The following is a 115,343-nucleotide window of genomic DNA, read 5'->3' as shown; positions in this document are numbered from 1 at the left end:
GGCCTTTCATATCCCAATCCACGTTATGCAGCTGACTGGACAGGCTCATCAGCATAAATAGCAGCAACAAGGCAGAAAACCAGTGAAGTGTCCTGTCGATGATGTAAGTTTTTGATGTCATTGCTCACAAATCCATGTTTATTAAAACGTTTGAGGGCAAGTATTTGTGCCGATCTTGATTAGACCACAAGACACATCCAGATTCCCGAATGTGCTGCAGATACCTACTTCACAGGCCGATTTTCATTCAATCAACGCAGAACCCTGGCATCTGGTCGAATTGTAGGAAACAAACTATCGCCAAGGCGTTACTGTGGCAGGCGAACAGTTAAACCGCATAGGAGTCAAAGGTATGAAAATCAGACGTGCACTGGTCACAGTATTAGCAAGCTGGATGTCGTTATCGGCATCTGCATTTGAGATTAGCGAATGGACCGGGGTTTGGGAGCGTTATTCCGCCGAGGGACAGGTCGAAGAGAGGATCACCGCCAAGGAAGTGATTGAGGGGAAATTACTGTCATCAAAAATTGAGTATTTTAAGGACGGCAAACCGGTTGGCGATGGTGCGACTGTAATGTCAGACCTACAAGGCAAGGTACGGGCATCGATGCATTTTACCAATGGCCTGCAGATTGAGTTGGATACCCTGGCTCGTGAAGAGGACTCGGTATTTTTTCAACTCAGGCAAATCAATCTTGCCACAGGCGAGCAAGTCGCTGAGATGTTTACACGCTTTACCCTACTGACCGTCGATGGCAAGCAGGTTTTGAGGCAAGATGTCTACAAAGACAAAGAGCAGAATACTGCCTTGGTAAGCGTGGATTTTTACAAAAAAGCAGTTTGATTATGAATCACCCGGCATTGACTTGCTTATGCCAGTGTCGGGCCTGTCTTGCGTTGGTTTCTGCAATTGGGGGGCACGCAACGCCATTGCTGTATGAAACGCCATTGCTGTATGAAAGGCAGGAAAGAGACCATAGTTATGGATCGCAGACAGATAAGGATTGCACCGAGTCGAAACCCAAAAGCACCAGTACGGGCGCTACCGCCTAGCGGCCATAATCCCCACAAAATGAATCCCAACCAGCCACCGGACGGCGTCTCTACGTTGTAGATGAAGGTCATGAAAGCCGGGGAATACCCGGTAGAAATTGTCCTTGAACGGTTCGAACACCATACCAAACAGGCTTAGGGGGACCTCGTAGTTGTCAAACATCACCAAGCCACAGATGCAACAGTGCAGCGTCTTCATTAAATCAGCCGTGCTTGGCGCTTCCTGGCTGGCCCCAAGGGATCTCGGTCCTGGTCAAGTGGGAAATACGAACCTTAGACAGAGGCAGACTTAAATGGCAATTAGCTGCTGGCTTTTCGGCGAATTTTGCCTATCGCAAAAAGTTTTCTTCCGACCATGACTAGCAGACAATAAGAAGGGTGAAAAGGATCTGAATGTTCCCACTCACCAGTCCGGCTGACCATTCACCAGCGAATCTACCGCCATCAGTCTTAATTTCGCTACTTTCAGCTCGCCTACATTACATAAGGAACAAGCATGAACCTATCAACCCAAATGTGCCGCTCCGCTTGGGCCGGCCTGGCTCTGTTGTTGTCCGCCTGCGGTGGCAGCGGTGAGCAGAATATCACCATAGACCTCAACCTATCCCGGGACGCCCGCTGGGCGGCGGATATCGAGTATATGACCGGCCGCATGACAACGGTGCATCCCAACCTTTACCACAGCTTCAGCGCCACTGAATTCAATGCCGCAAAAAAGGCACTGCTTGAGGATATTCCCCGCCTGGATGACCACGGCCTGTTTGCCAGGCTGCTGCAGCTTTTTGCACTACCGGGCCAGGAGCGCGACCTGCATATGGCGGTGTCCTATTTCGATGGTACCGACAATCTGATCAATCCACTGAAATTCTACCGTTTCGAGGGCGGAGTCTTTCTTATCCAAAGCCTGGATGAACACCAGGATTTCATCGGTGGCGAGCTACTGGCTATAGACGGCCTTCCACTGAGCGAAGCTAACGCGATACTAGACAGCATTATCCCACGCGACAATCAGCAATCGCTGGAGGTGTTTCGCAATTTCGCCTATATCAACCCCGCCGTACTCTATGGCTTGGGCATAGGCAATTCCCCGACCGCCACCACTTACAGCCTGCGCCTGGAAAACAATGAAGTCGTGGAAATGCCGGTAACGGCTATCAGCCCCATTAATTTCCCCCTCGACCCCAGCCATAATCTGCCTAAGGACAATACCGTCGGCTACCTGAATAAGCGTGGCGATCTCTGGCTAGAACATTTTGAGGAAAACGCCACCGTCTATATCAAACTCAACCGGATGGTGGAGTCCTCCGGAGGGGTCAGTTTGAACGATCTGGCCCAGCAAACCCTTGCCATTGTGCAACAGGCGCCCGGCACCAAGGTGGTGCTGGATTTGCGCCAGAATAACGGCGGCAACAATGAACTTGTCGGGGACATCATCGACTTTCTGCGCCACCCTGAAATAAACCGCCCTGACCGGTTACTTGTGTTTACCGACAGGCAAGTACTCTCGGCCGCCGGTAATCTGGTTGCCGAGCTGGACTATCGCACCCAGGCCACTTTTATTGGTGTGCCCCCTGGTGGCAGCGGCAGCCAATATGGCGATGCGAAAGAATATCGTCTGCCCTACTCCGGAATCACCATTTATTTACCCACCCGATTCTGGCAGTTCGGCGACCCGGACCATCAGCCACTTTCCCAGACCATGGATGTATGGATGGAGCCGGGGATCCTGGATTATCTGACCAAGCGAGATCCACTGTTTGAGCGTTTCGTGTTGGCACGGACCGGACAATAAGCAGATGCAGTCCCTGTTGTTATGGCTAAGCGGACTTTACTGGGTCCGGCATATTCATCCTTATTGCCTGTACTGTGGCTATGTCAGTCTGCTGATGATCCTGGGCGCCCTTTGGTGGCGCCCCTATCTGGGCCTCTGGACGCTGCTGCCGATATCAATGGGAGTGCTTTGGCTGTGGCAGGGTCCCAGACTGTTGGAACCCCCTAAGACCAGCAAGCGCTGGGCGTCCAGGGCGGTACTTGGCATCAGGGTATGGCGCAACAGAAAACAGATACCGATCGGGGCCGAGCATCTGGATATGGTGCGGATTATTTTGGGGTTGCTGAGCGGTACCTGGCTGATGCTGTTTACTGCGCTGATATTGCAGCACAGCCACCTGGCGGTGGCAGGATTTAGCCTGTTGCTGTTGTCCCAGAGCTGGTTTCTGGACAGAATGGTGTGGCTTTTCGATGATATGGCAAGGAACCATGCCGACTATAATAATTGGCTGTATTAAGAGGCTGTGCTTAGCGGCACTCAACACCTGGCGGCCCTTGGCCGCCCTGTTGCTTCTGCTTTGGGGGCAAAGCGCCCACGCGGACATCCAAGTAGAGCGCTATGGGCCCTTTCGCTACTATGAAACCCTGGACCAGGGACCCAGTTTTACTTCTTCGTCCCGGGAAGCCTTTAATGCCCATATGCGCGCCCAACCAAGCCAGGGCCTGTTTGCCCTGGAATGGGATGTGGAGCTGTCCGGGAACACTCCTCCCGCACAGGATTGGGAGCTGAATGTCCATATGCTGGCTGCCCAGTCCGTCTATTTTGACGGTGTTCTGGCGGGCCATAATGGCCGCCCGGGCGCCAGCCCGGCATCGGAAGTGCCTGGTATGGTGTGGACCAGCTATCTTATTCCCAATCATCTGCTCACCCCGGGCCACCACCGCATTCGTATCGAAGCCTCGGCCCACCATCGCAGTCAGGGCATGAAGTTGCTGCGTCACTGGGAACTTAGGCCTTTTGATCCCAGCACTCGCTATGTCAGCCTGTGGAGCCTGATCCCCAGCCTGATGGTAAGCGTGTGCCTGGTGATCGGCCTGTACTTCCTGATGCTGTTTTTTACCGAGGGCTATCAGGCCGATTACGGGGTGTTCTCCCTGTTTCTGCTGGCGCTCAGCGCCTATGGCTTCGCCATACAATGGGATCATCTGGTGGGCTACAGCTATGACTGGGAGTCCCTTAACTTGACCGTGGAGCGCATCAGTATCCTTTTGATCGTGGTGCTGCTGCCCCTGTATTTTATGCTGCGCCATAAGGTGCCGAGGATATGGTTATGGCTGCTGGGTGCGGCGCTATTGACCAAGCTGCTGCAATGGATATTGCCCGCCTACCAGTCTCAAATGCTGTGGATCATCAGTTTCAGCCTGGCGTTGTTTATCAGCCTGTTTTACGGCTTTAAATCGGGCAGGCATTATTGGTGGGAATCCCTGGGGTTGCTGCTGTGCCTGATTGGCGTGTTCAGCCAGTCGCTGGAAGATGTGTTTTTGTATTATCCCTTCCTGCTGTCCTTTGTGTTGCTGACCCATGCCATCAGCATGCAGCAGCGCAAACATGCCCTGCGAGACGCCCAGTTGTTGGAGGCGCAACTGCGCACCGACCTGCTGAAAAAACATATTCAGCCTCACTTTCTGCTCAATACCCTGACCTCGCTGATGGAGTGGACAGAAACCGATGCCGAGAAAAGTAGCGCCTTTATCGCCGAACTGGCCGATGAATTTCGCCTGATGTCAAAGGTGGCCTCCAGCCAGCTGTCCGACCTCGACACGGAAATCGCACTGTGTCAAAAACACCTGAACCTGATGTCACTGCGGTTACAAAAGCGCTGTGAGCTGCAAGTAAGGGGTATAGAAGGGAGCGAACCTTTTCCCCCGGCCATCTTCCATACCCTGGTGGAAAACGCCTTTAGCCACAATGTGTATGAACAAGAGCGGATTGTCTTTGAACTGGAAAAGCGTCAGATTGATGCCGACACCACCTTATTTTCCTTTAAGGCGCCCCTGGGCCGGCGGCAAAGCGACAAGTTCAGGCAAATTGGGGTTGGTACCGGAGAGAAATACATCGTCGCCAGGCTCAATCAGTGCTTTGGCACTTTCTGGAGCCTGAAGGCCAATGCGTCGGCCGGCCATTGGCAGACGGATATTATAGTGAACTACCGCAAGCTGAAGATCCGCAAGGAAAAAGAGGCCTGAGCATGCATATCCTGATAGTGGAAGACGAAAATACTGTGGCCGCCCGTATCGAGCGTTTTACCCGGGATTACTTCGAGGGCAACCCGCTGCAGCTGAATGTCTTCCATAGCCTGGATGATGCAGACGACTTCCTCAGTCGCCATCCCATCGACCTGTTGTTCCTGGATCTTAACCTCGCCGGGCGCGACGGCTTTAATCTACTTAAGCTGGTGGTGGCAGAGTCCTTTCATTGCATCGTCATCAGTGCCTATGCCGAACGGGCGCTGGAGGCCTTTGAATACGGCGTGCTGGATTTTATCGCTAAGCCCTTTACCCGCGAAAGATTTAATAAGGCCATGGACAGATTCAAGCACGCCGGCCGGCATCAGGGGGCAAGGTATCTGGCAATAAAGCGCCAGGGAAAAATCGAAATGATTGAACTAAGCCGGGTGCTCTATTTTCAGGGCGCCAATATTTACTCTGAGGTGGTGCTGGACAGCGGCGAAACCCTGTTACATGACAAGCCGCTGAACAAGCTTGAGCAAATCCTGCCCGCGCACTTTAGCCGGGTGCATAAGTCTTACCTGGCTAACTTCAACCAGGCCGCAGCTATCCATAAACAAGGAAATAAGGCCGTGCTGCGTTTTCATAAGGGCCAGGAAATACCTATCAGCCGCAGCTTATTTGGGCAGATTCAGGATAGGATGATTTAATTGAGGGATAGGGAACCGGTAGAAGGAGACCGGGAACCTGATGCGAAATGACATTTGGATGAGACTATTAATGCATCTCGATACGCCCGATACCCTGCATATCCGCTGCGGCAGCGATATTTTCGTGGCGCTACGCCAGGCCGGAATTACAGGTAAGTTGCTGGAATTTAGCGATCCTTTTTGCCAGGGACCGGTGAAAGCCCTAGGCCAAGTGGAATTTATTGCAAAACGGGCAGACTTTATCGCCTCTGTCTATGGATTGGGCAAGGAAGAAACCCTGTCGGGGCTGACTAAGCAATATCAGGCCCTGGAGCAGCTTGGCGATGCTGAGCAAGTGGTGCTGTGGTTTGAGCATGATAATTATGATCAATTGATCCTGACTTATCTGCTGTGCCGTTTTTCTGACCTTGGCCTTGGCGAATGCCTTGGCGAACGCCTGCAGCTGATTTGTATTGACCACTATCCCGGCATCGAGCCTTTTCACGGGATCGGGCAGCTTGGCCCTGAGGCACTCACCGCGCTGTGGCAACAGGGGCGACGTCCGGTAACGTCGAGTCAACTGGAAGACGGCCAGGCCCTTTGGCAAGCCTTTAGCGGTGGCCATATCCCGGCCTTAAATGCCTTTTTACAACAGGGGTCGGCCCATTTGCCCTTTATGCGGCAGGCCCTTAAGCGCCAGTTGCAGGAGCTGCCCTGGGCAGACGGCCAACCCGGCCTGACCCGCCAATTGGTAGGACAGATTTTATCCGAACAAGGTGAAATCAAGGCCGGCAAGGTTTTCAGGGCACTTATGCTGGAAAAAGAGCCCCTGCCCCATTTAGGCGATCTGATGTTTTGGGCGCTGCTGCAAAATATGGCTGCGTGTGGCCAAATCAAGCTAGAGAAAAGCCAGGCGCCATGGCCGCAGCGTTTGCTCAGTGCCGTTGACCAACCCCCAGCAGCAACGACCGACCATAACATCTCATGGTATGTGGGCCCATTTGACTTGTCTGCGCCCCGCTGCCCTCGTTGGGATCAGCAGCAGGGCCAGATTAGTGCACCTTAGAAGGTATATGTCAGCGCCGCCACACCAGTAAAATCCATATCGTCATCCACGATAGGCGAGTGGGTGATACTGCTATCCATATCCGCCACTTTTAGCATAGAGAATATCTGCCAGGAGGGTGATAAACCATATAACAAGGTGACAGCGAGATAGGGATTGTAAGCCGAACCGGCCTGATAAGGGCTGAAGAACGGACTTTCCCCAGCATCGACACCATAGTAGTAATCACTGCTTTCAGCATCCAGATACTCCAAGCCAATGGCGGGGATCACAAACAAACTTGGGGTCACTTGATAGCGTCGTTTAACACTGCCATCCAGCTTCATCCCTTTGGAGTGGCCACTGATATCCTGTCCCGCGGCAAGTTCGGCTGTAACACTCCCCAGGTGCCAGTTTACTTTTAGCCCGGCTAGGATGGAGAAATCCCTTTTGCTTATGGTTTTCATTTGCGCGGCATCTGCTTCGTCAGGATCGAAGTTATCAAAACCGGGGCCCAGGGTAGCCTCAATACTCCAGTTTTTATCACCAACCAGCCGATAGCTGGCTTCCACTCCCTGAAATTTGAACCGTTCGCCCTGGTACTGAATTAACGGAACCACAAAAACGTTACTGGACTCCCCTTGATACAGCGAGCCGGTGGCCACAACGCCAACACCTGCGCTCCATTGCGCGCCGTAGCAGGTGAGGGACAGAAGGGTCAGCACGCCCAACATCAACGAATTATTTAAATGCATAAATACCCCACAATTAAATACCTATACTCAGGCGTGCAAATCTACACTGCGATTGAACATCTGTATGAGTACGAAAATGTATCCACTTGTATCAATTACTTATGGTGTATTTTCCAAATCACCGTTCTTTGCATAAAATTATTGGCACTCAGCGCTTTGCCTATTACGTATTCTCACCAATACGGTGCTGCCGAGAAAAACTCGAATAATGGTCACCATCAAGGATCATCCAGCGGTGCATTGTGCAGGCTCTCAGGGCTGCACAAAAAGAGATGCCATGGCGACATGACGCTGCCAAGCTCGCGAAGGGCGTGGCTGCAAGGAAGGATGCAACAATGTCTCAAGCCTCAGCAGTAGAAAACAGCAGCAGTAAGCCTGGCCATTCTTCCTTGGGGCAAGAGGTTTGCCTGTCCAAACAGTTGATGGCAACACTGAATCAGTTAAATATCATCGGCCGCTCGCCAGCCTTTTTGGATTGTCTGCAGAGAGTCCGTAAGTTTTGCCGCAGCCAGGCACCGATTCTGCTTGAGGGAGAAACCGGCTCGGGTAAGGAGTTGGCAGCCCGGGCCCTGCATTATCTCGGACCTCGCCAGGACAAGCCTTTTATTCCGGTAAATTGCGGCGCTATCCCCGAGGCCATGTTTGAAAATGAACTCTTTGGTCATCGTCAGGGAGCCTACACTGATGCCAAGCATTCTCAGGCGGGATTGGTAGAGCAGGCCGACGGCGGCACCTTGTTCTTAGATGAAATCGACAGCCTGCCGTTTAAATGTCAGGTGGCATTACTGCGCTATTTACAGGATCAGAAGTACCGTCCGCTGGGTGCCCAGGTACAGCGTCAATCGGATATCAATATCTTAAGTGCGACCAATACCGATCTGACAGCACTTGCCAGTAGCGGACAGTTTCGTGAGGACTTGTTGTTTCGCCTGCGGGTGATCAGCATCCGTATCCCACCGCTTCGTGAGCGCGGCGACGACGCATTGCTACTTGCTGAGCATTTCCTGCGTCAATTTGAACATCAATATCAGCAAGGCCAAAAGACCTTGTCTGCCAAGGCCAAACACAAACTTTGCCACTACGCCTGGCCGGGCAACATACGTGAGCTGCATAACCTGCTGCACACGGAATACCTGCTTTGTGAAGAGGATTGTATCGATCTTAATCAATTGAACGCAGGATCTGCTGATGACTCTCCTTTGGTGAGCCTGGGGCAGGATTCCTATCAAATCCCTTATTCGAAGCTTCGCGAGCAGGTATTGGAAGAGTTTGAACGTCAGTACCTGCAACAGTTAATGCTCAAAACCAGGGGCAATATCTCTGCCGCCGCCCGTCTGGTGGAAAAAGAGCGCCGCTCGCTGGGCCGTTTGCTGGATAAGCACGGCATCGATAAGCGCGACTATTGGCAAGATTAACCTCATCTGACCCTGTCCATTATCCTTTTAATCTGGCCTTGGCCTGACTGACCAAGGTTTTGGCCTGGGCGCTGCTAATGCCCTCGCGCCTGCTCAGCTTACCGGGCGTCAGCGCCGCCAGCTCGCCAATGCTGCGGATATTGGCTTCCCGAAGCGCGGTATCCAACGCCGGGGTGACCGCCGCCAGCTCTTTGACCGGCCGGGTTTTGGTCACTTCCAGTTGAATATCTTTGTGCATCTGACGCAGGCTATCCAGGCTTTGATGGGTCTGGGTAAGCTCTTCGGCCAGGGCTTTTCTGGCCGATTGCACCGTTTTCACCTGACTTTGAATGGCCGCAAGCTCCTCTTCCATGGCCAGTTTCTCGGCGCGAAGGCTATCGATATCCTTACGCACCGCTTCCAGTTTGCCCAGCTCCTTACGCCGGGTTTCGGCCTTGGCAAGCTCGGCATTGACCGCACTCATATCGCTGAGTTTTTGCTTACGCGCTTCCATCTCCGCCAGCTTCTGACGATCGCTCTCCGATAGCTCTACCCTGCCCGCTTCTGCTTTTTCCAGCGCATAAAAAGCCACCTTTCCGTCTTTTTGATAGAGAGTAACCTTGCTACCAGGTGGAATACGCTGCGGGGTGGAGGTAAAGGCGCTTAAGTAGCGATCGGCTTCATGGGCATCGTATTTTTTAATGCCCTGTACCTGAATCTGGTTTTTATTCAAAGTGCTGACCGCATCGTTCACCTCGGCCTGCATCAGGCTTTGTTTACGCACCCCAAGATCTTTACGCCGGCCACTGTCGGCCACCGATACGGCCTTGTCGGTGGCCAATTGCCCCATAAAGCGCGCGCCCTGGAATTGGCTGCGAATAAGTGCGTTGGTGTCGGTGCGCTGATAGGTCTGGATACCTTTTCGGGTATAGCCGGCTTTCAGGGCATTGGCCCTGGCCGGTTTGACGGTGGGCGCACTGGTAGACTCGCGGATAACCCTATCACGCTGTTTATCAAACCAATTGGGCAGCACCGCACAACAAAGCTTACCCACCGCTTCTTTTAACAATGGCCATACCGGAATGATGGATAGCCAGTACCCCATGGTGGGGAAGGATTTCACATACTTACGCTTGTCGAAATTGCAGATGTTGTAGACCTTGTTATCGCGAATCTCGACACTGGCAAGGTAAATAACATCGCCATCCTCACAGCTTGGACACTTGACCAGCAAGTGATCGCAAAAGCAGTCCTTCAGATACTGGAAAAGCCCGCCGACCAGGCCATAGAAAGATTGCAGCACCGCCATGCGGTAATCCGCCAACTGCTTTAAAAAGGCTTCGTTGACGGCCAGTTCCGAGGTCGGCACCAGACTTAAGGTATTACTGACATAGTTGAGGGCCACCACCTGATTACTTTGTGGCGCAAGCAACAAATCGGTGGGTTGGATCTGCACCGGGATACGGAAATGGCTGGTTTTGTTTCCCGAAGGCTGCACCGCTTGCAAGCGATAACCGTCTTCCATGGCCAGCAATAACTGCTCTGCCTGCGGATGATAGCAAAGGGCCACGCCGGTATTTTCCACCTCCAGTATGGCCTGCGGGCGGCTTTGCGCAGTCAGGGGCAGTTTGTAGGTTAACAAGCGCTTATCAGCGCTTTGCGCCACCGCATCACTCATTACATATAAAAAGGCGCGCTCGCCACTGCGAATGGCCAGGCCGTCGCTACCCACCAGGGCCTTGCCGGTATCATCGGCCAGGGAGACCTCCAGGGCATCGGGGGATTGCTCCGGATCGACCCGCAGCGGACACACCACAATGCGGTCATAAACATCCGGTTCGGCATTCTCGTCCATGGCGGTGCAATAGGCGATCTGCGTCTGCACATCGATGGCCAGGTGACCGCTGGCATTAAAGGCATATACCGGCTCAGGCTGCGGCTTTTCCTGATCCATTAAAAGGTCCGGGCGCAGGAAAAACAGTCCGCGACCACGCACCGTGGCATACAGCAGGCCACGATCCTCCGTGGAGAGCTGCATCTCCAGGATTTCCATATTGCATAAAATGGTCATCTGCTCCCATTTATGTTCTTTACCCACCCTGGCGATACCGAACACCGTATCCACGCCGCGTACGCTGGCCGCGGCATACAGCAGGCGGCCATCAGCGGAAAAGCTCAGGGCAGTGACCTCAGCGCCCTCGGCAGCGGGCATTTCCACCACCTGCACCAGCGCCTGTTCTTTCAGATCGTAGACATTGATGCTGTTATCGGTGCCGCCATAGGAATACACGCGCTCCCCCGAGGGGTGCAGCACAATGCGGGTATGCAGGTTTTTGCCAAAGACCGTGGCCATGCCGGTGTCTTTAAAGGGATATTCAGGAAAGGACTGGTCCTGGAACATGGCGCAGAAGGTTTTGCTTTGTAAAAGCTCCCGTAGGGCCAGATAAAAATCGCGCAAAATAAGATGCTCTTTGCGCGATAAAAAAACATAAGCACCGTTTTCATGATTAATCAGTTGAATAACCAGGTTCAGCAGGCTGGTGAACTTCATCCGCTCTTTGGACACCAAACCGGTGGTGCCCCCTTCCAGTTCATCCAGTTCGTCCTGATCTAAAAACTGGAACTCGGCCATCACCGCCTGGACCAGATCCAAAATGCAGTGCTGGACAAAATCCATCAGCAAGGTGCCATCGAGCATGGAGCTATCGGCATTGGCCTCGGTATAAGGCACCACCCGCACCTTGGGTTGACCGTCTTCACCTCTGTCCAGACGCAAACAGACCGTGCCCTTACCCTCTTCCAACACGCGAATACCGCGCTCCTGCATGGCTTCGATGCGTGCCATCACATCCAGAATGCGCTCGTTATCAAGAACAATATCCTCACCTTCACAATCGATGGCATAGCCCGGGGTGATGCGCACCTGGCGACGTTGGGCCTCCCCTTGCTCGTCTAGCAGGGTATCCGGGCCGCAGCGGGCAATCAGGCCACAAACAATGCCCCAGCCATGCAGATGTTTGTTGTGCCAGCGAAGGTCCCTGCCCTGGCACAAGGCATCGATGGCTTCCTGCACGGTATCGGCATGGGCAAGATGGTCGCAATGGCTGTTGTCATAGCAGACATCGGCCGCCTGGATATCGGTTAAAGGCGGAAACCCCAGGCTTTTACACAGCCCGGATTCATCGGGGATAAAACTGCCATCCTCGATTTTACCAAGCAGCAGATAGTGGTGTTTGATGCCACCAGGAAGGTCCTGCTCAAGCAGACGATCGCCGGCCACATTCACCGTTTCACGCACCACCGCCTGCCAGAAATCCCCGGCCAGCAGCGGATGGTCATCAAGCTCCAGAGTCAGGGTCATCACATCGTGATTGATGGTGACCGTTGCCCCCTCGCTGACATGGGCATGGGCATTGGCATCGGAGGTGGTGGAAAGAACCACGCCACGATCCGCCCCTTCGATAAGCTGCCAGTTAGCCCCCACTTTTTGTAAAGTGCAATAGCCATCCCAACGACGCACCGCGCTATAACCGCTGGGGATAGAATCAGGATAACCGTCGGTGAGCGCGCCGCGTATTGGCGTAAAGCCCGGGGTCAAGTGACGGCCCAAATGCTTTTCACTGTCCAGCAGCTCCGGGACGGCGGCCAGCGGATCCACATAGCCATCGAAAAACTCATACACCCAGGCGGATGACTCAAAACCCAGGGGCGCTTCACCAATGGAGTATTGCTCGGCGCCATTTTCCCTGGACCATTTGAGCACCACCTTGTCGGGTTTGCCGCCGTTATCATATTCCACATGGTGCACTTCGACCCGAAACAGGTAATTACCGAGCTTATCCTGCAAAGCAATTTCTTCAGCGCAGGGATCGCAAGGATCAGGCTCGGTACTGCCCTGTCGTATCTCAAGGGTCAGCTGCGCTTCGCCAATGCCGGGGTTTTGCGCCGGATCCAGTGGATCGGCAGCAAGGGGGCACCACTTGACCTGGGCCATGGTCTGGGTGCGGGTGCAGGTATCGGCGCCATGTAACCCCGCATCACGCAGCTCGCCATCCTCAAGCACCAGTACCGTGCGCTCCCACACATCCAGATACAGCTGGTGATCGGTAACAGGCAGCGGCGGTGGATTGGGAAAATCCGCCTGACTGTCATAGTCAAACACCGACGGGTCGGCCAGGATGGCCTCGGGATGGGGGGCTACAGCGGCGAGAATGCCGTCCACATAGGCCACGCCCCAGCGCAGCATATGGTGCCTGGTGCCATCGGGCAGGTGCAGGGTTCTGACCAGCCCCCGCTCCCTCGGCGTGCCGCTGCCGATAACATCGGTCAATACTTCGGCCAGATGATGCTTGTGCAGATCCGAGAGTTCGTTCCAGTCGGCGTCGGTGAGCATCCTGCCCATTTGCTGATAGATACCGGAATAACGTTTTCCGGCATCAAAACTGCTTCGAGATATCTGTGCTTTCATCTTCTCACTTCCCTACACAAGCTTGGTTGTCGGGCTGCCCAGGCAGCCCCCTGTTATTAGGCTACTGAGGCATCTGCAACAGGCGCGGATCGGGGATGACCACGGCCTTTTTGCCAAGGGGTAAATAGTCAGCCAATTTGTCCACCATCACCTCATTAAGCAGGCTTAAGTAAGCATGGTGGTAAGCACCCATCTCGGTACCATCTTCCGCCCCATGCCTGATGGCCGCAGAGGTGGCCGGGTGCAACACGCCACAGCCGCGATCGCCAAAATCATCGGCAAAAAACAACGGCTTTTCGCGGGTCACATGACTAAAGGTCATGCCGCCTTTGAGTTGATCCTTAATCACTGCGCTGTAACGCACACAGCCCTTATCCGGCGGTTTGGGCGTGGGATGATCTTTACGGATACGCCCGGCAAAAATGCAGTCAGAGGCCTGCACCACCTCAGACAGGGTGCTGTCCAGCACCGTGCAATACTCCAGGCGGCTTAAACCGGTGGCGGCCTGAAGCTGCTTAAACAAACAGTCTTTGGCCAGGATCACCGGCTGCTCCTGATCCTGGCTGTGCACTTCTATCTTGCGCGCGGCGCAGCGCCATAGTTCAACCCGGCCCGAGTCGGCCTCCAGACGGTTCTCCAGGATCAATCCTTCGAAGCGCCAGGTATGGGCATCGGCCGGGCCAACGCCGTCCGGCACCTGAGCGAGCTTGATGACCCGGCGCACCACCACCGGCACAAAATGCTCACTATCCAGGCTGCGATTGCGAAATACCGTGCGCTTGCCTTGCTGCTTGATCTCAATCAGCGACAAAAAAGCTTCGCTTGGCGCATCGGACCAATTCACCATCGGCAAATTGGGGCGGAAAAAGCCGGCCCCCGGCAAGGTATAAAACAGGATATTGCCCGGATGAGCATGGCCCACACGCCAATCGGCACAGCGAAAATCCACGGTGCACTGCGACACATCTTCATAACTGCCGGGATAACATGGAGCGCCATGCATACTGACTTGACGCCAGGTACGGGTATCGCCGTCGATATCGCTTTGCTGCGCGGCCGGATTGCTGCTGTCAGTGGCGATTGCACCGCTGGGACAACGAAAATCCACCATGGCGGCCGGCAAATCCGGCTGACGGGCGGCGATGGAAGGGGGAGCAGCCGGCACAATTTGGCTAAAGCCGAATAGCCGGGCATCCTGTCTTGGCACATTTAACCTGGGGGTGATGGCTACCCGTTTGTAGCCTTCCTGCAATACCACCTCCCATTGCGCTACCGCCTGGGCCACTTCCTCAAGTACCGCCAGGGTGCCCTTGCCCTGACGCCAGCGCACCGCGTTGGCTACTTCGGCGCGCCGGCCCTTGGCCAGGGGCGATACCAGGCGCACATCGAAAAGCTCGGCAAAATAGGGTAATAACCAATCCTGACAGGCCAGGCCGCCATCCAGCGGCTGGTCAGGGAAATTATCCGCCAGGCGCTGCAGCATTGTCTGATGAAGGGCATCCAATAGCCCGGCGTTGGCCTTTAAGTACTTCAGCAGATGGCCATTGCCGCCATAGTCGGGGTCGTCGCGGTTGCGGTAAACCCCGGGGATAATTTCGTATAGACGGCTGGTAAAGTCCTGACTTGCCATATGCTTACCTATTGGTCCTTAGCTTGGGTTGAGATCTGGAGCACAGACTGCGCAGGATCCAGATAAATAGCCTGCCAGTCATAAGGCGAGACCCGTTTGACGGCGCCATCGCTGCCCGTGGCCACTTGTCTGGGGCTGGTGCTTGCGCCTGAGGCATCAAAGAAGCCGTCCGGATTGATGCGTACCTGGCTGTGCATTACGCCTTTGACCTGCTCAATGACCTTAAACAGATCGCTGCGATACAAGGGTTTGCCAAGGCGCACCTGTTTAAGGCTAAAGGCCTGCTCAAGGGCAGCTTGTACATCCTGGCTGACCACCTCCATGGCGAAAGCCTGGGTATCCACCGTGACATCGATTACCAGATCCAGAATCAGCGAGTCAAAGCTCACTACCTCTACCTGCACTCCGGGCAGGGCGTGGGCGCTAAGATAATCAGAAAGATTCGCGGCCAGGCTGCCAAGCTCCCCACCACCGGCCGGGATCACCGCCACCTGGATTTTCTGGGTACCGCGATTGCCGGGTAGCAGGGCCATGGCCCTGGCTTGCCAGATACCGCTATAGCCCATGGCCAGATGGGTGAAATCTGAGAGGGACACCGCACGCTCCAGCGATAGCAGCGTGGCAGGCGCTTGCTCGCGCATACTCCTGACCCCTTCCATATCGTTGCCACCGCTTGCGGCAAGGGGCTGCAACAAGCTTTCGATATAGGCATGGGGTTTAACTGCCTTGACCAGACTGCCGGCGGGCAGATTGGCGCTAAGTCCGGCGCCCACACGATAGCTGGCCTTGAGGTTATTGTTGCCGGAGGGTAAGCGGCGGCCATGGACGCCATCGCCAAATTCCACCCACAAACTGCCGTCTTCCTGCATGCGTACCTGAAAATGATGATCGGTGGCACTGGATGCCGAGAGACTGGGTACCTGCTGCCAGCGGCGGCCTTCCACCTCAACATCCAGATCGCAGCGCACACCATTGCTGAAGTTCTGATCGGCGATAAAGCTGACCGGCACAGCTTTGATATGAAAACGCTGCGCGGATTGTGTGGCATCGCCCGAGCCCAGCACTTTTTGTGCTTCACGCTCGCCATGGCCGGCGCTGACTACATTGGCAAATAGTTTGGTGTGATAGCGGGTGAAATCAGCTGAATCGCCGCTTGCAGACAGTTCGCTGCCTGGGATAGGCGGGGCAATTTTAAGCCGCTGATTCAGCTCATCGGCTTCTTCCACTACCACTTCGATGGCGCTGCTTTTCCCCTGCACAATCAGCTTGCGCCCGGCGCAGAGGATCTCTGGCCACTCGGTAAGCGTCAGGGGCACATAACAATGGCTGTCACTGCGATAAGCGGCTTGGGTTAAAAATACCGGATCAAGGTTCTGATCATATTCAAGGGGGCGCAGAGTTTGTGAAAACGCCCCGCGAAGCAGTGACACCGTTGAGAAGGTGCCATCAAGTGTCAGGGTGGTGCTCTGCTCGCCTTCTTCTTTTTGCAACAATCTGGCGCATTCATAGCCTTTCTCGCTTTCTACCAACAGCCAATCGTTGGTGTTGAGATCCTTGGCTTTGCCGTCGATTTCCAGCGCCTGCACATTGGCGCTTTGCACGATAGCAGCCACCTCGGGCGAGGTATCGGCATCGGCTTTGGGCAGGTAATAAACCAGTGAATAGGTATTGCCATCCTTGTAGGTATAAGGATTGTCCGCAGGAATACTGAAGCTGTTTATTTTATTCAGGGTCGGACCAAACAGCGCCCAGGTTTCACGATAATCGGTGGTGGGCAGGATCACCCGGCGTACGTCATCGCCATCCACCTGCAGATCCTGCGCTTCACTAAAAGCCGCCTGATACAACGGTGTGCCCGTTGCCGGTGGCGTGGAAGAGAGCCTGATACGATTGCCCTGCACCTGCTCTACTCTGGCAGCCTGCCAACTGCTGCCTTGGGTCCACATCACCACCATATGGGTATTAAGACCATGGCCCTGCCCAAGCGCCACCACATTCTGACCACGTAATAGCGGTGCCTGCTTGAATTCTGGGGTTAGCAGCAGGCTCACCTGGTGGCGCTTAAAGCTGCCCGGAAAGCCTGGCGGCCGGTTTTTGCCTTCAAGGCTTAAGCTGGTGTCGGTGACCGCGGTGACTTTAACCGCCATGGCAACACTGCTTTGCCCCTGGCTCACCCTAAGGATACCCATCTCGCCCACTGAGATGTCCTGTGCCTCGGTCAAAGGGAACAAGAGTCTGTTATTAGCATCCAGCGTCACTATCACCTGGGACTTATCCCAGTCCCTGGCTTTGATGACGTTAAGACGATCATCGATATCCAGGTCTTCGAGGGTTTCAAACACCGAGGGCGCGCTGCCATCTTCCGGTTTATCCTTACAGGCAAAGCCGGCTTTGACTTGCCCGCGTTTGCCGGTTTTGGCTAGCAGCGCCAGGCTGGTTTGTGCCGACGCCGGTGGTGCCGGATGGTAGTCCAGCATTTCCACCAGCGAACGCACATTGGCCCATTGGGTGGCGGTACCGAGGTAGCTTTCATTGGCGTAGGCGTCCAGATATTCGCCCAGAATATGCAGGCTGCGGGCATGAGTACGTAAAATTTCCCAGCCATAATCCCGACGCTTGTCCTGGTACTGCTTTAACAAACGGGCCTGGCGTTCTGACAGGCTTTCGGGATCTGGCGTATCGACCTCAAGCTCATTCCACAGCAGCTTTCCGCCTTCGGTAAATTGCTTGGCCATAGCCTCACGCAGTACTTCCAGATAAGTGACGGCGTTGCCATCCACATAGCGAAAACGCTTCAGGCCGGCGCGATTCCAGCGGGTGAGATCAGATTTTTGCGTACTCATCCGCGCTGTCCTCCATGCAGGGTGATGCGCAAAATGCCACGCGCCGGTATCGACTTGTTGTTGTCGCAAACAGCAATTTCCAGACCCTGAAGACGGATGTGGCCACCATCGGCGGCATCGGCGTAGCGTTTGCCTACCCTTTTAAAGCGGTTAAGGCAAACCGCCTCCACCCCATCCAGCGCCGTGACCACCTCAATCACATCACTGGCATGCAAATCTTCACCAAAGGCCAGGCGTCCTGGAGCAAAAAAGCCTTGTACCCCGGCACCCAAAACCTCGGTGATGGCATCTTCTATCTCGGATTGAAAATAATGCGGGCCGATGCGCACCGATAAAGAGATATTGATCCCCACCCACACCGCATCCTGTAAAAACACTTCCTGAGCGGCCATGCGATAGGCCTCGATAAAGGGGCGAAGCAATAAGCGGGCACTGGTTTGCGCGCCCCAAAGTGGCGGCGGTAACTGCAACCTTTGATGAAAATCATGCACCTCTTGCGTGAGTTTCTGCAAACGCTTGGCACCGCCAACTGCATCGGTATCCAGGGGAGTATCCAATGCCACATTGTTGACCAGCACCACCACCACACAAAGGCTGGTCCAGGCACCGCTCCATTGGCTGAAGGCATGGGCCCGCAGCACCAGCGGATGCTTTTCCAGCTGCATGGCATAGTCTGCTGTGCTGACCATGCGCTTTTGCTGATGAATAGCCGCGGGACCAGCTTCCCGGGCCTGCTCCATCGCCTGCGGATAGCGATACCAATAGCGTTCCAACGCATTACCACACGCGCGCTTGGCAAAATTCGGCGCATTGTCGAGAAACTGCTGCACCGCATCTAAAGCATTGAGTGGCGCGCCAGTTGGCGAGAGCAAAAAGGCCTGAAAGGCGGTCAGCTGTGCCGGCGTCAATTCATCGAGCGCCTGCTCATAGTCAGCGGCATAGGCCAGTAAATAGGGATGAAAGGCTGACAGGCGGCTGCGCTTTTCATCATTATCTTCGCCAAGGGCAGCGCGGGCGCTGGGAATAGCCGCCTCGTCAGACGCCTGGCTTGGCGCATCATAGCCAATCATGGAAAGCAGTCGTCTTACCGACTCCGGGCGCCTGGCACTTTGCAAAAAGGCTTCACCATGGACCCGATCCAGCATATCCGAGAGCTGATCAAGGGCCACTGACAGGGTTTCCACCAGCACCACTTCCATATCAGCCGGTGTCCAGCGCCGGCGCTCGGGAAAGCGTGCGGCCAGCTCTTCGAGCATAAACAATCGAAAACCGTCGTAATCACGCACCAGATAATCAAAGTCTTCCCCAACCGCTGGCAAGGCTGGCGGCAGGCTCACCTTGCGATGTCCGCAGTCGGCGCAGGATTTGGCAAAGATCAGCTTGGGGACGGGTTGCTCAGCCATCTAATCGCCTCCCACCGCAAATTGCAGCCGTTCGGTGTGATTGATGGTGGCCAGGCGATAGGCGATATCGATAAGCAACTTGTCACCTTCGCCCTGCACCTGGATATCCAGACTGGCAGGCTCCACTTCGCCAGCCAGCGCTTCACTTAAGGACGCCAACAGGCGTTTCTTACTTAGCTCCCACAACCCCTGGCTGTTGGGCTCAAACACCAGGGCCCTGACACCTAAACCAAACCCGGGGCGATACCAACGTTCGCCGGGATTGGTAAACAGCACCTGCTCAATCTGCTCACGCACATGGGCACTTCTGTCGCTAACAGTTGCGCCCTTTGCCGTGATGGTGAGTGGAAAGCGCATAAAATCCGTATTATTGAGCCTGCTGGTCATGGTTGCTCCTACAAGGCCTTGGTCTTGGTGGTCAGTACCACCGGTGTCAGTGGCGGAATAGGCGGCCCGGTCGGGGAGCCCGGCATGGTACATACATGCATATGGCTGTTAAACATGGACAAGAAAGTCTGCGCCTTAATAAGAGGTTCGCCGCCAGGTCCGCCGATATCCACCATGGCCCCCTTGATCACCACTTTGGTGCCCTCCACTTCGATGCCGCTTGCGCTCATCACCACCTTATTGCCATTGGCGTCCTTAATCTCGGTACCGCTTCTGTCCATCTTCAGGCGATTACCGTTGGCATCTTCAAGCACGATTTCGTTACTTTCGGCATCCAGGGTCAGGGTATTGCCGGCGGCATCTTCTGTTTTTACCGTCCCCTGAGGGTCGATGGTCATCTCGGTACCGGCCGGATGAGCCAGGCGAAACTGTTCCTCCCCGCTGGCGTCATCAAATTGCAGTACATGGCCTGAGGGCGTTCGGATAATACGGGTGGTGGGCTCATCCAGCGCGGCTTCTTCGGGGATATCACTTTCCTGCTGCCAGAACACCCCAACCCAAATGGGGTGGTCCACATTACCCTCCTCAAACTCCACCCAGACCTGGGCCTCTATTTCGGGGATCATAAACAATCCCTGATTAGTCAGGCCGCCGAAGGGCAGACAGGGTAAAGCCCAACCGCTGTCCTGCTGGCCCAGCACCGAGGGCACAACCACCTTCAGGCGTCCGCGTCTTTCAGGATCCTGGTTATCCACCACAAATCCCCGGTATTTTCCGTAATAGCGCCGGGTCTGCTCCTCGGCGAGGCGTTGTAAAAGCGGGTCCATCACAGCACTCCCGCCAGTGGATTGGTCCCTTGCCCACCATCATCACCATAAGCATTACGTTGCAAACGGAAACTAGTCCTGTAACCACTGACATCAAAGCGGTGGGTGGCGGCATCCACATAGTAAGTACCGCCATAACGGTCGCCGACCCCATCCACCAGCACCGGCTCACCAATGCGCAGCACATGGCCATAGAGGCTGCCGTCGAGCTCGCCCTCGGCTTTGATTTTCATGGATTGCTCGTTGGCCATTTGCTGGGCGATGGCCTGCATCTGGGTATCATCGGCCACGCCCTGGCGCTGCGGCCGCCAGACAAAATTGTTCAAGCCTGCACTGCTGCTGTCCGCCGGTATATTGCCAAGGGGGGGTAAGTCAGGACTGATCTCAACCGGCTCACTCTGACTGCCGGTTTCAGCCGCCACCTGATAAGCCACCTTGTCCGGCATATGCCCATCATCCTGAATGGAGAAGCTGATGCAGTTGGTATCCGGTCCGGCATAGACTTTGATGGTGGCCTGAGCCTCGACATCCAGGCGTCTTGGCCCGAAATGCAGCTTTCCTTCATGAAACAGGATCTCGAAGCCATTAGCCTTGGCTCGTTTTTGCAAGAATTTTATATCGGTGCTGTTTTGTAGCAGATCCTGCACCGTCTGCCCCTCGCCTGCTCCTTCCATCATGCCCAGGTTATGATCGCCGGCAATCTCCTGAGCAATGGCGCCGTCAGTGGTAGGCGCATCCTCACCCCAGCGTTTTTCCACATGCTCCCGGTCGAGCAGTAACGAATGATCCTGGCAGGTCACCGTGACCCTGGCGGTACCTTTTTCGGCGGGATAATCGGCTTTCACTTCGCGGATATAGCCGCGCATTACCTCTTCACTTTCCTCGCCAAATACCGCCTCTATCTTGACCGCCACCCAGGGTTTTACCCTGTTATCGTCCTGTACTGTCCACAGGCCGTCTTCCAAGCGCCGGGTTTCCAGAATCAGGGTGGCCACGGTGGCACTTTCCCGCTCAGCCTCCACCACCACTTCCACCAAGGCAGGATAAAGATCGCTGATCTCCTGATCGTCCAGCTTGACCACACACTCGGCCGGTTGCAGTCTCTTGTCAGTGAATAAATCCAGCAGCCCCATCAGCTACTCCTTGGCCTTGGGGATCAAGATAGCGCTACCTTGCATCTCGGTACCAAGCATATTCGGCGCATAAACAAACTGGGGATTAGCATCGGCAATGCGCCACCACAGCCGATCCTGGTTGTAGTAATGAGTAGCCAGTTGATCCAGCCGGTTGCTCGATTCCACTTCATGCTCCACCACCGCGTTGCTGGGCCCGATAGTACGCGCCCGTAATCCCTGAAAGACGTTACTGCCATCCTCCAATGGACTGAAAAGCGGGGTATTCTGGTAACGGGATTTTTTGCTCAGCATCTCATTCTCCTTAAAAAGACGCGCTGAATGAGGCAGAAAAGGACACCGACACCGTACCAGCCAGATTCAGGGCTGCGCCTACCATCTGCCTGACCTGCTCTACCTGGTAGAAGGGGTTATTGCCCTCAATCACCTGAAAACTTAAGGTCACATTGGCCCGATATGGCACAAGATGCGGCAGATGAGCCACTTCCTCCACCTGCACACTGGTTAAAAACACCGGCAGCACATGGGTCCCCCAAACCAGCAGCAAAACAGAAGGATGCTGGTCACGCTCAAAGGCCTTGCTGCCGCCCAAACCCAGACTGGAGAGCATCTGCATGCCACCCGGCCCCTGGGATTTGGGCTCTACCATGGAGCGCAGGGTGTCCAGTTCCGGTTCGATGCCGAATAAGGAAGCGGTGGTGTGACCGGGCGAGCCCGGATCGCTCATCCTGTCGGTGGCATCAATCAGGATGCTCATATTGAATTTTTCCGGCTCGACGGTGACCCCCTGTGCGACCCTGGCGGTTTCATTGGGTAACATAAAGTCATAGCCGCCACGGGTGCCGGGCGCATTGCCGGTCACTATATTGATGGAGCGGGTACGCGAGAGGGTCTGTGGATTAAACTCAAACTGCAGCACCAGCGGCGGTAGTGACAAACCGTATTCAATCAATATCCCCCGGGTAAGATTAATCAGCGCCATGGCCGCCCCCTTTTGTTGATTGTGCTAGCTGAGTAAAGATGGCTTCGGCAATACGCCTGACCAGCAGATGATCCGGCTCGCCAGCGCTGTGATTTATGGGCGGAATATCCAGGTGCTTAAGATGTCCGCCGGACAGGCTCTGCCTGGACGATAACGCAGCCAGTTGCGTGCCCAATTGACGGGCAATGCGATCGGCCCTTGGTCCAAGCTCTGGTGGTAGCTGCAGATTCAGCTTGTTAATATGCCACTGACTCATAGTGCCTCCTCATGCAATAGCACGGCATCGGGCAAATGGGCGGCTAATGGTCCCAGGGCCTGCCGCTTAAGCTGCGCCTGGTCTTTGCAAAGTTCGCGGTAGGTGGCGGTGGCGATATGCTCAAGGTTGATCGCTTCATCCGACTCGGCAGCGAGATAGGCTGCATGTAAGGCGGCATTGCGGATGTTGCCGCCGGTCAGATTAACGGCCTTGGCCACAAAGGTGAGATCCAGGAACGGATCTAGCGGCGCTTTTGGAGGCAACATGATGCGCCATAAACGTTCGCGGGCGTTGGCATCAGGGCGGGGAAACTCCACCACCAGTTGAAAACGCCGGGCGAAGGCTTTGTCGATTTGCTGACGAAGGTTGGTAGTCAGGATACACGGGCCACGATGGTCCTCAATGCGGGCCAGCAAATAACTGACTTCCATATTGGCATAACGGTCCCGGGCTTCTTTGATGTCGCCGCGCTTACTCATCAGCGCGTCCACTTCATCAAACTGCAACACCATTTCCCGACCATGGGCAGCATCAAACAGACGGCCGATATTTTTTTCCGTCTCACCGATGTATTTACTCACCAGTCGTGCCAGATCAACGCGGTACAACGGCCAGCCCAATTCACTGGCAATCACCGCCGCGGCAAAGGTTTTTCCGGTACCAGAGGGGCCACTGAAAAGGGCCACAGGACCACCAAGCTCATGGCCGCCCCACTCTTCCACCACCCGATTTCGAAAGCGCAGCCAAAGCAGAAACTCGCGCAGAGCACGCTCGCGAGCCTCTGGCAGAACCAATTCCTTCCAGCTGACCTGCTTTTTGACCAGGTAGGCACCGGGTAGCGCCTGCTCCGACATGGGCAGGCCCAAAAGCTCGGTCAGCAGCATAGGTCCAGGCTTTAGTGGGGCATACAGACTCTGACTGTCAACTTGCAGCAGTTGCGCACTTGCAAGCTGTGGAAGCAGCAGACGCAGACGATGCACGTCGTACTCATCCAGCGCCAGAAGAGGTTGCATCAGCGCCAGACTGATATGCGGGCCGCTTTCATTGCCTTGCAACTGCTGATACAGCCAGCCTATGGCCGGTTGCGCCTCACTGGCCAGGATGCAAACCAGAGCATCGGTACCAAGATCATCAAGCTGAAGAGTCAACTTGGCCCAGGGGTTTTGCAAAGACTGCCGAAGCACCATGACCCTGGCATGCAGTTCTTTAAGTTGAGTCAGAAGCGCCTCATCCGGCGTCTTTCCTTCACGACTCGCCAGCAGGCAGCGACAAAGCACCTCGATTCGCTGCCATTCATCCGCAAGGCCTCTGTGAATAAGGGGTTCGATGGCTGCGCTCATCTCACACCACCCTGTACAAACTGATAAGAAGCGGATTACTGCGCAGCACCTGCACAGACTGCCTGGGCAGATTGACACTACGCCTTGCGTACAGCATGCCTTGGGCGGCGCTTTCACCAGCAGGAATGGCTACCGGTAGCCCGGGTAAGACAAAAGGAAATTGGTTGGGGATAGCCGCTGGAATGGCATCGGGGGTTAGCGCTTGCGAAAATGCATTGGCATTGATTGGCGCGCCAGTCTCCCGCCAGCCCTGACTGGCGTCCCAGATTTCCCACACCAGCTCCATGACTTCACCGGGGTCGCCGGCAATCCATAGTTGCGGAATGAAGGCAGCGAATTCGGCGCCGTCCACATCAAAACTGAGACTTTGCTGACAACTATCGTTGTTTATCCAGCAGATCCTTGGCACCCATAAGGGATTGTCGATATTGACCTGCTGAGCGGCTATTACAGGCCCCGACACACTGCCGTCAAAGGATGCATAACGCCCCGCCTTATTGGCAAAGGACTGTGGCCCGATAGCGCCAACCTTGGGTGGGTCCGTGCCAAGTACCGAAGGCATAATGGGGGTTAATGCCAGCTCGTACATCACCGAAGGCCGGTATGCAGTGTCATGTTGGATAGACCAGATTTGATTGATCTGATCTTCACTAATAGGACTTAGCAGCACCTGTAAACGCACCTGCTGCCCACCCACATTGGTAGCCGATAAGATGGGTTGTTCATGAAACAGCCGCATCACCTCTCCTAGCAGGCGAAGATCATTCTCACCGGCGCTGATATTATCCTCATCAATACCAAAGCCGGTGACCAGGCAATACAGGCGAATACGCCAGGGCTCATCAGGCCTTAAAGCGGATTGAAAGCCAGAGGGTTCGAAGCGATAGAAAAACAGGTTGATGCGGTGCTGCGCATTGTCAGCGGCCACCTCGGCAGGCGCTGCCAAACTGACGGTGATATTATTGGCCGCCGCATTCACGCCACTACGCACAAAGTCACCAACGGCGGTGCAGATAGTGGATAAGGAGGACTCCGGCAACGGCATCTACAGACTCCTTAACCAATGGCGACTGGTATCAACTTTTGATGCTGACGTTTGCCTTGCAGCGGGCTTGGCCGGACTTTGCACTATCACATTGACGGTATCGATTCTTAGTATGGGCTGGGCTGCAGAGGTCTGTACCATTGGTCGTGATACAGGGGATGCAGTCACCGGTGGACTCTGAGCAGGGGTAATAGGCACAGAAGTGGTCTCTGCCTTCGCTATCTTTGCAGATTCTTCCACCTTTTTTGCTTCAGTGTCTTTTTCCCTTGCTGACAGCGGTATTGCCGGCGACGCTTGGCTTTGTGCTACTCCATTCTCGTTATTTTGCTTATCAGCCCTGCTCTGGAAGTGTGGGATTTCCGTTTTATTTGAGGCCTGCTGGGAATCTGCAGGGAAATGCATTTGGGGCAGATTGCCATTTATTTGTGATGTTAAAGCCTTAATGGCGGGCACATTATCTTGACGCTGCATTGGCTGAGGAGCCTGGGCTTCCTCCGTCACTTGGACTAGCGGTTTATCTTTACCTGGATTTGGCGGTGCAGCGGGTAGATCGGATTGCTCAACGTCCTTCTGACGTATTTGCATTGTCCCCACTAACTCACTGGCAGCAGGTTCTTCTTTGGAGGGTGTTGGTTCCTGCTGGAATTTGTTAGCAATGACGTTGACCTCGGAAGGCAAGACGACTTCATGTACCAGAGGCTTCTGGGCAACCGATGTATTGGTTCTCTCAGTCGCTGCTGGTGCATTTTTGACAGGCACCGATATCGGCAAATCCGGCATATTCCCAATCGCCGCCGTGCTATCTGTCGGTACCTGCATAGAAGCGACTGCTGCTCCCGCTTGTCTTGAAGAGGAAGGGGTTAACTGCTGGCTGTCTTTAATAATGCGCTGAAAAAAGCCACTCATACTGGCGCTCCCATGGCAGACTGACTGCGCATGCCGCGGCTTTGATCGATAAGATTCAGATAGGTTTGCCGCCGGGCCCTGGGGAGTTTGAGAATAGTCGACTCGTCCCAGTGATATGCCAACGCGATGCTATGCACTTCGGTTAGCAGCGTCTGCCCTGCTCTTTGCAGGAAGCGGTTGGGGCTCACATCGATGCGATTCTCGGCTTCACAGTGGGGACAATGGGTAATGATCTCACTGCTGATCTCGGCCGCCATCTCTTCACAGACGGTTTCAATTTGCTGACGCTGTTCAGCAGATAAAGCCGATATGCTTAATGACGGCTCGCAGCCCACAAGGCGGGACAATAAAGTATCCAGCGCCCGTTCAGCGCTCAAGTGACTGATGGCATGCTGATCCTCTCCCGTAGGCACTCTGATGCTGACAGGATGCTTGCCCAGGCTAACTGTTTTTTGCGGATAGCCCTCTCCGGCTTCTTTCACCGGCAGTTGGGAATGACTAAAGGACAAATCAAAAGGCTCCTCGCAACACCGACAGGTGGCAGTGAGCCAGTGGGGGCCATCGTCTAACAGCTTGGCCAGTTGGCGCAGCAGGTATTGTCTGTCGCCTACGCTGAGGGCGCAGACCCGCGCCTTATTTACCTCTTCTCCACCTATGCTGGACAGGCTGTGGAATAACAGTTCCGTCACCCACTGAGGACTGCCGCTGACCCGCTGTCCGAGCTCCCTGACAAAAAGCTCCCAGTCACCGGTTAGCGGCACAAAACTGAAATCTTTGCGCAGTCTTCCTTCTGTGATCAGGCCGCCGGGCAACTCCATCGCCTGTCCCTAACTTTCAGTAGGCTCTGAAACGGCGGTATCGCGCTCCCAGCCCTCATGCTGCAAGGTAATGGTCTGGATCCCCACCGTATTCATAGTGGCTGCATCAAAGTCAGGCAAGGCCTGGTACTCTGACACCCAGGCACGATATAGCTTATAGGACATGGCGATAGTCCCTTGCAGGTTGAGCACATTCAGCACAATGTCTTTGCGGTAATTGACTAAAGACATGGCCGCATTACCCTGAATGTTGTTGACCAGATTGGCCCAGTTCTCAAACACCGGGTCGTGGGTCAGGCCCTGCTCGAGGGTAACGGCCTCGTAACTGGTACCACCGGGCATGACCCGCTCATGGGCCGGATCGCCGGCAGAGCGCCATTTGACCGCCTCGGTGCTTTTCTTCAGTACGCTCATTTTTTTCAGGCCCGCCACAGGCTGGCCGTCAATCACCACTTGAAACATAAAGGTGCGATAGGGGTCGCTACGATGAGCGTTAGCCGGAAATAAGGGGGCTGCCATAATCTCTCTCCTGATAGTTGTCGGTTGCTATTGCTGACCCACTTTTTGCTGGATGCGCACAATCACAAACTCAGCAGGTTTAAGCGGCGCAAAACCTACGATGACGATGACCTGACCACGATCGATATCGCCCTGGGTCATGGTGTCTCCCAAGCCACAGCGTACGAAGAAGGCATCACTGGCCTTCGCCCCCTGAAAGGCACCCGCCCGAAAAAGACCATTCATAAAGGCGCCGATATTGGCGCGCAGGGCGCCCCATAGGGGATGATCATTGGGCTCAAATACCGCCCACTGGATGCCGTTGTAGATGCTCTGCTCAATAAAAATCGCGGTGCGCCTAACCGGCACATAGCGCCATTCGGGATCGGCTTTGGTGGCCAGAGTCCTTGCGCCCCAAATAACTGAGCCGAAACTAGGCAACTTGCGAAAACAATTGATACCCAGAGGATTAAGCTGATCCTGCTCGAGATCTTCCACTTCGAAGGCCAGGCCTGCAGCGGCAGTTAACTGAGCTTCGACCCCGGCAGGGGCCTTCCAAACGCCGCGCTTACCATCAATTTTGGTCCACATGCCGGCGGCAAATGCAGAAGGCGGCACTAACACCGTTTTTGCCGCAGTAGGATTGAGATCCACGTTATACAAAGGATTAGCCATGCTCACCCAGGGATAATAGAGCGCGGTATAGGTTGAGGTGGGCAGCGCCATGGTGGTAACGGTCGCCGCCTGCGCCAATTCCAGATTGGCAGGCGGGTCAATAATCAGTACCCGGCTTTTGGTGGCTTCACAATGCGCGCGGGTAGCGCTGATAGCGGCATTGCCGGAACCATCGGCCGCCCATTGCTGACCAGGCAGCACCATGATGCTGACATCGCGCACCTTACGCAGAATGTTGTTATAGAAACTGGTGTAATCGTTGGCACCAAGGGCGGCACCATCATTGCCGGCGGTATCCCCGGTGAGGGCTTCGCCGTTAGGATTGCCATCCCCGTCCACCGAAGGCGTATCTGTGACCGCCTCGTTGCCAGGCGCATTGACCGACACATTGATCAAACCGGACACACCATTAATCTGAAGCTCCGCGAAGTTTTCATCTGAGCTGTCCATGGACAGTCCAACAAAGCTCTCCTTCGCATCGAAGATGCCGTCGCTGTCGCGAAGCCCCACAGACAAGTCAAAGGTTCTGGCGGCAATATCGGCATTGCTGATCAGGATAAAATATTGATTGGCCCAGGTCCCCGGACTACTGGCTGTCACCGTCAGCAGATCTGTAGCTGCGCCACCGCCACCATCATCGCCATCGAAGGTGGCTTCGGCTGCGGCATGTCCCGCCCCAGCCAGACGACAGATATAAGCAGCCTTGCCGCCATTTAGGTAGAACGCCATTACCGCCAGGCCCATAGCATCTTGCTCACTGGCAATATTGCCGAAGGTCTGCACATAGTCCTCAAATTTGCCAACCAATATTGGCGCCCCCACCGGTCCGCGATTGGCAGCACCGACGAAAGCGGCCACGGATGTGGCTACTCCCTCTATGGGTTTAGAGCCGCTGGGAATTTCTTCGATATAAACGCCGGGGTGTAAATAGCTGGGCATATGTCTTCTCCTGGTAGCATGTCTTCACAATGACTGCTGGCCCATCCAAACAAGCGTCATTGCTATTGGTACTGCTTTGAATTGCCAGGCTTAGTGGCGCTGTATATGGCCGTGCCGTCGGCAACGATACGTTTGTCCAGATAACCTTTTGCACAGAGCTCATCCAACGCTCTCTGCACCTGTTCCAACCCCAACTTGTATCGCTCCCTGAGCAACCACCACTGCACGACACCCTCGACTGAATCTGCGCAATCGGGGTGACGCTGGATGTAGCGAAGAATTTCCCAGGCCACATCGGCCCCGGCATCCTGATCGGAAGCCCTGTTAGTAGGAAGATCGCTGTTGGGTTTGAGCTTGTTCACAGCGCTTGTACAGCAAGCAATGCGCCAACCCGCAGAAACGTGCCAACTCATTGAAATAGAATGAAAAATGTTTTCAGAAAGAAACGAAACGGGTCAGAAATACCCGGCAGTTATTACTCGGAGAATAAAAAACGCCCCAATGGAGGCGTTTTAGCTTGGGTTAACAATACCCGGGGCTGGGTCGGTTAAACCCAGGGCCGATTAAACTGACATGGATTTACTTAAGGGCGTCTGCGACTGGCTCAGTCTCAGACTCAAGCTCCATCAATTCATCGAGATCCAATTCAAAGGGATTGAGCAGATCTTTGACTCCCCAGAATTCCAGTTTTTTCTGCCAATCCGCATCTTCACGCAACATGCGGATAAAGCGGTTAAAAAGTGGTAATAATTTGGCATTGTCGGCACTAAGCAATACATGGCGGGTATAGGCATCATGAGGAGCCTGGGCGACGTGTAAATTATCTGGCATCACATTATAAGCCTGCCAATAGAGTAAGCTGGAACGCGGCATCACAAAGGTCTCCACTTTGCCCTTTTGAAGCAGCGAAAGACTGTGTTCATCTGAATCGGTGTCCACGCGCATGACTTTTCCTGCGTTAACCAGTTCATTGACGCCTTTATAGTAAAAGCCTTTGCGTGCCCCTATGGTTTTGCCTATCAGATTCTCCGGCTCACGATAACGCACGGGGGCATCATTGCGACTTATCCACACATCGGCATCCCAAAATACGGAATCACTGGCTTGTAAATCGGGATCGCGGAATTGAAACCATAAGGGGTTGGCCCACAGAATTAGGAACGGCTGCTCGCTTTCAACGATGGCATTTAGCGCAGGACGCTCAATATTGACCAGCTCCAGTTTCACTTCTTGCTGCCAATTATTAAACGCCGCCACCCAGGCTCGACTGAGGTCCAAAGATTCTTCTGGCATATAAAAGGGAGCAACGGCGTGATAGGAATACACCCTCTGCGGCTTAGGTGCGGAAAATGCCATAGCTGAAACAAATAGCATAAACATTGGCAACAGGTTTAGAGTCGGCAAAACCAAAAAATCCAAGCCATATTTCTATCATTACACAGTAGCGCGACAGAGCACTTGCGAGCAAGTCGGTTGGTGACAAAATCCGGGGATCTTTTAGCCCAGGCTAGATCTAAGTCAATAATCATCCTTCTGCAATCTGTTTAAATAGTATACGGCGCACTAAAGTTTAAAGATGTCCCATTAGCGGTGTTCCGGCAGGCTAATTTCAGCTTACTGAAATAGTGGCCTTTGGTTGCATAACCATCAGGAAAACAGCATGTATTCAAAGACCGATACGTCCAATGCGGCGCAAGCCAAGACCCTGGCGGCAAGCACTCCTTCCGGGAAGAATTCAACTGTCAGCATTCCGCTTTGTAAAAACATGCTTGAAGCCCTGCCTGATGCCACCATGGTAGTGGATCATCAAGGGCAGATTGTCATGTTCAATAGCCAGATTTCCGACTTATTTGGGTACACCAAAGAAGAATTAATTGGCCAGGGTGTCAGTATGTTGGTACCGGTAAGTGCCAGAAATGAGCACGGAAAATATGTTGCTGAGTATTTAAAAGACCCGGTAAGGCGCAATATGGGCAATCTGATGTCGCTTTCGGGACGTCATAAAGATGGCCGTTTGATCCCGGTGGATATAATGCTCAGCCCTTTTGAGTTCGAGGACAAGCCATGGGTAATATGCTCCATCCGCGATATGACCACCTTCCGGCAAACCCAGGAAGCCTTAACCCAGGCCCTCAGCAGAGAAAAATTGCTGGCCCGTATTGATTCACTGACCGGTGTAGGCAACCGGCGTGCCTTTCATGAGGCGGCCAAACATGAGATCGAACGTTCTGAGCGCTATCAGCGTCCTTTCACCGCGGTATATATGGATGTGGACAATTTTAAGCAGGTAAACGACGAATTTGGTCACGATTGTGGTGACCGCCTGTTACAAAGAGTGACCAGTATTACCCAACTCTGTTTACGCCAGACCGATTTTCTGGCCCGATTAGGAGGAGACGAGTTCGGCATCTTGCTGCCGGAAACCAATCTCGAAGAGGCACGCAAGGTGATTGACCGTATTCGCCAGGAACTCCTTAGGGAAATGCGCCAATACGATTGGCAGGTTACTTTCAGTATTGGCGTGTTGGTATGCACCAGTTGTCCTGAAACCGTGGATGAGATGCTAAAGCGTGTGGATGAGTTGATGTACGGCGTGAAGCGCAGTGGAAAAGATGCCGTGCACTATGCCGAATTTGAGTCAGAGTAAGCGCAGATCCTCTTCGCGAAATAGTGTTTTTGCCGGTTGCGTTTCAAACTGTTTTAGTAGCGGCTTAAACACTGGCGTATCGACCAGGGTATCCAAAGACTCGACGACATCTTCCAAGTTATCGTCTTTTATTCTGCAACATTGTTGGTAGGTTCGCATTACCTCGACCAAGTTCTTTCCTTGAGCTTGCAAACGCTTATCCGCCAGCACAAAAAACCAGGCGCCCCCCCAATAGGCGCCAGGATAATTGCGATTTTCCATCAAGCGTCTGGCCACAGCAGCAGCGCTGTGTTCACTTTGATAATTAGCCCAATGTGGCGTGATCTTGCGAATGTAACCTTGCATCGGCGCCCCTTCCAGCACGCCAGCGTTATCCATCACCTGATACTGCATAAAACTGGCAAAGCCTTCGGCAAACCAGGAATGCCAACTGCCCAGATACGGTAGGGCCAGATGGCTTAATTCATGATAAAGAGTCCAATCATTTACAAAATGATCCAGGGGAAATCGCTGATCCACATAAAGATGTACACTTTGCTTGTCCTCACGCCAGGTGTTGGCCCAGGGTACCGGCTGATTAGAGCGCTTTGGATAAAGCTGAAGGTAAATGGGAAAGGGATAGCCGCCGAAAGTATTAGTGGTAGCCTCCACGCCCTTGTCTATCCAGGCTTTGAGCTTTTGCTGTTCGGTCTTTTCAAATTGCGACAATCCCTGAATGTGGTAAGCGAACACCGTTACAGGTAATCCCTGGCAAATCACCATAAGACAAAAGCAGACAAACCAGCGATGTGACATAAGTGCACCTCCAATGAGGCTATTGCAGCATCCAGACTAGATTTTGACCAGGTCCTTGACCGCAGAATCCGGCAGACTAATCGATCCTTCGCCCATTGCCTTTTGGCAGCCCCGGTTTCGACAACAGCGGTTGAGCGCCTCAAAATGCCGTTGAACATGGGATTTAATCAGTCCATTCAGATGCCCTTTCAACCACATCAAACCGGCATCGCGTTCCTGGCGTTTGTGCCACATGGCAGTGATTTGCGTGGGCTCCAGTTCGACCGGCACTTCGTAAACGGCCAGCTCGTCCTCAAAAATGGCGCGCTCAACTACAGTAGAAGGGATCACACAAATAAGATCACTGCTTTTAACTAAAGGCACCACCGCACCAAAATGGTTAACCGTCATCGCAACCCGTCGGCGCATACCCAGTTTGGCCAGGGCTTCATCGGTTACGCCAACCACATCGCCCGATATGGACACCAGTAAATGCTCGGCCTTGGCAAAATTTTCCAAGGTTAGCGGCGTGCGGGTCAGAGGATGATCAGGCCGCATCACACACACATATTTAGGGGAAAACAAATACTCGCTGTGAATGACATTGGATCTGGCCGGGCTGGCACCAATAACTAAATCCACTTCGGCATCGTGTAAGGCCTTCTCATTGGTGACAATCCGGGCCGGCACCGCATGAATATTGATATTGGGCGCCTGGGTTTCTACCAGCTTGCGCAAGGCAATCCAGGCAATATCAACCATCACATCAGCGGTCATAATACGGAAGGTCCGTTTGGCAGTAGCCGGATCGAATACAGTGGGATCGACCGCTTCTTCCAGTTGTTGTAAGGGGGCGCGAATTTGTGCCCATAGATTTTGCGCGTATACCGTGGGCTGAATTCCGCGACCATCTTTGACAAAGAGTTCGTCCTTCCAGGCGCTGCGCATTCTGGATAAGGCATTCGATACCGCCGGCTGGGTCATGGCCATACGATCGGCGGCCCGGGTAATCGAGCCTTCGGTCATGATGGCGTCGAAGATCATCAGCAAATTGATTTCTTGATGGCGCATGGCGACTCCCTTGAATAGCTTCAGATTAACAATACATCATTTTAAATGATGTCATTTATATTTTTTTATAATTTTTTTTATTTATCATCCCTACCCATAATAGCATCGTCGCAATTGGTCATTATTCAGTCTATTTCGAGGAGCATGCTATGAAACTGCCTTCCTTTACCAACAAAGCCTTGAAAATCGGTGTGCTAACCACCGTATTGGCACTGCTTAGCGCTTGTGAATCTGGCAACGCTGCACCGCAGGCCAGGCCCGCCCCGCAGGTATCGGTGGCCGAAGTGCTATCCGAACACATCGCCGAGTGGGATGAATTTACCGGTCGCCTTGAGGCACCGCAGTCGGTGGAGGTGCGCCCGCGTGTATCCGGCTACATCGATCTGGTTGCCTTTGAAGAAGGGGCGCTGGTTGAAGCCGGTGATCCTTTGTTTTTTATCGATAACCGCCCTTTTAAAGCCGAGGTGAAGCGCCTGCAAGCCGAATTGGAGGAAGCGCAAAGCCGAGTGGCCTTAGCCAAAAGTGAATACGAGCGGGCCGAGCGTCTGGTAAAACAGAATGCCATTTCTCAGGAGCTGATGGACAATCGCCGTGCTCAGTTACAGCAAACCCAGGCCCGTATCCGCTCGGTTGGCGCTGCTCTGGAGCTGGCCAAGCTAAACCTGGGTTACACCCGTGTTGAAGCGCCTATTGCCGGTCGTGTTTCCCGCGCCCTAATTACCAAGGGCAACTATGTAAATGCGGGACAAAGCCTGCTGTCCACCATCGTCTCCACCGATAAGGCCTATGCCTATTTCGATGCCGATGAGCAAACCTATCTGCATTATCAAAAACTGGCCAAAGAAGGCAGCCGTCCAAGCGCCCGAGAGGTCAAACATCCGGTGTTGATGGGCCTGGCCGGCGATAATGACTATCCCCACCTGGGCCATATCGATTTTGTCGATAACCGGGTCGATCCCAGCACCGGTACTATCCGTGGCCGTGCTGTTTTTGATAACAGCGATGGCCAATTTCTGCCGGGCTTGTTTGCCCGCATCAAACTTCCAGGTAGCGCCAGCTACGAGGGTATTTTGATTGACGATAAAGCCATCGGCACCGATCTCAGTAATAAATACGTGCTGGTGCTGGATGAGCAGAGCCAGGTGCAGTACCGCGCCGTGGAACTTGGCGAAAAAATTGCTGGCCTGCGAATTATCAAATCCGGTCTGCGTGCCGGTGAGCGCATTGTGGTTAAGGGCCTGCAGCGGGTGCGTCCCGGCACACCGGTGAGCGCCGAACAAGTGCCTATGGCCGCCGATGAGGTATTGAACCAGCTACATGCCATGCAAAAGCGCATGGACGAAAACTCAGCCGAGCAACAAGTTGCGGCCCGCAAAGGCGCTGATGGCGCCAAAGTGGGAGGCTAAGTCATGAACTTCTCGCAATTCTTTATTAAGCGGCCCATCTTTGCTGCGGTGTTGTCACTGATGATCTTTATCGCCGGTGCGCTGGCGGTTTGGAAACTGCCCATTACCGAATATCCGGAAGTGGTGCCGCCCACCGTGGTGGTTAACGCCGCCTACCCCGGCGCCAACCCCAAGGTTATTGCCGAAACCGTGGCCTCGCCGCTCGAGCAGGAAATCAACGGCGTGGAAAACATGTTGTATATGTCTTCCCAGGCCACTTCTGACGGGCGTATGACGTTGACCGTGACCTTTGCTATCGGCACCGATCCCGATGAGGCCACCAACCTGGTACAAAACCGGGTGGACAGAGCCATACCGCGTCTGCCACAGGAAGTGCAGCGTTTAGGCGTGGTCACCGAAAAATCCTCACCGGATCTGACCATGGTGGTGCACCTCACCTCTCCCGATGACACCTACGATATGCTGTATTTGTCCAACTACGCCAATTTGAAGGTTAAGGACGAGCTGGCCCGTATCGACGGTGTAGGCAATGTAGAGCTGTTCGGCGCAGGTGAATACAGCATGCGTGTGTGGCTGGATCCGCAAAAGGTTTCGGCTTTGGGCCTGAACCCCAGTGATATTGTCAATGCCATCCGTGCCCAGAACCAGCAGGCCGCCGCCGGCAGCTTGGGCGCACAGCCCTCCGGCAGCAGCGACTTTCAGTTGCTGATCAACGTCAAAGGTCGTCTGGAAACGGTAGAGGAATTTGGCGAGATAATTATCAAAGTGGGCAGCAATGGTGAGATCTCACGTCTACGTGATGTGGCCCGTATTGAGCTGGGTTCGGAGTTTTATGCCTTGCGCTCTTTGCTTAACAACAAAGAAGCTGTTGCCCTGCCCATCTTCCAGGCACCAGGCTCCAATGCTATTCAGATTTCCGATGATGTACGCGCCACCATGGCCGAGCTGAAAAAAAGCTTCCCGGCGGGCCTCGACTATTCCATCGTTTATGACCCTACCGTCTTTGTGCGCGGCTCTATCGAGGCGGTAATTTCCACCCTGCTCGAAGCCATCTTGCTGGTCGTCATCGTGGTAGTGCTGTTTTTGCAAACCTGGCGCGCTTCCATTATTCCGCTGGTAGCGGTGCCGGTGTCTTTGGTCGGTACCTTTGCGATTATGCAATTGCTCGGTTTTTCATTAAATGCCCTGTCCCTGTTCGGTCTGGTGCTGGCTATCGGCATAGTAGTAGACGACGCCATTGTAGTGGTGGAAAACGTTGAACGTAATATCCATGACGGTCTGTCGCCTATTGAAGCCACCAAAAAGGCCATGGGTGAAGTGACCGGGCCTATTGTCGCCACTACTTTGGTATTGGCCGCAGTGTTTATTCCTACCGCCTTTATGTCGGGCCTGACCGGGCAATTCTATAAGCAATTTGCCCTGACCATTACGATTTCTACCTTTATTTCTGCCTTTAACTCCCTGACCTTGAGTCCGGCGTTATCAGCCCTGCTGCTAAAAGACCGCCATGCCCCAAAGGATGCGCTAACCCGCTTTATGGACAAGCTTTTCGGGGGTTGGCTGTTTGCACCTTTTAATCGCCTGTTTGAGCGAGGCGCCAAGAGCTATACCGCCGGGATCGGCAAGCTGGTGCGCCTAAGTGGTATTGTATTGGTGCTGTACCCCGGCCTGATGGCCCTGACCTATCACCAGTTTTCGACCACGCCAACCGGCTATGTACCGGGGCAGGATAAGATGTATCTGGTGTCATTTGCCCAGCTACCCGATGCCGCCTCCTTGGACAGAACCGAAGCGGTGATCCGAGAAATGTCGAGCATTGCCATGGCCCACCCAGGGGTGGAATCGGCGGTGGCTTTCCCGGGGTTAAATATTAACGGTTTTACCAACAGCCCCAGCAGCGGCATTGTGTTTGTTGCCCTGAAACCTTTTGCAGAGCGCACGACCGCCGATCTGTCCGCCTGGGCCATTGCCGGACAACTTAATGCCCAGTTTGGCAGCATCCAGGATGCCTTTGTGGCCATCTTCCCGCCACCGCCTGTGCAGGGTTTGGGTACCATCGGAGGCTTCAGGTTGCAGATTGAGGACAGGGGTAACCTGGGTTATGAGGAACTCTATAGGGTGACCCAGCAAATAGTGCAAAAGGCCTGGGCCGCGCCCGAGCTGACCGGTAACTTCTCCAGCTTCCAGGTCAATGTGCCACAGCTGGATGTGAACCTGGATCGCACCAAGGCCATGAGCCAGGGGGTGGCCCTCGAAGATGTGTTCCAAACCATGCAAGTCTATCTGGGTTCGGTCTATGTCAATGATTTCAACCAGTTTGGCCGTACCTACCAGGTCAATGTGCAGGCCGATGAGCAGTTCCGTCAGGAACCCCAGCAGATTGCCCAGTTGAAGGTACGTAATCAGCATGGCGATATGATCCCTTTAGGCTCTTTCCTCAACGTAGCGCATGGCGCTGGACCGGACCGGGTGATGCACTACAACGGCTATGCCACAGCCGAAGTCAATGGCGGCCCTGCCCCGGGCTACAGTTCAGGTCAAGCCCAGGCAGCTATGGAACGTATTCTCAATGAAACGCTACCCCTTGGCATGAGCTATGAGTGGACAGAGCTGACCTATCAGCAGATCCTGGCCGGCAATGCGTCACTCTTTGTGTTCCCGTTGGTCGTGCTGCTGGTATTTATGGTGCTGGCCGCCCAGTACGAGAGCCTGACCCTGCCTTTAGCCATTATCCTGATTGTGCCTATGACCCTGCTCTCGGCCATGACCGGGGTAATCCTCTATGGCGGCGACAACAATATCTTTACCCAGATTGGCTTTATCGTACTGGTAGGGCTTGCCACCAAGAACGCCATATTGATTGTGGAGTTTGCCAAGGAGTTGGAAGACAAAGGCATGGCCACGCTGGAAGCCATCAAAGAGGCAGGCCGTTTACGTCTTCGTCCCATTCTGATGACCTCCTTCGCCTTTATTATGGGCGTACTGCCCATGGTGCTCTCCAGCGGCGCCGGTGCAGAAATGCGCCAGGCCATGGGCGTGGCGGTGTTCTCCGGCATGATAGGGGTAACGATTTTCGGCCTGGTACTGACCCCGGTGTTCTACTACCAATTGCGCAAGCGTCGCAAGCGTCGCAAGCGTCGCAAGCAGCAATCCATCACGGTAGCAGCTAACGCTCAACCACTATAGATTCACTAGCGTGGAGGGCCCGTCGGCTAGACGGGCCAAACCAATCTGCGGATTGGTTTTTTACCAAATTGATTAATTGATTTGGTTTTAGGCACCCGGTGCGCGACAACTGTGCTCCCAATGACCAGACCACCGTGGTGCCTCTTTTTTCTTGCTTTGTTATCTATTCAGGCAAGATTAAGGCCCGGCACACCATATTAATACCAACGCCTGTTAAAGGATATTTGGTATGACCGTATTCACCCGTTTCACCACGCTTTTGTTGGCTCTGGCAGCTGTATCGGCTGTGCCAGTCGCTCACGCTCAGCAAGCAACTGAACATGAAGTGGTCGAAGAGAGCGTGGCTCCTGTGTTGTCTGTAGAGCAATTGGACGGTCTGCTTGCACCTATTGCCCTTTATCCGGATACGCTGCTTTCACATATTCTGATCGCCGCCGGTTATCCATTGGAGGTAGTGCAAGCCAGACGTTTTCAGGAGGCCAACAGCCACTTGGATGACGAAGAGATGCTTGAAGCGGTGCAGGATCAGGACTGGTCACCCAGTATTAAGGCGCTGATGCCATTTCCCGACGTGCTTAAACGCCTGGATCAGGAATTAAACTGGACTCAGGCACTGGGGGAAGCCTTTATCGCCAATGAGGCGCTGGTGATGGAGCGAGTGCAATATCTTCGCCGCCAGGCCAAAGACAACGGCTACCTGGCCTCTAACCATCAGGTGGTGGTAGAAGAAGAGCCGCAGGTGATCCGCATTGAGTCGGTCCAACGCGAGATTATCTATGTACCCCAGTACGATACCCGTGTGGTTTACGGACATTGGTGGCATCCTCACCCTCCTGTCTACTGGCCCGCTTATGATGGCTGGACCAGCGTATACTGGGGACCGGCGGTGTGGGTCAGACCGACCTTTTATTTCTCCACCTTCCACTGGCATCAGCGGCATGTAGTGGTCAATTATCCGGTTTATGATCACAGGATCAGCTATTACCACTACCCTACCACTCAGGTGATTATCCAAAGTGGACAGCGCTGGCATCACAATCCTCACCATCGCCGGGGTGTGCATTACAAGGTGATTAACCGTGAGGTGCATACTGGCAATGTGGTAGTCAGAAATCAAAACCAGGGGCAACGGGCGATCAACAAAGAATCTTCATCCGCCAGTGTTTTGTCTAATGGGGCTGCTCGCCCGGCAACGATAAACCGCCAGAACAATAGCCTTGATGATGCCCCTTACCAGAAGAAAGTGGCAAATTTGCAACCGCTTTCGCCCAAATCCGCAGGCCCCGATCCCGTGCGCACAAAAAACGGGTACTCTGATGCGGGCAAAACAAGATCAGACATCATCAGCCAATCAGCATTGCCAAAACAACAGGTTCAGGTTAACCGTCCAAAACCTGTACAGCCTGTTACCCCGGCAAAGGTTATTACGCAGCCAACCACCAACAATCCGGTCAAAACCTATTCAGTCCAACCTAACCTGTCTCAGTCCCGCGTTGTCGCGCCGGTTCCGATGCAAGAGATGACGGTGCCATCAAGAAGTATTGCTCCACCACCGGTGGTGCAGTCATACAAACGAACAGATGTGCATTCAGGCGGCAATACCGTGGTGCGCAGCCCCAGTACTGACAGATCATCAGTACAATACCGGGATGCACGACCAACCAATAAGCAACATAAAGAACACTAAGCCTGAATCCAGTTTGATTCTGGTGTATTAGCGGGGCCGATTGCGCCGGCCCCTACTCATTTGCCAGCAGATAGGGTATTTTTTCAATAGATTGAAAAAATTGGATAATTCCCATGTTGCCTAAATCTCTCCTTGCAAGCGCCATAATCATGGCTTTGGTTGGTTGTCAGCCGTCTACCGTTGATACCCCTCAGTCGCCCGGCCCCAAGGTGACGCAACAAGCCCAGTCCAATGCAGCACACCAGTTAATTGAACAACACACCCTGGCCTTTATGGCCTTGCAGCCAGCCCTCTCCACAATGTTGGATGTCCCCCCTGAACAAGTGGGCGGCCCCTACAATCACAGATTGCCAGATTACTCGCCCAGCGGCATGCAAGCCTTACAAAAGCTGATGCGAAACAGCCTCAAGGAACTGGAAAAAGTCGGGAAAGGCGACCTTGATGATGCTGGTCAGCAGCATCTTGCTATCGTCAAAGTGATAGAAGAATACTTTGCCGGTCATGAAAAGTTCCAGGCGGGCTATATCGATACCTGGGCAGGCCATCTGCCCTACATTATCAACCAGATTTCCGGTCCTTTGATTGATATTCCCAAACTGATGCAGGTGCAGCAATCAGTGACCACCGAACAGGAGGCCAACGATTATCTTGAGCGCCTGCGCGCGCTGGAGGGCATGACCTATCAGGTTATCGACAAGTTCAAGGCCGATGTGGCTCAAGGGGTGGTATTACCTGCCAATTTAATCCCCGGCACCCTGACCTATTTTGATAACTTCCTCTCCCCGCCCCCGGCAGAGCACCCGTTGGTAACCACCTTTGCCGAGCGCCTGAACAATATCAGCGAACTAGGTGGCAAGAAACGTAAAAATCTTACTCGCCAGGCCACTGAATTGCTGGAACAAAAGATTTACCCTGCCTACACCAAAGCCAGAAAAACAGTGGAGCAAGTCCCCAATGCCAGAGAAGCCGACGGTATCTGGTCACAGCCCAAGGGGGATCAGTTTTATCGTCACGCGATTCAGTATCTTGGTGATACTGATCTTGATGCCGATGCCATTCACCAAGTGGGCCTGGACGAAGTCGCCAGGATCAGCGCGGAAATGGACAGTATTCTGGATGCCAATGGCTATACCGAAGGTAGCGTTGGTGAGCGAATGGTGGCACTGGCCAAGGAAGAGCGTTTCTTATATGAAGACTCAGACGAAGGCAGAGCCAAGCTGCTTGACGACCTGAACATAGAAATCGACAAGATTATGGCCAAGGCACCAGAACTCTATGCCACCATGCCGACCCAGGCGGTAGAAGTGCGGCGCATCCCACCAGTCTCCGAGAAAGGGGAAGCCGGCGGTTTCTATACGCCCCCCTCTTTGGACGGTAGCCGTCCCGGGATTTACTGGATAAATCTGCGTGATATGGCGGCAGTACCCAGCTTTGGCCTTAAAACCCTGACCTACCATGAAGCGGTGCCCGGCCATCATTTCCAAATTGCCCTGAATATGGCTCAAGAAGATATTGGCCTGCTGCGTCAAAACGCCCCCTTTAACGCTTTTGCCGAAGGCTGGGCGCTGTATTCAGAGCTGACAGCCAAAGAAATGGGCATGTATGTGGACGATCCTTTTGGCGATCTGGGTCGTTTGCAGGCCGAGCTTTATCGCGCCGTTAGACTGGTAGTGGATACCGGCCTCCATCATAAGCGCTGGACCCGTGGTCAGGCGATTGAGTATTTCCATACCACCACCGGCACATCCATGACCGATGTGGTGGCAGAAGTGGAGCGTTATATGGCCTGGCCGGGCCAGGCGCTGGGCTACAAACTGGGTATGCTGAAACTGGTAGAGCTACGCGACATGGCCAAAGAGGAACTGGGCGATAAATTTGATATTCGTGCATTTCACGACCTGATTCTGTTGCCTGGCGCCCGCCCTATGAGTCTGGTTGCCGAAGAAGTTAAAGACTGGGTAAAACAGCAGAAAGGATAGTTCCATAAAAAGGCTTAACCAGACAGGTTAAGCCTTTTCAATCTTGGCCAATATAATGCCTGGGTACGCGCAGGGTCACCTTGGTTAACAATTCATAGCCTATGGTATGAGCCGCCGCCGCCACATCAGAAACCAACACCTTTTCACCCCAGAGTTCCACCTGATCGCCCAGTTTGGCTTCTGGTACATCGGTCACATCCACCGCCAGCATATCCATTGAGACTGTCCCCACCACTGGGGCATAGCGGCCATGCAGGTAAACCTGAGTGGATGAATCCGTCAAACGCGGATAACCGTCGGCATAGCCTATGGCTAAGGTAGCGATGCGGCTTGGGCGTCTCGCCGTCCAGCGAGCCCCATAACCCACGGTTTCTCCTGGCTTTAATTCCCGTAAGGCAAATATCTGGCTGTAGAGTTGCATGGCGGCACGCAATCCTAACTGTGCCGGGGATTTTCCCGGCAAAGGCGTACTGCCATATAGCATGATCCCCGGACGATTCCACTGGGCGTGGCTAGCCTCGTGTAAGTAAACTGCGGCCGAATTGGCCAGACTCAAAGGCAGCCCGGTACATTTTGCACCGGCATAAAAGTCGGCAATTTGCCTTGTTGTCATATCTTTTTGCAACTCTTCCGAGCAGGCAAAGTGAGTGGCCAGTACCGGGTCCGGGGCAATACTGTCAATCTCAGCCAAGCGTTGCAGCATCTGTGGCAACCTGCTGACAGCGGTACCCAGGCGGTGCATACCCGTGTCCAGCTTCAGCCAACAATGCAAAGGCTTGTCGAGCCGGATTTTGGACAGGATATCTAATTGTGCCTCATCATGGATCATCATCCAGAATCCATGCTGAGCGGCAATGGGTATCTCTTTGGGATCGTAAAAACCTTCAAGTAACAGAATGGGCGTATGGATACCCGCATTGCGAAGCGCCAGCGCTTCATCAATACAAGCTACTGCAAAGGCCGGGGCATGGCCAGCCAGTTTCTTTGCCACGGCCAGGGCACCATGACCATAAGCATCGGCCTTAATCACCGCCAGCGTCTGACTGTTTGGCGCAAGCGCCACAGCCTGGCGATAATTGTGCAAAACGGCATCTAAATCAATACGGGCATAGGTTGGACGAAACATCGGGCTTTTTGCATTACTCAAATTGTCGGCCATTGACAGGATTGCATCGCAAATCCTTTTGTAGATTCAGGGAGTTGCTCTATCATCTGCCTGCAGCCGCTTCGGACAAAGGAGAGCGTTAATGTTACAGCAAATGATGGTGATGAGCCTACGGATTCTTGCCATCTGTGTTAGCGCTTCTGCCGTGGCCGACTGGCAATTGCCGGAAGACAGTCAGCAGCTAATCGTTGTTACCAGCGACGACTGGTACAGCTACCAAGGCGACCTGATGACCTTTGAGAAGGAAGGTGGAGAATGGTTAATCCAATCGACACGTTCCAAGGTCACTTTGGGGCGGAACGGTATAGCCTGGGGTTTAGGCTTGCAGCCTCCCCAACCAGGGATCCAGAAACATGAAGGTGATGGGCGCTCCCCGGCTGGCGTGTTTAGTCTGGGCACCGCCTTTGGCTACCAGCCTTTCTCCGGATTGAAGGTGCCGTATCTCACCACCCTGGAGCATGATTTTTGCGTAGATGTGCCTGATTCCCCTTATTACAACCAAATCGTGGACTTTCGCCAAACCGGTCCCATTGAAGGTGTGACCGAGCCTATGCGCAGGGACTTGGCTTTTGGTGATGGTTTGTATCGGTTGGGAATGGAAGTGAGGCACAACCCCAACAACCTGGCCGGTGCAGGTAGCTGTATTTTCCTGCATGTCTGGCGCGACGCCAACGCCCCTACCGCAGGCTGCACAGCCATGCCCGCCCAAGTCATGCGAAAGCTGCTAATGTGGATGGATAAGGACAAAAAGCCCTTGTTTGTGCTGCTCCCCAGACAACAATATGTTGAGAGAGAATTGGCCTGGGGTCTGCCGCCCCTGTATTAGGTTTGAGATCAGATCCCCAGTATTGCCTCATAGACCGCCGTTACCACCGAGCCGTATCGACTCAGCTCAAATTCATCGGTAGCAAAGCGAACGGCTGCACTTTTTCCGACAACCGGAGTGTGACGTTTATTGGTTAACAAGATAATCGCCATATCGTAAGTGGGGTCAATTACGGTGATCACCCCGGTCCAACCCGTATGACCAATGGCCAGCGGACTGGCATAAGGACCAAATGCCCAACGCCGCTCACCGTTTGCCGCCCGCTGCCAACCCAGCCCGGTAGCAATATCCAGCTCTGAGGCCAGGGTAAAGCGGTCCAGCACTGAAGCATCGAACAAGCCCACCTGCCCGTAGCCACCGCGGTTTAGCAGCACCTGGGCAAGTACTGCCAATTCTTCTGCGCTGCCGAAAAGCCCTGCATGCCCTGCGACACCGCCAAGCGAGTAATAGGCCTTCTCATCATGGACCTCTCCCTGCAATACGTAAGTGCGGATATTGGGAAATGTGACCCGTCCGCCGCGGGTATTGCCCTGGATCTCTGTGGCGGCAAATCGGGATTGGGGCACTCCCTTTTGCAGGGGATTAAACATCAGCTGTTTAAGACCCAAAGGTGCATAGATTTCCTGCTCGACGTATTGATCCAGGCTCATACCTGTCAGCCGCTCCACCAAAATGCCTAACAGCATATAATCCACGTCGCTGTATCTGGGTTTGGCCTGATGGGCCAACTGCAAGGGTACCTTGGTCAGCAGCAGCCGTTCTGTCAGTTGCCGGTCTTGCGAAAAAAACGCTTCGCCAAGGGGATTATTCGGATCAAAGAAATGAACCTCGGGGGCATACCCCGCAGTGTGATCAAGCAAGTCCTTGATTCTGACCAACGCACGGCCGTCTCCGCGATAGTCGGGCAGGTAAAAAGACAAGGGCTTGTGCCAATCCAAACGCCCTTCTGAGGCAAGTTTCATCAGCGCGAAGTTAGTCGCATACATCTTGGTTAAGGACGCTAGGTCGAACAGGCTGTCCTTTTGCATTGGCTGCGGTTGAGTCATACGCTTACCGTTATCGGCAAACACGCGCTGATAGCCATAGGCCTGATGTTTTTGAATTTTGCCATCTTTGACCACCAGCAAGACGGCGCCGGGAAAACCTTGTGCCACCTCCTCAGAAATCAGCTTATCCACCTTGCTAAAGTCATAGGGAGATGTGGTTGCCTGAATGAGTTCAGGATAAGGCACTTCTATTCTCAGAGCCTTGCCTTTGGGCCGGATATTGCGCACTTCCAGGGTATTGATGCCATCACGGCTTAGCCCTTTAAGGCTGACACGCAGCGGCTTACCAGGGGATAAGGGCGAGGGAATATCCAGGATCTTGCCATTGACTAGTATCTCAGCTTCGTTTGCCCCTTCGCTGGTCAGCAATAACTCTCCTTGTTGCGCGTAACCCCGAAACTGACGTTTATTGTTGACCCTACTACTGTCACTGGGACGACGCTCAGGAAAGCGGCCATCAAACTGTGTGGGCATTTGCGGGTCGGGCCAGACCGTTGCCGCAGTTTCCTGCTCATAAGCTTGCCAAAGTAGCTTGGCCTTTTCGGGAAAGTACTTTTCAAGCAAAGCAAATAGTGTGGCAGCGGTCTTATCGGTAGCCTCACCATTAATGTGCCAGGGTAGAAAATGGCTTTGAAAAGCGGTCAGGACATTGCGAGTTTGTGCATCGGCGCGACCAAGAGGGGCGAGGTCATAGCCATAGAACGCCAGTCCTTGCTGTATCAATTGCAAAGACGGTAGCCTGGCAGAAAAGGACTGCCAGTAATGATTAACCCTGTCGTTGTCATACCAGGCACCGATACCGGCCTGATAGAGTCGTTGCCAGGGAAAGCGTGGTCCCGGATCGTGGGTGCGACTGGGACTAACGTCAGAATGGCCGACAATTTGGGTAGGGCCGATATGGGGATAACGCTTGAGGATGTCCTGCATCAACGAAACCAGCAATTCAATCTGCTCAGGATCAAAGTCTGGGAATATACACAAGCTCGCATCGCCATGCACCTCACCACGTTGAAAGTGATGCCCCATCGGCTCTTTACACTGGGGTACATTGACTAACTCAATGCCGATGGACTGACCATTAATGTCGCTTGCGCCTTGCCAGATCCCCTGCTCAGCATGCCAGGCCCGATACTGCTCGTCGACCAGTTGAAATACTTTGAGTTGATCCTGTGAATAAGTGGGATCGAAGCGCTGCGGCAACAAGTAATGGGCGCTCGCCTTGCCATCTTCCATCAACGCCTTGCTGGCAGAAGCAAAATCCACTGCAGTGAAGTGCAAAACCAGAAATTTTACCCGGCCATCGTAACTTGGAGAATGAAGTTGCGAAGTGGCGGTTGCCGATGGGCCTTCGGCTGCACAGCCCAAAATGGAAAAGCCACAAAGAAAAAACAGCCAACAATGTGCAATTCCTGGCTTTAGAAATCCCATACTGAGCCCTTGAATTCAGCGCACCGGAAAGTCGAAATATAACGCCGCAAAGGGCTCCTGCGCCAGGGTAAAATGCCACCATTCAAGTGGATAGGCCTTAAACCCCTGCTCTTCCATTAGCGCTTTAAGCATCAGGCGATTCTCCCGCTGCAGTGGATTCACATCATGATGCAATGTATTGGAAACAGGATCGAAAAGATCATAGGTACCGCCCATATCCAACTCCTGCCATTGTCCTGAGCTATTTTGCTGCTCAAGAGTGAGGTCGATGGTGGCGGCGCGACTATGGCCAGATTGAGGCGCAATGTAATCGCCGATAAGGGCTGATTTTTCAAGATTTGGGTAATAGCTAGCCTTTTTCGCATTGTCGTTAGGATCGGCAGCCCAGGCCATAAAATCCGCCACTGCTTTCTTGGGGCGATAGCAATCGAAGATTTTAAGCCTTAAACCAGACTCTGCGGCTTTTACAGCAACTCGCTTTAAGGCTTTGGCGGCATCTAGGTGCAGTAAGCACTTTGGTGCCTCGTACCCGGCAATAGGACGGCCGATAAAGTTATTGCTGCCTACGTAGCGAATATCATAATTTGCCTTTGGCAGCAGCTGATTAAGCTCGACTATCTGCGCCGGCCTCTCTTGCGCCTGCAATGACAGACTGAGCAATAGCAGCCACCAAGGGCGCATCAGCCAATCCAAAACAAACCGGCCAGTAAATAGGCCAATAAGGTCAGTGCACCGCAAAAAATGGCGTAGGGTAGCTGAGTACGGACGTGCTCGAGCAGATCGCAACCTGATGCCAGACTGCTAACGGCGGTCGTGTCGGAGATAGGCGAGCAGTGATCACCAAAGACCCCGCCCCCTAAAATGGCTGCCAGCACCAATTCGGGTGGCAGTCCCAGATTCAGTACCAGAGGCATGCCAATAGGAATAAGAATAGCGAAGGTACCCCAGGAGGTGCCGGTTGTGAAAGAAATCAATGCACCGGCTAAAAACAGTAGCGCCGGGATTAAAAACATCGGCAACGAATCTGCCACCAGCCCGGCGATAAAATTACCGGTACCCAGCTGCTTTAGACTGCTTCCCAGTGCCAGTGACAGCAGCACAATAGTGACCAGTGGCAACAGCTCGCCCATTCCCTTGAAACCAATCTCTACCAGCTGTTTATGACTGAACCGGCGGGAGTGCAGCATCAGAACATAGGCAAGCAAACAAGCTAAGGTAGTAGCGTAGAGCACAGATTTTGAACCATCGCCTTCGGTCAGTTGGCCATTCCCGGTCCACAACATAAAGCCCAACATGCCAAATACCATGGTCAGCAACGGCCAGGCCATGAAGCGGGCTTTGCTGGCGGGGATTTCCAGCTCCCCATGGTCATGAATCTGTCTGAGCTCTTGTTCAGATTGCTTCATTGGGCCAAAAACTTTGCCAGTGAGTACCGTGAAAAGCACCACCGCCAAGGTAAAAAGGGCGTAAAAATTCAGCGGAATAGTGCCTATTAGAATAGAAACCGCACTTTGCTCAGTGGGATAGGTGCCCAGCATTCCCAGTACATAGGCGCCCCAACCATTTAGCAGAATAAGAATACACACGGGCGCACTGGTGCTGTCGATGATATAAGCCAGGCGCGCCCGGCTCATCTTAAAGCGGTCAAACAGCCCACGGGAGACAATACCGGCGGTCAATACACTTAAGTTAGACTCAATAAACACCACTACACCGGTGCCAAAGGACAATAAACCCACCTGACGCTGGTTTTTTGCCACCCCTGCACCAACGAGTTTTTCGACCAATGCCGTCACCCCACCGGATTCACGCATATACGCCAGCAAAGCGCCCACCATCAGCGAGAAAATTAAAATACGACCATTTCCGGGTGATTCAAACACCTTCACAATGCGCTCGAGGGTCTCTACACCGCCAAGCCCGGCTGCCACCAAGACAGAAGAACCGGCCTGCGACAGCAGCAAGAGTTCAGAACAAAAAAGAGCAAGCAACAAGGCAAGGATGACTTCCTTGCGCCAGAACACCACAACAATGGCAAGAATGGGGGGCAGTAGGGTTAACCAGTCGGACAAGGCATCACCTATTTATTGTTATTTTTTAAGGCAGATACGGCCAGGAGCAACCCCTCCCGGCAACAGAAATCAGGTTGTTGATGCACTGGGTTTGAGTTCATCCAGATGATATTTATCAATCAACGAATACAGGGTTGGACGGGTAATGCCCAGGAGTTCGGCGGTTCGCGACATATTGTGCTCTGCCAATTGCCATGCCTGACGTATGGCTCGGCTTTCTGCTTCTTCGCGCACTTCGCGCAAATTCATGCACTGCATGTAATTGATATTGCCGGTGGGGGTTAACCCCAAATCCTCTGCCTGCACCATATTTCCTTCGGCAAGGATCACGGCTGATTTCAGCTTATTCTGCAGTTCCCGGATATTGCCCGGCCAGCGGTATTGCAGCATAGCCTGCACAGCATCATCGCTAAAGCCTTTCACTTTCGCGTTGTATTCTTCCTTATAGCTGCTCAGGAAGGTTCTGGCCAACAGCACCACATCGCTGTCTCTATCCCGTAAAGGTGGGATATTGATAGTGATCTCACTGATACGATAAAAAAGGTCTTCGCGGAAGCTCTGTTCAGCCACCATTCCCGGAATGTCGCGGTGGGTAGCACAGATCACCCTCACATCTACCGGCATTTCCTGACGTCCCCCTACCCTCTCAATCACACGCTCCTGTAAGAAACGCAGCATTTTGGCTTGCAGGCCGAGGGGCATATCGCCAATTTCATCTAAAAACAGCGTGCCGCCCTGGGCGGTTTCGATTTTCCCCGGGGTTGTCTTGTTAGCGCCAGTAAAGGCACCCTTCTCGTAGCCAAAAAGTTCGCTTTCCAGCAGATTTTCCGGAATAGAAGCACAGTTAATGGCAATAAAAGGTTTGTTGCGCCTGGCACTCATATCATGAATAGCGCGGGCGAATACTTCCTTACCTGTACCACTCTCACCCAGCAGCAAAGTACTGATGTCGGTCTGCGCAATTTTTTCAGCGCGGCGACTGGCCTGTTGGATTGACTCACTGGCGCCGATAATTTTCCCCATGGCCGGTTGCGACTGGGCCAGTTGCCGATTTTCCAATTCGAGATCATAAAGATTAGCCGCGCGACTCACCAAAATCTTAATGGTATCGCTGTCGATAGGCTTTTGATAAAAATCGTAGGCGCCCAATTCGATGGCTTTAAGGGCATTTTCTTTGTCGTTATTGCCGGTGACCACGATCACTTTGGTTTGCGGTGCAAGGGAGAGGATTTCGGCCAGAGTCGCCAAACCTTCTGATGCATTGGCGGGGTCCGGTGGTAAGCCCAAGTCCAGGGTAACGACTTTGGGTTCATAGCGGCGCAATTGATTGACAGCAGACTGGCGATCTTCGGCGAATATCACTTCGTACTCGCTAAAACTCCATTTCAGTTGCTTCTGAATGCCGATGTCATCGTCCACTACCAACAATTTTTCCATAGTTCTTATCCTTTTTAGGCGGCCTTTTCGTTGATGACGGGCAAATACAATCTAAACACGGTGCCCTCGCCGACTTTGCTGTTCACTTCGACCCTGCCGCCACTTTGCTCAACATAACTTTTTGCATCATAAGCGCCAATACCCATTCCTGCATTACCTTTGGTGGTATCGAAGGGCTTGAATAACCGATTGGCAATAAATTCCTGGCTCATGCCACAGCCATTATCTTCAATTTCAATCAACACGACACCTGGCTCTTGAGCCATGCCAACGCGGATAATCACCTTTCCAGCATCGTCTGTGGCTTGCTGGGCGTTACTGATTAGATGGTACACGACATTACTAAACTTTTCTTCGTCTAGCGAGACCTGAACAGAGGAAAGCTCTTCAACCACAGGACGAGGAGAAAGCATTTGGCAGCGCTCTTTGACTACCTTACTGATTAGCTCGGCCATTGACACAGCCCTCAACTGACTTGGCTGATTTGCTTTCTTCTCGGTGAGTTGCTTAAGCATCTTTTCCATTCGTGCCTTGGTATGCTGCAGTGTCTCGAAGGTATCTTCAATGAAGGCAGGATTGTGCTTGTGCTGAGGGGCATTGCACAAAATCAGGTCGATTTGTGCCAGTACATTTTTAAGATCATGAAGCACAAAGGCAGACATCCTGTTGAAAGCGGCAAACTGTGCATTTTCAGCCAATTCTTTAGCCGCTTCGTAATGGAATATGTAGTTGGCCACTTGTGCGGTAACGGCATTGAGATAATCCCTCAATTCCCAGTTCAGATGCACCCTATGGTCTGACTTAGGCTGCAGCAATGCCATGCCCCACAAACGGTTTTCTCTGAAGATAGGTACCACCAATTGGAAGCTACATTCATTGAGAATGCCATGGTTGATGCGAAGTCCCTCATATTGGAAAGGTTTGCAGCGCAATTCCTCGATATCCACCAACCAGTGGTTGTCTTGCACATAGGCCGCAATGGCATCCACCACACTGGATTCAGTCTGGGTTAGCGTAGGGTGGCCCTGCTGACAAACCACTTCCTGCTTACTGTTTTTGCTTTTGAGCAACATACCACTCTGATAACCAATGGCTCTTAGCAGGCTATTGAGACCGTTTTGGTAGACCATGGGCAATGAATCGGCCTCGGTATTTAATGCCTGGGATAGCTTCAGCCACTCCTCTCTGTAGTCATACTGATTGGCAAAGAAGTGTTTGGTAATGAAGACCTTAAGCTTTGAGCGGAAACTATTTGATAGAAAGACGGTGGCAAGTAATATCAATGATAAAAAAGCCAGAGCAATTTGTACCGGTCCTGACCAATTCCCACCGATATAACGAATCGCATATCCGGCAAGGGCCATCACGCAAAGATAACCTCCTGCGACAATTAACAACGAGCTATGCAGTACCACATCGCGAGAGATGAATATCTCGATGCCCCAATGCTTGATACGTCTAATGGCAACGACTAACGCGGGTAGCATCATTGCATGCACATAGCCGCGTGCAGCCCAAAACATTGGGTCTAGTTGATTTAGCATCGACGCATCGGCGAACATCACAAAATCGAACAAACCCGTGGCGCCAAGGTAGATGGCCAGTGGTTTGTAATGCCAACGCTCCTCTCCTGCTTGTCGATATAGAGTTTCCAGCAAAACCAGCAGTTCAAGTGAAATGATGGTCATAAGCAAGTACAACCATTTATCTCCTAGCACTCCGGACATTACAGAGGCGATTAATATTATCGGCAAAGAGATGGTGATAAGGGTAATAGGGCGACTTAACAATTCCCCTATCCCCAATTGCTGTTTCTTAATGACAGAGCAAAGGAATAGCAACCAGAGCAGACTCTTGCCGGCTTCAAAGGCCAAAAGAGAATGAACTGGAAAGGCATAAAGTGCATGGCTCAAATGGGCGCCAGCCCACACGGCATTAAAAAATGTTGCAAGGATAAGCAGACGCTTGGCCAGACCAGGCTTCCTTACTGTAAGTAGCAGCAATACCAATAAAAGGTTGCCAACAATCCCAAGGAAATAGCCGATTTCAGCAAGCATTTGATTGTTCCTGATCCGGAAAACCGGGGAATTTATTCCTTAACATTTTCACTTCTCTGCAGCATAGACATAAAGCCCTTCCATCCTTTATGCAAACTGTGATAAAGCAGAATATGCAACGGCATCTTCAGCCAATGTCCCCGAATAAACATCAAATAATGTGCCGAACGCAAAGCGAAACGGCTATTGGCATTGACCGGTTCCGTCAATACTTTGGTAAACAGCCAATCCAATACAGACAAACCAAAAGAAGGTGCCCATTGTCGGTGACATTTTTCCAATATCTGCTGTGGGACAGGGGTGCCGAGTATTTGGTGGCAATATCGTAGAGCATAAAAAAACAATCGGCCTAATCCAAGTTCATCGGCGCGAGAAGTGATTGAAAACCAAAAGTTTTCATCTGCACCTGCGTGTTGTCGAAACATTAAGTCTAAATCAGAAAGATCACGCAGCCCTTTATTAAACTCCGTCTCCATAAACAAGTGGCAAGCCGAATGAAGAATACGGTCATCCCTATCCAGCACAAGGTGACCACCTGCCTTACTGAGATTTAACTTATCCACGGAAAAGGCGAATCGGCAAGTCAATGGCAAAAGATGATGATGCACATCCAAAGTGACAGCGCGCTCTTTGTGAACAAGAGGCGGGATTTCATGCATCCAGTTTCTATAATAGGCGACATCATAATCGGCCATTTCTTCCTGAAACCAACCATTCAACTTTAAGGCGTGCTCTGCTGCAGGTATTTGCTCTCTCGGGATATAGATATCGACATCAGCATACAAACGCCCCTTGCTGGAAGCATCCTTTGCCAGGTCATAAGCCAGCCCCTTCAGAAAAACAGGCTGAACACCTACCATCTTCAACGCCTTTTCAATCTTTAGCTTTTCTATATGCATGTCTCTGCTATGAGCAAGACTCAAGTGCTGCATAGACTGAAAATGCCAGCGCAATGCTTCTGGTATATGGTCGTTTAGTTGTTTATCCGATAACAAACAGAACAGGCGCCCAAGCAGCCTGTGTCGATATCCCTGAGAGAGTATTATCTGCCAGTCGGTCGAATTATACTCTAAAACGCTCTCGGGATATTTGAGCACCTCAATGATAAGGCTGACTTCAGCTCTCATGAAGCATTTCATCCATTAAATCTATTGCAGCTTCAAGATTTCCATCATACTCAAAGCTGAAAGTCCGGGCTTGTTCAAGATGATTAGCTAGGGCCTTAAATCCCTGCTCGGCAAGCACAGAGTAGTTGAAGCATTGGTTGGCCATCTGCATCAAGGCATGCCCCTTGTCCAAGGCTTGCAATTTTCCACCTTCGGCTTGGGCATTGAAACGAGGAAACACCACCAAGCCCGGCGACGCCGGACAATTCCAAGCCGCCACACTCTGTGCAGGAGGCTGTAACAGCCCTACACTCCCTTTTTGGGTGTCATGCACCACCCTGCTCAGATTCAACTGTCCCCGCGTGGGACGGATGATGTCAATCGCCTTATTCTTGAGGCTAATTGGACGCGGATTGGGGAGAATATTGCCACTTTCCAATTCAATTAATGTCAACTCATCAGACAATAACCGAAAACCTCCGGAAGCAACCAGAGAAGCACAGAGTGTACTTTTCCCTGCACCTGGCTGGCCCGGTAAAATAAGCGCTTTACCGTATTTTTCTACAACTGCGGCATGGACCACGAGAGTGCGATGGTAGTGTTGGCTGACACACCAATTCAATCCCCACTCCATTAAAGGCAGGGATTGTTCTATGGGCAACGGCAGAAAGGGTGCATGACCGTGAAAATAGAAGTTAACTTGCGGCCTGAAAACGCGTCTGAAACCGCCAGAGCCCAACAACTGAATGTGAAAGTCTATTGGCGCATGCTCCAAGACTTCTGCATCGGCATAGACCGTCATGATATCTTGGCTGACTTGAGATATATCACTTTGAATTAAGGCATTAAAACGCCCTACTCTCAGTGCAATGCCATTAGCATTTAATTGATGCCGCACATGTTCAGCAGCGAGAGTACCCAGTATCACTGAATCTCCACCAACCTGGCAGAGACTAATCTGGAGAGTATATTTTCGAATTCATTGGATTCTGTCAAAGTCTTGTTATCTGGACTCATGGAAACCAATGCAGTAAGTGGAACTGTTTGAGAAGGAACGCTTTGTAGTTGAGATATCAACTCTTTGGCGACAAGAGGAAAGAGCAAGGTCTGCTTGGTGTTTGGCAAATAAACCACCCAGCTAACCTCACTCTGAAATTCCATGATGTCGGATACGGCAGGACCGATACGGACCAGCATGATTAAACCGGTCCTATCTTCTATTTCTTGTTGCCGTAACCTAAATCTTTAAGGATGTCACCATAGCCTCCACCATCAGCAATGCTGACAAAGAAGTCTTTATAGTCTTGTTCGACCATGGTATCTGAACGTCCAATCAACACGCCGCCGCGCAAAATCTCATAGGCGATGCCGGCTTGTGGATAGCTGATACACATTTCACACATCAGATAAAGGGAAATGATGTCATCCTGGGTAGGATAGTTATACATCCACGTCGCCAACGGCTTACTGGTTCCAGCCTTTATCGCCTGAATAAAGCGGGCATTCAGAAGCGCGGCGGTAGCATGCTGTGTTATATCATTGGTTTTGGTAGGACCGTCCAGTTCTGTCCCAAGAGTAGTGAAAAGCTGGCTCATGCATGTGTGTGCAGCAGGTTCTTTCACGCCCCCGACTATACGGCGTATTTCCGTATTGGTCAGCATACTGGATCTGAACACGCTGGCGAACGAAGTTCCAGGCGTCAAGCCGGCCATATCCCAGGCATAGCTACCAATCTCGCCTTTATTGTTCTTCCAGTTACCTGGGCTCCAGCCGTTGCAGGTTTCACCATCATGCACGGTAAGAGAAGTTCCCATCTGCACTGACATAAAGCCAGAGATGGTGCACCCAGCAGCCATAGCAGGACGGTTCGCCAACAGCAACAAGCCTGGTGCGGCGAGACTGGCTCTTTTAAGCCATTTCCGTCTACTCTGATTTTGCATTTCCGATGGTTCGGCTACTTCGACAGAATCAACTTTCTTGTTCTCGTCAACCATTTTCTCTTCCTAACACAATTCACGTTGAAATAAACGTGCACCAACTGATGATATAGCTTGTATGATTCATTACAAAGCCTTTGGCCACATATATTGAATACTGCAAAAAACGAGCCAAAATCAAAACCCTTGATATATATGGGAATAATACAGAAGCAACCGGGAAAGTGTAAAATAAATCGACACAACAGGATGTCGATTATTGGTCCAAGTCACTCAACAATTTTCGCAAATATATTATTGGTATAGCGTAACTGATCCCACTAGGTGAGGACAACACGGATTCCTTGCTTTCTTTTACGAACACCTTGTTAATTACCGCCACAACCTCTCCGCTATGCACATCATATACAGGACTGCCGCTATTTCCTGGATAAGCAGTGGCATCCAGTTGGTAAACCATAAAGGGATCTCGCAATCGTTTCATCATTTCAATGCTGAGCTGCTGCGCATTGGCACTTGGTATGACGACAGGGGTAGTGGCTGCAATTATTCCTCTGTGCGTCGCTGGATATAAGCCCAAAACAGCACCAATAGGAAAGCCGGTAAAGGCTACACTGCGTCCATCGGGAAGCAGGGCATTATCCGCCAACTGCAAGGGTGCAAACTTTTTGGGTATCTTCAGAATAGCCAGATCATGGGCCGGGTCGGTCGTCAGGATTTCCGCATCCAACACTTGAGGATTACTTCCCGTTCCCACAAATACCACGCGTTTTTGCAGAGAATCTTCGTCTAGGGCATGTTCCACCACATGGAAATTGGTGGCAACCAGTGTGCCATCGCCCACCACAAAACCGGTACCTCTTAGCTGGCTACGTGGTGACCCCGTTGGATCGAAAATGCCTATACCCACAACAGAGGGTTTGACCTTTTCCACTGTTTTTTCGAGGCTTTCGGCTGATACTGAAAACGGACTAAGACATACCAGTAACAGCACCAACAATATCCTGTTCATATGGTTTTATCCTTTTTTAAACAGCTAAGATGGATTGAATAAAATACCTGAAAGATTTTTACCTTACCCTATTATTCAAACGACCGCCCGGATTCTGAGTCGTTCGTACTCGGTGAAATAAGGAATGGAAATGCGAAATTGATGTTCATGAGGTGACTCTTTGTCGGGCATTACGTTTAATGGTTCTTTAGACGAACTGACGGGTCCCCACAAAGGTTACAACAATATGGAATTGTTAGTCTCAATAGCGCGAGGTTTTGCGCATTTTCTAACCTCACCGCTTAATGTCTTCTTTTTGTTTTTGACATCTGCGTTATTGCTAAAACTGGTTTTTAGGAGCCGCACTGCACACTGGATTGCAGCAAGCACAGGCATCGGATGGATGTTATGGTGCTCCTTGCCCGTTACGAGCAATCTAATGCTGCGGCCAGTTGAATCGACATATCCCATAGTTCATGCGCAAAGCGCAAACTGGCGTTCTGCTCAGGCCATTGTGGTATTAGCCTGCCAACATAACGAAGACCCAGTGCCATTTTCGGATAAATGGCATGAATGCTCGTTAAAGCGCAATCTGCAAACTCTGATGATGTATCAGACCCACCCAGTACCCATATATCTGACAGGGGGCATCCTCAAGGAAAATCAGCAGAGTGAGGCTGAAGCGAACAAGGCATTTTTCAGGGCATTGGGAGTGCCGGAACATCATCTCTTGAGCATTCCTCAAGGAACCAACACGCATGAAGAAGCCATAGCATTGGGGCAGTTTCTCAGCGGAAAAAACATTGCATTGGTCACATCAGCCAGCCACCAAATCAGGGCGGTAAGATACTTAAATTATGAGGGAATAAAGACCATTCCGGTACCAGTTGAATTTCTGAGTGTGGAGAAAGAGAGTTGGGGATTACCACGGCTTTCCTATCTAAAGCGAAGTGAGAGAGCGATATATGAATGGTTTGGTCTTTTGCATCAATATCTGGCATTGGGCAGCCAGGCTACAAAGTCGCCCGACACATAAAATTGGAAGACCTCCGTTTTCTGTTGATTGAGCTCCTCGCAAAACCATTGTAGGTAATTTAGTAAAACGAATTAAATATCCGAAGTGTCATACCATTCATTTTATTGTTTTATTTTGAATAGGTTACAAGCAAACTATGCTACTTATCCCAGTTACATGGATAGAAATGGTATATGGTGAATATCAGCTGGTATCGCGTAGGCATGTAGTCGCAGAGAGACAACTGCGATCCAGATATTGATGCTGTCGAAGGTCATAGGCGCGATTACTTTGGCGAGTTAAATGAATGTGCTTAAACTGGTGCTAGAAAACTCAGACCAGGCCAAGTCCGGGTTGGTTGACAACCGATAAGGAATACGAGACATGTTTGACTATCGCGAGGCGTTTTCAAGAAACATAGGTTGGGTCACTGCACAAGAGCAGGAAAGACTGAGAAATGCCACAGTGGCTATAGGCGGCCTTGGTGGAGTCGGTGGTGATCATTCGATTGTCTGCGCCAGAATGGGGATCGGCAATTTCAGGATCTCTGATATGGACACCTATGACTTGGTGAATTTTAACCGCCAAGCAGGGGCCTCAATGAGAACTTTGGGCCGCCCAAAATCGGAGGTGATGGTGGAAACGCTCCATGACATCAACCCCGAAGCCAATATTAAAAACTTTCCTGAGGGCATCAATGAAGCAAATCTGGACGATTTTCTTGATGGCGTAGATGTCTACATCGACAGCCTGGATATCTTTGCCATAGATATCCGTAGAAAAGTGTTTCAGCGTTGCTACGAGAAGAATATACCGGCGATCACAGCCGCCCCAATGGGAATGGGAACTTCCATGTTAGTTTTTATGCCTGGCAAAATGTCTTTTGAGGAATATTTCTGCTTGGAAGGACTGAACAAGGAGGATCAGATCATCTACTTCGTGATGGGTGTATCTCCTTCGATGCAACAAAGGCACTACTTGGTTTTCGAGCGTAGTGTTAACTTTCTCAAAAAGAAAGTGCCCTCTGTGCCAATGGGCATTTCATTAGCGGCGGGGGTACTGTGTACCAATGTATTGAAGCTGCTTCTGAACCGGGGAGAAGTAATACATGCGCCTAAAGGAATGCATTTTGATGCTTACAGGAATAAGCTGGTCAAGACATGGCGCCCTTGGGGCAATAAAAACCCCATCCAGAAGTATTACATGTACCCAAAAATCAAAGAAATATTGAAAAGTGGCGAGCATGATAACTAAAAAAGCAGTCCACTTGTTAACAAACACATTTAAAAAGGAGCAACCATGAAAACCAGGACCCTTGCAGGCCTAAGCCTAATCGCTTTCACCATAATGGGCTGTGATAGTAAATCGCCAGAAGATTATATTACCGAAGCACGCAACCATATTGCCTCCAATAGTAACGATAGCGCGATCATCTCCCTTAAAAATGCCATCGCAGAGTCCCCTGACAACACTGTCGCACGATTCTTGCTGGGTAAAATTTATCTTGAACAAGGCATGGCGGCCAATGCTGAAAAGGAACTGGGTGTTGCCATGGACAGAGGTCACGATCTCGCTGAAGTACTCCCCCTGTATGCCAGGGCACTATATATGCAGCGTAAAAATGACGAGTTGATCAACTTTGTAGATGGGGTACCGAACACCAACACAGACGTACAGACATCGTTACTTATATACAAGGCCTTGAGCCTGTATCGCAAGGGTAATCTGGTAGAGGCAGAAGACAGCATTAAAATGGCCAGGGATTTGGCTGAAGATTCAATGATGGTCAAATTCGGCCTCGCTCATCAGGCAATGGGGCAGCAGGACTTTACCGCTTCGCTGACCATGGTGGACGAGCTACTGCAAGCATCACCTGATTTCGCTGATGCCTATTTTTTGAAAGGCCAGTTGCATCTGCTTACGGGAGATTTTGATGCAGCCATTGCCAATATTTCCAAATATGTCGAGATGCTGCCCGCAGACAATTATGGGAAATTTATGCTGGCAGAGTCTTACGTCAAAGCCAAAGATTTTTCCAAAGCCGAAAAACTGATTAACGACCTGCTGAAGATTGCCCCGAATCACGGTTACCTGAACCAATTGAAGGGACTGGTCGAATTCAGCAAGCAGGACTACAACGCCGCTAATATTGCCATGGAAAAATCCATTGCTGCTGGCTCCAATGCCCCAGTGGCGCGTCTAATTGCCGGGGTATCCGCCTACAAGTTGGACAACCTGGAACAAGCACATAAACACTTGGCTGCAGTGCAATCGATGCTGCCGGCTGATCATACCGCCAGAAAGTTGTTCGCAGAAATCCAGCTCAAGCTGGGCTACAACACTGAGGCAGTAAACACGCTGAAGCAGTTACAAGGACTGACCCCAGAGGATGCGCGCCTATTTACTATGGCAAGCCATGAACTCATGGAAGAGGGTCTTACTGATCAGGCGGGGAGCATGCTCGCTATCGCGACCAGCCTTAATAGTCAGGAATTGGACGAACTGGTAAGAATTGGAATTCTAAAACTCTCTCTTGAAGATCTCTCAGGTGTGCTTGATTTAGAAAAGGTCATTGCCGCGGATGCCAAAAATGATGAGGCAAACTGGGCTCTGGCCAAAGAATACATGCGTCAGGAGAGGTATGAGGATGCCTTGAGCATTGCGCAGAAGTGGATCAAAGAGGAACCCAGTAATCCTTCTGCCCATAACCTTAAAGCAACAATTTATGAAGTTGCAGGCAGGTTGGAAGATGCACAGTCTAGTTTTAAGGAGGCGTTGGAGATTTCCCCCAACTCACCTTACACGTTGACCTATTTTATTAAAAAAGCATTAGAAGCAGAGGATGTAGAGACAGCCCTGGCTCTTTCAGAGAAACTTGCCACTTCTAATCCTGATTTTATTGACGGTCTGTTTAAAAATTACCTGTTGAGTCAGCGATTTGCGGACCCAAGCAAAGCCCTCAAGTTGATTAAAGAAGCATTTGAGCGCAATGCTGACGATATTTTATACCGACTGAATTATGCCCGCGCCCTGACCATGGAGAACAAACACGAAGAGGTATTATCTGTTCTTGGTGCGGTGAAGCCTGATGTTTCCTACCCTGACACTTACTGGAAGATGTTATCGTCCAGTAATTTGGCACTGGAGAAACCTGATGATGCAGTCAATGTTTACAAGCGCTGGCAGGCTTTGGCGCCAAACAATCTGCAAGCATGGATTGGCGAACTAATGTTGCATGATATGGGCAAAGAGTTTGGAAAAGCGCTAAACACCGTTAAAGAGGCGCAGAATTATCATCCGGAAAACCCCACTCTGTTGCTGATGAACGCTCACTATCTTTTGTTAAGTGGTTCGCCGGACAAGTCAGAGAAGCTATTACTTAGCCTGGATGAAGCGATAAAAGAACAACCTTTTGCCAAAGGTATTCAGGGCCAAATCTCTTATAGCAAAGGAGAGTTTGAAAAGGCCATCCCCTTGCTTAAGGAGTATTACGACGTCAATCCATCAGGCAGGTTTGCCATTTTCATTTCTAATGCCTGGCGAAACCTGGATAAAAAGGAGATGTCGTTTGATGTTCTTGAAGAGCACCTGCGGCGTTTTCCATCAGATATCAATACCCGTATGCGATTAGCTGAACGTTACATGCAAGACAATGCTGATGCGGCTGTAAAGCACTACGAACAGATCATCGAGGCAACGCCGAAGAACATTATTGCCTTGAACAATGTGGCCTTTATCCTGGGCCAGCAGAAACGCTATCCACAGGCACAGGCATACATTGAGGCTGCACTGGCTTTGGTCCCTGAACACCCGACCCTGCTTGATACCTATGGTGTTATATTGTTGGATCAGGGCAAAAAGGAGCAAGCCAAAGAGCAGTTGAGCAAGGCTTACAAGCTTGCCCCGGAGTCAGAAAATATTAAAAATCATTACGAGAGGGCAATGCAGCAATAGCTGCAAAAATCAGTCGCGGGAGTCCTCCCGCGACTACATTTCTTCCATCTTAAAAGTATTTTGTCAGCGTTTTTTACAGAGGAATTCTCCGTCGCTAGATTTTTCCATATAATTCAAATGGTTACAAATTGGTCTAATTTGTGCTTTATCCCTAACGAAAGTCGCAGATGTTGTTGTTCTTGTAGTTGTGACGAATCATTGGCTCATACTTGGAGAACGAAACATGAATGTTAAGAATAAAATTTTGGGAGCTGGATTGTTGCTGGCGATGTCATCTCCGGCTGCCCTGGCTGACGAATTCTACATCGACGTAGGCGCTGACTTTGGTGATAACGGCTTCGCCCAAGCTGCCGGCAATACCACTACCGGCTGGCTGCAAGAACTGCTCTATGAGTATTCCTCAAATACAGTAGTTACCGATACCGATCTTAACGGCATTGACGCCGGTGATACTATTGTCACCACCGGTGGTTTTATTGACGGTGATGTAACTTCCCTTAGCACCAATAAGGTTACCGGCTTTAGCCCTCAGCAAAACGTATTGGATCCGCTTAGCCCTAGTGAAAACGGCTATGGTGCATGGGGTTTGACCTTCCAGTTTGAACTGTTCGGTGCGATGCTCGGTGGCCTTGGAGATGGCCTGCCAGTTAGCTTCAACTCAGGTAGCGTTACGTTTTACTACTTCGATGCAACCACTCCAACGACTGCCCAGTTCATAGAACTGTTCACTATTAACGTGATCAGCACACTGAACAGCTTTGGTGGTCCTTCTATCACAGGCGAAATTGCATCCTACGGTGGTGGTTCGGTTAATGGTGTAAACGCGGGGGATGTCTTTAACTTCGCCGACGGTAGCTTTGCTGACTATGTGGATATGATGGTCCAAATCGTGGCGGATATCGACTTCAATACCGATCCTAACGATGTGACCATCACTGACAATATGGATGGTACTTTCACTCTGACAGGCGAGCATGACGGTTCTATCTCTTTCGCTGTACCAGAGCCTTCCAGCCTGGCCATTATAGGTTTGGGTCTGTTGGGTTTGGCTGGTGCCGCAAGACGTCGCAAAGCATAATTAGTCGCTCTACACTTATGAAACGCCGCTCACACAGAGCGGCGTTTTTTATTTCTGCCGCTTAAGTGGGAGTTGGTTAGGGAGTTGGAGGGATTTTACATTAATGACGTCCATTCCGATTGCTCTTCAAATCCCGAAAAGCACACCGTTTATCTGACAGAGTCCCCTTCCCGGCCACACCCCGACTCAAGTACTACCACAGATTGCGAATAAAACCGGTATCCCAGCAGCCAAAGCCCAGTTATCTGTTCCCTGTTCCCTGTTCCCTGTTCCCTGTTCCCTGTTCCCTGTTCCCTGTTCCCTGTTCCCTGTTCCCTGTTCCCTGTTCTCATTATGTAGGGACAAAACAGACCGGAAAATAACAATGGAAAACACCTGGTAATTGACCATTTTAGATTCAAATGAGTTTGATTGCAGAAGTTACCGGGTTGGCCGCAGAAGTATACCTGTAACTGAACTCCCTTTATCCAAGCCTCCGGGCGCGCTTTAAAGCTATGTATAAATAGCAGCAGGAGTAAGGAAAACCATGTGGGAGCCTAACTCGATGTCTGAACCAGCATAAAGAAGTCCACCAAAGACTCTCATCAGCATACCTGTACACGGCATGACAAAGTTTTTGATTGATATTGTTGGTCGAACAATTGTTGAAAAGGAGCTATCGGGGCCAAGTGTTTTAGCAAACTAACTAATGACAGGATAACTTAGAATACAGGCGGACCCGGGGTTTTCTCACGTAAAAAAAACGCCGCTCATTTGAGCGGCGTTTTTCGGATAAGGCTGCTTGAATTAGGCTTTGCGGCGTCTTGCGGCACCAGCCAAACCCAACAGACCCAGACCTACAATGGCCAGGCTGGAAGGCTCTGGTACAGCGAAAGAGATAGAACCGTCATGCTCACCGGTCAGAGTGAAGGTACCATCAAAATTGTTGGTAACAGTAACTTGTCTTGGGTTGGTGTTGAAGTCAATGTTGGAAACGATTTGAGTCATTTTGTCAACATAGTATGAGAAACCACCGTCAGAGAAGTTGAATACGTCACCTGCTGCTACGCCGTGCACATTACCAGCACCGTAGGAGGCGACTTCGCCACGAATAGAAGGACCACCAAAGCTGTTTACAGTGTTTTGAACATTAATAGTGAACAGTTCGATAAACTGGGCAGTGGTTGGAGTGGTGGCATCAAAGTAGTAGAAGCTAACAGTTCCAGAATTGTAATTAGTAGTCAGGCCATCACCCAAAGTACCAAACAGTTCGAACTGGAAAGTAATACCCCAAGCACCATAGCCGTTTTCGCTAGGGCTGTTTGGATCCAGGATATTTTGCTGACCGCTAAAGCCTGTTACTTTATTGGTACCCACAGAAGCAACGTTACCGTTGATGAACCCACCAACAGAAACGATTGAATCACCAGCATCAGGACCGTTCATGTCGGCATCAAAAACGGTGGTTACGGAAGAGTATTCGTAAAGCAGTTCGTCCAGCCAGCCGGTAGTGGTGTTACCAGCAGCTTGAGCAAAGCCATTGTCACCAAAATCCATGCCTACATCAATGTAAAACTGATCAGCAGTAGCAGCTTGAGAACCAGCCAGAAGAATGGCTCCTAGAGTGAGGGTCTTAACATTCATGATCAACTCCAATAAAACAAATCATGGCAACAATGCCTACCAAAACAATGCACCATCCATGCCAACTATGTAACATGTTGATATATATGGATTTTAAACAAAACCCCGTTATAACCCCGGAAGTGACAGTAAAAAATTCTGACACAAATGTTGATTCTATTAGTTGGAAGTCAAGAATATTGATAGCTACTCAAACAGAATCGGTTGATAGTAAGCTTCTATATTTGCCAAATGAGCAACTCTATTTTGCACATACACTTAGGCAATCTGTATCAAACATTGCTTTTTTTTGTTTCAGACACAAGAATACTTCACTACGGAAAGTAATAGGCGCCAACACTTTGAAGGCAATTCGACTACTCACAGAACTTCCACTAATTGGTTTGTTGGTAAAACGCATTGTGAAGTCTAAAGCAAATGATGAGGCGGCATCTATCGCAACGCATTTTGGTCACTTTTTTGAGCCCCTTGTGGCATTGGATGCCTCTATGAGAGATGAGGCCATGCGAATTCGCCACGAAGTCTATTGCAGGGAGTTGAATTTTGAGCCGCTAAGACCCGATGGGAAAGAGACAGACGAGTTTGACCATTATTCGATCATGTGTCTGATAAAACACAAAGCCAGAACAGACTTTGCCGGCACAGTCAGGCTTGTTAGACCGACCATGGCAACACAGCAATTGCCAATCGAAAAGTACTGTAAACATGCAATGGCCGGCTCAAGTAAGCATCCAGATCAATTTGAGCGAACAAAAGTTTGTGAAATTTCCAGACTCGCAGTACCAGCGGGCTACAGAAGGCGCCAGGCTGACCAGTATCAAGGTGCAGCAACAGGTGTGATCAATGAAACTACCTATTCTGAGGAAGAGTTACGTTGTTTCCCTTTTATTGCGATTGGTTTGTACCTGTCTGCCGCAGCACTTTGCCATGAATTGGGAATAGAGAATGTCTTTGTCATGATGGAGCCCAGGCTGGCAAGAAGCATGAGATTTGTCGGTATTAACTTTGAGCAACTGGGTCCTGCAGTAGAGTATCACGGAAAACGAGCCCCTTATTACATTAAGCCCAAGGAACTACTTTCCAGCCTCTCTCCGGGTTTTCTGCATTTACTTAAGAACATTGACCGTCATCTTGACAGTCAAATTAAAAAGGGGATTGCCTCAGGCGCAATTCATTAAACCTTTGATATTAGGTTTTGATGAGGATCTAATACTCTCATAGATTAATACGACAACGGGGGCATGAAGCCCCCGTTTCTTTTCAACATATCAAAAGCGACTGAATAGTCCTCTGGTATCCACTACAACCTTGGTGTTTATGTCATTGCTGGTTAATGCCTTGAAGGGTTTATGGTCCACCAACACCACCAACACGTTGGCTTTCTCAAGCGCACTTTGCAAGCTTACTAGCTCAATACCTGCCTGTTGAAGGTGTTCTGGCAAAGTGTCGATATTTGGTTCAACGGCCAATATTTCGCCAGTGTTCGAAGTAGCCAGATGCGCAGTGATTTCCATTGCAGGGCTTTCTCGAAGATCGTCAATATCGGCTTTAAAAGCCAGACCGAGGCAGGCAATGATCGGTCGTTTAAACTGATCGGCAGCGGCTTTGACCTTTTCTACCACATAGTGAGGTTTGTAATCGTTTATTTCCCGGGCCGTGCGAATCATTCTCGCTTTTTCGGGAGCAGAGTCCACAATAAACCAAGGGTCAACCGCAATGCAGTGACCGCCAACGCCTGGACCTGGGCTAAGTATGTTGACCCGGGGATGACGGTTTGCCAGGGCGATCAGTTCCCACACATTGATTTTGAGGTCATCGCAAATCAGGGACAGTTCGTTGGCAAAAGCAATATTGACGTCTCTGAAAGAGTTTTCAGTGAGCTTGGCCATTTCTGCCGTTCGTGCATTGGTGGCTATGCACTCTCCTCGAACAAAGGTCTTGTAGAGTGCCATGGCTCTTTCACAGCATTTATCCGTCATGCCGCCAATAATACGGTCATTGGATACCAGTTCCTCCAACACTCTTCCAGGCAACACCCGCTCCGGGCAATGTGCGATATGCATATTGGGCGACGCCTGACCACTGTGACCGGGGAATTGCAAATCCGGTCTCAGCTCTTGTAACCAATTGGCCAACTGCTCGGTTGCTCCCACCGGTGAGGTGGACTCAAGTATCACAAGATTGCCCTTTTCAAGAACCGGGGCGATAGCCTTTGCGGCTGACTCGATATAACTTAAGTCCGGCTTGTGACCTTCCTTGAAAGGGGTGGGCACAGCAATCATAAATGCATCCGCAGGCTCGGGGGTCAGGGAAGCGCGCAGTTTCCCCATGGTGACAGCCGCTTGCACCACCATATCCAAATCCGGCTCAACGATATGCACTTTACCTTGATTGATGGTATCCACTGCTTTTTTGGAAACATCGATGCCGATAACTTCTATACCGCGAGAGGCGATAACTGCTGCAGTGGGCAGACCTATATAACCAAGTCCAACGACGGAAACTTTCTTAAATGTCATATTTGAATACTCAGAAAAATGCAAAATCTATGCTTCTAGGGATAAACCCATGATGACCCTGGCAATACGCTCGCAAGCCTTTCCATCTCCATAAGGGTTGTGTGCAATACTCATGCGTTCATAGGCCCCATTATCACTAAGTAAACGCTCGGCCTCAGCCACAATCAGCGCATCGTCGGTGCCGACCAGTTTAACCGTACCAGCGTCAACCGCCTCTGGTCTTTCAGTGGTATCACGCATCACCAGCACAGGCTTGCCAAGAGAAGGCGCTTCTTCTTGTATACCCCCAGAATCAGTAAGGATGATATGCGCCTTTGTCATCAGGTAAACAAAGGGCAAATAATCTTGTGGCGCAATTAGCTTCACATTTGCTGCCTGCCCGAGAATACGTTCGACGGGCTCTTTCACGTTCGGATTGAGGTGGACCGGGTAGCAAACTTGTACATCCTGACGCTCAGATAAACGTTTCAATGCATGGCAGATTCGTTCAAATCCACCACCAAAACTTTCGCGACGATGCCCTGTCACCAGAATCAATTTCTTACCGGGATCCAGGAAGTCAAACTGTCCTGCAAGAGAAGAGCGTAATGCTTCGTCATTCTTAATGCGTTGTTCAACAGCAAGTAAAGCATCAATAACTGTATTGCCGGTTACATAGACCTGGTTCTGATCGGTATTTTCAAGCAGTAAGTTTTGTTTGGCTTTTTCGGTAGGCGCAAAATGCAGTTTGGTCAGTGCCCCCGTCAACTTCCTGTTTATTTCTTCTGGCCATGGACTGTAGATATCGCCAGTGCGAAGCCCTGCCTCCACATGCCCAACAGGGATCTTTTGATAAAAGGCAGCCAGGGAAGAAGCAAAGGTCGTTGTGGTATCACCATGCACCAGCACCAAATCAGGCTTGGCGTCTGTCAGCACGTTTTTAAGCCCTGACAATGCCCTGGACGTAATGTCATACAAATCCTGTCCCGGCTGCATTAGGTCCAAATCATAGTCTGGAGTCAGCTTAAACAGTTCAAGCACCTGATCCAGCATCTGACGGTGCTGCGCCGTCACACAGACTTTTATATCCAGTTCAGAATGCTTCTTTAGTTCCAGAACCAACGGTGCCATCTTGATGGCTTCCGGACGCGTCCCGAATACCAGTAAAATCCTTCTGTACATGCTTGCCTTTTCCTTAACTAGATTTTGCTCTCAACAAATGCACAGAGGCTGCCAAAAGTCTCAAAGGTTTCGGCACTGATCTCATCGTCATCCACTGCGCATCCCAGGTTTTCTTCCAAAGCGGTGAGAACGGATACAACTGCCATTGAGTCAAATTCGGGAATGGCGCCAAGCAAGGCAGAATCTGAAGAAAACTGAGTATCCTCGGGAAGCTGTAAGACATTAATCAGAATCTCTGTGACGAGAGCGGCTACATTCATCGTTAAACTACCTGTATGATTCTAAAAAACTGCAAATGCCTTAAGCTGCTTTTGAATCAGCAATATCCGGCAATTGGCTAAATGACGCACATTGTTCCATTAATCGGGACATTTAGAAACCGCTTTAATGTACAGAAGAGGGATAATTCAGAGTATGGCGACATTCTTTCACCAGCTGGTGACTGAGAGACTGGCACTTCATCGGGATCGCTGCGCGATTAAAGTCAAGAATCAAGCTCTGTCCTACGCAGAACTCGCTACCCGGCTACAACAATTCGCCGGCGGACTAGGGCAATTAGGATTGACTCGCCATGACCGTATTGGCGTATTCCTGCCCAAGCTGACCGAGACCGTTGTCGCCTTTTTGGGCGCCAGCGCGGCAAGTGGCGTCTTCGTCCCCATCAACCCTGTGCTTAAGCCGATTCAGGTCCAGCATATTCTCACCGACTGTGACGTGAAGATATTGGTGACCAGCTCCGATCGCCTTAAGCTCCTCGAGCCCATATTGGCCGACTGCCCGGCATTGATACACATTATTCTGGTCGATAAGGTGCCAGGCCAATGGCTCGGCCAGCAGGCTCTGCATCTATTTGCCGACGTCAGCGGCCCCGCTCCTAAAAAAGGGCCGGTGACCGAGTACGATATGGCCGCCATTCTCTATACCTCGGGAAGCACGGGCAAACCCAAAGGAGTGGTGTTGTCCCATCGTAACCTGGTAGTGAGCGCCCAAAGCGTGGCCGAGTATCTGGAAAACGATGCCGATGACGTACTGCTTGCCCTTCTGCCATTGAGCTTTGACTATGGCCTTAGTCAGCTGAGCACAGCCTTTCTGACCGGCGCCACTGTGGTGTTAATGGACTATCTGCTGCCGGGCGACGTGGTCAAAGCCGTAGATAAGCACAACGTGACCGGTCTTGCTGCCGTGCCACCGCTTTGGCAGCAACTGATGAAGCTCCAATGGCCGGTGGAAATCGGCGGTAAGCTGCGCTACTTCACCAACTCCGGCGGGGCTATGCCAAGCACCACACTGGCGCAACTACGGCAAGCCTTTCCCAATGCCAAACCCTATCTGATGTATGGTCTTACCGAAGCCTTCCGCAGTACCTACCTGCCGCCTGCGCTGGTTGACGAGCGCCCAGGCTCCATGGGTAAAGCCATTCCCAATGCCGAAATCATGGTGGTCAGGGAAGATGGCAGCGAATGTGCACCGGATGAACCCGGCGAACTGGTACACAGGGGTCCCCATGTCAGCCTCGGCTATTGGAATGCACCGGAGAAAACCGCCGAGCGCTTTAAACCCGTGCCCCGCCATGTGAGTGGTTTGATGCTGACGGAAATGGCGGTATGGTCCGGCGATACAGTGAAAAAAGATGCCGACGGCTTCTTGTACTTTGTCGGCCGTAAGGACGAGATGATTAAAACCTCTGGCTACAGGGTTAGTCCTGCTGAAGTGGAAGAAGCCTGCTATGCCGGCGCCGAAGAAATTGCCGAGATTATCGCCACCGGCGTTCCCGATGCCGAGCTGGGGCAGGCCATTGTGGTTTACCTGGCGTTAAAGCCAGGCATCGAGCCGGACAAACAGGCGCTGCTGAACAAATGTAAAAAGCTGCTGCCGAATTTTATGCACCCCAAGTGGATGGAGATCCTCGAGAGCCTGCCACGCAACCCCAATGGCAAAGTAGACAGAGCCCTGCTGGGACGCCTAGCCAAAGAGACCTATGCCAATGAATAAGCCCCAAGTACAGCATGAGAATATGGATCAGTTTGCCCAGCACAATGGACGCTTGCTGGTCGGCGGTAAAAATTTGGATGAAATCTCAGGCCTGCTGGGCAAAGAGGTCTTCTATGCCTACGAACGGCGTGTGATTGATGCACGTATTGAGCAATTTAAGGCCTTTATCCCAGCGCCGATCAAACTGCATTTTGCCATTAAGGCCAATCCCTACCCGCCGCTGGTGCACTATGTTGCCTCAAAGGTAGACGGTCTGGATGTGGCATCACAAAAAGAATTATTGATTGCCCTGCAATCCGGTGCCGATAACCGCCATATCAGCTTTGCCGGACCGTCAAAGAGCGAGGCGGAAATTAAAGCCGCCATTCTGGCCGGCGTTACCCTGAACGTCGAATCCGAATTGGAGCTTAAGCGCTGCCTGGATCTTGGCAGACAGCTTGGCCATTTACCACGAGTGGCCTTTAGGGTTAACCCGGCCTTTGAACTTAAGGCTTCCGGGATGAAGATGGCGGGCGGCGCCAAGCAATTCGGCATAGACGAAGAGCGATTAATGGAAATACTGCCGACATTAGATTTCAACCGGCTGGATTTTCAGGGCTTTCATATCTTTTGCGGCTCCCAGAATCTAAAAGCCGAGGCCTTGATCGAGGCCCACAATCAGACCTTTCACCTGGCAGAGCGCCTGGTCGAATGCTGTCCGGCGCCGGTGAAGTCAATCAACCTTGGCGGTGGTTTTGGAATCCCCTACTTCCCGGGTGAGCGACGACTGGATCTTGCTCCAATTGGCGAGAATCTAAAAGCTTTGCTGGAAGCGACCAGCATAGACTTGGCTAAAACGGAACTGGTTATTGAACTGGGGCGTTTTCTGGTGGCGGAAGCCGGCATCTACGCCTGCAAGGTGACGGACATCAAAGAGTCCAGAGGACAAACTTTCCTGATGACCAACGGCGGTTTACACCACCACCTATCCAACTCTGGTAACTTCGGCCAGGTGATCCGCAAAAACTACCCGGTAGCCCTGGCGGATAAGCTCGATCAGGACGCAACCCGACAAGTGAATGTGGCAGGCCCCCTATGCACGCCCCTGGATTCCCTGGCGGATAAGGTCTGGCTGCCCGAAGCACAGCTAGGGGATTGGTTTGTGGTTTATCAGTCCGGCGCATACGGTCCCACGGCCAGCCCCCAGGATTTTCTCGGCCACCCCCATGTTGTAGAAATCCTGCTTTAAGCTGAAACGCATTAGCAATGTCGCCAATGCACTAGTTGATCAAGTCGGTGTCCCGGGTTGCACCAACCCGGGACCTAACCGCCCTACTCCCTGCTGTAGTGAGAGGGTCACCTTTTGTGTGCCAATCACAAGCTCAATACTGTCCGACAATGCCTCAGATATCACCGTCATCGGTTTTACCAAAGAAGGCAGACGAATAGATTGTTTTTCTTCATCTACATACAAAACGATATCACTTGAAAGTTCTACCAGATGAAAGCCGTTACCAGTTTTGATCTGCGGCTCCACATGATGAGCCGATACATCAAGGGCAATCAGGCTTCCTTCTCCCTCGAGCCGGGCATTCAGCTCAATTCTGGCTGCCGGCTCGTCAAACCAGGGACTGGGCTGATAGCCTGCGCTCTGATCCAGAATCTCTGTTCCGCCATCGGGTAAATAGGATTCGACGTAAAAACGATAGGGATGGCCCACAAATGCCCTTCCGCCAATTTCTCCACCAAGCAGGGAAGTTAAAACCAGGGGCGATTGGACAAAATTCAACTCATGCCTCCGCGGAATGTCATACACCCCCGTGGAGGACTCCGACACACTGTCTGTAGCGCCCTCGGGGACCGTCTTGGGGTGGAACACCAACTTGCTGCTCACGCCCTCTTTCAGGCCAAGAGCCCGGTCTCTTAATAACAGCGTTTTGGACTCGGGCAGGAACAACAGACTTCGGCTCAATCGCTGCACCTTGCGTTGCTCTGGCCTGTTGTATGCCTGCTCAAGTTCAAACTCTACAAAGGCGCTGGAAAAGGGCAATTCAACAGCCCGTCTCAATCTGGCCCCCTGAGGACGATCCGTGCGTTCGCTGCGCTTTCGCCAGTGCGAAGTTGAGACTATAGCGCTGCCAGTGGGCATCAATATGTTTTGTCCGCCCTCGTTGACATTCTGGGTGAAGAACTTATTGGGTCGGATCTCTTCACCATGCATTGGCAAGAGAATGCTGTTTTTAGCCACTGTGCGTAAGGAGTAATTCAGGCGACTGTCTTTGTAGTAGTTTCGTGAATAAACACCACCATCTACCAATAAAGGATGTTTATAAAAGAAGGTGAAATGACCAGCATCATAGTGCTGGTGGTGACTAAAGGTTTGTCCTGCCCTTGCCTGCACAAATAGCCCCTCAGCGCCCCAGTCACTGCGCATAACCACCTGGTTATAGGCGCCTTCACCAAATACGGCAAAAGTAGGTAGCACACCGTTTAAAAAAGACAGGTCAGAGGGATCCTCAGAAAGCAGATGGATATCAGGTTCTTTTAAAAAAGGTTTTAACCAGCGATACCCTGAGTAATACCCCTCACGGCCCCACCGTGTTTCTATGTAGGCCGAATAGGTAGAGAACACCGGATTCCTTGTGAGTTTTGCCAGTAGATCCATCACTCGTTGAGATTCATCCTTAAGATCAACCCGGGGCCCTTCATCGGCAATACTTTCAATACGATGGTCGGGGCGGGTCATATAGATTTGCCATAGCCCCAACCTGCTGGCAATGCTGAGTACTTCATCCTTGTTGTCCGCATCACTACCATTCACATAGGCAGAGGTCGCCAGCAAAAACACGAATGCACGATTGTTGATCCAGTAGTTAAAACCGTTTGGCCAGGCCTCGGTAATGGCCAGCGCATTGACGGTATCCAGGAAATGTTGCGCCGCCCGCTGATATGCCGCCGGCTGATGCTCTGCTATGGCAGTGGCAACAATAAAAGCATGGCTGGCAAGGGACACCCGGCTATGCCACATCGAAGCACTTCTACCATCCAGTAATGCCAGATAGTCTTCAAGCCTTAAGGACAAGGTCTTGATCATCTGCTCGTACGCCAGGGCATTGGTAGCCTTGTATGTTGCAATTTGATCCAGCAGCAAGGCCAATAGCCAGGCATGGTGTTTGCCACCCGCCACTTTGGGTTTCTCAGGCTTAAAGGCTGCCCCTACTTCAAAAGCTTTCTGGATATTGGCTTCGTCAGGAGCAACGGCGACACAGGCAATTACATTCCCCAGCCCTTTGCTATCACAAAAAGATGCTTCCTGCTCCGCCCCCCCGATAACGGGTTGCAAAATTCGGGGGCGATGGAGCGAGGCCTTGGGTAATACAACTGCACTATAGGCATCAACGTCTAGCTGTGGCTTGGCGGAAAAGAATGTCGAATATCCCCACAACGACAATATGCAAATCGTCCCCATCGCCATGAATGTCCATGTTAATCTTTTGCCAGTCCGTTTTAATGCCATGATGTCTACCAATCAGTCCAAGAGCCATTACCAAGTGCCAATCCATATGCGTTTACAAACCGTTTTCTTGTTATTCAGCCTGTTGCTTTGCTTTCCTTCGCCAGCAGCCCAATTCGCTACCGATGAGAGTGCCACATATGATTATGCCAGTCATGCGGCGTTAGTAAGATGGCCTCTGGATTTAAGTAAAATCAGTGAAGAAAAAGATCATGTGGCGCTTGTCGGCAGTACATTTGTCAAAGACGAGGACAGAGAAAGGCCGGTTTTGATTAGCCTCTCCTCATTGGATCTGCAGCAAAACAACCTGTTGTTCCTGCTTAAATCGGCTAATCGGGGCAAGATAAGTTTCTTTTCCAAGGAATCGAAGGCGCTTAAAGAAGCGACCTTAACATTACACGCCGACTCGGGACCGCTTTATCTGTCTCCCACCCTAGATACGTCTTTAAACGCTGGCTCACGCCTTCCCCAAGGAGACCAGGAGTACATTCGTGTTACATCCAGTCAAATTGGCTTATTGGCCTTCTCGCTCCCTGAGGCTCAACGGCAACAGGCTATCAGCAAAGCAGAGTTGCTAATTCACCTCACTGCCAAACAATTTGCTGACAGTCAGCTGGAAGTCTACCAGTTAAATCAAGTTGTTAAGCCTGCTAAAGAGGTAAGGCCGGGCATTGCCGCGAAATATCCCGATGACATTAATATCGAAACAGATGCTCAGGTTTTTCACGCAGAAAACTTCGATAAGCAGGATTTACTGGCGCCACTGATGAGTTGGCTAGGCAAGCAGCAATCGGCCTGGCGCAATGTATCTAAGTATGAGCGGGTCCCTCATCACCTGCTGAACCACTATGCGAATACCGAAGGCTATGCGGCAAAAGCCCATTTTCGTACCAATAAACACATGGCATTGAACATGGATTACTATTTTGCCGACAATCTGAGCAAAGAGCCCGAAGAAGTCTACCTACGATACTACCTTAAGCTCGAAAAAGGCGCCGACTTTGCCGAAGGAGGAAAGCTTCCGGGATTTGGCGGTACTTACGGGCGGGCCGGCTGGGGCGGCAGAGCCAATGACGGTTACAATGGCTGGTCTGCCAGAGGCACCTTTTTTAATACCTTGCCAAAGGACCATCCGCATTGGCCGTCTAGTATGCCCATAGGCAGTTATTTTTATGAAGCAGGCCAAGATAATAAATACGGCGACAGGGTGTCCTGGGGTCACCAAAACTCCGTATTATCGCCTGGTCAATGGCACTGTATTGAACAAAGAATCAAGCTCAATTCGCCAGGGCAGCAAGACGGCATATTCGAAGCCTGGGTTGATGGTGTCCAGGTCTATCAACGACATAATCTGAATATGCGATTCAGCGACGCCTTGAAAATTGAAAAGGTATGGATGAACTTTTACTACGGTGGTGCCGAGTTGCCGGATAAAAGTTTCAATATGTACCTGGACAATATTGTTATTGCTTCTGCCTATATCGGCCCCATAAAAAAGGGGCCTAAAGGCCCCTAATCAAAATTAATGGTGATGATGCTTATCTGGTAAGGATTGCAGATAGATCACCAAATGCTCTATTTCCTGGGGCTTGAGGAAACCACCCCATGGCGGCATCATCGGGCTCATATTCATTTGCACCCCGCCTTTCTCGATGACCGCATGTAAATCTTCTGCCGATCGTTTAAAGTGGAACATAGGGGAAGTGAAGTCCGGCATTTCCACGCCCAACATGCCTGAGTCCGGCCCTTGTCCATCCCCGGTAGCACCATGGCAACGAGCACAATTTACCGCATAAAGGGCGGCCGTCGTATCCTCATCATAATCCTTGGGCGTGGTGTCTTGTGGCTCTTCTTCAAACACATCGGCGTCTTCAGCCTTAACCAGCAATAAGACCTCACCGCTTGGCTCCGACGCCGCCCCCAAAGTGGTAACCAGGATTTCGCCACTATCCAGCTGCACAACAGAACTTACACCGCGCTGTGCGTATTGGTTGGCTCTGGCAATGAGTTTGACCTCTTCCACTTTGGGTTGATCTGCCGGCATTACAAAAAGCTTGGCCGAATAGTTATCGGCAAACACATATTTGCCTTTTAACGAGGGGTAGTTATCGCCACGATAAACCATCCCGCCTATCACGGCACGATCATAAGCGCTGTGCTGGTAAGTATAAACCGGGCCAACTTCCGGCAAGCCAAGATCTTCCCAAGCATTATTGCCGCTTTTTTCATATCCTTCGATAAAGGGGAACTGGTAGTGCTTACCTTTTTCAATCAGGTTAACTTCTTCCCATATTGTGGAGCCCACATCACCCAGCCACAAATCACCGTTTTTTGGATCAAAGGTAAAGCGGAAAGGGTTTCTAAGCCCCAGGGCCCAATATTCGTTACGAATATCATCCCGGCCAACAAAGGGGTTGTCCTTTGGCACCAGATAATGATTTAACTCGCCATGCTCGAAGGGTTCGGGATCAATGCTGCGGGAGGTATCCATATCCACATCCAATCTCAATATGCCGGATCTCAATACCACATCTGAGGTTTTGATTCTCTTGGGGTGTACGCCCTCACCCAAACCGATGTAAAGATACCCGTCGGGACCAAACTCCACCGAGCCGCCGTTGTGGAAGCCGTCTTTGGTACGGGGCAATGCCAGTAGAACCTGCTCCGAGGCCTTACGCTGTGCAGGATCTGTCAGGCTGAAATCAAAACGCGAGAGTCGGTTAACCTGGCCTTCCTCGGGACGGGTATCAGTGTAATAGAGATAGGCGTAATCCTTACCCTTTTGCTGATTGAATTGTGGATGGAAGGCCAGTCCTACGGCGCCATTCTCCACTTCAACCTCGCCCAGTTGGTCGCTGATATCCAGGGCCAATTGCTTATTGTCACCGGACGGGAAATCCACACGATACACCACCCCGTTACGCTCAAGCACATACAAGCCTTGGGCATCGCCTGGCGCCTGCCTGACAAGAACAGGCTGGGCAAAAACCGTTCCCGGGAACAGGTTTTTGAGGCCCCACTCTGAGGTTTCCACCGGATTAAACCAGATGCGGATTTGTGTGATCCTGTTGGCAATATCCCTGTCGGATGTAAATGCCTTGCCCATCGCCAGCGGCACCAGGAAGTACAGTATTGCAATCACACCGGGAATGGAGGCGATTCGCTTCAACAACGCGCCGATTACCTGCGCCAATGCAGGGAAAAATGCTGCTTCCCCCCGTTTAATCATCGCCACCAGCATGGCCATCACATACAGCAGGGTCGACAACAAGCCGATAGCAGCAATCAGTTGGGGATCATAATTGATGGTGGTAGCCAAAAAGCTGTAAAGCGAGGCGCTGGTGTAGGCAAATAAATAGAAAAGATATTCATTGGCGAAGCGCTTAAGGTTACTGAAGCTGCCGGTTCGATAAAGTAATAAGGTCAGGCCGATCTGCAGTGCATAGGTCGCTACAAATATCCGCGTCAGGCTCCACATGTCCGCCTGGCTGACATGTACCGCCGGTAAGTGCAGTATCGCTTTAGGAATGATATCCACCTCTCTGCTCAGGTAATACCCGGCCACACAGGCGATGGCTATCAAAATCAGTTGTGTCAGGGCTGACAACCAGCCTCGATACGCTTCTTGTCTCACTAGTCTTCCTTACGAGTTTATGCCGGCGGCTACATGCCGCGGGTCACCCAAAATTCATGTCAATTGCATGACGTACAGGATTTGGATCTGTATATTGCCAACCGCCACTTGACCAAGACAAGTGAATTTTGAAGAAAAATAAGGAGATAATGTGAAGTTAAGCGCGCTTTCCGTGGCCCTGTTGAGTATAGGTTTGAGTTCCTTTTCCGTGGCACAGACCATGGAGTCCATGCTGGTCACCGGCTCCCGTTTGGACATGCAACACCTGGCGCCACAAAGCACCCTTTCACGGGATGATATTGACCGTCTGAACCCTGCCACAACCGTCGATTTGATGCGTCATATACCGCATCTGTTGATCTCACAAAACGGTGCTGCCGGCGGACAATCTTTCGTCTCCATTCGCGGTGGCGAATCCAACTTCACCTTGATCATGATTGATCATGTGGTGGTCAACGACCCTACCAACAGCAGGGGCGGTGGCTTTGATTTTAACCTGCTCGATCCGGCGACACTGGAAAGGGTCGAGGTCTACCGTGGTGGCGTCAGCGCCGTTTACGGAGGCGAAGCCGTCAGTGGGGTGATTCATTTTATCACCCGTCAAAGCGACTATCGCGGCCTGACTCTGGAAACCGGTTCAGACAGCCAGAAAAGGGCAAGCCTGAGTCTGGCGTCACCCCTTGGCAATGACATTTCCACCCTGTTTAATGCGGCATACAGCAGCCAGAACGCAAACGACTTTTCCGACTACGAGAACCAACAGTTTCTGTTCAAGCTGATGGGGCAAAATGAGAACAGCGATTATCAGCTACTATTAAGCCACTCACAGCAAGACAGCAGCGCCTTTCCCGAGGACAGCGGCGGACAGCGCTTTGCCACCATCAGGCAGCCAGAGAGTCGAGATGGCGAACAGTTTTTGGCAGGCGTTCAGGGAAACTGGCACGCAGATGACAATCTCAAACTGAGCGCCAAGCTGTCCTGGTCCAGACACCAGGAAGATGCAGAAAGCCCTGGAATTGCAGAAGCAGTACTGAGCGGTATCCCCGCGAGCACTATCAGCTCGGACTACCGTCAAACAGAAGGGCAGTTATTTGCAACCTTCGCACCGGACAATGCCTGGCATTGGGTAGCCGGCATGGAAGGACAAAAATCTATTGGTGAGAATAACGGCTTCCTGGATTTCGGCTTCCCCCTGCCTGTGGATTTTAAATTAGAGCAGGAGGTCTACAGCCTGTTTACCCAGGCCTCCCGCGAATATAACGCATTGGCACTGGAACTCGGCCTGAGATGGGATTCACCGACCCAGTTTGATAACGAACTGTCTTCCAGAGTTCAGGCCGGCTATCGCTTTTCAGAGGATTTCAGACTATTTGGCGGCTTTGCCGAGGGTTATAAATTGCCAAGCTTCTTTGCCCTGGCGCACCCACTGATAGGCAATCCGGCGCTGCAACCGGAAAAAAGCAGTAACAAGGAAATAGGCTTTTCCTGGACTTTGTCCTCGCAAAGTAGCACTCAGCTTGTCGCCTTTCATAATGACTTCGAGGATTTAGTCGACTTTGATCCCGAACTGTTCACATCGGTCAACAGGGCCAAGGTACGCACTCAGGGTGTTGAATGGCAAATCCAAGGCAATATTGCTGCATGGCTTAATGCGCAATTGGATATCAGCTATCTGGATGTGGATGCCGGTGAGACCAAGTTACGCCGCCGCCCCCATTGGAACGCCGGCTTTGCCTTACAGGCCAGCTTCGATGCGCTGCAAATAAGCCTTACGGCCGATTCACGCAGTGAGTTTTTGGATAGCGCCATACCGACAGGTAGCCTGACTCTGGGCGGCTATACGGAGCTGGCGCTGGCAGGAAGCTGGCAGTGGTCTGAGGATTTGGCATTTACGCTGGCAATCGACAACCTGCTGGATAAAGCCTACGAACAATCCATCGGCTTTAACGAAACCGGTCGTCAATGGCGTCTGGGGCTTAGGTACACCCTGTAAAATTTTGTGCGCCACCCTCGGTGGCGCCTAATCATCTGTCAGCCGGCACGGCTCAGAGAACTGACAAATTGTGCACTGATTTGCTCTACCTGCTGCTTAAACTGGGCAGCAGAAAACGTGTGGTCGGCACCCAACAGCCTGTGTAACTCAAAGCCGGTTCTTTCAGCAAGCTTCCACGCCTTACCCTGCATCGCCTGTTCTTCAAATTCCCTGGCCGTAAGATCCTGACCACTGAGAATCAGACAAACCGGCGCGTCGAACTTATGCAGACCTGCCCGCATTCTCTCCTGGTAAGCGCCTTTATCTATCGCCGCCTCCCCCATACTATCCCTGACAAAGCCCTTCGCGTCTTTCAAGCTGCTACCCACACTGACTTTACCTTTTAGGAACTTCATCCAGAAATCTTTGGACATCAAACGCTTAAGGTAATAGTGCTTGACCATGGTCTTACCCCTGGATTGCTCACTTCGCAGCCAGGGATTCAGTAATACCAAACCCGCTATCCTGTCGTCTTTGTGGGCATAGATCATGGCTGCCGATGCGGCGTCACACAGCCCCCAGATAACGACTTTTTCCAGTCCGGTGTGCAGGCAAAAATGGTCGCACGCGCTTTTGATATCGGCACAGATAGCATCAAATACCTGCTTGTCACCTGCACTGTCGCCCATGCCCCGATAATCAAAGCGCATGGATGCAATGCCCTGGCTTGCCAAATAGCGGGATAACAGCACAAACTGACGATGGCTACCTACACGGTATTGGGGGCCACCAACCACCAATAACACACCGATGCTCTGCGGCTGCTCAGGCTGATGTAAAATACCTATCAGCTCTTGTCCTTCACATTCAAATACCAGAGCCTTTTCCATTAATTTAACTCCTGTAGCAGACTATAGGTCGGTGCATGCAGCTCTGGTTGCTCGAACAATTCAGGCGTTTGCCAAAATGGCAGCCCTTCGGCAGATTGGAAAACAACGCCCGGCCGGTGCCATTGATCTTTGAGCTTGTTAACCGCCAGGGGTAAATTTGCAGAAGCCAGCTCCATCCAGGCAACAGCGCTGTTTTCGGGCAACTCAGAGGGCATAACCATTGATTCAACCGTTTGTAGTAAGGCGGCAGAAATTGGGTAACCCGCCACCTCCACGGTTTCGCCCTCCAGTATTTTTTTGCGCCAATCAATTTTCTCATCACCCTGAATCATCGCGTTGGCCTGTTTTACCCGAATAAATTGGCTCATCAATAATTTGCCGTTTAAAACCGGTTTCCAAAGCAGGCATGATATCCCGGGATAGCGCGTTGACAGTTCATCAAGATTGGCCATGGCTAAAAGCGCACCAAAGCGGACGCCCCACAAAACGGGATCTTGAACGCCCTTTTCGGCCAACCAGTCCAGGGTGAGTTTCAGATCCTGACGCCATAGTTCAGCATCCACCGACTCCAGCTCTCCCTCGCTGTCGCCGGTACCGGCATAATCAAGACAAAATACCGTATACCCCTTTTCCACCAGATAGCGGCTTGCCTTAGCGATAATGGCCCGGCTGAGATTCATTTCTTCAAATAGCGGGGGCAAGCAGAGGATGCAACGCTGTGGCTGCAACGCCCCAAGCTGCAAGACAAACAATCGATGTTTATGACCCTGGATAAAATGTCCCTGCACTTATGCACTCCTTATTGCAATCACGTTGGGATGAAGACGAGCAAGGGATAATACCCTAGTGACAAAGAATGCCAATCCTTCTGCCTCTAAGCTTGACCTGGCTAATGCTAACAATGAATACAAAGAGGTTCTTTTGTCAAAGCGCAATCCCTATACTATGCGCAACTCAGATCCGCTTCGAATATAAGGATAATAACCAGGGTATGCCGGTAACAGGAAAGCACCAGCCGTCGCCACATTTGGCCCCGACGCAAGTGTGTATCAGTATCGACACGGAATTTAGCATTGCCGGACATTTTCAATCCCCGCAAAGCCGATTCCCCGTCTCCCATCCCCTGGTTTATGGGCCGACGCCGGAAGGTCAGCAGGGACTTGGATTTATGCTGGACTGTTTTAACCGGTTCGGTATACGCGCCACCTTTTTTACCGAGACGGCCAACCTGCGTTATTTCGGTGATGAACCCATGGCCAGGGTGGTGAATGATTTAAAGCAAGCCGACCAGGATATTCAGTTACATGTACATCCGGTATGGATGAGCTTCGACAAGGAAGATGGTTACGGTCAGTTTCCACGACAGGACGATTGCGCTAATCAGCAAGCAGACTATTTACGTCAGGTGTTTTCCTATTGCATCGATGGTTTTAAGCGGCTGACCGGTGAGGCCCCCAAAGCCATACGCACGGGTAATCTGCGTGCCGATCTCACTACCTACCAGGTGCTGGCTGAGCTTGGTATTAAGCTGAGTTCCAATATCGCCACCGGCGTGTACCGACCCGATGATCCCGCTCTGCAGTTAGACAGCGGCCGCCATCTCATCGAAGGCGTAATGGAATTGCCGGTACTCACCTATGCCGATTCAAGTTGGTTTGGCAAAACCCATATGAAATCCCTGCAGATCACCAGTTGCTCCTGGCCGGAAATGCGGCATTTACTGTGGAAAGCCAGGAGCCTCGGCATTGAACAGGTGATTATTCTGACCCACCCTTTCGAATTTTTTAAAAGCCGTGATCCACAATACAAACAGCTACGTCGAAACCGGGTAAACCAGGAGCGCTTGCTCAACCTCTGCCGTTTTGTGCAAAGCCATGATCAGGATTTTGTGGCCGCGGATTTTGGTCGCCATCACGAGCAATGGACCGCCACACAGAAGCAGGAAGCCCCCTTAAGCATCCCTTCCTACTACGCACTAGGCAGGAAATTGCACAACAAACTTAACGATAGCCTTTGGCAGTATTAGCCATGCAAGCACACAAAGAAAAGGAAGGCACCTTGTCCACCAACGTCCCAGCCAGCGAAGCCCCGGTCATTGTTTATGGGGTGGACACGCAAATTGGCCTGAATATCATCCGAGAGCTGGGCAAACGTGGCGTCAAAGTGATCGCCATCGGCAAAAAGCCCGGCGCGGTTGGACTCTATTCCCGTTATGTCCATCAGCGCCATGTGCTGAACAATCTTCAGGAAGAAGAGCGGATACAGGCACTTAACGACATCCAGGCGCAAAGCGGCGCCAGATTCCTGCTGTGTGTATCCGAAGACGACATCCTGTTTTTTAACCTGGTGGCCACGCGCCTCACCGGCCTCACACCCCTGGTTCCCGGACTGGATGAAATGGCAAAGGTGCTGGATAAACAGCAAACTATGACTGCCGCCGAGGCCGTCGGCATTGAGGTACCGCGAAGTTTTCAACTTGATGCCTATGAAAAGCTGGAAGAGATTATCGGCGGTCTGCGTTTTCCCGCCATTCTCAAGTGGGCCAATCCCCATGATGTGATGAAGCCGGCGGGGAATTTGGGCATAAAGATAGAAAAGCTGCGCTATGTGTATAGCGCAGATGAATTGCGCCAGGTGATGGCCGGTTTTATTCCCCTTGGTCATTATCCACTGATACAGGAGTATTGCGCCGGTCATGGGCTGGGGCAGTTTTTCTTTATACACAAGGGCCAAGATCTGCTGCGCTTCCAGCACAGACGCATTCACGAATGGCCGCCAGAGGGAGGATATTCATCCCTTTGCGAAGCTATACCACTGACGCAATTCCAGGCCCTGCAGGAAAAATCCCTGGCCCTGTTACGTGCCCTCAACTGGACCGGCGTAGCCATGGTCGAGTACCGCTATGATCCGAAAGAAAATCGCGCAGTACTGATGGAAATCAATGGCCGCTTCTGGGGAAGTTATCCCCTGGCCTATCATGCCAATGCCCCTTTCGCCTGGTTCAGTTATCAGGTACTGGGGCTGGGTAAGACACCACGTCAAGAGCCGCTTAACGAGCATATTCGTTGCCGCAACCTGTTGGTAGAGCTTAAACGCCTGTATCGCATCTGCTTCCGGGCTGACCTTATTCAGGACAAGTCCCGCCACTTTAGCCGCTTAGCCACCTTTGCCAGGGTCTTTACCGATTTTTTCAGTCCCAGTACCCGTTATTACCTGTTTGACTGGCGGGATCCCAAACCGGCGATGATGGATTTGCTAGGCATGCTGAAAAAGCTCCTTAGGATTGGCGGCTAGCCCGGGCGGCTTTCCATTGTTGGCAAAGCCTTTCGGTCGCCTGCTCGATAATGCCGTAACAATGGCTGAAATAGGCTTTGTCATGCACATGGGGATCGTGGATATGCAAGTGCCTGGGCTTGGCCCAATGACCAAGCAGGGCTATCTGCGCCTTGCTGCCGCCAAGCCTCGCTTTTAAGCGCCTGGCATGGCGCACTTCCATCACCAGCAACAAATCCGAATCCTTAATGTCAAAATCGCTGATATCCGTGGTCTTGTGGGCAGACATATCGATGCCATAGTCCCTCGCCGTTTCCTGCCCCAGCGCAAATGCAGGCATGCCGGTGGTGGTGGATAGACCGAAGCCAACGGCCTCAATCCCCTCACGACGGGCCACATACTCGCCAAAGGGGCTACGACAAATATTGCCAAGGCAAACAAACACCAGCCGCTCTGCCCGGGCCAAGTCCACCTGTTCAAACTCCCTGGTTCGTCCCAGGCATGACTCCAACTGGCCCAGCCAATATCTGACCAAACCACGCTCACTGGCATAACGATTGCGGATCCATTGAAGTAACATCAGTATCTCACTCGATTAAATCCTGACTGCTTTTTGACTTGGTCAGGGCTTTACGCAGATTGCTGGCGGTGTTGCGCAGATAATAGAAAAAGCCCATGGGACTGAGCTTATTGACGATCTGTACCCCGTAAAGATTGCGATAAGATGTCATCCAGTCCAGTTTGAAAGACTCGCCACCGGTCAAGAAATCGATTTTACTGACCTTGTCCTGCTCAATCACATAGCGCATCAGATGATGGGTTAGCAATGTGCCGGGCGAATATTGGGCATAGGCGCTGTCGTAAGCCAGTTTGTAAATAAAGGCAGTGCCTTTGGCTACCAGCCAGAATTGCACCGCTACCGGATTACCGTTGATGCTCAGCATCCCTAATCGTAGCCAATCCCGCTGCGCGCCAAGGTGCGCCAAGCCATCGATAAACTCTGGATAGGGCTCTGTGCGCTTCCAGCTATGGTTATAGACACGGTGATAGATGGGTAGCACTCTCTCCAGGCTTTGAATATCGGTAAAGACCTCCAAATGCCAGTCTCCCTGACTATCCAGTTTCTTATGCTTGCGCTTGACGGTATTTTTCAAGCGACTGGGGCGCCCCTTCATGTATTGGTGGAAGCTGGAAACCCCCTCTTCATACATGTTTTTGGTCACGTAGTATGGGAAGCTGGCCAAACCTGCTTGCCCGGCTGCCGTCTTCCAGTGCTCGACAGTCTCCTCGGCCATGGGCGAGAGATAAATCACATCCCAGGCCCCTTTTCTGACATAGTCCAGCATCGCCGCTACCGCGGTTTGTTCCTCCACCAGGCTCTCATCCCAGCTCATGGAATACACCGGTGTGTAATAGTTGGTCAGGCTGGAAATAAAGCGGGTATTTTTTTCACGATGCGACCACATGGGCAACATGGCCGCCAGTTGTCCGTCTTTATACAGGCACAGCAACCTGACCCGGCCCTGACGATTGGCCACCGTGTGGCAGAAGTTCTGGTACCAGCAGCTATAAGAGAAAATCGGCACCTTGGCGTGTTCATTCAAAAAAGCATTGCATTCCTCAGGCAAGGTCTCAATGCTGCCAAATTCCCTGATAACCAATTCGCCAACATTGTTCAGAGACGAGGACGATGCGCGCAGTTTTCTGGACACATACTCCGGAATTCTGCCCAGCAGCTTCTTAAAGGCCACGCCGAACGGACCGAGGTCACCCATATCAAAATAGGCAAAGGTCGGACGATATCTGTTGGTCGCCAAGGGGAGGATTTTGCCGGCATGACGAAACACCGCCAGCACATCTTTTTCGCTGTCAAACCAGATGGCGCGCCTCACGGCTTCAGGTGGGGTCAACGTTTGCCCCAATGCATTCTGATGCTCCAGTGCCAGCAGGTTTACCCCGGCGCGGGTGCAAAGTCCCACCCAAAAGTCGGTTCGCCCCACGGTGGGCTCAATTACCCAGTAGCGGCCTTTGTCATCGCGTTTAAGCTCCAACGACACCGGCCCGCTTAGTCCCAAACCGTCAAAGAATTGCTCGGTGATCGCCAGCACGTCGTCGTTATGGGCCGAAACCGCCACGGTGGTTTGCCCCATGGCCGGTGGAAAAGACTCCAGCTTATTGCCGCAGAAACGGGTCACAATACGGCCCTTATCCAGATAAAGGGCGCCGAAAAAAAGATCCTTGTCGGTGCCGGTGATCCAGTTTTGCAACAGAATCGGCAGATCCTGGCTAAATTTCTGAATATAGCCGCGCAGACTGGCCTCATCGTCACAGCGAAGCGCTTTAAAGCCCGACTGCGGCTTTACCGGCTTGATCAATACGGGAAACTCGAAATTCGCGACAGCCAGATCCACATCTTCGGGCGTATTCAGCACCAGCGACTGGGGATAGCGAATTCCCATTTCCTTACAACGGGCTTCGATATTGCTCTTAAGCAAGAGCTTCTGGATCTGTTCGCGACAATGACCCCAACTGAGCAGATATTGCCCCTGCAGGCGATCAAAATGCTCTGCCAGAATGCGCACGTTATTGTCATTTGTGGGAAATAATACGATTTGCACATCGGCGGGAATTTTCTTGCGAAATGCCAGGAGATCGTCAATCAGAGAATCGGCATTAATATTCTGCACAAAATGCACTTTTGCACAGTTAGTGGCAATCCCGGGCAGCGGCTTCTTTGCCTCCAGGGCATGTACCTCGGCACCGCTGGCTTTAAGCGCCCTGACCATCGCCACGCCATGACTGCATAATCCTATTACCAGCGCAATGGCCTTATTATTATTCATCTTTGTCCTTGGCTAGTGCTTTATGAGGTTTAGTAGCATGCGTAAATGAAATTTCAGCGGGGTACGATCCCAGGGGGTAAAACGCTTGAGGCGATACAAATCGGCACCAGGCCTGGAAACACCCCACTCTGTGCTTACCGCTTGCTTAAAAGGAAACTCTTTGACGACTTCGACCGTGTGCTCATCGAAATCTTTACCGGGTTTACCATTAGGATAAGCAAAGGATTTCACCTGCTTCCCCGTCCAACTCTCCAGCAGACGCACATTCTCTGCTATTTCTTCACGCACCGCCTGTGGTGACATTCCTTTCAGAATCGGGTGGTTGTGGGTATGAGCGCCAATTTCGATGCCAAGCTCGGATAACTGGCGGATCTCCTGTTCAGACATCATCTTGCGAGAGATCTGAATATCACCATTGGCAGCATACAGTGCTGCGATCTTTTCCAAACGCTCCTGCACCGGAAGGTACTTGAGCACACCGATTGTTTTGTAGGCGAGTTGGCGACGTGATGCCCCGTCAGCAAGAGATAACTTGCCAAGCCCAATAGCCTCGCAGTCGATCACATCGCTGTCCGCCTGTTCAAACAGATCCAGCACCTTGTCATTCCACATATTTTCGCCCTGGCTAAAAGCCGAGGCGACAAATACGGTAGCAGGCACGCCATAACGTTTAAGGATGGGGGCAGCCAGGGTCAGGTTGTTCAGATAACCGTCATCGAAGGTGATGCATACCGCTTTTGGCGGTAAGGTACCCGCCTGCAATCGTTCAATAGCTTCCCCCAAAGGAAGCGGCGTGAAATAGCGACTAATCAGCGACATCTGCCAATCAAACTGTTCCTGATCGGGCTCTCCGGGACGCATGTCATCCAGCCTCTCCAGCACCTGATGGTAAATCAGGATGGATAACTTGTTTTTTCCGGCTAACCGGGAGCCAAGACTGATAAGTTGGTGCAACATGGCATTACTCTTCCCGGCTCTGCAGCCACAATTCCAGTACCGTCATGATCCAGATCAGCTCGCCATAATAGGCGGCATGCTGCTGGGACTGCATGGCCAGGGCCTTATCGATAAATTCCGGCTTGAAAATATTACGCTTCTTGAGATTTTCCAGGCTCGATTGGGTGATGTCCACCAGCTTGGGCGTAGAGCGCATCCAACGGCCAAAGGGCAATCCAAACCCATGCTTGGGCTTATTCAGCGTTTCGGTGGCCAGAAACTGGCGGGTTGCCTGTTTAAAGAAATGCCGTAGTTTTTGCCCCGGTAATTTCACTTCTGCCGGTATCTTACAGCTAAAATCCACCAACTCTTTTTCAAGGAAGGGGAAACGAACATCCACACCGGCCATTTCACACATCTTACTGACCTTAACCAGGTCATTGTCAGCCAAGGTGAATTTCCAATCCATATAGAGCATATGGTCTACCGGCGAAGCAGAGTCGGCTTGCTGATAGCGCTGCCTCAACTGCTGCAGGGGCAGCTCCTTGTCCACGCCTTCCAGGAATTCCTTGGTAAAAATTTCCCCGGCTGCAAAGCGATGCAGGAAATTATACTCCTGTAGTCTATCCGGAAGCGGGTTGTCCGCCTGGCGTATATAGCTGGCCACCTTGCTAAAACCTTTGATCTTAGCCAGAGGAGTTTTAACAAAAATGCCCCGCATCAGAGTTTTGAGGGCACCGGGCAGGTTTTCGAATGGCTGGAATAACTTCTGCTTGGCATAGCGACTGTTGCCGGCAAAAAACTCATCGCCGCCATCGCCAGCCAACATGGTGCGAATACCGGCTTTATGGGCTTCAGAGGCACAATAAAACGCGGCCAGGGCTGAAGAATTTCCGAAGGGCTCCTCGAAGCGCTCAGCCACCTTAGCAAAGTTTTCACTGATATAGTCTGGCTCGAGGTAGGAAGTCTTATGCTCCGTTTCAAAGTGCCTGGCGGTGATCATGGCAAACTCGGTTTCGTCATAACCGGGTTCATTGAACCCCACCGAAAAAGTACGGGCAGCGCCCTTAACTTTTTTCAGCATGCCGGCCACGGTTGAACTGTCCAATCCGCCGCTTAAGAAGGCGCCCACATCAGGGGCATCGGCGCTGTATTTCACCGCCGACTCAATCATCTGCAGGCACTTGGCTTCCATGTTTTCCTGCTGCTCAAGCTCCTGGGCAAACTTGGGACGATAGAGGTTACCGCGCTCGGCCACCTGTTTTTCGTCAATCTCCAGCCACTGTGCAGGACAGAGTTTGCTGGCATTGGCATAAATGGTTAGCGGCGCCGGAATACAATGAAAATAGACATAATGAAAAACAGCCTGACGACTTATATTTGCAGCGATGATGCCGTTTTCTATCAGCTGACTCAAAGAACTGCTTATTCCTACCTGATTACCGCTCAGACCATAATAGAGTGGTAAGCTGGCCATATGATCGGTCAGCATAGACAGCGACTGTTTTGGCTTATCCACAACAAGCAGTGCAAAGCGGCCGGCCAAATTATCGAACAGTTGCTGCATGGCCTGCCCATCTGCTAACCATTGCAGGAGGTCCCCGGCAGTGACAGATTGGGATGAACCGTAGCGGCGCGGCTGGCCCAGGGCAAAAACCTCAAAGCTGTCATTTTGGGCCCGCGATGTCCCTTCTTTATCCAGCAAAAGAGTACAGTTTCTGCTGCCTATGTTGATTACATAAGATTCACAGTCTGTGTGCACTGTCTCGTGGTCCTGTTTGAGATTAGTCATCGTCTCCCCGATCATTTTTTCATCCATCAATAGATACTGCCCATAACCCGCTTACGGCGATAATACTCCAGGCGAGAATCAAAGACTCTTACTTCCTGTTTAAGCAGGTTATTTGCAGGTCGCTGCACACCGCCCAATAAGCACTGCCGGATTTTATCTTTAAGTGACGGACAGGCCAATCGGCCGGCATCAAATTGCCCATGATGATGGGTGAAAATCACCCGGCTAAGCTGCTGCTTTGGCCTGGTTTCAATCTTTATCCCCGCCTCAGGGATGTCCAATTCGACCTCTTCCCGTTCAGCCGGCAAGGCCTGCAATGCAGTCGTTGACCACGGCACCTCGTCTGCCAGATGCAAATAAAGCACCAGTGAACGCGTAGCCCAAAAGCTACTAGCAGGGCCACTGTAGGGATCTAACCATCGCTCATCGTCTGCAAAAACGCCTTGGGTGGGCTTGCCCAACTTTAGCGCGCCGTTAGCGACAAAAAAGGCCCAACAACTGTAAAAAATATTCAGGCATTCACCGGCAGAGAACTCATCAGGCGCATAGTGATGGGCCGCCAGTACCGGCGTCGGCATTGCCATTCTGTAACACAGGCTGCGGCCAAACAAAGGGCAGCCCTCAGAGGTAAAGAGATAACGAAACCAGCGGCTGTAGTCACAAATGGCCTGCTTGATAAAATCCGGATCAAAGCCCGGATCTATTCTGTCCAGCCAATAAAGAATGTAATGAAAGCACCAAGGGTTGTAGAGGTCCACATGGCCATTCTCGCCGTCTTTAAAACAGCCCTGGCCAAGGTAAAAGGACTTTATTCTGTTATACCTGTCCGCCACATTCCCTTTGTATCCAGGCTCCAGGGCTTCTATCACTTTTTCTGTCAGTACAACAAAGAGATGCCAGTTATTATCCGCAGTTTGCTTTCCACTGACCTGCTTTAACCATTGCAGCACATTATGTTTTTCTTTTTCAGTCAGCGCCGGCCACAGCTTTTCACGCCCAAGCCATAATCCGAGGGCAATATCGGCCGCTTCGCAGATTAAGGTGCTTTTATGGCCGATATCTCCCCAGTAGCAGTCGCTGGTCTTGTCCGTGCCGGTGCGCAGCACTTTGAGCATATAGTCTGTCATCTCAGCCGACAGACTCTCCTTGGCATGGGGAGAACAGATATAGGCTGCCCACAAGGGCAAAAGTCGGCTCATGCCTTCAAAGCCATCGTTATCCGGCCCATAAATACTGCCAAGACCAGGATAATAAACACGGGTGGTGAGCGGATGACGGTAGTGCCGGTGGGCCGTCCAAAAATATTCGACCAGTTGCTCCAGCTTTTCGCTAACGGATAATTCGGTGGAGGAAAAGGCGCTTTGAATAGCAGCATCCATTTCTGCAAAAGGCTGGCGAGATAAACGCCAGCGGCGCCACTGCTGGCGCCTGAAGGCAACACTACGCTGCAGGTCCTGCCAACCTATCATTTAGGCGACTCATCCGCCCATAGATTAAGCAGACAGCGGATCACAAACTTGTACCCGTCAAAACGAAAGGGTTTGTACTTAATAGCTGTGGCAAAAGACTTCAGGGCCTTTTTGTACCACTTGGCCAGGAACAGCTCATAGCCATGTTCGAACCAGACCTTAAAAAAGAACCGGGTTAAATCCGCTTGGGACAGCGCTTCACCTGACTGACTCTTTAATCCCATGGTGTTCACGGCATTTTCCATGATCTCTGCACGATAGTTGCGAAGATGCGGGCGGTGGGAGATGCTGGCGGCATTCTTACGATAATAGGCGTACACCTTATCCAACTGGGCAATTTGGGTACGGTGGGCCAGCTGCAGCCAGAAATCATAGTCTTGACCACGACGGAAGTGGGGATTAAACCTCACAGTCTTCAATACCTCCGCTCTGACAAGTGCGGCGATAATGTGATACCAGGAGGTTTCAAACAACGTGTGATAGACCCACCCCGAACGATTTTCAACTATGGTGACCGGTTTGCTCTCATCAACGGGCTGCGCCTGAGCAAAGGTAAAAGACTCATCCACATGACCAAATCGACCAGTAGCCACGCCGTATTGCGGGTGAGCCTGTAAAAAGGCAACCTGCTCGTGCAAACGGTTGGGCGCCCAAATGTCATCACCATCATTAAAAGCGATAAAATCGCCCTTGGCGTGCTCTATACCGGTGTTTCTGGCGACGGCCGAGCCGGCGTTATCCTGATAGACATACCTGACCCGATCCCCGAAGGCTTTTACTTTTTCGGCCGAGCCGTCGGTACTGCCGTCATCCACAACGATGACTTCTTTATTTGGGTAACGTTGCCCCAATAAGCTCTCAATACATTGCTCAATGTGTTTTTCGCCGTTGTAGAGGGGCACTACAATAGAGACAAGAGGAAGAGTTTCTGCCGTCACAGATATTCCTTAAAAATATATGGAAATTTTTTACTAACCGATGGCTATTCTATTTTGACGCCCTTGGCCTTCAACTTATTTTTTAAGCCATCCAAAGGGAAATCTGCCGCATAGGCTTTCTGTGCGTATAGCTTGGCGCTCTCTAAATCGTTTAATTCAAAATACGCCAGGCCGAGGTTATAGAATATCTCTGAAGAAGACACGAGTGACTCAGCACGTTTGAAGTTATTGATTGCCTGCTGGAAGTCCTTCTTCTGGTAGAAGTAAATACCGTAGAGTTGATAAAGCCTGAAATCTTGAGGGCGGAACTGAAAAGCCCGCTTGAAATAACAATCTACGCTCTGAGTGAATTTCTTGTTGGGTAACTGTGGTAGTTTCCCTCCCAACTTTTCCTCATAGCGAATCAGTGACTGTAAAGCACGATAGTGATTGGGGAACTTACCCAGGGTATAAGCCAAGTCAGGCATAATCTCGCTGCCTGTCTCACCACTAATCAAATTAGCAACTTTTGCCGTAAAGTGCCTACGCTCTACTGTGCCCAGAATCTTGTCTCTATCGGCCTGACTACTGTAGTCAAAGGGACCGATTTCCGTTTCAAAAACATCACCACAATCTTGCATGCCTTGCGCCAGCGCCAAAGGCGAAACCAACACCAGCCAAACCGCAAACCACCTATTCACTCCGGCATCCTTATTCAGTTCCAGCTAATCATGCACATTAATACACTATTTGGGGAAGAGATTCACCTCCACTAACATTGGCTATATACCTCGTGAAAACTTCAAATAAGTTCAGAAAACAAAATGAGCAATATTAAAAAACATACGTATGAAGTAACTGCCAGTCATGGACAAACACTTCCACACCGACAATCCAGACAAATTCCAGTCACAAGCGATACGAAAATAGAGTGTTTGTCGCTATACTTAAACAGACAAATTAAAGGTTACTATTTGGTCTCACCCCTTTTATCATGGACGCTTGTTTGATGCCCCGTGCGTTTTTGTGGATAAGTCCACTTCAGTTTAGTTAAGTTTCTTTGAGGTCAGAGCATGCATTTGCGCATTATTGCCACATTGGCGACCGTATTCCCTCTTTACGCAGTACAAGCACAAGATGCCCTTTGGGCAGAAGGCGCATGCAATGGTTCGAGCCTCAATGATGGCGCCACCAGCACCTTTTTTAACAGCGGTGCTGAATTGCAATGGCAAAACAACGGCGGTGATTGGCTGGACAGCCTGGGAATTGCGCAAGGGAATACTCCCTACACTACCATCGACGTACCAGACATTGATCGAGAGCAGCAATTAAGAGTTGATGTCACTCAACTGGTGCATCAATGGCTGCGGGGGGAGCTGAAGAACAAAGGATTCCTCCTCAGGAAAATGGTCGGAGGTTCATTTCGAATCTTCAGTAAGGAGCATTCAAATGCCTCGCTTGCCCCCGTCCTAGAACTGCAAACAACCCAAGGCAACTACACAATTCCTGTGCAAGCAGATACTTATCTGGCCAGCAGCACCTACAAATGTCTGGGAGATAGAGACACCCTTAACACCAGCGAATCCGTCTTGTTGTATTTCCCAATTCACCAAAAAGCGCAAGTTGAGGAAGTATTGGACGCTCGGCTGGTGATGAATATCAACAACAAACAGTACGGCTCATCAGTGGTAGGGGTGTTTGCAGCCAACCCCACGTACGTTGAATATCAACCAAATGAACGAGGCTATGGATTCTCAGCCGACTATCCCAACGACTATGACATTCATACCGACAGCAGAGTGCTGCTAAGCAGCAACTTCGAGCAAGGCAATTGGGGCAATCAATGGTCCTCGGGCACTGACAGAGAAACGCTTAGCCGGGTTTCTGAAAATCCGGAAGAGAAGTTTGTTCCCCTTCTTGGCAAAGCACTACAAGCACAGTTGCCGCAGGGAGAACTGACGGCAATGAACCTCTACTATATGTTCAAGGAGGAATTGGGGTATGAACCTGAGGAAGTGTATCTTCGCTACCACATTCGCTTTGGTGACAAGTGGCAGACCGTAGATGGCGGAAAACTTCCCGGTATCGCTGGCATTTACGATGGCGGTTCACTGGAAGGGGGGTGGGGAGGCCGTACCTCCAATGGTAACAATGGCTGGTCGGCACGGGGGATCTTCAGGGAAGTGGTGCAGGGCAACAACCCGCTACAGGGTCGGGTCCCAGTGGGAACCTATCTATATCATGCAGATATGGAAGGCCCCTATGGGGATGTGCTTGCCTGGGATGGCAAGGGAATTGGCGCGCTACAAAAAAACCGATGGTATGCCATCGAGCAACATATCAAACTCAATACTCCCGGGGAGAACGACGGCGTCTTTCGCGCCTGGATTGACGGTGTGCCGGCTTACGAACTAACCAACCTCAAGTTTCGCAATCAAGGCAAAGACGACATCAAGATCGACCGTATCTGGATGAATATCTACCATGGCGGTACCACCCCTAATGACCGCACTGTGCATGCATTTATCGATAACGTTGTGGTAGCCACCGAGTATATTGGCCCCAGCTATCTCGATCCCAATGCTCCAATTGGTGGAACAGAACCCAATCGAGCACCACAGATCAACCAGACCCAACCGCAAGACTCATTGGTCAATGCTGTGCTCGGCGCCGAAGTCGTGTTTGAAGCTGAGATAACCGATCCTGATGGCGACGACTTGCAAATCAACTGGTTTCTGGATGACCGCCTGGTAGCTACCGGCACCTCTTATTTCAGTTATACCCCTGGCCTGATGGATATCGGCGAACACAGTGTGTCGTTGGAGGTCACAGATCCTGAAGGTTTGTTTGCCGAGCATGTGTGGGAAGTTGAGATGGATGAGCAGAATATTGTTCGTCTGGATATTCTTGAAGACACCCATATTTCCGGCTCTACCTACAAGGCGTTGGGAACCGATGATACTTTAAGCTCTTCAGGCATGGTGTATCTGCGGTTTAGTCAGCCAACTCAGATTCCTGTTGGAGATATCACCGCTGCCAGATTAGTACTATTTGATGAGAGGCAACATGGCGATGCTGACCTTCATGTTTACGCTTCCGATCAACAGTGGCGGGAGGGAGCGGGCATTAGCGACGGTGCTACGCGCCAATACGCCGATGCTTCTGTAAAACTCTCTTGGGCCCGTTATCTGGGTGACTGGCGGGATGCGCAGGGCATTGCCCATGGCACAATCCCCTATTCGAGCACTTTTGTTGAAGACACCGACACTCCCAGATTTATTCAACTGGATGTGGGTGAATTAATTAAAAACCAATGGGATATGGGCAGCATTAATATCGCCTTGACCGCGCAAGGTGGGAACCATAAGTTCACCTCCCGGAACAGTCAGCTACAAGCCCAACATCCGCAGCTTTATGTGACCTTAAATGGCCTGACACCTCCGGAGTTATTACCGCTCACACCCACAGGCCCTGGCACACCGGATAATCCAGCCCCCGGAAACCCCTCACCACCTGAAGAGCAGCTGCCGTCGCACACCAGCCTGGAAGCCTTATCTGCAATGCTGGAGCCTGGACAATGGGGCGTACTGCAAACCGAAAATCTCAGTGACAGTTTATTAAAAGTGCAATACGAGGGAAAATCGCTGCATATCGCCGGTTGGACCGATGATGCAAAATGGGATCCCCGCACCAAGCAGTTGTTCTTTATGGGATTCAGGAAGAAGCCCAAGTTTGTTGCCTACAGCGAACAAAACAATACATGGCGTGTAATCGATGAAGACAGAGAGTGGGCCCATCAAGGCAATTACGGACATCTTTACGGTAATAATGCCTTTGACAGCGCCACAGGCCGCTTTTTCTACCACGTCAGCAGCGCCAAAGCGGTTTATGTGTATTCTCTGGAGGATAACACCTGGACCACTACACCGGAAACTCCCTTCCCTGCCAGCGGCACCACCAGCATCGAGTATTTCCCTGAACTTGGAGGGATTGTTAGGCTCAGCCGCATTGGATTGGAGTTGTTCGTTGAACAGACACAAACCTGGCAACAGTTAGGCAAGATAGAAAAAATGGGGTACCACTCGCTGGTACGATACAACCCTCTACGTGCCGAAGTGTTGGTAGCTGGGGGCACCTATGAGCCCAAAAAGCTTTATCGAATAGCGGCAAACAGCGATATCACTGAGCTTCCCGAATTACCGGAAGAAGTAACCATACGTGCCGACAAACTGCTTGTGCATCCGGTTACAGGCAACTATCTGCTTTTCACCCAAAACGGCTTGTATGATTTGGATGTGGACAATGGCATCTACACCCCCATAGAAGATATGAGCTATCCCTTCGGCAGCTATGAGCTCCCCTTTACGGCCAGCATCGACAACTATGGCGTAGTGATGTTTGTGGATAGCAAAGTCTGGATCTATAAGCCGCATATCGTTACGCTTGACTAATTATGTAACCGGCCGGATTAGCCCACAACGCCAATTGAAAAAGGGGTTGTGGGCATTCTGCCAAAGAGACGGATACTCTAGACAACGTCCATGCCAGCGAGTTTTCCTTCATCAGGATAAGCTGGAAATCCAATGCCAGTTCTTAAGCATTCAGAGGTTTACTTGAAGTTAGGATATTTTGACACCCAGTTAAGGAATGTCGGCGACGACCTCAACCCCTATATTTTCAAACATTATTTCCCGAATATGGATAATGTTCATCCGGATTGTGTATTTATCGGTATCGGCTCTATCTTCGATGGCCGCTTTTCGCCTTCGCCACAAAAACTGGTGTTTGGACCAGGCGCCAGAGGAGCAAATGCCCTGCCTGAATTGGACAACTCCTGGGACATTCGGTTTGTCAGGGGGCCTTTAACCCAAGCCGCCGTGCAGAAGCAAGGGATTGAATGCCCGTACATCAGCGATCCGGGACTGCTGATTTCAGAATTTTTCGAGCCAAAATCGGCTAATGCGCAAGACATCGGCCTGATCCCCTACTTCCGGACCGAGCATCAGCCATGGCAGGAGATTGCCGACAGGTTGAGTTTTAAGCTTATCAGTCCAAGGCTGAGTGTCGAAGAGTTTGCCAACAGCATCCGCCAATGTCGGTTTGTTGTAACCGAAGCGATGCATGGCGCCATTATTGCGGATGCGCTGAGGGTTCCCTGGCTTCCATACAGCTCAATCACCGCCAGCCATGAAAAGGAAACACATCAGTTCAAGTGGACCGATTGGTGTCAATCCGTAGGAATGGAGTTCAGCGAGCTGAACTTGCCCATTTTGTGGAACCCTAAAAAGATGGGCATCGCTAGTCGCCTGAAACAGGCAGTGAAAAAGCGGATAATCTGCAATAAGCTGAAGCATTACGCCTCAGCGGATAATGCCCTGCTGAGTGACGACAAAATTTTCTCAGAGCGCATGCAGCAACTAAAGGAACAAATCAAGAAGGCCCAAAAGGACTATAATCTTTAGCCTGGTAAACTACTTTTAAAACTAAAGCCATCAAATGATGGCTTTAATTTTCTCGCCAATGGCATCAACCGTATAGTGATTTGCTACCAGCTCGCGTCCGGCCTTACCCAGCGCCAACCGCTGTGAGGGCGAATCAATCAGGGTCAAACAGGCCTTCACAAAGTCTTCCTCACTGTCGGCCAGCAAAATACTCTTTGCATGCTCGACCTCTATGCCCTCGGCGCCCACTGTTGTTGAAACAACGGCTTTTTCCTGACTCAATGCTTCAAGGATCTTGATACGTGTGCCGCCACCAAAGCGAATGGGTGAAATCACAAAGTGGCAATTTTCATAGTAGGGCACCACGGATTCCACACCGCCGGTGACCGTCACCCCCTCAAACCTGGCCAGATCTCTTACCTTCTGTGCGGGGTTGTAGCCCACCAGTGTCAGCGAAATGGGCTTGGACGAACGTTTCACCAATTGAGGATAGATATTTTTCACAAACCAGATAATGCCATCTTCATTGGGCAGATAGCTCATGGTGCCCACGAACAGAATATTTACCACTTCGGCGCCTTCTTCTCCATGTGCAACTGTTTCAGGCAGGACCACGCAATTGGGCGCGGATAAAATACGGGCCTTGGGTTTTTGCTGTTCAAGCCACAGGGTATCCTTGTCGGAACAGGACAGCACGATATCGTAACTTTGCAAAAATCTGGCTTCTAATTGCTCCAGGCGGCGGATACGCAATGCCTGGATAAGACGATATTCCAGTCCGGCTTCTCCCCCCTTAGTTTCCAGTTCTCTGGCAATGGCAACGGACTCAATATCATCAAAGTCGACAATCTTCTTGTACGACTTTTTCACCATATTGGCTTCTTCTAGGCGATCCAGAATGATGGATGTGCGGATCCTGAAGCAAAACACAGTGTCAAACTGATGGGCTGCAAAAAGCTTGGCGATCTCTTTTAATTGCTTTTCATCGGGCATATTGCGCTTGTAACTGGGATGCAGCCATTCTGCGATGTAGGACATGGGCGGAAACCAGGTCGGAAAAGACGACTTTTTCACGTCCACCGGCATTAAGACAGCACTTTCACATAATGCCGCCAAAGATTCAGGGATAGGATTGCCCTTGTAAAAGGGCTTGCAAACCAGTAAATGTACTTCGAAATGCTTGCAAAGCGCTTTGAGATAATTGGCTATTCTGCGCTGCACACCGATACCGTTGCCGTCGGGGATCACGGATGACATCAGCAATATTTTTTTCATGGGACAGGTATTCCGTTAAAGACAACGCGCGGCAATGCCTGGCGAGGTCATAAAATCAAATTCAATCAATCTGAGCCAGTTTTTCCAGCTCATATCCATACAGGCAGCGCCTCAGATACCATGCCTGATCCTGAGGACGACGCACAAGATCATTAAGCACCCTGCTCCAGGAGAAGCGGTTTTTCATCAGGGCGCTGCCGCCCATTCCGCGCTTTAACAGATATCCGGAGTAATCCAGCACCGCCCGGTGATAATAGCGGCTGGCTTCCTGGTCATACTGAGCCTTGATACTTTTATCTTCATAGGGAAGGTCGGCCAGGGACGGATAGCCCCTGGCAATCACATCATCATGGAACTTATGAGTGAGTATGTAGGCCGCATCCAGGCCGGTGCAAAAATCAAAGAAGTCCCTGTCCAGATAAGGACAGTGCACCGTATCTACACCGGACATAATAGAAAAGGGAATGGCGCTGACAGCGCGGCGAGTGCGATTCCAGAAGGTATAAGACAAGGCCGGACTGCCGGTATTCAGATGGCGTTTTAACTCCTCAACCAAGCGTTCGACGGCAAGCTGCATATCAATTTTCTGATAAAAGTCCGCCACCAGGCCGTCCTTGTTGAAACCTTCAAAGCTCGCTTCGTTTAGCAGCAACAGGGCCAGCTCTTCCAGCCGCTCTTCCCTGAACAGCTTGTCCTTATTGACATCCAGGGTTTGCCCACTGGAGATAATGCCACCCGCCAGGCCATCATAGATGGTGGTAACCTGATGCTCCCTGAAGTAATCGGCCAGAGGCAAGGCCCAGGAATGTCCACCGCCACAAAAATTGGTGAGATAGATATCTTCCAACACCGCATCGAACCAGTTCTCGGGCTTATCAATAATGTCATGGACAATATCCAGGCGCTGGCAAATTAGCCTGGCGACGCGCTCATCCTCATTGGTCGCCGGCGGCCTGTAACGCAGTGTCACACAACGCTGTGGTGTGGCGCCCTGGCGATGCAATTCAAACAGGATATTGCGCGAATCCCGGCCGCCACTGATAGGCATTGTAAAACGCTCATCGCCAGGCAGACGACGACTGACGGATTGGCGGAAATAATGCAGGTAACCGTCCACGGCATCATCGTAGGAAAGCCTTTGGTTGTTGGCAAAACAGCTGGTTACCGGGGTGGATTGAATCTCCAGTTTACCTTCCCGCCAGCGCAATCTGCTATTGGGCGGTAACACCTTGATATGGCGAAAGGGCGTGTCATTACCAATCACATGACCGATACGAAACAGTATGGCAAGCGCCGCATAGTCCAGGTCTTTTGGCACCGAGGTATTGAGAATGGGAAAGATGCTAGGCGAGATAACAATCTCGCCATTAAAAGCGGCATAGTAGAGGGGATACATACCGTATCTGTCATTGCTGGCGTTAAGCTCCTGGCCATCCCACTGCCAGTTAAGGTAAATTCCGTCGGCCTGTTCTGCGCCATCATTGATATTGATGGGTTTACCCAGGCTGCAGCTTGCCACCCCTTCGGTCTTTAGCTGCTGATTGGCACAGCTTAAGTGCAAATAGGGCCTGTTCTGAGCCTGCTTATGCAACTCTATGCTCCCCATACTGTTGCTTCCCCTTATCCCGCTTCTTTTGAGCCGAAACGTTGCTTGTACTTACTTCTTAGCAATGCCAGAACATTCTTCAGTTCTTTTAGCATCACATGATTGGTCAGGTATACCCCGATACCCCAGCCAATTGCGGCGGTCAGTCCGCTAAAAAGCAGAATGACAAAATACCAGTTACTGTATCCAAAGGTTTGGGCCAAAAGCATCACCATAGCGGGGCCGACAACGCTAGTTGGGATCAGTACCAACGAAGAGGAAATGGCCCGAAGGTGAGCCAAGGCCGTTAATCCGAAGGTTTTGTTCATGGCATACTGCGAACTGACCATTTGAACCAATGCCACCAACCCGAACAACCACACCACCTGCTCCAAGGGTAACCAGATAGAACTGAGCAACACCAGTACCTGAACGATCTGAATACTGGACTCAACCCATAGGTTTCTGCCAACCTGCCCGGCAGCGATCAGGGACAGGCTATATAAGGAATAAGGCGTGACCAGCATACCGTAAAAACAAATCAGGCTGGCCAGAGGCGCTGAGCGTTCCCATTGCGCACCAAACAAAAACAATATCAGGGGTTCGGAGACAACGGCCAGTACCGCAAGTACGGGGCCGGTAATAGCCACCATATAAAGCATGGCCTGACTGTACATGGCCGCGCCGTCACGCCCCTTTCTAAGCTCACTGGCAAAGGTGGGGAAATAAACACTTCGGATAAAACCGACTAACCTTGTGATCAGCATCTTTTTCAAACCGGCTGCGCGACTTAAAAAAGCCACCTCAACAAAGCCGAGGGTCTTACCGAGAATAAGATCCGGGGCGCCGGTGCCCACTTCTTTGATGATAGAGGCCAAACTGGACAAGGAGCCGAATCGCACCGTTTCACCCAGTCCTTTAAAGGTGGGCCACATAAAAATCTCACCGGGGCGGATGGCATTCAACCAAAGCACTTTGACGGCATGGGAGGCCAGAGCACCCCAGGCCATACTTAAATATCCCTGACCGGCATAGGCGCATGCAATGGTTACCGATGTCTGCACGAAGGTAGACATCCACATATTGAATGCCAGTAATTTAAACTGCAGCTCCCTTTGCATTAATGAGAGAAGGGGGGTGCCAAAGGGCAGGATCAGAAAGTTCACACAAAGAATGGCCAATACTTCGGCGACGCCCTGATGTTCATATAACTCGGACAGGGGCGCACCAGCCAGGAATAACAAGATAGCCAGCAACCATGAAGAGAAAAGCGTAACGGAAAAAGCGGCCCTGAACTCTTCCTGCCCCACCACTTTGGCCTGGACCAGGTACTGTCCCACGCCGAAATCACGGAAAATATGGGCAATACCCAGCACGGCAACGGAAACCGAATAAATACCGATTTCCTGCGGTGTCAGAAGCCTAGAAACAACCACTACACTGAGGAAGTTCATCAGGAACGCCCCAAGATTGGCCATCCCCATTACGCTCAGATTTTTACGCATCGCCATAAGTGCTTACACTTCCCTTGAATAGCGATGCCACTGGTCCGGGGTCATTTTGCTCCCCCGTTGCGGCGCATCAGTAATCTGAATAGATTAGGAACGAAACAGAACAGAAAGGCCGGATCGGCCTTAATAGTGCCCGAGATGACTTTCCAATCGAAAGGATCACCACTTTTGAGCAAATGCATCAGGCTGGCTACCATCGAAAAGCGGGAGTCCTGTAACTGGCTTTTTACATGGGCCTGCTGGGTCGGCGTAAGACGCAATTCCTGAAGAATACACTTGGCCAATTTGATGTAGTTCGACAGTAACACCAGCGACTTGGCGGTGCCCCACTTAGCGCTGTCGAAAATATTCACCCCTGTTTCTTCCTGGACCATGACCCTGGGACAAAAAGCGACCTTGTTAGTAGCCTGGGCGAGCATTAACTTGAATAATCTATCCTGCCCGTTAAAAAGCCTGGTGCTAAACCTGAGTTGCGGCTGGCAACTTAAGCGATATACCAGTGCCGAGGTGCTGATAATATTGCTGCGCACGATAGCATAGTCGAAGAAGTCGCCCTTGAACCGATAGAGCTTCCTGGTCTCATCCAGACAGAGGTGGGACTTTTCATCCAAATTCAGCCCATCTTTGGCCTGCCAATCGAATCGTGTTTCGCTAAACCCCATTCGGCTGCTGTTGGCAAAATACAAATCATGCCCTTGCTCCAGGGCTTCAATGGCGCAACACAGGAAGTCTTTTTCCCACCAGTCATCAGAGTCAATAAAGGCCACGTAAGTGGTGTCTGCCGGGATGTTGTCCAGGCCCCTGTTTCTGGCGGCGCCGGGACCAGCATTATCCTGACGAATAACCCTGATGCGGCTGTCTCTGGCCAGAATATCTGCCAACTCCGAATCAGCCGACACTGGAGATGCGTCGTCCACTACAATCACATTGAAGTTGCTGTAGTTCTCCTGGCTGACAATGGATTCCACACACTTCTTTAAAATTCCGCTCTGGCGCTGAAAGTAGGGAATGACCACAGTTACCAGGGGAAGATCCGATGTTTCACTCATGAATGCTAGTTACCTTTGCAAACCGACAATCTGCTATTAACGGCTGCGGTTAATGATGTATTTATATTTTCCCGTCGCTTCTGCGGGGATGTCTTGTACCACGTCAATGCTGATATCGGCCTCATCACCCAACACCTTTTTCAGCTTGGTGGCCATCTTTTGTACATCAATCTGCATGTCTGGATAGTTCACCAATTTAAGCTCAAATTGCCGGTCACTTTCCTGGATCATCTGGAAATGACAAACCGCGCGGTCTTCGCGCACTATGTTGCCAATATAGGCCCCATGCACTGCAGCGCCGTTGGTCGCACGCAAGACATCATTGGAGCGTCCGATAACATCGGCAAACCTTGGCAGTCCCCTTCCGCATGCACAGGGGCCCTCGGCCATTGTCGCCAAATCGCCGGTGCGATACCTCAGCATGGGGAAATCAGATGTACAAAGGTGAGTGACCACCAACTCTCCTATCTCTCCTACTTTGCAGTCATTGCCCAGTTCATCCAGCACTTCAACAATAATATCTTCGGCACTGATATGCAGTCCGCCTTCTGGACATTCGTGGGCAATAAAGCCCGCGTCCCGGCTGCCATAACCATTGGCGACGGGGACTCCGAAAAAGGTTTCAATAGTCTGACGTTGATGGGGGTACAGTTTTTCAGCGGTGCAGAATATGACTTTCAGTCTGCCCGGTCGATAGACAATCCCTTTGCTATTGGCATGCTCAGCCAACATGGTAAGTATGGAGGGATAGCCATATATCATGGCCGGTTCGAAACTTTGTAAATCGTCGAGCAGGCGATCCATTCCTTCGGCATCCAACTGTTTGGCCGGGAAAAGTCTTGAACGAAACAATCTGTCGCGCAAAACCTTGGCCCAGCCCTGCCCTGAAAGCTCGATACTGGATCCCCAGATCACAGCTTCCGGATCACCGATATCCACGCCCCACCATCGGGTTGCACGCCATTTTGCCGCGACATCGTGACTGATACGTTCTTTGCCAAGCACAAATCTCAAGGGGGTACCGCTGGAGCCTGATGTGGTCATAAAATGAGGAGACTGGCACAACTCACTGACGAAGCCCTTTTCGTTCTCACGAATAGTAGCCTTATCCAGCAAGGGTATGCGCTTTAGCACATCTATATTGGCAAAATCTTCAGCCGTGATATCCAGCCTCGAAAACAACGCTCTGAAATACGGATTATGCCTGGACAAATTGAGCAAAAACGCTTCCAGAGATTTCTCCTGTGAAGCGCTAATTTGCGCCCCGGTTTGCCACTGTGAACGCTCCAGTGCTTCACGTTTTTGCACCGTTGAATGACCTTTAAGCTTCTCATGAAGCGGAAACAACAAGCGGCTAACCAGTTGTGTGTAAAGTGCCATGCTACCCTGTCACCTTAGCGTCATCGGCGTTTTTTTCCTGCTCAAGTTCGGCAAGTTCACGCTTCACAATCACATGCACCGCCACAATGGTAATCACGAAATGATAGGGCAAATCAAAATAGGCCAGCGACAGGAATGCACCACCGACCATATAGGCCACTATGCTTACCTGCAGGAACCGGCACATCAATCCGGCCCACCTCAATGACTCAATCTGATAGGTCTGTTTGTATATCTTGTTTCCAAGCCGCCAGCTCGAATAAAAGATCATTAAAAAGGCGAATAATGCAATCCAACCATGCTTACCCAGCACCTGAATGTAATTACTATGGAAAGCCACAAAATCTTCCGGATTTGGAGCGTATATCATCCAGTTCGCCGGCGTTTCCGCATTAAAGCCACCGGCAAAGGGGTGATCCAGCGACATATTGAATCCGGCACGCCAGGCATTAAGTCGGCTGTTTGCCGAACTGTCACGCTCCTCACCGGTGTCCTCTTCAACAAAAATAGTGGCCATACGCTCATGCCAGTGCTCCGGCATAAAGTTAAACAACACCGGTACCACTGCCAGAATAACCAACATGGAAAGCATCTTCTTGTTGGATTTAGTCCACAGGAAGAAAGCACAGGCGGTCAGGGCAAGGAACGCCCCCCTAGAGTGCGAACCAAACACAGCGGCTGCCGTTAGCACCGCGGCAATAATTGGCAATATCTTGAGCTTATTGTTTTTGATGGTGGTGCTGAGGTACAAGAACACAGGGATCACCATCAAATTGGCAATGGCCATGGCGTTGTTTTCCTCAAAAAAACCACCATCCGGACCGTATACCCGATAGGCTCCCCCGGTTACCAGCGTATAGATACCGCCTTTTACTCCGTAGAAACCAATACTCAGAGCGATAACCCATAGCGCCATTTCAATACGTTTACGAGTGGTCAGCATAGCCAGAATCACAAGGGTGAAGAACTGCACCTTTACCACTTTCATTGCCAGCATATTGGTAAATGCGGTTTTCTCGTGAAACAACCAACACAGAAACAGCAAGACATAGAAGAAAATCAGCCACTTTATTGGCGGTTCCATGGGGATGGATTTGGGCTCTTTACTAAAGGCGTAAGCGGCCAGAGCAAAGATGGCGATCATCTGTGCCACGGGAAAATTGTACATAAATCCCCATGTAAGCTTATGCGGCAGCATATAACTGATCCAGCACCAGACCAGCACCCCGACAAAGGGACGCCTGAACATCAAGGGGATAGTGCCAATCAGCAACAGGAAAAGCGCAATATCTCTCACGTCATGGCTTCCCGGTATATGGCTTCAAGCAGTGGCACAACTTTTTGTGGCTGGTAGGCCTGCACCAAATCACGGCCTTGTTCGGCCAGGGATTCAGCCAATTCAGTATTTTCAAGCAAGGAAAAGACGGCTTTTGCCATCTCCTGCGGGTTGGCGGGCGGCACCAGCAATGCGTGCTGGCGATCCGACACCATATAGGGAATGCCACCGACATTGGTTGAGACCACCAAGACACCACTGGCCAAGGCTTCCAGTATGGAATTGGGCATATTATCCACGCGACTGGGATTAAACATGATATCGGCGCTGGCATACAAATCAGCCATTGCTTCTCTGCCTAATCGGCCGGCAAATTTGACCCTGTCGCCGAGTCCAGACTCTTTGGCTAATTTCTCAAGTTCGGCTCGTTGCGGCCCCTCTCCGGCAATTGTCAACCTCGCCCCTTGATACTTATCTGCAATGATTTTGAATGCCCAGATAGCCGTTTCATTGTCATACAAAGCTTCCAGATTACGGGTAACGACAATATGCAACGAGTCTGTTGTCAGCCTGGGGGATTGAAAGCGAAAAACACTCAAATCCACAATATTGGGAACAACGGTGGCTGCAAAACCAAATTCGGCAAAAACATTTTGCAAAAAGCCGCTGGGAACCACCACTTTTTCGGCTCTTTCAAAGGTTCTGCGCACCTTTGACCAGGCCACCGCAAAGAAAGATTTCGCACCACCGCCACGGTAGTTAATGACAACCGGAATCTTATACCAGCTGGCAATGCTTACGGCCGGTCGCGCATAAAGGTGGAATGACCATCCGGAATTGGCCATCAAATGCACCACATCCTGACCTTTGAGCTGCCTGAACAACAACCACACATAGTGGATAAAGCGAAAAAAAGCTCTGACAACAGGTATCTTACCGATAAAGGCCGGGCGATAGGGTAAGTTGACCGGAAGCAAGGTGACCTGATGCCCCCGGGCTTCCAGCAACTTATGCAACTGCAGTGTCTGCATTGCCATACCGCCAGAAGGAGGCGGCGTGGGTCCAATCAGGCAAATCTTCATAAACGGGAAGCGCCCCCTGATAGCAGCTTGCCGTACACCTCTTTGTAGTTGGAAACGGAATTTTTCCAGTTACGGATATTCTCCACAAACTCACGGCCTGCTTGCAATATGGTTCCATGCTCATGGGACTGCTTAAGGGTCTTTACAGCTTGCTCTGCAAGTGCGGGGATATCATTGCTTTTAAACAGCCAGCCATTGATACCGTGGGTTATAAGCTCACGATGTCCGCCCACATCCGATGCCATCACCATCTTTCCTTGAGCCATGGCCTCAAGGGGTTTCAATGGCGTAACTAAATCGGTCAGGCGCATAGGCTTGCGTGGATAGACCAATAAGTCCACCAGGCTGTAATAGCGCCCTACTTCTTGGTGCAGCACCCTGCCCGGCATGATGACATGATCCTGAAGTTTCAGCTCCTGAACCAGGGCCTTCAGGTTCTGCTCCTGAGGTCCCCCTCCCACCAATAACAAACAGGCATTGGGAATGGCTTGCAATATTTGCGGCATGGCGCGCACCAGCAGATCCAGTCCCTCATAGGCATAAAAAGAACCCAGGAATCCCAGAACCGGTCTGTTGGTTAGGCCCAATTCCTGTTGCAGGGCCAAATCCTTGCCTGACAACAGAGGAAACTGCTCCACATTCACGGCATTAGGGATCACCACTATCTTACTGTCGGCAATACCTCGGGCTTTCAGGTCAGCCCTGAGGCCCTCGCAAATGGTGGTTACCATGCCGGCCTGTCGGGCCACATGGGTTTCCAGTTTTCGGGTCAGTCGGTAACGCAGATCACCTTCCTTACAAGTACCGTGATCAACGGCGGCATCTTCCCAAAAGGCGCGAATTTCATAAACGACCGGTTTGCCGGACTTACGGCCCGCCTGCAGCGCTGCCATGCCGTTTAGCGCTGGCGAGTGGGCATGAATAATATCGGGCTTCTCTTCCTCAATGACTTCCAGGATGCGCTTACGCATCGGCCCGATTAAGGCAAGCTGATTCAGTGCAGGGATCTTGCTGAGTAACCCTTGTGGCACTTGGGTTCGGTAGAATTTCAGCCCGTCCACCGTTTCTTCCAACTGATCCACATGCCCCTGTTTGGGGCCGGTCACATGGCAGGTTTGCCACCCCATCGCCCTTTGCTGATTAAGAATCGCGCGGGTCCGAAAGGTATATCCGCTGTGCAATGGAATACTGTGATCTAAGACGTGCAGAATTTTCATACTAACGCCCCAACTGCTTACGCAGGAATGATTCAAACATCATCAGGGTCCACAACGATGCGCTATTGTCCCGAACACCGCTGACATGATCATCCACCAGCTTCTTTAGCCTGGTAACATCAAAATAGCCGCTGTCTTTCATTCTTTCGGACAAGATCCCTTCGTAAAGCCGGCCTTTTAGCGGGCCTCTGAACCAATCGGCCAAGGGCACGGCAAAGCCCATTTTCTTGCGATAAAGCACATCATGGGGCAAATGCGGCTCCAGAGCTTTTTTAAAGGAATACTTGCCTTCACCACCATGCAGATTATGACTGGACGGCGCATGGAATGCCCATTCCACAAACTTGTGATCCAGTATGGGTACCCGCACTTCAAGTGAGTGGGCCATAGAGGCGCGGTCCACTTTGGTCAGAATGTCACCGACCAGATAGGTTTTCATATCAATGTACTGAGCCACCTTTAATGGGTCCAGATGTTTGGCTTTCTCACCGTGGCGACGAAATACCTCCAGAGAATTGTATCCATTGAGGGTTTGTTTAAAGGCATTTGAAAACAACTTGTGGCGCTCATCCCGACGCAGGATGGAGATACTGTTGTGATAGCCTTCAATGGTATCCATCGCCATGGACTGGAAGGTGGTTTTGGCGCGCAGGAATTTCGGCGCCCAGTCCAGTTTGGGGTAAAGTGCGCCAAGGGGACCGAACAAGGGCTTTCTCAAGCCCAGGGGCAGCAGGTTTCGGATCTTTTCCTCATGCAGGTGCATTCTGTAGCGACGATAGCCGGCGAAAAGCTCATCACCGCCATCACCTGACAACGCCACTGTTACATGCTTTCTCGCCAGCTCGCAAACCCGATAGGTGGGCATGGCGGAGCTATCCGAATAAGGCTCATCATACAAATCCGACAGCTTATCGATAAGGTCAAAGTCATCCTGACTGACTATTTCGACCCGGTGATTGGTTTTGTAACGGTCGGCCACCATCTGCGCAAACTGGGTTTCGTTAAACCTTGCAACATCAAAGCCGATGGCGCAGGTGTTCACCGGGTCCGGTTGCAGCTGGGACATCAGTGCAACTATGGCGCTGGAGTCAACGCCACCGGATAGGAAAGCACCAAGCGGCACATCGGCCACCAGCCGAATATCAACAGCTTGCTTGAGGCGATCAATCAACTCGGCCTGCACTTCCTCAGCACTGGGAGCCTTATCAACATGTAAGGGGATATCCCAATACTGCTTGGGCTCGATGATGGGCGACTGCCCCTGCTTGATAAGCACGCAGTGACCGGGCGCAAGCTTATAGGCGTTTTGATAAACAGTATGGGGCTCGGGGATATAGCCGAAGGTAAAATAGTCTTCGATGGTGGTATTACGCAGTCTTTTGTCGAATAAGGGGTGCTCCACCAGCACCTTAAGCTCCGAGCCAAAGATAAACTCGCCACTAGGCAGCAGCGAATAGAACAGCGGCTTGATGCCCAGTCTGTCGCGCGCCACAAACAACGAACGCTTTTCCCTGTCCCAGATAGCAAAAGCGAACATGCCGCGCAGTTTATGTACGCAGTCTTCGCCCCACTCCAACCAGGCATTCAGAATGGTTTCCGTGTCCCCTTGCGTATTAAACTTGTAACCCTTTGCCGAGAGTTCCTTGTGCAATTCCTTGAAATTGTAGATCTCGCCGTTAAATACCACACATGCGCGCTTGTCGGCGCTTTGCATGGGCTGGGGACTGCCTTCCAGGTCAATAATGGAAAGACGCCTATGGGCCAGTCCGACGCCGGCCTCAAAGAAGTAGTCACCGGCATCGGGACCACGATAATGTTGACGGTCGTTCATCCGCTGCAGAACATGCTCGTCGACCTTCGTGTTCTGGGATAAATGAAAAATACCGGCAATTCCACACATGATTACTGACCTTGATTGGGAGAAACTTGATAAAGATGGTGGTACTGTTCCACCATATGACGAATACTGAACCGCTCACAACAATGCACCCGGTTCTCCTGGCTGTGTTGCTCTAAAATACCCGGCTGCAGGAAATACTGAGCCATGGCCGCCGCCAGTTGTTCTGTATCATCGGTAGCGACTAAATTGCCCGCATGGTGAGAAGGGTAAAGCAATTCAGGATTTCCGCCTACCTTTGTGGCCACTACAGGCAAACCACTGGCCATGGCTTCCAGCAAGGTATTGGAAATGCCTTCCGCCAATGACGGAAGCACAAAGACATCCATCAGCCGCATAAGTCTGTCGATATCACTGCGATCACCGGTAAACCAGACTCTGTCCAGGATCCCGTCTTTTTTTGCCTGGGCCTGCAATTTATCCATCAGACCGCCACCGCCAACTATCAGCAGTCGCAGTCCTTGTGCATGCTTGGGATAGTATTTGACCAGATGGGCAAATGCGCTCAGTAGATAAGCTTGGTTTTTCACATCTGCCAGGCGGCCTACCGTACCAAAGACCAGCGTCTTGCCAGCCGAAAAACCTTCAGGAATGTCCTCGGGCAAAGACGCGTCGGGCCGAAACTTCTGGGTATCCACACCATTGCATATATGATTAATACGGCAGGAAGGTACGCCAATTTTTTCCAGCAAATAATCTTTTGCTTCCGTCGAAAGGGCAACATACTGATGAATCATCGGCTTAAAAAAACGACGTAAACGTTGATATTTCTTATTGCTGCCGTGCAAATCATTTACGCCCCAACCGTGCTCACCATGGATACGCAGAGGAACATTACGCCACCAGCCCACTAGCTGTCCTTCAATGGCACTGAGGTTGCGTGTATGGAAAACGTCGGGAGTAATGTCTTTAAGCAGTTTGTTCAGACGCACAAACATGCCAAGGTCCTGTCCCTCTGCTTTATTCAGATCGTAAAAGGCCACATTCGAAGTTTTAACTCTCTTGCAAAACTCCGGGTTATAGCCGTTAAGGGTAATAACGCTGTGAAAGTAGCTCTGTTCATCCAACTGGTTGATCAGATTAACCAAACCGTTCTCCAGCCCTCCGGTGTCAAACCGGTGAATTAGATGGGCAATGTGCTTCTTGTTAATTGCCACCGAGCATCGCCTCCATATCTTTTGAGAAGAAGGCTTGTGCTTCACTGACAAATGCCTGCCGGTAATCGGACGCCTGGCTGACTGGAATAGACATAGCCACAAACAGACCTGGCTGGGGTTGTCCCAATAGCGCCTGCAATGCCTGAACCGCTTTTATTTTCCAACCTGATGGGCTGGTCATCCAATCATTGGCGTAGGCATAGGCCAGCAATCGCCTGTTTCCGGAAGCGCTGCTGATCTCCAGTACCGTGAATCGCTCGAAGACTTGTTCGGATAACTTGGACCAGCCCTTGTGATTAAACACTTTGTTGCGACTGTTTATTAGTTCCGCATCCTGCTGGTTCTGCTCATAGTAGGCCGCATAGATGCTGAGTTCGTCCCGGGAGCCGATAATCTCCTGGGAAGGGTTTTGAAATTGCGGTAACCAACCTTGCCCTGACAGGTCATTCTGCTCCAACTCAAAGGCAGCGGACAGATCAACAGAAGCGATGATACGCGGCGTGGCGGCACTGGACTGGTAGAACTGTGTAGCCAATCCGGTTAAAACGACCAATGCCCATACAGGTAGCCATGTGGACGTAGGTACCGAGACAGCTTTTTCCTGCGACTCGGGCTGCTTTTCAACAGGGTCGGCCCAAATACCGCCGATGGAAAACATTAACAAGATCATAATGCCGAAGAACAACCATCCATAGATAAGATGGTCAACGCCGGTTGCCAGCTTCATATCCGACAGATAGGCGATGATAATAATGCCATAGGCCCGAATGCCGTTGGCAAGAATGGGTAATAACAACGCAAATAGCGCGAATACAATGCGTTTCTTCCACTGGCTGTAGGTAAGGTAGGCATAGAGTACCCCAAGGGAAAATGAGGCTATCAGATACCTGACCCCGGAGCAGGCCACGGCCACTTCGAACAGCCCTCCAGGGATGGCAATATACAAGCCTTCACGATATACGGGGATATTGGTTAACTGCAGCATGGCGACAGAAATATCTGCGGTTATGTTCTGCAGTGACGGGATCAGGAACTCCCCGGCCGGGATACTGAACAGCCAAAAACAGAACGGAAACCACAACGCCTTGGCCAAGCTATTTCCCAGAACCATCCACAGCGACAGCGGCAATAAAATAAATGCCGCGCCCTGCGCAACCACACTGATATGGGCCAGGCTGCCAAGTAAATAGAGCAGTGTCATTGCCAGCAGCGGCAGAAAAATCCAATAGTTTGGCCGTACCTCAAGGGATTTCAGGGATGGCCAACTCCGATGTATCAGGTAAATGCAAATGGGTAATATCAAAAAGCAGTGAGCAAAAGTTTCAGAGCGCTCCCAGATAAGCACTGCCGACCAGATTGTTTTATAAAAAATAACAACCCAGCCTGCGAAGACCAGCAACAACAGCCCCAACAAATTGACACCAGGCAATGCTCTGAACATCTTGCTCTCTATTCCATCAGATTAATAAGTTCTGCGGTCACCGCATCCCACCTATAGTGAGACGCGATCCAGTGAAAATTCATCTGCCCCAATGCCGACATCGAGTCAGTATCGGACAAAAGGCTAGCGCATACTGAAGCAAACTCATCCACCTTGTCTACCACATAGGGCTTTTGCTGTGGCGGCAATTCAATTCCTTCAGCAGCCATAGACGTCATAACGACGGCTTTACCCATTGCCATCGCCTCCAGCACTTTGTTCTGAATTCCTCGAGCGATTCGCAATGAAGCGATTGCAAAAACACTGTGCTGAATATAGGGGCGGATATCGGGCACCCGACCGGTCACTAATACCTGCTTATGCTTTGCCAGGGCTTTAACCTTGTCGGTGGGGTTCCCGCCGACAATGGCAAAATGCAGATCAGGGTGCCTGGATAACAACAAGGGCCATACTTTTTCCACAAACCAGCACACCGCATCAACATTGGCCCAATAGTCCATGGCGCCGGTAAACACCAGGTAAGGCTTGTCTATGGGATTGGCATGAGGGAGTGAGGCATCGAAAAATCCGGTATCGACACCATTGGGAAAGGACGACACCTTGGCGGCACTGTCCAAGGGTAGGTCTTTACGGAAAAAAGCCGCCTCCTGATCTGACACAAAGGTAATCGCATCAAAGCTGGCGGTTATCTTTTTCTCATAGGCTCCGAGGGTGCGGGCTTCGCGCCCGTACACAAACTTGAGCAAGGGATTCCCGGCGTTGTCGGCGTACTGACGCCACTTGTCAGAATCCACGTCAACGAAATCAGCCACTCGCTTCAGGCCGACCTTATGTTCCAGATACTGGGCCATGGCCGAGCTGTATACAAAGCATTTGCGAATTTGCTGTTGTTCTATCTGCTGGTTAACCCATCTTTGCAATTCTCGGCTATGAAAATAAGGCAAACTGATGGGTTTGTTGCACAAAAAAGCCGTGAGCCCTTTTAGTTTCGCCCGCAAAGGGTGAAGAGGCAAAAGTAAAACTTCTTTGCAAAATGGCGTTAAATCGTCCTTATATTGCCAGTCATGGGGATCATCGACAAAGGCAGCCAAATAGATATCGAAGCTTTTAGACAACTCTTTAAGGATATTAAACGACCGAATCTTGTCGCCTTTATTAGGCGGAAAAGGGATTCGGTGACAAAGGTACAACAACGGCTCCTTCATCGCTGATTATCCTAAATACTTCGATAGAAACGGCCCCATAAAGCGGCTGACAGACAACGGCAGCTTCTGCCAAAGTTTAATGAAAAGCTGGTACTTGGGATTGTTGGGACTCAAGTTGGGCAATTCAGTCGCCTTGACCAAATGGAACTGGTAATGCAGAGGCGTTGGCTCCATGCCCCAGTGCTTTTTGTACTGATAAGCACCAGAATCATTTTTGCTGCGGCCAAAATCATAATGGCTGTAGCCTTTTTCCCTGGCATCGCACATCAACTGGTAATACATAAAATCGTTGCTTTTCAAGTCCCGCGCCTTGGGCACCCCGCCACCGTAATAGGGCAATACCTGATCACGGAAATAGAAATTGAGTACTGAGGATACCGACTGCCCATCATGTTCTACGGTTAACACATCACAACGCTCGCCGAATGCTCCTTTTAAGGCTTGGAAGTAGTGCTTGGGGAAGACCGGCGTACCCAGATTGCGCACGCTCTCCGAATAGATGTCGTAAGCAGTTTGCATATCATCATCTACACGATGAGAGAGGCCGTTTTTCAGGGAATGGCGGATCACCGCCCGTTGTTTTTTCTTTACTCCGGCGAGAATCGCATCGGGATTATCCGCCAGCGGCCAGGCAAAGTAGGAATGGGCGCAACGTTCAGTAAGCTTGGGATGAGCACTGGCTTCTTTATTGCGAAGCTCCAGATAATCCACACCCAGCTCATGAGCAAGAGCAATGGCAGCATCTTCGAGAAAGCGCTTGCTGCTCTCATCAACTGCAGCGACACCGCCATAAACACAAAAAGGCGTCGATATCAGGGCGTGGCCGAAGAGTTTGCTGCGCTGCTCCACCAGGGGTAAAACCGCTTTTATCTCAGCGCCTTGCTTGGCCATCAGATAATGGGCTTTGTGGCCAAAAACGTCTTGGTTGATACGTAGCCAGCCACTTAAATGGAAGAAAGTGGCATCAGGGCACTGTTCAACAAAGCTGTCCCAGGCTTTGGCAACATCCGCGTCGCCGGTAAATTTCTCAAGCGCCAACAACTCGCTCACTCCGTTACTCCGTATACTTCCTTCATGGTGGACCAACTAAAGTCCTGTAAAAGCCGTTCCAGTTTAGCCTGGGTATGTTGCAAATTGATATAGTGCCGGAACCTGGATTTGGCAGATGCCTGCTTTAGCCTTGGCTGATCGGGATCGATCTCCCAGGGATGGAAATAGAACGAGTAAGGCTGGCGCTCTTTGCGAAGGTAGGTATTGACCAAGTGTTTGGTCACAGGATAAGGATACAACCTGAAATAACCGCCTCCCCCGATAGGCACCTGTTTGCCCATTATCTTAAGTGTCGGAATGGGGATTTCCAGGATGTCTTCCTTTCTGCGATAGGCAAAGCGCGGCCAATCGGGTGTGCCATAAAGATCATGCTTCACCGGATAGGTGCTGGAGCTGTAAACAAAGCCTAATTCAGCCAGTATTTCAAAAGCCCACTCATTGCTGTAACCGATAGAAAAACTGGGGGCCCTGTAACCAAGAATTTGTTCACCCAACAGATCTTGCAGGTGCTCCTTAGAACGAATCACATCAGCTTTGAATTCCTCAGGCGTCTGTTCTGAAGCGCGCCGATGTGCATAACCATGGCTGGCAATTTCGTGCCCCTGGCGATGAATTTCTTTAATCAGCTCAGGGAAAAGCTCGGCAACCCACCCAAGCACAAAAAAAGTGGATTTAATGTCGTACCTGGCGAAGGTATCGAGAAGGCGACGGGTGTTGCGATCAACCCTAGGTTCGTATTGTTGCCAATCCTGGGGACGGATGATGTTGTCAAAGGCCGACACGTGGAAAAAGTCTTCCACATCCACTGTCATGGCATTGAGAATATTCTGTACTTGCTGCATTCGTTAGCGTCCCTTGCCGAACATGACCACTTCGACGGTCCGGATCAAAATCAGGATATCCAGCAACAGGCTCTGATGCTTAACGTAATACAGGTCAAACTTCAGCTTCTCCATCGAATCTTCAACACTGGCGCCATAGGGATAATTTAACTGCGCCCAACCGGCCAGGCCAGGTTTAACGTTGTGCCGCTGATTGTAGTACGGAATATGTTTAATCAGATGTTCCACAAATTCCGGGCGCTCCGGTCTTGGACCAATAAAACTCATTTCACCTTTAAAGACGTTCCAGAGTTGTGGCAATTCATCAAGACGATACTTACGAATAAACTGACCAACTCTGGTCACCCGGGAATCCCCTACCGTCGCCCATTTGGCGCCATCTTTCTCGGCATCGGGGCGCATACTGCGAAATTTGATGATGTCAAAAAGTTTGCCGTTCAGCCCTACCCGTTCCTGCTTGTAAAACACCGACGCGCCTGTCCGCCTGCCGTCCTCGATGTAAATACATAAAGCGGTGAGCAGCATGAAGGGCCATACAAAGAACAACACAACAAAAGCCAACAGTGCGTTCATGCCGTAGTCCAGTAAGTCACGCAGATAGTTCTGGCTGGTAAAACCGTTGGAATATATGACCCAACTTGGGTAAATCAGATTAACCACGATCTGCCCAGTTTCTCTCTCCATAAAATCGAGGATATCGACTACCTCGATACCACGAATACGGCAGTCAAATAAGACTTCGATAGGTAATGTCCCTCGACGCTGATCGCAGGCTATCACCACTTCTTCAATTTCATTTTCGATCAGGAAGTCCCTGAAATTTTCATCTACTTTGACATGAATCAGCTTTTCACCCTGAATGCCATTTTCCCTGTCATCTCCGGGAATGGGTATAAAGCCAAGCAACTCAAAACTGATGCGGTCCACTTCACGGCGCATCCGCTTTTCGATAATGGATGCACGTTCACCGGCACCTAGTACCACCAAACGCACTTTACCCAACCCCAATAGGCCCAAGCGATTTGAAAAATAGCGAAAAACAGCTAGGGCGACAATGATCATTCCGGACGCCGTTGGCAGGTAGTAAGGATGAAGCTGAGTCTGGAACAAGATGGTGCTGGTCAGCAATTCCATAAAGAAATAGCTAATGGCCACACTGACAAAGATGCGGCGGATAATGCCGCGGAATGTCTCTCTGAGTTTGGGCTCATATAAGCCCACAGAGAGCGCTGAAATTAGTACAAAGAAGGTAAGTAAAACAACATTGACTATCAGGCTTTTTTGGTTGGGTTCCGAAGCCTCTGCAACCTGCGTGACTAATGCACTGGATACATAAGCCAAGTAGGCAATATGATCCATACCAACAAGACTGGACACCTCGTTAAGCGATAGAATCGCAATCGAGGTGAAGCATGACAAAAGAATCCAGATCCCGTAAACGCCACGGCGAAGAGTTTAAAGCAGAAGCCCTGCG

General features: G+C 51.3%; 89 protein-coding genes (1 of these 89 running past the window's edge). 26 read left to right on the top strand and 63 right to left on the bottom strand.

Going from position 1 to position 115,343, the window contains the following annotated elements; all coding sequences use genetic code 11:
• Positions 1–121 carry the 5' portion of a cytochrome b/b6 domain-containing protein gene (locus tag P2G88_RS03810; RefSeq protein ID WP_275794366.1) on the bottom strand. It extends 398 nt beyond the left edge of the window, so 121 of the gene's 519 nt are visible here — the first part of the coding sequence; its start codon is at positions 119–121; the stop codon falls past the left edge of the window.
• A gap of 231 nt (positions 122–352) precedes the next feature.
• Here P2G88_RS03810 and P2G88_RS03805 point away from each other — a divergent pair, with 231 nt between their 5' ends.
• The 6 genes from P2G88_RS03805 to P2G88_RS03780 all read left to right on the top strand — a co-directional run bounded on the left by P2G88_RS03805 (position 353) and on the right by P2G88_RS03780 (position 6,807).
• Entirely contained in the window at positions 353–844 is a 492-nt protein-coding gene (locus tag P2G88_RS03805; protein WP_275794365.1) for a hypothetical protein, read from the top strand.
• Between the two features lie 705 nt (positions 845–1,549).
• Complete coding sequence (locus P2G88_RS03800) at positions 1,550–2,845, top strand: hypothetical protein (RefSeq protein ID WP_275794364.1); 1,296 nt, start codon at positions 1,550–1,552, stop codon at positions 2,843–2,845.
• A gap of 4 nt (positions 2,846–2,849) precedes the next feature.
• Positions 2,850–3,341: a DUF6653 family protein gene (locus P2G88_RS03795; protein WP_275794363.1), complete on the top strand. Its 492-nt coding sequence runs from the start codon at positions 2,850–2,852 to the stop codon at positions 3,339–3,341.
• Positions 3,313–5,070: a sensor histidine kinase gene (locus P2G88_RS03790; protein ID WP_275794361.1), complete on the top strand. Its 1,758-nt coding sequence runs from the start codon at positions 3,313–3,315 to the stop codon at positions 5,068–5,070. Before P2G88_RS03795 ends, P2G88_RS03790 begins: the two co-directional genes overlap by 29 nt.
• Positions 5,071–5,072: 2 nt before the next feature.
• Positions 5,073–5,762 carry a LytTR family DNA-binding domain-containing protein gene (locus P2G88_RS03785; protein WP_275794360.1) on the top strand — a complete coding sequence of 230 codons (690 nt, stop codon included), beginning with the start codon at positions 5,073–5,075 and terminating at the stop codon, positions 5,760–5,762.
• Positions 5,763–5,820: 58 nt separating this feature from the next.
• A complete protein-coding gene (locus P2G88_RS03780; protein ID WP_275794359.1) occupies positions 5,821–6,807 on the top strand; it encodes a DUF1835 domain-containing protein in 987 nt (328 codons plus the stop codon).
• On the opposite strand, the gene P2G88_RS03775 is transcribed toward P2G88_RS03780, so the two are convergent.
• A complete protein-coding gene (locus P2G88_RS03775) occupies positions 6,804–7,541 on the bottom strand; it encodes a MipA/OmpV family protein (protein WP_275794358.1) in 738 nt (245 codons plus the stop codon). The two genes, P2G88_RS03780 and P2G88_RS03775, sit on opposite strands and share 4 nt — an antisense overlap.
• Before the next feature lie 335 nt (positions 7,542–7,876).
• Here P2G88_RS03775 and P2G88_RS03770 point away from each other — a divergent pair, with 335 nt between their 5' ends.
• The gene (locus P2G88_RS03770; protein WP_275794356.1) at positions 7,877–8,956 is read left to right on the top strand and encodes a sigma-54 dependent transcriptional regulator; all 1,080 of its coding nucleotides are present in this window, start codon (positions 7,877–7,879) and stop codon (positions 8,954–8,956) included.
• Positions 8,957–8,975: 19 nt separating this feature from the next.
• On the opposite strand, the gene P2G88_RS03765 is transcribed toward P2G88_RS03770, so the two are convergent.
• The 18 genes from P2G88_RS03765 to P2G88_RS03680 all read right to left on the bottom strand — a co-directional run bounded on the left by P2G88_RS03765 (position 8,976) and on the right by P2G88_RS03680 (position 30,441).
• Positions 8,976–13,403: a DUF6519 domain-containing protein gene (locus tag P2G88_RS03765; protein ID WP_275794354.1), complete on the bottom strand. Its 4,428-nt coding sequence runs from the start codon at positions 13,401–13,403 to the stop codon at positions 8,976–8,978.
• A gap of 61 nt (positions 13,404–13,464) precedes the next feature.
• Positions 13,465–15,033, bottom strand: coding sequence for a hypothetical protein (locus tag P2G88_RS03760; RefSeq protein ID WP_275794353.1), 1,569 nt, complete (start codon positions 15,031–15,033; stop codon positions 13,465–13,467).
• An 8-nt stretch (positions 15,034–15,041) separates the two neighbouring features.
• A complete protein-coding gene (locus P2G88_RS03755; protein ID WP_275794351.1) occupies positions 15,042–17,876 on the bottom strand; it encodes a hypothetical protein in 2,835 nt (944 codons plus the stop codon).
• Positions 17,873–19,279 (bottom strand): hypothetical protein, encoded by a 1,407-nt coding sequence (locus P2G88_RS03750; protein WP_275794349.1) that lies wholly within the window; start codon positions 19,277–19,279, stop codon positions 17,873–17,875. Before P2G88_RS03750 ends, P2G88_RS03755 begins: the two co-directional genes overlap by 4 nt.
• Positions 19,280–19,666: a GPW/gp25 family protein gene (locus tag P2G88_RS03745; RefSeq protein ID WP_275794348.1), complete on the bottom strand. Its 387-nt coding sequence runs from the start codon at positions 19,664–19,666 to the stop codon at positions 19,280–19,282.
• Positions 19,667–19,674: 8 nt separating this feature from the next.
• Entirely contained in the window at positions 19,675–20,493 is an 819-nt protein-coding gene (locus tag P2G88_RS03740; RefSeq protein ID WP_275794347.1) for a phage baseplate assembly protein V, read from the bottom strand.
• A complete protein-coding gene (locus P2G88_RS03735) occupies positions 20,493–21,626 on the bottom strand; it encodes a hypothetical protein (protein WP_275794346.1) in 1,134 nt (377 codons plus the stop codon). Before P2G88_RS03735 ends, P2G88_RS03740 begins: the two co-directional genes overlap by 1 nt.
• A 3-nt stretch (positions 21,627–21,629) precedes the next feature.
• Positions 21,630–21,920, bottom strand: coding sequence for a hypothetical protein (locus P2G88_RS03730; protein WP_275794344.1), 291 nt, complete (start codon positions 21,918–21,920; stop codon positions 21,630–21,632).
• Positions 21,921–21,930: 10 nt separating this feature from the next.
• Positions 21,931–22,608, bottom strand: coding sequence for a hypothetical protein (locus P2G88_RS03725; protein WP_275794343.1), 678 nt, complete (start codon positions 22,606–22,608; stop codon positions 21,931–21,933).
• Positions 22,595–22,864, bottom strand: a complete 270-nt coding sequence (locus P2G88_RS03720) for a hypothetical protein (protein ID WP_275794342.1) — start codon at positions 22,862–22,864, stop codon at positions 22,595–22,597. Before P2G88_RS03720 ends, P2G88_RS03725 begins: the two co-directional genes overlap by 14 nt.
• Complete coding sequence (locus P2G88_RS03715) at positions 22,861–24,204, bottom strand: ATP-binding protein (RefSeq protein WP_275794341.1); 1,344 nt, start codon at positions 24,202–24,204, stop codon at positions 22,861–22,863. The genes P2G88_RS03720 and P2G88_RS03715 overlap by 4 nt, the downstream gene beginning before the upstream one ends.
• A gap of 1 nt (position 24,205) precedes the next feature.
• Positions 24,206–25,249 carry a DUF4255 domain-containing protein gene (locus P2G88_RS03710; protein ID WP_275794340.1) on the bottom strand — a complete coding sequence of 348 codons (1,044 nt, stop codon included), beginning with the start codon at positions 25,247–25,249 and terminating at the stop codon, positions 24,206–24,208.
• Positions 25,250–26,155: a hypothetical protein gene (locus tag P2G88_RS03705; protein WP_275794338.1), complete on the bottom strand. Its 906-nt coding sequence runs from the start codon at positions 26,153–26,155 to the stop codon at positions 25,250–25,252. It lies immediately after the preceding gene.
• Positions 26,152–26,973 (bottom strand): hypothetical protein, encoded by an 822-nt coding sequence (locus P2G88_RS03700; protein WP_275794337.1) that lies wholly within the window; start codon positions 26,971–26,973, stop codon positions 26,152–26,154. The genes P2G88_RS03705 and P2G88_RS03700 overlap by 4 nt, the downstream gene beginning before the upstream one ends.
• A 9-nt stretch (positions 26,974–26,982) precedes the next feature.
• A complete protein-coding gene (locus tag P2G88_RS03695; protein WP_275794336.1) occupies positions 26,983–27,492 on the bottom strand; it encodes a phage tail protein in 510 nt (169 codons plus the stop codon).
• 27 nt (positions 27,493–27,519) lie between these two features.
• Positions 27,520–29,085 (bottom strand): phage tail sheath subtilisin-like domain-containing protein, encoded by a 1,566-nt coding sequence (locus P2G88_RS03690; RefSeq protein ID WP_275794335.1) that lies wholly within the window; start codon positions 29,083–29,085, stop codon positions 27,520–27,522.
• 62 nt (positions 29,086–29,147) lie between these two features.
• The gene (locus P2G88_RS03685; RefSeq protein WP_275794334.1) at positions 29,148–29,447 is read right to left on the bottom strand and encodes a hypothetical protein; all 300 of its coding nucleotides are present in this window, start codon (positions 29,445–29,447) and stop codon (positions 29,148–29,150) included.
• Between the two features lie 217 nt (positions 29,448–29,664).
• Positions 29,665–30,441: a transporter substrate-binding domain-containing protein gene (locus tag P2G88_RS03680; RefSeq protein ID WP_275794333.1), complete on the bottom strand. Its 777-nt coding sequence runs from the start codon at positions 30,439–30,441 to the stop codon at positions 29,665–29,667.
• A gap of 304 nt (positions 30,442–30,745) precedes the next feature.
• Here P2G88_RS03680 and P2G88_RS03675 point away from each other — a divergent pair, with 304 nt between their 5' ends.
• Positions 30,746–31,732, top strand: a complete 987-nt coding sequence (locus tag P2G88_RS03675) for a sensor domain-containing diguanylate cyclase (protein WP_275794332.1) — start codon at positions 30,746–30,748, stop codon at positions 31,730–31,732.
• Here the strand turns inward: P2G88_RS03675 and P2G88_RS03670 are convergent.
• Positions 31,724–32,527, bottom strand: a complete 804-nt coding sequence (locus P2G88_RS03670) for a hypothetical protein (RefSeq protein WP_275794331.1) — start codon at positions 32,525–32,527, stop codon at positions 31,724–31,726. The genes P2G88_RS03675 and P2G88_RS03670 overlap by 9 nt on opposite strands.
• Positions 32,528–32,563: 36 nt before the next feature.
• Complete coding sequence (locus P2G88_RS03665; RefSeq protein WP_275794330.1) at positions 32,564–33,577, bottom strand: LysR family transcriptional regulator; 1,014 nt, start codon at positions 33,575–33,577, stop codon at positions 32,564–32,566.
• 149 nt (positions 33,578–33,726) lie between these two features.
• Here P2G88_RS03665 and P2G88_RS03660 point away from each other — a divergent pair, with 149 nt between their 5' ends.
• The 4 genes from P2G88_RS03660 to P2G88_RS03645 all read left to right on the top strand — a co-directional run bounded on the left by P2G88_RS03660 (position 33,727) and on the right by P2G88_RS03645 (position 41,835).
• Positions 33,727–34,983, top strand: a complete 1,257-nt coding sequence (locus P2G88_RS03660) for an efflux RND transporter periplasmic adaptor subunit (protein ID WP_275794329.1) — start codon at positions 33,727–33,729, stop codon at positions 34,981–34,983.
• A 3-nt stretch (positions 34,984–34,986) separates the two neighbouring features.
• A complete protein-coding gene (locus P2G88_RS03655; protein WP_275794328.1) occupies positions 34,987–38,169 on the top strand; it encodes a multidrug efflux RND transporter permease subunit in 3,183 nt (1,060 codons plus the stop codon).
• Positions 38,170–38,398: 229 nt separating this feature from the next.
• Positions 38,399–39,856, top strand: coding sequence for a DUF3300 domain-containing protein (locus P2G88_RS03650; RefSeq protein ID WP_275794327.1), 1,458 nt, complete (start codon positions 38,399–38,401; stop codon positions 39,854–39,856).
• Between the two features lie 113 nt (positions 39,857–39,969).
• Positions 39,970–41,835, top strand: coding sequence for a DUF885 domain-containing protein (locus P2G88_RS03645; protein WP_275794326.1), 1,866 nt, complete (start codon positions 39,970–39,972; stop codon positions 41,833–41,835).
• 37 nt (positions 41,836–41,872) lie between these two features.
• Here P2G88_RS03645 and alr read toward each other — a convergent pair whose 3' ends face one another.
• On the bottom strand, positions 41,873–42,961 hold the full coding sequence (gene alr / locus P2G88_RS03640) for an alanine racemase (protein WP_275794325.1): 1,089 nt from the start codon (positions 42,959–42,961) through the stop codon (positions 41,873–41,875).
• 121 nt (positions 42,962–43,082) lie between these two features.
• Here alr and P2G88_RS03635 point away from each other — a divergent pair, with 121 nt between their 5' ends.
• On the top strand, positions 43,083–43,826 hold the full coding sequence (locus tag P2G88_RS03635; RefSeq protein WP_275794324.1) for a hypothetical protein: 744 nt from the start codon (positions 43,083–43,085) through the stop codon (positions 43,824–43,826).
• A gap of 8 nt (positions 43,827–43,834) precedes the next feature.
• Here the strand turns inward: P2G88_RS03635 and pbp4b are convergent, their stop codons facing one another.
• From pbp4b to P2G88_RS03585, 10 genes are all read right to left on the bottom strand, one after another.
• Positions 43,835–46,300, bottom strand: a complete 2,466-nt coding sequence (pbp4b, locus tag P2G88_RS03630) for a penicillin binding protein PBP4B (protein ID WP_275794323.1) — start codon at positions 46,298–46,300, stop codon at positions 43,835–43,837.
• Between the two features lie 15 nt (positions 46,301–46,315).
• The gene (locus P2G88_RS03625) at positions 46,316–46,981 is read right to left on the bottom strand and encodes a M15 family metallopeptidase (RefSeq protein WP_275794322.1); all 666 of its coding nucleotides are present in this window, start codon (positions 46,979–46,981) and stop codon (positions 46,316–46,318) included.
• Positions 46,981–48,372, bottom strand: coding sequence for a Na+/H+ antiporter NhaC family protein (locus P2G88_RS03620; RefSeq protein WP_275794321.1), 1,392 nt, complete (start codon positions 48,370–48,372; stop codon positions 46,981–46,983). Before P2G88_RS03620 ends, P2G88_RS03625 begins: the two co-directional genes overlap by 1 nt.
• Positions 48,373–48,441: 69 nt before the next feature.
• A complete protein-coding gene (prsR, locus tag P2G88_RS03615) occupies positions 48,442–49,809 on the bottom strand; it encodes a PEP-CTERM-box response regulator transcription factor (RefSeq protein WP_275794320.1) in 1,368 nt (455 codons plus the stop codon).
• A gap of 14 nt (positions 49,810–49,823) precedes the next feature.
• Complete coding sequence (prsK, locus tag P2G88_RS03610) at positions 49,824–51,866, bottom strand: XrtA/PEP-CTERM system histidine kinase PrsK (protein WP_275794319.1); 2,043 nt, start codon at positions 51,864–51,866, stop codon at positions 49,824–49,826.
• A gap of 32 nt (positions 51,867–51,898) precedes the next feature.
• Positions 51,899–52,993: a nucleotidyltransferase family protein gene (locus tag P2G88_RS03605; protein WP_275794318.1), complete on the bottom strand. Its 1,095-nt coding sequence runs from the start codon at positions 52,991–52,993 to the stop codon at positions 51,899–51,901.
• A complete protein-coding gene (locus P2G88_RS03600) occupies positions 52,983–53,900 on the bottom strand; it encodes an HprK-related kinase A (RefSeq protein ID WP_275794317.1) in 918 nt (305 codons plus the stop codon). Before P2G88_RS03600 ends, P2G88_RS03605 begins: the two co-directional genes overlap by 11 nt.
• Positions 53,897–54,169, bottom strand: coding sequence for a hypothetical protein (locus P2G88_RS03595; protein WP_275794316.1), 273 nt, complete (start codon positions 54,167–54,169; stop codon positions 53,897–53,899). Before P2G88_RS03595 ends, P2G88_RS03600 begins: the two co-directional genes overlap by 4 nt.
• Positions 54,170–54,189: 20 nt before the next feature.
• Complete coding sequence (locus tag P2G88_RS03590) at positions 54,190–54,966, bottom strand: hypothetical protein (RefSeq protein WP_275794315.1); 777 nt, start codon at positions 54,964–54,966, stop codon at positions 54,190–54,192.
• Positions 54,967–55,165: 199 nt separating this feature from the next.
• Positions 55,166–55,921, bottom strand: a complete 756-nt coding sequence (locus P2G88_RS03585) for a serine protease (protein ID WP_275794314.1) — start codon at positions 55,919–55,921, stop codon at positions 55,166–55,168.
• Between the two features lie 160 nt (positions 55,922–56,081).
• On the opposite strand from P2G88_RS03585, the gene P2G88_RS03580 reads away from it, so the two are divergent.
• The 4 genes from P2G88_RS03580 (at position 56,082) to P2G88_RS03565 (ending at position 61,947) form a co-directional block, all read left to right on the top strand.
• Positions 56,082–56,936: a YdcF family protein gene (locus tag P2G88_RS03580; protein ID WP_275794313.1), complete on the top strand. Its 855-nt coding sequence runs from the start codon at positions 56,082–56,084 to the stop codon at positions 56,934–56,936.
• 363 nt (positions 56,937–57,299) lie between these two features.
• Entirely contained in the window at positions 57,300–58,169 is an 870-nt protein-coding gene (locus tag P2G88_RS03575) for a ThiF family adenylyltransferase (protein WP_275794311.1), read from the top strand.
• A 45-nt stretch (positions 58,170–58,214) separates the two neighbouring features.
• On the top strand, positions 58,215–60,869 hold the full coding sequence (gene prsT / locus P2G88_RS03570) for an XrtA/PEP-CTERM system TPR-repeat protein PrsT (RefSeq protein WP_275794310.1): 2,655 nt from the start codon (positions 58,215–58,217) through the stop codon (positions 60,867–60,869).
• A 223-nt stretch (positions 60,870–61,092) separates the two neighbouring features.
• Positions 61,093–61,947, top strand: coding sequence for a PEP-CTERM sorting domain-containing protein (locus P2G88_RS03565; RefSeq protein ID WP_275794309.1), 855 nt, complete (start codon positions 61,093–61,095; stop codon positions 61,945–61,947).
• Between the two features lie 786 nt (positions 61,948–62,733).
• Here P2G88_RS03565 and P2G88_RS03560 read toward each other — a convergent pair.
• Positions 62,734–63,570: a PEP-CTERM sorting domain-containing protein gene (locus tag P2G88_RS03560; protein WP_275794308.1), complete on the bottom strand. Its 837-nt coding sequence runs from the start codon at positions 63,568–63,570 to the stop codon at positions 62,734–62,736.
• 86 nt (positions 63,571–63,656) lie between these two features.
• Between P2G88_RS03560 and P2G88_RS03555 the strand changes: the two genes are divergently transcribed.
• Entirely contained in the window at positions 63,657–64,748 is a 1,092-nt protein-coding gene (locus P2G88_RS03555; protein ID WP_275794306.1) for a PEP-CTERM/exosortase system-associated acyltransferase, read from the top strand.
• Between the two features lie 90 nt (positions 64,749–64,838).
• Here the strand turns inward: P2G88_RS03555 and wecC are convergent, their stop codons facing one another.
• Genes wecC through P2G88_RS03540 form a run of 3 tightly spaced genes read right to left on the bottom strand, consistent with a single transcriptional unit; the run spans position 64,839 to position 67,510 of the window.
• Positions 64,839–66,089: a UDP-N-acetyl-D-mannosamine dehydrogenase gene (wecC, locus tag P2G88_RS03550; RefSeq protein WP_275794305.1), complete on the bottom strand. Its 1,251-nt coding sequence runs from the start codon at positions 66,087–66,089 to the stop codon at positions 64,839–64,841.
• 27 nt (positions 66,090–66,116) lie between these two features.
• On the bottom strand, positions 66,117–67,250 hold the full coding sequence (wecB, locus tag P2G88_RS03545) for a UDP-N-acetylglucosamine 2-epimerase (non-hydrolyzing) (RefSeq protein ID WP_275794304.1): 1,134 nt from the start codon (positions 67,248–67,250) through the stop codon (positions 66,117–66,119).
• A 17-nt stretch (positions 67,251–67,267) separates the two neighbouring features.
• Positions 67,268–67,510, bottom strand: coding sequence for a phosphopantetheine-binding protein (locus P2G88_RS03540; protein WP_275794303.1), 243 nt, complete (start codon positions 67,508–67,510; stop codon positions 67,268–67,270).
• Positions 67,511–67,664: 154 nt separating this feature from the next.
• Between P2G88_RS03540 and P2G88_RS03535 the strand changes: the two genes are divergently transcribed.
• Together P2G88_RS03535 and P2G88_RS03530 are read left to right on the top strand one after the other, a co-directional pair.
• Positions 67,665–69,242, top strand: a complete 1,578-nt coding sequence (locus tag P2G88_RS03535) for an acyl-CoA ligase (AMP-forming), exosortase A system-associated (RefSeq protein WP_275794302.1) — start codon at positions 67,665–67,667, stop codon at positions 69,240–69,242.
• On the top strand, positions 69,235–70,470 hold the full coding sequence (locus P2G88_RS03530) for a pyridoxal-dependent decarboxylase, exosortase A system-associated (protein WP_275794301.1): 1,236 nt from the start codon (positions 69,235–69,237) through the stop codon (positions 70,468–70,470). Before P2G88_RS03535 ends, P2G88_RS03530 begins: the two co-directional genes overlap by 8 nt.
• A gap of 39 nt (positions 70,471–70,509) precedes the next feature.
• Here the strand turns inward: P2G88_RS03530 and P2G88_RS03525 are convergent, their stop codons facing one another.
• Positions 70,510–72,672: a hypothetical protein gene (locus tag P2G88_RS03525; RefSeq protein ID WP_275794300.1), complete on the bottom strand. Its 2,163-nt coding sequence runs from the start codon at positions 72,670–72,672 to the stop codon at positions 70,510–70,512.
• Here P2G88_RS03525 and P2G88_RS03520 point away from each other — a divergent pair.
• Positions 72,635–74,251: a polysaccharide lyase gene (locus P2G88_RS03520; RefSeq protein WP_275794299.1), complete on the top strand. Its 1,617-nt coding sequence runs from the start codon at positions 72,635–72,637 to the stop codon at positions 74,249–74,251. The two genes, P2G88_RS03525 and P2G88_RS03520, sit on opposite strands and share 38 nt — an antisense overlap.
• Positions 74,252–74,257: 6 nt before the next feature.
• On the opposite strand, the gene P2G88_RS03515 is transcribed toward P2G88_RS03520, so the two are convergent.
• Entirely contained in the window at positions 74,258–76,369 is a 2,112-nt protein-coding gene (locus P2G88_RS03515) for a PQQ-dependent sugar dehydrogenase (RefSeq protein WP_275794297.1), read from the bottom strand.
• A gap of 151 nt (positions 76,370–76,520) precedes the next feature.
• Here P2G88_RS03515 and P2G88_RS03510 point away from each other — a divergent pair, with 151 nt between their 5' ends.
• Positions 76,521–78,362, top strand: coding sequence for a TonB-dependent receptor (locus P2G88_RS03510; protein ID WP_275794296.1), 1,842 nt, complete (start codon positions 76,521–76,523; stop codon positions 78,360–78,362).
• A gap of 38 nt (positions 78,363–78,400) precedes the next feature.
• Here the strand turns inward: P2G88_RS03510 and P2G88_RS03505 are convergent, their stop codons facing one another.
• Entirely contained in the window at positions 78,401–79,231 is an 831-nt protein-coding gene (locus tag P2G88_RS03505; protein WP_275794295.1) for a hydrolase 1, exosortase A system-associated, read from the bottom strand.
• Complete coding sequence (locus P2G88_RS03500) at positions 79,231–80,019, bottom strand: CocE/NonD family hydrolase (RefSeq protein ID WP_275794294.1); 789 nt, start codon at positions 80,017–80,019, stop codon at positions 79,231–79,233. Before P2G88_RS03500 ends, P2G88_RS03505 begins: the two co-directional genes overlap by 1 nt.
• A gap of 203 nt (positions 80,020–80,222) precedes the next feature.
• Here P2G88_RS03500 and P2G88_RS03495 point away from each other — a divergent pair, with 203 nt between their 5' ends.
• Together P2G88_RS03495 and P2G88_RS03490 are read left to right on the top strand one after the other, a co-directional pair.
• On the top strand, positions 80,223–81,257 hold the full coding sequence (locus P2G88_RS03495; RefSeq protein WP_275794293.1) for a hypothetical protein: 1,035 nt from the start codon (positions 80,223–80,225) through the stop codon (positions 81,255–81,257).
• 2 nt (positions 81,258–81,259) lie between these two features.
• Positions 81,260–82,525, top strand: coding sequence for a hypothetical protein (locus tag P2G88_RS03490; RefSeq protein ID WP_275794292.1), 1,266 nt, complete (start codon positions 81,260–81,262; stop codon positions 82,523–82,525).
• Here the strand turns inward: P2G88_RS03490 and P2G88_RS03485 are convergent.
• The 7 genes from P2G88_RS03485 to P2G88_RS03455 are packed head-to-tail and all read right to left on the bottom strand — an operon-like array spanning position 82,509 to position 91,162.
• Positions 82,509–83,084, bottom strand: coding sequence for a hypothetical protein (locus P2G88_RS03485; protein WP_275794291.1), 576 nt, complete (start codon positions 83,082–83,084; stop codon positions 82,509–82,511). The two genes, P2G88_RS03490 and P2G88_RS03485, sit on opposite strands and share 17 nt — an antisense overlap.
• Positions 83,085–83,091: 7 nt before the next feature.
• The gene (locus P2G88_RS03480) at positions 83,092–85,347 is read right to left on the bottom strand and encodes a GNAT family N-acetyltransferase (protein ID WP_275794290.1); all 2,256 of its coding nucleotides are present in this window, start codon (positions 85,345–85,347) and stop codon (positions 83,092–83,094) included.
• Between the two features lie 12 nt (positions 85,348–85,359).
• The gene (locus P2G88_RS03475; protein WP_275794289.1) at positions 85,360–86,304 is read right to left on the bottom strand and encodes a polysaccharide deacetylase family protein; all 945 of its coding nucleotides are present in this window, start codon (positions 86,302–86,304) and stop codon (positions 85,360–85,362) included.
• 4 nt (positions 86,305–86,308) lie between these two features.
• Positions 86,309–88,075, bottom strand: coding sequence for an asparagine synthase-related protein (locus P2G88_RS03470; protein ID WP_275794288.1), 1,767 nt, complete (start codon positions 88,073–88,075; stop codon positions 86,309–86,311).
• A gap of 26 nt (positions 88,076–88,101) precedes the next feature.
• The gene (locus P2G88_RS03465; protein WP_275794287.1) at positions 88,102–89,544 is read right to left on the bottom strand and encodes a DUF2264 domain-containing protein; all 1,443 of its coding nucleotides are present in this window, start codon (positions 89,542–89,544) and stop codon (positions 88,102–88,104) included.
• Entirely contained in the window at positions 89,541–90,482 is a 942-nt protein-coding gene (locus P2G88_RS03460) for a glycosyltransferase family 2 protein (RefSeq protein WP_275794286.1), read from the bottom strand. The genes P2G88_RS03465 and P2G88_RS03460 overlap by 4 nt, the downstream gene beginning before the upstream one ends.
• Positions 90,483–90,526: 44 nt before the next feature.
• Entirely contained in the window at positions 90,527–91,162 is a 636-nt protein-coding gene (locus P2G88_RS03455) for a hypothetical protein (protein ID WP_275794285.1), read from the bottom strand.
• A 372-nt stretch (positions 91,163–91,534) separates the two neighbouring features.
• On the opposite strand from P2G88_RS03455, the gene P2G88_RS03450 reads away from it, so the two are divergent.
• Both P2G88_RS03450 and P2G88_RS03445 read left to right on the top strand, forming a co-directional pair.
• Complete coding sequence (locus tag P2G88_RS03450) at positions 91,535–94,912, top strand: polysaccharide lyase (protein WP_275794284.1); 3,378 nt, start codon at positions 91,535–91,537, stop codon at positions 94,910–94,912.
• A gap of 132 nt (positions 94,913–95,044) precedes the next feature.
• Positions 95,045–95,923, top strand: coding sequence for a polysaccharide pyruvyl transferase family protein (locus P2G88_RS03445; RefSeq protein ID WP_275794283.1), 879 nt, complete (start codon positions 95,045–95,047; stop codon positions 95,921–95,923).
• Positions 95,924–95,953: 30 nt separating this feature from the next.
• Here P2G88_RS03445 and P2G88_RS03440 read toward each other — a convergent pair whose 3' ends face one another.
• The 15 genes from P2G88_RS03440 to P2G88_RS03370 all read right to left on the bottom strand — a co-directional run bounded on the left by P2G88_RS03440 (position 95,954) and on the right by P2G88_RS03370 (position 115,228).
• A complete protein-coding gene (locus tag P2G88_RS03440) occupies positions 95,954–97,177 on the bottom strand; it encodes a glycosyltransferase family 4 protein (RefSeq protein ID WP_275794282.1) in 1,224 nt (407 codons plus the stop codon).
• Between the two features lie 61 nt (positions 97,178–97,238).
• Positions 97,239–98,783, bottom strand: coding sequence for an asparagine synthetase B family protein (locus P2G88_RS03435; protein WP_275794281.1), 1,545 nt, complete (start codon positions 98,781–98,783; stop codon positions 97,239–97,241).
• 14 nt (positions 98,784–98,797) lie between these two features.
• The gene (locus P2G88_RS03430; protein ID WP_275794280.1) at positions 98,798–100,267 is read right to left on the bottom strand and encodes an oligosaccharide flippase family protein; all 1,470 of its coding nucleotides are present in this window, start codon (positions 100,265–100,267) and stop codon (positions 98,798–98,800) included.
• Positions 100,268–100,317: 50 nt separating this feature from the next.
• Positions 100,318–101,322, bottom strand: coding sequence for a glycosyltransferase family 2 protein (locus tag P2G88_RS03425; protein WP_275794279.1), 1,005 nt, complete (start codon positions 101,320–101,322; stop codon positions 100,318–100,320).
• 36 nt (positions 101,323–101,358) lie between these two features.
• Complete coding sequence (locus P2G88_RS03420; RefSeq protein ID WP_275794278.1) at positions 101,359–102,702, bottom strand: AMP-binding protein; 1,344 nt, start codon at positions 102,700–102,702, stop codon at positions 101,359–101,361.
• 1 nt (position 102,703) lies between these two features.
• Positions 102,704–103,999 carry a putative O-glycosylation ligase, exosortase A system-associated gene (locus P2G88_RS03415; protein ID WP_275794277.1) on the bottom strand — a complete coding sequence of 432 codons (1,296 nt, stop codon included), beginning with the start codon at positions 103,997–103,999 and terminating at the stop codon, positions 102,704–102,706.
• Entirely contained in the window at positions 103,996–105,009 is a 1,014-nt protein-coding gene (locus P2G88_RS03410; protein WP_275794275.1) for a glycosyltransferase family 4 protein, read from the bottom strand. Before P2G88_RS03410 ends, P2G88_RS03415 begins: the two co-directional genes overlap by 4 nt.
• 47 nt (positions 105,010–105,056) lie before the next feature.
• The gene (locus P2G88_RS03405; protein ID WP_275794274.1) at positions 105,057–106,277 is read right to left on the bottom strand and encodes a TIGR04063 family PEP-CTERM/XrtA system glycosyltransferase; all 1,221 of its coding nucleotides are present in this window, start codon (positions 106,275–106,277) and stop codon (positions 105,057–105,059) included.
• 1 nt (position 106,278) lies between these two features.
• Entirely contained in the window at positions 106,279–108,177 is a 1,899-nt protein-coding gene (locus P2G88_RS03400) for an XrtA/PEP-CTERM system amidotransferase (protein WP_275794273.1), read from the bottom strand.
• A gap of 2 nt (positions 108,178–108,179) precedes the next feature.
• A complete protein-coding gene (locus P2G88_RS03395) occupies positions 108,180–109,331 on the bottom strand; it encodes a TIGR03088 family PEP-CTERM/XrtA system glycosyltransferase (protein ID WP_275794272.1) in 1,152 nt (383 codons plus the stop codon).
• Complete coding sequence (xrtA, locus tag P2G88_RS03390; protein WP_275794271.1) at positions 109,321–110,772, bottom strand: exosortase A; 1,452 nt, start codon at positions 110,770–110,772, stop codon at positions 109,321–109,323. The genes P2G88_RS03395 and xrtA overlap by 11 nt, the downstream gene beginning before the upstream one ends.
• 8 nt (positions 110,773–110,780) lie before the next feature.
• Entirely contained in the window at positions 110,781–111,977 is a 1,197-nt protein-coding gene (locus P2G88_RS03385) for a TIGR03087 family PEP-CTERM/XrtA system glycosyltransferase (RefSeq protein WP_275794269.1), read from the bottom strand.
• A 6-nt stretch (positions 111,978–111,983) separates the two neighbouring features.
• A complete protein-coding gene (locus P2G88_RS03380; RefSeq protein ID WP_275794267.1) occupies positions 111,984–113,027 on the bottom strand; it encodes a FemAB family XrtA/PEP-CTERM system-associated protein in 1,044 nt (347 codons plus the stop codon).
• Positions 113,024–113,869: an XrtA system polysaccharide deacetylase gene (locus tag P2G88_RS03375; protein WP_275794266.1), complete on the bottom strand. Its 846-nt coding sequence runs from the start codon at positions 113,867–113,869 to the stop codon at positions 113,024–113,026. The genes P2G88_RS03380 and P2G88_RS03375 overlap by 4 nt, the downstream gene beginning before the upstream one ends.
• A gap of 3 nt (positions 113,870–113,872) precedes the next feature.
• Positions 113,873–115,228 carry a TIGR03013 family XrtA/PEP-CTERM system glycosyltransferase gene (locus tag P2G88_RS03370; protein WP_275794264.1) on the bottom strand — a complete coding sequence of 452 codons (1,356 nt, stop codon included), beginning with the start codon at positions 115,226–115,228 and terminating at the stop codon, positions 113,873–113,875.
• Between the last annotated feature and the right edge of the window lie 115 nt (positions 115,229–115,343).

Origin of the sequence: Aliiglaciecola sp. CAU 1673 (assembly GCF_029223185.1) — a bacterium.
In the GTDB taxonomy this organism is placed as follows: Bacteria; Pseudomonadota; Gammaproteobacteria; order Enterobacterales; family Alteromonadaceae; genus Bowmanella.
The sequence above is the reverse complement of the archived record's forward strand: the minus strand, read 5'-3'. Positions and strand labels throughout refer to the sequence as shown.

Coding starts and splice junctions, on each gene's coding strand:
- P2G88_RS03795 (WP_275794363.1), top strand. CDS start 2,850: ATGCAGTCCCTGTTGTTATGGCTAAGCGGACTTTACTGGGTCCGGCAT.
- P2G88_RS03420 (WP_275794278.1), bottom strand. CDS start 102,702: ATGGCACTTTACACACAACTGGTTAGCCGCTTGTTGTTTCCGCTTCAT.
- P2G88_RS03695 (WP_275794336.1), bottom strand. CDS start 27,492: ATGGCAGCCCCCTTATTTCCGGCTAACGCTCATCGTAGCGACCCCTAT.
- P2G88_RS03700 (WP_275794337.1), bottom strand. CDS start 26,973: ATGGAGTTGCCCGGCGGCCTGATCACAGAAGGAAGACTGCGCAAAGAT.
- P2G88_RS03375 (WP_275794266.1), bottom strand. CDS start 113,869: ATGCAGCAAGTACAGAATATTCTCAATGCCATGACAGTGGATGTGGAA.
- P2G88_RS03745 (WP_275794348.1), bottom strand. CDS start 19,666: ATGACCAGCAGGCTCAATAATACGGATTTTATGCGCTTTCCACTCACC.
- P2G88_RS03770 (WP_275794356.1), top strand. CDS start 7,877: ATGTCTCAAGCCTCAGCAGTAGAAAACAGCAGCAGTAAGCCTGGCCAT.
- P2G88_RS03565 (WP_275794309.1), top strand. CDS start 61,093: ATGAATGTTAAGAATAAAATTTTGGGAGCTGGATTGTTGCTGGCGATG.
- P2G88_RS03790 (WP_275794361.1), top strand. CDS start 3,313: ATGCCGACTATAATAATTGGCTGTATTAAGAGGCTGTGCTTAGCGGCA.
- P2G88_RS03800 (WP_275794364.1), top strand. CDS start 1,550: ATGAACCTATCAACCCAAATGTGCCGCTCCGCTTGGGCCGGCCTGGCT.
- P2G88_RS03585 (WP_275794314.1), bottom strand. CDS start 55,921: ATGAACAGGATATTGTTGGTGCTGTTACTGGTATGTCTTAGTCCGTTT.
- P2G88_RS03490 (WP_275794292.1), top strand. CDS start 81,260: ATGCAAGCACACAAAGAAAAGGAAGGCACCTTGTCCACCAACGTCCCA.
- P2G88_RS03645 (WP_275794326.1), top strand. CDS start 39,970: ATGTTGCCTAAATCTCTCCTTGCAAGCGCCATAATCATGGCTTTGGTT.
- P2G88_RS03370 (WP_275794264.1), bottom strand. CDS start 115,228: ATGGATCATATTGCCTACTTGGCTTATGTATCCAGTGCATTAGTCACG.
- P2G88_RS03705 (WP_275794338.1), bottom strand. CDS start 26,155: ATGAGTGGCTTTTTTCAGCGCATTATTAAAGACAGCCAGCAGTTAACC.
- P2G88_RS03505 (WP_275794295.1), bottom strand. CDS start 79,231: ATGGAAAAGGCTCTGGTATTTGAATGTGAAGGACAAGAGCTGATAGGT.
- P2G88_RS03775 (WP_275794358.1), bottom strand. CDS start 7,541: ATGCATTTAAATAATTCGTTGATGTTGGGCGTGCTGACCCTTCTGTCC.
- xrtA (WP_275794271.1), bottom strand. CDS start 110,772: ATGTTCAGAGCATTGCCTGGTGTCAATTTGTTGGGGCTGTTGTTGCTG.
- P2G88_RS03710 (WP_275794340.1), bottom strand. CDS start 25,249: ATGCCGTTGCCGGAGTCCTCCTTATCCACTATCTGCACCGCCGTTGGT.
- P2G88_RS03555 (WP_275794306.1), top strand. CDS start 63,657: ATGGATTTTAAACAAAACCCCGTTATAACCCCGGAAGTGACAGTAAAA.
- prsR (WP_275794320.1), bottom strand. CDS start 49,809: ATGGAAAAATTGTTGGTAGTGGACGATGACATCGGCATTCAGAAGCAA.
- P2G88_RS03450 (WP_275794284.1), top strand. CDS start 91,535: ATGCATTTGCGCATTATTGCCACATTGGCGACCGTATTCCCTCTTTAC.
- P2G88_RS03755 (WP_275794351.1), bottom strand. CDS start 17,876: ATGAGTACGCAAAAATCTGATCTCACCCGCTGGAATCGCGCCGGCCTG.
- P2G88_RS03430 (WP_275794280.1), bottom strand. CDS start 100,267: ATGCGTAAAAATCTGAGCGTAATGGGGATGGCCAATCTTGGGGCGTTC.
- P2G88_RS03785 (WP_275794360.1), top strand. CDS start 5,073: ATGCATATCCTGATAGTGGAAGACGAAAATACTGTGGCCGCCCGTATC.
- P2G88_RS03635 (WP_275794324.1), top strand. CDS start 43,083: ATGTTACAGCAAATGATGGTGATGAGCCTACGGATTCTTGCCATCTGT.
- P2G88_RS03405 (WP_275794274.1), bottom strand. CDS start 106,277: ATGAAAATTCTGCACGTCTTAGATCACAGTATTCCATTGCACAGCGGA.
- P2G88_RS03475 (WP_275794289.1), bottom strand. CDS start 86,304: ATGTTGCACCAACTTATCAGTCTTGGCTCCCGGTTAGCCGGAAAAAAC.
- P2G88_RS03670 (WP_275794331.1), bottom strand. CDS start 32,527: ATGTCACATCGCTGGTTTGTCTGCTTTTGTCTTATGGTGATTTGCCAG.
- pbp4b (WP_275794323.1), bottom strand. CDS start 46,300: ATGGGATTTCTAAAGCCAGGAATTGCACATTGTTGGCTGTTTTTTCTT.
- P2G88_RS03445 (WP_275794283.1), top strand. CDS start 95,045: ATGCCAGTTCTTAAGCATTCAGAGGTTTACTTGAAGTTAGGATATTTT.
- P2G88_RS03665 (WP_275794330.1), bottom strand. CDS start 33,577: ATGCGCCATCAAGAAATCAATTTGCTGATGATCTTCGACGCCATCATG.
- P2G88_RS03715 (WP_275794341.1), bottom strand. CDS start 24,204: ATGAGCGCAGCCATCGAACCCCTTATTCACAGAGGCCTTGCGGATGAA.
- P2G88_RS03725 (WP_275794343.1), bottom strand. CDS start 22,608: ATGGCGCTGATTAATCTTACCCGGGGGATATTGATTGAATACGGTTTG.
- P2G88_RS03540 (WP_275794303.1), bottom strand. CDS start 67,510: ATGAATGTAGCCGCTCTCGTCACAGAGATTCTGATTAATGTCTTACAG.
- prsT (WP_275794310.1), top strand. CDS start 58,215: ATGAAAACCAGGACCCTTGCAGGCCTAAGCCTAATCGCTTTCACCATA.
- P2G88_RS03660 (WP_275794329.1), top strand. CDS start 33,727: ATGAAACTGCCTTCCTTTACCAACAAAGCCTTGAAAATCGGTGTGCTA.
- P2G88_RS03465 (WP_275794287.1), bottom strand. CDS start 89,544: ATGATAGGTTGGCAGGACCTGCAGCGTAGTGTTGCCTTCAGGCGCCAG.
- P2G88_RS03470 (WP_275794288.1), bottom strand. CDS start 88,075: ATGACTAATCTCAAACAGGACCACGAGACAGTGCACACAGACTGTGAA.
- wecB (WP_275794304.1), bottom strand. CDS start 67,250: ATGTACAGAAGGATTTTACTGGTATTCGGGACGCGTCCGGAAGCCATC.
- alr (WP_275794325.1), bottom strand. CDS start 42,961: ATGTTTCGTCCAACCTATGCCCGTATTGATTTAGATGCCGTTTTGCAC.
- P2G88_RS03780 (WP_275794359.1), top strand. CDS start 5,821: ATGAGACTATTAATGCATCTCGATACGCCCGATACCCTGCATATCCGC.
- P2G88_RS03485 (WP_275794291.1), bottom strand. CDS start 83,084: ATGTTACTTCAATGGATCCGCAATCGTTATGCCAGTGAGCGTGGTTTG.
- P2G88_RS03680 (WP_275794333.1), bottom strand. CDS start 30,441: ATGGCATTTTCCGCACCTAAGCCGCAGAGGGTGTATTCCTATCACGCC.
- P2G88_RS03655 (WP_275794328.1), top strand. CDS start 34,987: ATGAACTTCTCGCAATTCTTTATTAAGCGGCCCATCTTTGCTGCGGTG.
- P2G88_RS03735 (WP_275794346.1), bottom strand. CDS start 21,626: ATGGGGCTGCTGGATTTATTCACTGACAAGAGACTGCAACCGGCCGAG.
- P2G88_RS03595 (WP_275794316.1), bottom strand. CDS start 54,169: ATGCTGGTCCGTATCGGTCCTGCCGTATCCGACATCATGGAATTTCAG.
- prsK (WP_275794319.1), bottom strand. CDS start 51,866: ATGCTTGCTGAAATCGGCTATTTCCTTGGGATTGTTGGCAACCTTTTA.
- P2G88_RS03440 (WP_275794282.1), bottom strand. CDS start 97,177: ATGAAAAAAATATTGCTGATGTCATCCGTGATCCCCGACGGCAACGGT.
- P2G88_RS03650 (WP_275794327.1), top strand. CDS start 38,399: ATGACCGTATTCACCCGTTTCACCACGCTTTTGTTGGCTCTGGCAGCT.
- P2G88_RS03560 (WP_275794308.1), bottom strand. CDS start 63,570: ATGAATGTTAAGACCCTCACTCTAGGAGCCATTCTTCTGGCTGGTTCT.
- P2G88_RS03410 (WP_275794275.1), bottom strand. CDS start 105,009: ATGCAGACACTGCAGTTGCATAAGTTGCTGGAAGCCCGGGGGCATCAG.
- P2G88_RS03805 (WP_275794365.1), top strand. CDS start 353: ATGAAAATCAGACGTGCACTGGTCACAGTATTAGCAAGCTGGATGTCG.
- P2G88_RS03575 (WP_275794311.1), top strand. CDS start 57,300: ATGTTTGACTATCGCGAGGCGTTTTCAAGAAACATAGGTTGGGTCACT.
- P2G88_RS03760 (WP_275794353.1), bottom strand. CDS start 15,033: ATGGCAAGTCAGGACTTTACCAGCCGTCTATACGAAATTATCCCCGGG.
- P2G88_RS03435 (WP_275794281.1), bottom strand. CDS start 98,783: ATGGGGAGCATAGAGTTGCATAAGCAGGCTCAGAACAGGCCCTATTTG.
- P2G88_RS03535 (WP_275794302.1), top strand. CDS start 67,665: ATGGCGACATTCTTTCACCAGCTGGTGACTGAGAGACTGGCACTTCAT.
- wecC (WP_275794305.1), bottom strand. CDS start 66,089: ATGACATTTAAGAAAGTTTCCGTCGTTGGACTTGGTTATATAGGTCTG.
- P2G88_RS03400 (WP_275794273.1), bottom strand. CDS start 108,177: ATGTGTGGAATTGCCGGTATTTTTCATTTATCCCAGAACACGAAGGTC.
- P2G88_RS03730 (WP_275794344.1), bottom strand. CDS start 21,920: ATGCTGAGCAAAAAATCCCGTTACCAGAATACCCCGCTTTTCAGTCCA.
- P2G88_RS03480 (WP_275794290.1), bottom strand. CDS start 85,347: ATGAATAATAATAAGGCCATTGCGCTGGTAATAGGATTATGCAGTCAT.
- P2G88_RS03740 (WP_275794347.1), bottom strand. CDS start 20,493: ATGGACCCGCTTTTACAACGCCTCGCCGAGGAGCAGACCCGGCGCTAT.
- P2G88_RS03675 (WP_275794332.1), top strand. CDS start 30,746: ATGTATTCAAAGACCGATACGTCCAATGCGGCGCAAGCCAAGACCCTG.
- P2G88_RS03385 (WP_275794269.1), bottom strand. CDS start 111,977: ATGAAGGAGCCGTTGTTGTACCTTTGTCACCGAATCCCTTTTCCGCCT.
- P2G88_RS03690 (WP_275794335.1), bottom strand. CDS start 29,085: ATGCCCAGCTATTTACACCCCGGCGTTTATATCGAAGAAATTCCCAGC.
- P2G88_RS03425 (WP_275794279.1), bottom strand. CDS start 101,322: ATGAGTGAAACATCGGATCTTCCCCTGGTAACTGTGGTCATTCCCTAC.
- P2G88_RS03605 (WP_275794318.1), bottom strand. CDS start 52,993: ATGAGAGCTGAAGTCAGCCTTATCATTGAGGTGCTCAAATATCCCGAG.
- P2G88_RS03590 (WP_275794315.1), bottom strand. CDS start 54,966: ATGGTTGACGAGAACAAGAAAGTTGATTCTGTCGAAGTAGCCGAACCA.
- P2G88_RS03750 (WP_275794349.1), bottom strand. CDS start 19,279: ATGGCTGAGCAACCCGTCCCCAAGCTGATCTTTGCCAAATCCTGCGCC.
- P2G88_RS03625 (WP_275794322.1), bottom strand. CDS start 46,981: ATGCGCCCTTGGTGGCTGCTATTGCTCAGTCTGTCATTGCAGGCGCAA.
- P2G88_RS03495 (WP_275794293.1), top strand. CDS start 80,223: ATGCCGGTAACAGGAAAGCACCAGCCGTCGCCACATTTGGCCCCGACG.
- P2G88_RS03765 (WP_275794354.1), bottom strand. CDS start 13,403: ATGAAAGCACAGATATCTCGAAGCAGTTTTGATGCCGGAAAACGTTAT.
- P2G88_RS03720 (WP_275794342.1), bottom strand. CDS start 22,864: ATGAGTCAGTGGCATATTAACAAGCTGAATCTGCAGCTACCACCAGAG.
- P2G88_RS03530 (WP_275794301.1), top strand. CDS start 69,235: ATGAATAAGCCCCAAGTACAGCATGAGAATATGGATCAGTTTGCCCAG.